Genomic DNA, 115,343 nt, shown 5'->3' on the forward strand with positions numbered 1-115,343 from the left:
AGGGCGGCAACTATAGTCAGCACTGCCATCGTCGAGACTGAATCGTAATACGCGCTGTCGTTGCTCATCGCCCATGACCCGGACATGCTCATCATCGCTATTGATAACCGCAACGGCGGCCTTGTCGAGCAATCTTTGCTTGGTCCGCGCGTAATGGGAGAGGTCGTCATATCTGTCCATGTGATCGGGACTGATGTTAAGGACAGCGGCTGCGTCAACTGGCAGTCCGGCGCTTGTCTCGAGCTGGAAGCTGGAGACCTCAAGGATGAAGGTATCCGGCAAGCCTGCGGCTAATAGATCCAGTGCTGGCGTGCCCAGGTTGCCGCCCAGAGCAACCTTTAACCCGGCACTGCGTGCCATCTCAGCAAGCAAGCTGACGACAGTGCTTTTGCCATTCGAGCCGGTCACAGCAACGACTTGAGGTCCGCGCCGCTCGCCCATGCCACCCCGCTCAGACGCTGATAAAGCCTCGGCGAACAGGGTCAATTCACCGCATAACTCGCGCCCCAAGCCACGCAGCTCAGCCCAAACACCGTAACGCAAATCCAAACCGGGGCTAACAACGATGCGCTTGGCATTAAACAAGAGCTGTCGCTCCAGGCTGCCACAATACAGCTCGACCTCCGGGTGTTCGGCCTGGAGCTCGGCTTTAGCGGGAGGCGTAGGGCGACTATCTAGCACCACTACCCTGTCGCCAAGCCTGCGCAGATGGCGCACGCAGGCCAGGCCGGTCACCCCCAGCCCAACTACCGCGGTGTAGTTGTTGCTATGCCCCTCGCCCGCCATTAGCGCACCTTCAGCATCGCTAGACCAATTAGCACCAGCACCACTGTTATGATCCAAAAGCGGACGATGACCCGTGGTTCGGGCCACCCTTCAAGCTCATAGTGGTGGTGCAAAGGCGCCATTCGAAACACCCTGCGACCGGTCAATCTATAAGAAATCACCTGTACCATTACCGACAGGGTTTCGAGGACAAATATCCCGCCCATAATGAAAAGCACCAATTCCTGGCGCACAGAAACCGCTATTACCCCCAGACCAGCGCCGAGCGACAAGGCCCCGATATCGCCCATAAACACCTGGGCTGGATAGGTGTTGTACCAAAGAAAGCCCAATCCCGCGCCGACTATGGCACCGCAGAAGATGACAAGCTCACCTACGCCATAGATCGAGGGAATACCCAGATAGTCAGCGAACATCTGGTGTCCTGAGGCGTAAGCGAAGACTGCCAGGCCACTTGCCACTAACACGGTAGGCATTATGGCCAACCCGTCGAGCCCATCAGTCAGATTGACTGCGTTAGAGCTGCCAACGATAACTAGGGTTGATAACAGGATAAAGCCAACCCCCAAGGGGAAGACCAAGTCCTTGAAAAGTGGCAGTACAAGACTTGTCTCGATACTGCCCTGGGCCGTTAAATACAGAAATGTGCTTGCACCAAGGGCAGCTAGCACTTGCAGTAGAAACTTATCTCGGGCGCGCAGTCCCTGGCTGTCGCTGCGGGCTATCTTAAGAAAATCATCAATGCCGCCAATAACACCAAAGGCCAGGGTCACCAGCAAAGCGACCCAGACAAAGCGGTTGGTTAAGTCCGCCCAGAGCAGGGTAGAGACCGCGATGGCCACTAAAATCAGCGCCCCTCCCATGGTGGGAGTACCCGCCTTACCCAAATGGGACTCCGGGCCATCATCACGTACCTGCTGGCCAACCTGGTGGAGTAGCAAGCGCTGGATCAATGCCGGGCCAATAAGCAGTGCCATACCCAAGGCAGTCAGCACCCCAAGAATGGTCCTAAATGTCAGGTACTGGAAGACGTTCAGGGCTGAAAAGTAGCCCTCCAGTGCCATTGCCAAGTGATAAAGCACGCTACTGCCCCCCCTGCGCCGTGGTGTTGGTATTCTCACTCAGCGCTGCTACTAAGCGTTCCATACCCGCGGTGCGTGACCCTTTGATCAGGACCACGCCCTGCGCCGGCAACTCTTCACGACAGGCAACCAGCAGCGAATCGGGGTCAGCGAAATCGCGGCCACCCGCGCCGAAAGACTCGGCTGCTAGCGCCGCCTTTCTGCCCAGTGTCCATAACCGCGCCACTCCAGCCGCCCGTGCTAACTCTCCTGCTCGCCTATGCCAGGCTGGAGAATCAGCGCCTAGTTCCGCCATCTCACCTAGCAGCAACCATTTCTCGCCGACTATCTGCTCAAGGACCGCCAAAGCAGCCTCGAGACTGGCCGGATTGGCATTGTAGCTATCGTCGATAACCATCCGGCAACGCAACCCTGGTAATGGCTGAAGACGACCCTGCGGGGCTCTAACCTGAGCAAGGGCTGCTCTAATCTGCTCAGCCGGGACACCCATAGTGTGAGCACAGGCTGCCGCAGCGCAGGCGTTGGCCGAGTTGTGCTCGCCTAACAAGGCAGTCGGCGTAGACTGCCAGCAACCGTCTAGATATATCTCCAGTTCCTCACCTTGATTCCGCCAGCGGACATCGGCAGCGGCTGACCTGCCAAAACTGATAGTGCGCCCCGCAGCAGCAGATTTCTCTTGCCATAACCGGGCGTAACGGTCATCGATGTTGATAATGGCGCTACTATCTCCGCCCAGCGAATCAAACAACTCGCCTTTAGCGTGGGCTACGCCATCGAGAGAGCCAAATCCTTCTAGGTGCGCCTCAGCCGCATTGGTGACCAGGCCTATGTGCGGCTCGGCGAGCTCGGCCAGACCGGCAATCTCGCCCGGGTGGTTGGCCCCCATCTCAATCACCGCGAATCTGTGCTCAGGGCGCAGTCTGGTTAGCGTCTGAGGCACCCCCAAGTGATTGTTGCGATTGCCCATTGTCGCCAATGTCGGCGCGGCATTAGCCAGCATGGCAGCCACTAGCTCCTTTACTGTAGTTTTTCCATTGCTGCCGGTAAGGGCTAGCACCAAGGCGTTACTCTGCTGCCGACAAGCCTTGCCTAGTTTGGCCAACGCCGCCACCGGATCAGCCACAACTATGCTGGGCAAGGCCGGATCGGGGCGTTGGCCGAGCATGCCCAAAGCCCCTCTAGCCGCCGCATCTGCCGCGAATTCATGGCCGTCAACGCGCTCCCCAATTAGACCGACAAATAATGACCCCGGCTCAACCTCACGACTGTCCAGGGCAACACTGGTTATTTGCACATCACCCCTACCGTGGATTTGGCCATCGAGCAGGTGGGCAATCTGGGCCAGGCTCATGGGCAGCATCGGCGCACCTCCTCTGGCTCCAGAGCAGCCAAGACAACCTCCCTATCACTGAACGGGATATACTCAGCCCCGATCTGCTGAGTTGACTCATGCCCCTTGCCGGCGACCAGCACCGCATCATCGGCTCCGGCATGCGCAATTGCCTGCTGAATTGCCTGCGCCCTATCCGGCTGTACGGATATGGCTGCGCTATTTGCGCAATCTCTTGCCCCCTGGCTGATGGCGCGGCGGATTTGCTCAGCATCTTCACCGCGGGGGTTATCATCAGTGATCCACACAGCATCGGCGTGATGGGCTGCAACCTGCCCCATTAAAGGCCTTTTACCCGTGTCACGCTCTCCGCCACAGCCGAATACCACTGTTACTTTGCCCTGGCAGTGTTGGCGCAGCGCTTCCAGAGAGTACTGCAACGAGCCCGGAGTATGGGCGTAGTCAACAACTACTAACGGATACCCTGGACGAATAAACCTCTCCATCCGCCCAGCGACAGGCTGGAGGCCTGGCAGCTTGGCGATAACATCTTCTAACGGCCTACCTAGTGCCAAGGCGACGCCAACGGCGGCCAAAGCATTGGCTACATTGAACCTGCCCAATAGAGGAACACTGGTCTTATAGGTGGTCTTACCCACGCGCAATTCGATATCTGACCCATAGGGCTGCTGCTCGACACTGACCGCATAGATATCGGCCTCAGGGTTGTGCAGGCTATAAGTAAAAACTGCACTACCAGCGCGCTCACACAGCCTCTGGCCAAACTCATCATCAAGGTTGATTATCTGAGCGCGTAGACTATTAATCTCAAAAAGTCGCCGTTTGGCATCAGCATAAGCCTCGAGCGAGCCGTGATAATCAAGGTGATCACGGCCAAGGTGAGTCAATACAGCCACATCTACCTTGGCCGCAGCCAGCCGCCCCTGTTCCAGGGCATGAGATGAAGCTTCTAGGGCTACACCGCTACAACCGGCCGTCTGACAATGGAAAAAGGCTTGCTGCAGTTGAGCACTATCCGGCGTAGTCAGTCGCGATAGCTCAAGACGCCCGGGCAACCCATAGCCCAGAGTGCCGATAACTCCCCAAGGCGAGCTCTGCTCACTTAGCAACTGGGCGATAAAATGGGTTACCGATGTCTTACCGTCGGTACCGGTAACCGCCGCCACCTCGAGTTGCTGCGACGGGTCGCCGTAGAGGCGTGCTGCTATGCTCCCGAGGCGGCACCCCAACTGCGGAACTTCAACTAATGGGACACCGCTATCTGCTGTCTTGCGCCGCACAGTATCTAGGCTTACCCCCTGGCCTGGCTCCCAGGCAATAGCGGCTGCGCCCTGTTCAATCGCCTGAGCACTAAACTCAAGGCCGTGCCTGCTATCACCGAGCAGGGCTGCAAAGAGGTCGCCAGGTTTAATGTCACGGCTATCAGCGCATACACCACTAACTTCAGCAACCGGCGCCTTATCCAGCCAAGGCTGGAGCAGCCAGTCTAGCCCCACTTGTGAGGACCCACGACTAGTCATAGCGACCCTCCTCCCAATCCGCCACTATTCGCGGCATTCCAGATGGGGGTGCCTGGGGTGGTACGTTGAGTATGCGCAACGCCCCTGAGGCAACTTCTGAGAAGACAGGCGCAGCCACTTGACCGCCATAATAGGCCTCACCCGCCGGGTCATCGATGACCACGGCGACGGCAATGCGAGGGTTTTCTGCTGGGGCATAGCCGACGAACATGGCTATGTACTCGTCCTCGCTGTAGCCCCCGGCAACCGCCTTACGCACCGTCCCGGTTTTGCCCGCTACGCGATAGCCGGGAACGCTTGCACGAACCCCGGTGCCTCCCGGCTCTATAACAGTTTCGAGCATGCTGCGAATTTGCTGTGCAATATCCTCATCAAGTACCCGGTGCCCCTCTACTTCTTCTTCCTGGCGCAGTATTGTCACTGGCCGAATAACACCACCATTGGCCAAAGCGGCATACGAGCGGGCAAGCTGGACTGGAGTTGTAGACATGCCATAACCATATGACCATGTTGCTTGTCTGACCTCGCCACGCGGCGGAGATGCATCTAGATGCCCAGCACTCTCACTAGCAAAGCTCACCCCGGAAGGGGCGCCGAACTCGAAATCCTGCATAACCTGCCATAACTCGCGCGGCGGGGTTTGCAAGGCAACTTTAGCCGCCCCAACGTTACTCGACTTCTGCATCACTCCGGCTAAGTCCAACTCGCCATAGTCCAGTAGATCGCGTACCGTATGGCGCCCCACACGCATTGTCCCGGGTGCCGTGTCGAAGCTTTCTTGCGGTGAAACTGAGCCACTGCGCAATGCCGCGGCAATAGTGAAGGGCTTAATCACTGACCCCGGCTCATAGGCGTTAGCAAACGCCCGGTTACGACGTGCTTCCGGATCCATTTGGGCACGCTGGTGAGGATTGAAGGATGGTTTGTTGGCTACTGCCAAGAGTTCGCCGGTATGTACGTCTAAGACCACAACCGAACCGGACTCGGCGCGGTGGCGATGGACAGCTCGCTTTAGCTCGCGAAAGGCTAGATACTGGATATCACGATCGATCGATAACTCTACATCCTCGCCAGGACGCGGCTCGCGGATCAGCTCAACGTCATCTATCACCCTGCCAAGGCGATCACGCATTACCCGCTTGGCACCCTGTTCGCCGCTCAATGGCTCGTCTAAAGCGCGCTCAACTCCTTCCAGCCCACGCCCATCTATATCGGTAAAGCCGATTAGCTGTGCTGCCGTTTGACCAGCCGGATAGAAGCGACGCAACTCACGCTGCAAGTTAACTCCGGGGATGTCCAGTGAACGAATCTGCGCGCTAAGATCGGGCGGCATATGGCGACGCAGGTAGACGAACTCCCTTTGTTTGCGCCGTTCAAGGTACTCGCGCAGATCCGCTTCAGAGCGTCCCAGCGCCCTAGCAAGTTCAGCAACCCCTCCTTCCTCTTGCAAAACCTCGGCCGGATTTGCCCAGGAAGAGTACACCGGCGAGCTTACCGCTAAAGGGGCCCCGTTACGGTCAGTGATCATCCCCCTGTAAGCCGATATCGCGACCGTCCGCAAGTGCCGAGCTTCTGCCTCGTCGCGCAGAAAATCGCGATTGAGAACCTGCAAGTCAAGCGCCCTGCCCACAAGTGCCAACACCACGCCGGCGGTTGCCACCATAACGACAGCAAGGCGCCAAAATGGCGGCCCTCCTGCATCTTTGCGCTGGCGCTTGCTTCTTGCCACTTACACTCTCCTATTCCTTAGCGTCGCTTGAGTATCACCACATCATCGCGCCCCGGAGTTACCATTCCCAGTTCGCTACGCGCGATACGCTCCAGCCGGCTATGCCCAGCCAAGGCACTCAATTCAAGTTGCAACATGCTCCACTCTTCCCGCAGCCTATCCGCGCGATCGTGCTCATCTTGCAGTGCAACAAATCCAGCCCGCCGCTCATGTTGGGCCACAACTACCGCCAAGGCACTGCATACAACAGCAACGATCAGAACTGTTGTAGTTATTTGCTGGCGACTCATGGCAACCTCTCAGCGATCCTTAATACTGCACTCCGTGCTCTACGATTGGCGGCCAACTCTGTCTGATCGGCCCGATAAGCCTTACCCACGGGTGACAGACGCGGACGCAGACCCTCTGGCACCACCGGCACTGCAGGCGGCAGATCACCCGACCTAGAAGCGTCGCGGATAAAGCGCTTAACGCGCCGATCCTCCAGCGAGTGAAAGGCAATTATCGCCAGCCTGCCTGCCGGGCTGAGCAGATCAATCGCTCTATCCAGAAATGCTTCGAGTTCATTAAGCTCATCGTTCACGGCTATGCGTAGCGCCTGAAACGTCCGGGTTGCCGGATGCCGACCAGGCTCGCGCTTTTTGATCACCCCTTCGATAAGGCCAGCTAACTCCCTTGTAGTCCGCGGGGCCTGATGGGACTCGCGCGCTCTGACGATTGCCCGCGCAATCCTGCCTGCTTGACGCTCCTCGCCATAATTGCGGATTAGTCTAGTAAGCTCCTGCGCCGTCGATCTCTCGAGCAGTTGCGCTGCACTCTCGCCGCGCTGCGGATCCATGCGCATATCAAGGGGGCCATCGTGCTGGAATGAGAAACCGCGCTGGGGGCTATCAAGCTGCGGTGAAGAGACGCCAAGGTCGGCCAGCAACCCATCTACTATTCCGGCCTCGCCACGCTGTTCAAGCAGCTGCGGCAACTCTGCTAAGGTGACCCGCAGAATCACGCATCGCTCGTCACCACCCAGCACTTTTTGGGCATGAGCCACGGCTTCCGGATCACGGTCGGCAACAATCAGCCTGCCCTGGTCCGATAGTTTTTCTAAGATTGCTCGAGCGTGTCCGCCGCGACCGTAGGTTGCATCGACGTATACCCCCTCAGGACGGATATGCAGCCCCGCCAATACAGGCCCGAGAAGCACCGGCTGATGCCTATCAGGGCAACCGCTGCTTGCATCGCCATCGGTCATATCATTTTGACTCTGCGCTAACCCCATGCCGCCCCCTGCGGCTATAGCGAGAGACCCTCAAGATCTTCCGGGAGCTCGGCGTCGGGCGCTGCGGCCTCTTCAAGCCACTGCGTACGGCGCTGCTCCCAACGGGCCTCATCCCATAACTCAAGCTTATTCCCCTGGCCTATCAGAACCACCTTTTTAGCCAAACCTGCGAAATCACGTAACGGCGGCGGGACCAAGGCGCGCCCATTGTTATCTACTTGTATCTCTTGCGCATGACCAATCAGCAAGCGCTTGAAACGCTTAGTGCTCTCGCGCATATCGGGCAAGGCGATCAGCTTTTGCTCAATGACTTCCCACTCTGGCAACGGATAGATAACCAAACACTTATCACGGTAATCGATAGTCGCAACCACCTCACCGTCGCAGTGATTGATCAACCGATCCCGAAAGCGAGCTGGAAAAACCAAGCGCCCTTTCGAATCGAGGTTTAGCTGACTAACCCCTCGAAACACCTTGCCCCCCGCTGATCCATCATGACCCCTTATTTCCCACTACCATCCACTTCGCTACACTATAGGTAGAGTACCCCCCAGTCAATAGAGAGTCCAGGACTAATAATCCGCTGACTTGTGCAGTTAAAAAGAATTCTTAACAGCTTACATAAACCCCCTCCAGCAATTAACCAATAAAACAACTACATAATAAATATATCTCGCATATTGTATTAGCTTCTGCTTTTATCTTACTGATTTACAATGTTTACTTTTGGGCTAAGCTGGCCTACAATAGGTCAAGGAGTCGGCCAGGCGGTCGCTGCGCCCTCAGCGCGCGGAGGAAAGTCCGGGCTCCACAGGGCAGGGTGCCAGGTAACACCTGGGAGGCGTGAGCCTACGGAAAGTGCCACAGAAAACATACCGCCGATGGCCAGCCCGCTAGGGCTTAGGCACAGGCAAGGGTGAAAAGGTGCGGTAAGAGCGCACCGCGCGACCGGTAACGGCTCGCGGCACGGTAAACCCCACCCGGAGCAAGGCCAAATAGGGGGGCTATGGCGTGGCCCGCGCCGCCCCCGGGTAGGCCGCTAGAGGCATGCGGTGACGTATGCCCCAGAGGAATGACCGCCCTCGACAGAACCCGGCTTACCGGCCGACTCTTTCTCTTTTACCTCTAAGCAGAACTCGACCTACTTATCTCCAAAGCCCTTTTATAGAGCATGTTGCGCTTGGCTCCAGTTATGCGGGCCGCCAAACTAGCGGCTTGCTTGACCGACAGCTCGGCGAGCAGAGGACGGAGGACATCATCAATATCTAACTGCAGTGACTCTCCGGTAGATTGTTGGTCGGACCTGCCCGCAACAATCACCACAAACTCCCCGCGTTGCTGGTTTTTATTCGCCTCAACCATATGGATGACATCTTGTAGCGGCCCACGAAGCAATGTCTCGTGAACTTTTGTTAACTCCCGGGCAACGACTACCCAACGTCCGCCGCCGCAGATTTCGCGCAGATCCTGGAGCGACTCAACAACTCGATGGGGCGCTTCAAAATAAATTGTTGGCTTGCGCCTTATAGCTAATTCTTCCACGGCCTTGCGCCGCGCTGAACTCTTGGCGGGAAGAAAGCCGGCAAATTCAAATCCATCAACATCAAATCCGGCCACAGCCAGAGCCGCGGTAACGCTACTAGCCCCAGGGACGGTAACCACCCTCACCTCATTGGCATGGGCCGCAGCTACCAAGCGCGCGCCGGGGTCACTTATCAAGGGAGTGCCGGCATCACTTACCAAACCGACGCTATAACCGGAGGCGAGAAGTCTTAGCAAGCGCGGTATACGGCTCGCTTCGTTGTGTTCGTGGAGGCTGATTGTGCGTGCATTCAGGTTATAATAGTCGAGTAGGTAGCGGCTGCGCCGAGTGTTCTCGGCGGCAACCCAGTCGACGCAGGCAAGTGTATCCAGAGCTCGCAGGGTAATATCGCGCATATTTCCTATGGGAGTAGCAATGACCGACAGAACGCCGGTTGATGGCGGTGCTGGCGAGTTTGACATCGACACTGTCGCGGCGGGATACTCAGCTCTCTGGGGACTAACCTCCGTTGACGTGGCGGTCTTTTTTACCACATTACCTCCGCACAATTGATCTTCGGTATTCGCCAATAATGACGCATAAAACAAAGTTGTTTATAAAACGAACCGTTAATTCTAGCAGGATTGCCGGAGCAGCAATTCTACTAGCACTGCTAGGCCTCAGTGCGTGCGCCCCCACACCCACAGAACCGGAGCCAGTTGAGCCGGAGCAGCCACAAGAAATTGAGGAAAAGGCCAAAAAGACTGCACAGGAAGAGGACTACAAACGTGCCGCCGAGCTCTTCGATGCCGCCGCGGACTCCTATACAGACCCAGACCACGTTTCTCGAGTACTACTCTTTGCCGCAGAGAACTGGGTAAAAGTTGATGATATCGATGCTGCTACCTCTTCAATAGCTGGAGTAAACCCCAACCGCCTCGAGGATGATATTGCGCCGCGCTTCTGGTTGGTGCGCGCCAATATTCTGTTGAGCCACGACCAAGCACGCTCTGCTGCTCAACAGCTCGATTTCCTCTATGGCCCACCAGAAGGACTGGAAAAAGAGTACTACGTTCTGCGCTCCAGAATTGCCGAGCATAACAACGATTACATTGACAAAGCTGGCTACCTCATCAAGCTCGAGGATTTTTTGCAAGAGGCTGAAGAGCGTAAAGATAACCGTGAATTGATATGGCAATCGCTCAACGAACTCCCCTCGCAGGCCCTACAAGAATTTCATGCGAGGGACGAGATACTCTCTGGCTGGATAGAGCTAGTGCTGATTTCTCGTCAATATCAACTCGAGCCTCCCCAGCTCGAGCAAGCCATTGAGGACTGGCAGGAGGACTATCCCGACCACCCAGGCAACAGGGAGAAGGCTCAATCAATCCTATCGCAGCTAGAAGATCGCTATGAGGTACCCGGGCAGCTTGCCCTCCTGCTGCCCTTGAGCGGAGAGTTCGCCGCCGCTGGGGAGGCGATACGTGAGGGTGTTTTAGCTGCCTACTACTCTAGCGACTTTGATCATCCTGCGGTTACGGTCTACGACACAGCCGGCGACCCCGAAAGAGCCGTTAAAGCATACCGGACAGCGGTTGGTGATGGAGCTCAGCATATTATCGGTCCGCTGACCAAAGAGGAGCTGGAAAGGCTAATTGCTGATATAGATCAGTTCGATGTACCGATCCTTGCCCTTAATTCAAGTGACGAACCGTCTGCTATTCCGGACAACATGATTCAATTCAGCCTCTCCCCCGAGCGTGAGGCCAAACAGGCCGCCCTGCAAGCACGCCAACGCGGTTGGGAGGCAGTGGTATCCCTGACATCAGATAACAGCTGGGGGGAGCGCGTTAGCAGCGCCTTTGCTGAGGCTTTTGAAGAAGCCGGGGGAATAATTGCCCAAAGTGCCAATTACGACCCAGCAGAGACTGACTTCAGCAACCCGATTCGAGAAATCCTTAACCTAAACGTTAGCCAACAAAGGTTCCGTCAAATAAATAACCTCCTTGGCACTGCACCTCAATACCAGCCGCGGCGCAGGGCCGACATTGATGGCATATTTATCGCTGCATTCCCCGAACAAGCCAGGCTTATCCGCCCACAGCTAGAGTATCACCATGCCCAAAACCTGCCGGTTATGGCGACATCGCACGTCTATGGCGGGGCACCCGATCCCGAACGGGACCGTGATCTAGATGGCATAATATTCGTTGATGCCCCCTGGCTTGTAGGTGCAACAGGTGCAATCCCCCAAGGCCTTACCCACAGCGAGATAAAAAACCACTGGCAGCAGCTTATGGAACGCCACTCACGTCTCATAGCTCTGGGGATCGACGCCTACCGAATCGTGCCTTATCTCGATGTCATGCGCGAGAATCCGGACGAACGACTTGATGGCCTGACCGGTCAGCTGTATCTAAGTGATGCAAACATAATCAACCGCGGGCTAGTAAGCGCTCGTTTTGTGAGGGGCAATCCAGTTTTCGAAATGCCAACCAGGGAAGGTTCAACTTATGAAGAGATCACCGCTACCGAGTCTGACGAGAAGCGCGAACGGGGAGAGGGTTCCTGACGGCGGCAAGCTAAGCGCGCGGCTTTCTACCGGTGAATATGCCGAAAAGCTAGCCAGAGATTTCCTGAAAAAACAAGGATTAACCACTCTTGCCACCAGGTTCAGAGTCAACCGGGGTGAAATCGACCTAGTAATGGCCGATGGTAAAACAACCGTCTTTGTTGAGGTTCGCTATAGATCTTCTCCAGCATTCGGCGGCGCGGCCTCATCGATTAGCCGAAAGAAACGTCAGAGTCTCACTCGAGCGGCTTCTTACTGGCTGGCACTCAATCCCGGATCGGCGCGCTTTGACGTGATAGCAATTGACGGTGAAGAACTCGAATGGATTCAGAATGCCTTCTCGGCCACACCCTGACTCGGAGGATTAATGGACCCACACGAACGTATCGCACAACTTTTCCATGACAGTATACGCGCCAAGCAGAACGCCTTAGATCAGGTATCTCCCGCAGTAGTCAAGGCGGGTAGGCGTATGGCCCAGGCCCTTAACCAGGACCAGAAGATACTTGTCTGCGGCAACGGTGGCTCAGCAGCAGACGCTCAACACTTCTCTTCAGAGTTGCTGAATCGTTTTGAACTTGACAGACCCGGATTGCCCGCGATTGCACTGACAACCGATAGTTCAACTCTTACGTCAGTAGCAAACGACTACTCTTTTGATCATGTCTTCAGCCGTCAGGTACAGGCATTAGGGCTAGCAGGGGATATTCTCTTAGCTATAACGACTAGCGGCAACTCACCCAATGTAGTCTCAGCGCACCATGCCGCCAAAAAAAGGGGCATGCTCACAATCGCTCTTACGGGCAGGGACGGTGGCAAATTTGCGGAAATAATGGAATCAGATGATATTGAAATTCGTGTCCCACATCAGCAGACCGCTCGTATTCAAGAGGTACACTTGCTAGTAATTCACTGCATATGTGATCTAATCGATCGCAGTCTCTTTGGTGAAACGCATAACAGGTAGGCTCTGCTGCAGTTAATCGTTATCTCTGTCTTGATTGGTCCTGCGCGTGGGGGTTATTTAACCACGCGCAGGTTTGGGCGTTTGCCTCCACCAGAGTTGGAACTTGATGAGCCAGGGGCGTCGTCGCCACCATCCGGATCTTGTCCGGCATTGACCTCATGTGTAGCCTCCCCGCTCTGATTAGTCTCTTCCTCCATCTCATCCTCGGCCCCGAACATCATGCCTTGGCCGTTTTCGCGCGCGTAGACCGCCATAACAGCACCCACCGGAATGGTCACCCCACGAGCAACGCCACCAAACCTGGCACTAAAGCGTATAACATCATTACCCATATTGAGGCCTTGAACAGCTCGTGGGGAGACATTCAAAACCAACCTGCCATCTTCTGCATACTCGGTCGGCGCATCAATATCTGAGCGGCTAGCATCAACCAACAGGTAAGGGGTCTTATCGTTATCGGCAATCCACTCGTAGATTGCCCTTACCAAATAAGGACGACTTGAGTTCATAGTTCGCGCTCCTATCTCAAACTACCGGGCCATATTTAGCTCATCAGTAGTTAGGCTTGCCTTGAACCAATTTGTCAAAAACTGCTCCTCGGCATATTTTTTTACCGCGCCAGCTTCATCAGGTAACTCAACTCCCGCTATAGGCAGACGCCATAGCAGCGGCAGAATGGTGATATCCATCACAGTCAATTCATGGCTCAGGAAGTACTGCTGATCTTCAAAAAGCTCTGCTGCTGCAGTTAAGCTCTCGCGCAATGACCTGCGGGCACTCTGCGCTTTGGATTTTGACGATGTCAAGATCCGATCATAGTCCGCATACCAATCACGCTGCATACGGTATACAACCAATCGCGACTTTGCCCGAGAAATCGGATCAACCGGCATCAAGGGTGGATGTGGGTAGCGTTCGTCCAAATACTCGATGATTATGTCTGGCTCGTAAAGGGTAACATCCCTATCCACTAGCGTGGGCACATCTCCATAAGGATTTTGCTCCAACAACTCCACGGCAGGGCAGTCCGGATCAACCTTAATGCGCTCTGCATCCACGGCCTTAACTGCCAAAGCGAGTCGCACGCGATGACAATGAATACACAGCTCTCCAGTGTAGAGGCGGATCACTTCCCTTCTCCTAACGCAAAGGCCCGGGATGCTCTTATGCACCCCGGGCTACAAACAGCCGCCATTGGTTAATGGTCAAGGCGTTTACTGCTTTTTCAGTTCACGCCAATACTCTTTGTACAAGAGATAGAAGACGGTTGTCATAACCAGTAGGAAGAGAATAACCCAAATCCCCATCCTCTCCCTATCTGCCCTTATCGGTTCAGCAGCATAGGCAAGAAACGCTGTCAATTCGGCCGTCATCGCCTCATATTCGCGTCTGCTCATCTCGCCGTCGCCAGACACCTCAATGTCGACTAGATTACCATCATCGTCGTGGACAGGTTTGGGCGTCCCCTGAAGGTGAGCCAGCACGTGCGGCATACTGGTCCCCTCTTGGATCCAGTTATCAAAACCGACGGCAGCGTCTTCATCCTTGAAGTAGGCGTGGAGAAAAGTATATACCCAATCCTCGCCATGCACCCGGGTAGTCATGGACAGATCCGGAGGTTCGATGCCAAACCAGTTCTCCCCATCCTCCGGATCCATGGGCGAGATCATTTGCTCATGATGTTCGATATCGTCATCAAAAATGAGCTTATCCTCGATCCACTCCTCACCCATGCCGGTGTCTTCCGCCACCCGATCGTAGCGCAGATACTCCACCGAGTGGCAGCCCATGCAGTACTGGGCAAAGTGCTCAGCGCCCTTGCGGATTGACTCCCGGTCATGGTGACTGACGTTGGGATCCTTCATGTCGATCCCGCCCTGGGCAGCACCAGCGAACGAGACCGCCAAGAGCGCACCAAGAACGTACCCTAGTCTCTTTTTGCTCATTTGTCGGTCACCCTTTCCGGAACGGGTTTCGTTTGCTCAAAGCCGAAGTAGGTATAAACCCACAGGAATACGAAGAACCCGAAATAGACCACCGTAAAGATACGCGAAATAAGCATCGGCAACCCGCTTGGTTCCTGCATTCCGGCCCATGTGAGGATCAAGAAAGAGGCTACAAAGACAGCGAGTGCGATCTTGAAACCACGCCCCCGATAACGGATCGAACGCACTTCACTGCGATCAATCCAGGGCAGGAAGAGCAGTATCATCGAACCAGCGAACATCACTACGACGCCCAATGCCTCATTCGGGACGCACTGCAGCATCGCGTACCACGCAGTGAAGTACCAGATCGGATGGATCGTCTCCGGCGTCTGCAGCGGATTGGCCTCTTCCAGGTTCGGGGCCTCAATGAAATAGCCGAAGAACTCTGGAGCAAAGAAGACAATCGCACAGAATATGATCAGGAATATACCCATCCCGACCATGTCTTTAACCGTCACATAAGGATGGAATGCTATCCCATCGACCGGCTTGCCGTTTTTATCTTTGTTCTCTTTGATCTCGACGCCATCCGGGCTACTCGACCCAACATGGTGCAACGCCACTATATGGAGGAAGACCAGCAAGATCAGCACCAGAGGCAAGCCGATAACGTGCAGCGAGAATAGCCTACCGAGGGTTGCCTCGTTAACCAGGAAACCGCCTTGCAGCCAAACTACCAAGTCGTCACCGATAAACGGCACCACGCCGAACAGCGCCACAATGACCTGGGTTGCCCAGTACGATAACTGACCCCAAGGCAGTGCGTAGCCCATGAAGGCCTCGGTCATCATCACCAGATAGATCAGCACCCCGATAATCCAGAGCAGCTCCCGAGGCTTTTTATAGGAGCCGTACATCAGGCAGCGGAACATGTGGAGATAAACGACCACAAAGAACGCCGAGGCACCTACAGTGTGCAGGTAGCGCATCAGCCACCCCCACTCGACGTCACGCATAATGAATTCGACCGACGCAAAGGCGCGATCGACCGACGGCTGATAGTACATCGTCAGCCAGATGCCGGTGATGATCTGAATGACCAGCACCAGGATAGACAGCGATCCGAACAAGTACCAGAAGTTGATATTCTTCGGTACATAGTACTCGGTCATGTGGTAACGCCAAGTACTGGTAAGCGGAAAGCGCTTATCAACCCAGGCTTGTAGTTCGCTTAGTCGGCTAGCGCTTTGCTCACTCATGTCGCCTCGACCTCCTCTTCAGGATCCTCGGGATCCTCACCAATGACCAGCTTATCGTCATCAGTAAAGCGGTGGGGCGGGATCTCCAAGTTTTTCGGGGCCGGATTGCCTGAATAGACACGCCCGGACATGTCGTACATTGCTCCGTGACAGGCGCAGAAGAATCCACCTCGCCAATCGTCATCGAAAGGCTTAGCTTCAACCTCCGGGTGATAGACGACTATACAGCCGAGGTGCGTGCAAACCGGGCTGACAACCAGCACCTCTGGGGAGACGCTGCGGTATAGATTACGAGCGTATTCCGGCTGCTGCTCCGCTTCAGAGTCAGGATCGCGCAGCCTACCCCGCAGGATGTCTTCGTCCTCAAGGTTATCAAGATGTTCCTGAGTCCTGGAGATAACCCACACCGGGCTCCCCTTCCACTCGAACTCAAGACGTTGTCCGTCAGCAAGCTTGCTGACATCTACCTCTATAGGAGCACCTACTGCTTGTGCTTCTACGTTTGGTTTGAGGAAGCCGAGGAAGGGCACGGTTGCAAATACCGCTCCCACCCCGCCAACCACTGTTGCGGCACCGGTCAAAAAACGGCGCCGGCTAGGATCTGGGGCTTCGTTACTCATGACTGTTCCCTACGTGTCGTACCCAAGGGTGTACAAACAGCGCGTAAGCATCTTACATACTGGCTCGGGCGTCAAGACAGTAGCTGTCCATTCCGCCCTAACTCATCGCTGGTGCGTAGCATAAGATATTGACGAGATAACCGAAAGGGGGTTTTCACTACTAAGCAGGATTAGCTATCTCAATGTATTGATGATCAATATCAAATTTAGCCGCAATATGCTCACCTAAACGTTGAACTCCACCCCTTTCGGTAGCGTGGTGACCGGCCGCAAAGTAGTGAATACCGGCCTCTCGAGCGATATGGGGAATGGGCTCAGATATTTCACCACTAATGAATGCATCAGCACCATAGGCACAGGCCTGCTCAATTAGCCGTTCGGCACCACCACTGCACCATGCGATGCGGCGAATCAGCCCAGGTCCAGAACCGACGTGTAGTGGTGCCTGCCCAAGCACAGATTCAAGGCGCTGACTTAGTTGATTAGCACTAAGTTCTTGCCCCGGCACGCCAAACCACAGCAGGTCAGGGATGCCCTTTATCGAATATCTGGATTCGTTAGTTAGCTCCAGCATGTCCCCGAGGGCAGCATTGTTGCCAACCTCAAGATGAACATCCAGCGGCAGATGATAGGCAAACAGATTCATGCCTGAGCACAACAGCCGGCGAAGTCGTCTTGCCTTATAGCCAACTATTCTGTTTTCTTCGCCTTTCCAAAAGTAACCGTGATGAACCAGGATCGCATCGGCTTTCGCCGCCTCAGCCTTTTCGAGCAAAGAAGCACAAGCGCTTACGCCTGTGACCAGGCGCCCAATCTCCTCACGGCCTTCAACTTGCAGGCCATTTGGCGCATAGTCGGATATACTCTCAACCGATAAGTAGTCATTTAGGTATGCTTCGAGCTGATCTCTATGTAACATTGCTCTGTCCATCCATTATGAGGTATCTGCAAAAATTTTTGGCATCCCCTGTTGCCTTGTTCTTGTTATGGAGGAGACCATGACCCATCCCCTAAAGAAGGCTTGGCGATATTCCAGGCACACAGAACGCCATGGATTAGTTACACGAGGCGCCACAAGGGGGGGATTAGAAGACGCCTCCAGGGCGGAATGCCCGACTCGCACCGCTGCGGTTCTGCAGGGCGCCAAACAGATTTGTGGCGACTCCATAGTGCGGTTATTTGCATGACTCTTCCTGGATCCAAGCAGAAACCTATTCAACCATGGCCGTACACTCACTACGGCGAGTGGATAAGGTTTGTTTTAGGTTATGCGACCCTCGGCATAGCTATAGCCATTGCTCTGGTCTGGCTTAATCCTGGCTGGCTTTACTCAGTAATTCCGCAAGACGATTCCGCCAGGCACGAAGGCTTTAATCGAGACATGCCGGTCGAAACTGACCGAGATATTGCGGCGCGCCCTGCTCAGTTAGGCCAGCCCGTTTCCTATGCCGAATCAGTAGCTAGGGCCGCTCCCGCAGTGGTTAACATCTACTCTGCCCCGAGTGAAACAGAGCAGTTCACGCCACCTGGCTACCGCCACCCGCTGTTGGAGAGATTCTTCGAGCAACCCGGGCATCCCCCAAGGCTTCCTAGGCACCAGGCCAACCTTGGCTCCGGTATTATTATCAGCGAAAACGGCTATATAGTCACCAACCATCATGTGATTAAACAGGCAGAAAGCATCAAAGTTGTTCTTCCTGACAAACGCGAAGCCCGAGCAACAGTCATTGGCGAAGACCCGGAAACTGATCTAGCCCTGCTTAGCATAGACCTCCAAGAACTGCCGGTAATCTCCTTCGGCGATGAGAGTGATGTCCGCGTCGGGGATGTGGTTCTTGCTATCGGCAACCCATTTGGTGTTGGCCAAACAGTAACCAAGGGGATAATCAGCGCGACAGGCCGTGATCAGCTTGGTCTATCTACATTTGAGAGCTTCCTACAGACCGATGCGGCCATAAACGTAGGCAACTCCGGAGGCGCCCTGATAGATGCCCACGGACGCCTGATAGGCATAAATACCGCGTTGTTCGACCGAGGTGGCGGCGGCTCTCACGGCATAGGATTCGCTATCCCTGCAAGCATGGTTCAGTCGGTTATAAGCGACTTCTTCGAACATGGACAGGTCGTGCGCGGCTGGCTGGGAGTCAAGACACAACGCCTAACTCCCCCTCTAGCTCGTTCCTTCGATTTAGATGAGAGCAAAGGCGTCGTAGTAACCGAAATATCGCCTGGCGGACCGGTTGAAGGTGGCACACTCAAAACAGGCGATGTGCTGACAAAGATCGACGGCACCCAGATTGAGAGTGTGCAAGATTTTCTTAGGGCCACCGGGAGAAGCCCGCCAGGAACCAGAGTTGAAGTCAGTGGCTATCGTGACGGTGACCCATTTAATAAAAAAATCATTTTAGGCAAGAATCCTAAATCTGACGCACGATAATAGAACCCCTCTAGAAAAATCCCCTGATCCATTATCTGCCCGATGTGGAGGACGCCGTGAATCCATCTCTGGAGGCTTCATGGCGCCATCCCTGGCGCCATGAAACCTCCAAATCGGGTAGATAAGGCTCAGGGGGAATCTTTTAGAGGCGTAGAGGCGCTCAATAGGAGGATTTCGGCTCTTGCAGATCCCGTCAATAATCCCCTGCAGACAAACCTGAGAGAGCGCCCAAGAAGAGATCATTCTCTTGCGGTGTGCCGACGGTTACCCGGAGGCAATTACTAAGCCGCGGATGGCTTCCATCAAGTGATTTGACCAACACGCCCTCGGCCAACAAATGCTTATAGGCCCTTGACGCTGGAATCGCTTTAAGCCGAAAGGTTATAAAATTGGTCTCGCTCGGCAGCACCCGCTCTACCACGGGCATATGCCGCAGCTCTTCAGCCAACCTAGATCGCTCGCCAAGCACTCGTTTAATCGCCTCATCGAGCTGCTGACGATGCTCCAGGGCAAACTTTGCGCTTACCTGGGCTAGCACTCCAACATTGTAAGGAAGACGGCACTTTTCTAGCTGCTCTACCCACTCGGGGTGGGCGATCAGAACCCCTACCCGCAGCCCAGCCAAGCCGACCTTGGAGAGCGTACGCAGCAGCAGGACGTTGGGGTGGTCAAGCAAGCGCGGCAAGAAACTCGAATCAGCGTAGGCGTAGTAAGCCTCATCAACGACCACCACTCCCTCCGTTGATAAGGCCAAGGAGGATATCTCATCCAGATCCAAACCATTACCAGTAGGGTTATTAGGGTGGGCAACATAGGTAACAGCCGGTTGATGCTTGCCTACAGCGGCCTGCATAGCCGCTAAATCAAGGCCGTAATCATCTGCCAGATCAATCTCCACAAACTCAGATCCACTCAATGTGGCGATTACCCGATACATGGCAAAGCTAGGTGCTGGCGCCATAACTGTTCGGCCATGCCCGGCAATAGCTAGATTGATCAGCTGAATCAGCTCATCAGAACCATTGCCTAGCAGCAGCTCTGCACAGGCAGGAACTTCAAAGACCTCGCGGACTACTTTTTTAAGATCGCCGCAATTAGGGTCCGGATATCTGTTTAGCGCAACTTCGCTAAGTCGATTTAGCCACTCATCGCGCAGATCTCCGGGCCAAGGCCAGGGGCTCTCCATAGCGTCCAGCTTTATCGCATCGCCAGGATCGGCGACCTTATAGCCGACAAGATCCTGTATTTCGGGACGCACCCACCGCCTTACCTGCGCAGATAACTCACTCAATTGCCCTCTCCGTGACCGGCTTTTCTAAACTCTGCTGCCTTAGCATGTGCCCCTAACCCTTCACCATGGGCAATCACCGCGGCACTCTCGGCCAACTTAGCGGCCCCCTCAGGCGAACAAAAAAGTGTCGTTGACCGCTTCTGGAAATCATAGACGCCAAGAGGTGAAGCAAAGCGGGCAGTTCGTGAGGTCGGTAGAGTATGGTTAGGACCAGCGCAATAATCCCCTAGTGACTCTGCAGTGTGATGGCCGAGAAAGATTGCTCCAGCGTGGCGAATGCCACCAACTAGCCGCTGAGGTTCGGCAACCGAAAGTTCCAGATGTTCTGGCGCGACCCGGTTGGCTACATCTTGCGCCTCGGCCAAATCGCGGACACAGATCAGGGCACCGCGTTTAGCAAGTGACTCACGGACAATATCGGAACGTTCTAGCTCCGGCAGCATGCGCTCCATAGCCGCTTGGACCTGGTCCAGGTAGACAAAATCAGGACAGACCAGCAAGGCCTGAGCATGCTCATCATGTTCGGCCTGCGAAAACAGGTCCATAGCGATCCATTCGGGGTCAGCCTGTCCATCGCTAATAATCAGAACCTCGGATGGACCTGCAATCATATCGATCCCGACCACCCCGTAGACTCTCCGTTTTGCTTCTGCTACGTAGGCATTCCCCGGGCCCACGATCTTATCCACTGACGGGACCGTTTGGGTGCCATAAGCCAATGCCGCAACCGCCTGTGCCCCACCTAAGGTAAATATACGATCCACCCCGGCAATCTTAGCCGCTGCCAATACCAGGGATGACAACTCGCCATTCGGGGCCGGCACAGTCATAACGATTTCTTCGACCCCGGCGACACGGGCCGGTACAGCATTCATAAGCACTGAGGATGGGTATGCAGCTTTACCGCCCGGAACATATACTCCCACTCTGTCTATGGCAGTAACCTGCTGACCGAGCAGATTGCCGTCTTCATCCTCATACTCCCAGGAATCAATGCGCTGACGAGTAGCATAGGCGCGAATCCGCGTTGCGGCGTGTTCAAGGGCACTCCGCGACTCAGGGCAAATTTCTTGAGCAGCCGCCTCTATCCGCTCGCGGGAGACTTCCAGCTCAGCAACAGAGCCAGCATCAAGGCCATCAAAGGTACGTGTATACTCGAGTAGCGCCTTGTCGCCTCCTGTGCGCACCCCTTCAACCACCTCTGCCACCCGCTGCTCGAGCTCTGCCCCAGGGTGACTCTCCCAGCCGACCAGTTGCTCCAGGCTCTCCCAGAAATCCGGCTGGGTTGTACTAAGGCGTTTAATATCTACCATTGTTGCGTTGCCCCCTGCAGCCCATCATTTGTTATCAGCTGCTGCATCAGCAGCAGTGGCCAAATCTTCGATCAAGGCCCCGATTCGCTGATGCTCCATCTTCAATGAAGCCTTATTAACCACTAACCGTGAGCTTATCTCAGTGATAGTTTCCAAGGGTTCAAGACCGTTAGCGCGGAGAGTATTACCTGTATCGACCAGATCTACGATGAGATCTGCCATGCCCACTAGCGGCGCCAACTCCATAGAACCGTAAAGCTTAATGATCTCGGCCTGCCTGCCCTGAGCAGCAAAATGCTGCCGCGCCAATTCCACAAATTTTGTCGCAACTCGTGGTCGAGGTATATCCAAGCTTGACCCTGTTGGCCCGGCAACCATCAGACGACAACGTGCTATACCTAGGTCAACTGGGTCGTAAATGCTTTCGCCGCGGCTCTCAAGCAAAACATCTCGGCCAGCCACGCCTAAATCAGCCCCGCCATGCTCAACATAGGTTGGCACGTCAGAGGCGCGCACTATCAGCAGGCGCAGGTCATCTCGGTTGGTCTCGATAATTAGTTTTCGGCTCGAGTCCGGACTTTCCACCGGCTCTATCCCGCAGGTAGCGAGAAGCGGCAGGGTCTCATCCAGTATGCGTCCCTTGGACAGCGCCAAGGTCAGGGTTTGTCTCATGAACTCTCCGTTGTTCTAATCAGGCACTCGTTGAATATCTGCGCCCAGCTGAGCAAGTTTCTCTTCGATGCACTCATAACCACGATCAATATGATATATACGATCAACGGGCGTCTCACCCTCTGCCACCAACCCAGCCAGAACCAGGCTAGCCGATGCCCGCAGATCAGTGGCCATTACCGGGGCTGCCTTAAGCCTTTCAACCCCGGTGATTGTCGCACTAGAACCATCGATTCGTATATTGGCACCCATGCGCTGCATCTCCAGGCAGTGCATGAAGCGATTTTCAAACACTGTCTCTATTACTCGGCCTGAACCGGTGGAAATGGCATTAAGAGCGCACAGCTGCGCCTGCATATCGGTCGGAAAGCCTGGGAAAGGGGCTGTCTCAATGTCCACGGCCGAGGGTCGTTGACTCATAACTAGCTCTATCCAGTCTTCACCAACCTCAATTTCCGCCCCGCTTTGACGCAATTTTGCGATAACCGCTTCAAGAAGACTAGGATCGGTATCTTTGAGTTTAACCCGCCCTTGGGTCATCGCTACAGCGGTTAGGTATGTTCCAGTCTCTATTCGGTCAGGTAAAACCCTGTGTGATACTCCGGTTAGTGAGTCGACGCCCTCGATAACTAGCGTGGTGGTGCCCGCACCCCTGATACAGCCGCCCATGGCATTGATGCAATTGGCCAGATCTACCACCTCTGGCTCGCGAGCAGCATTCTCCAAGATAGTAGTACCCCGTGCCAGGGCTGCTGCCATCATCAGGTTCTCGGTACCAGTCACGGTACAGATATCCATATGGATGTGAGCACCACGCAGGCGTTGGGCCGTACCCTTGATGTAGCCTTCTTCAATCTCAAGGTCGGCACCCATCGCCCGTAGTCCGCTGATGTGGACATCCACGGGGCGGGAACCAATTGCACAGCCTCCCGGCAGGGCAACTTCCGCGTGACCGAATCTAGCCAATATCGGGCCTAGCACTAATATCGACGCCCGCATAGTCTTGACCAACTCATACGGGGCCTTGAATTCCTTAATAGAGGAGGTATCCACCTCTACTTCCATACCTTCATGCACGGTCAGCTCGACGCCCATCCTGCCGAGCAGCTCCATGGTCGTAGTGACATCATGAAGATGCGGGATATTGCCCACTTTCATGGGACCTTCAGCAAGCAGAGTAGCAGCCATCACCGGCAGGGCTGCGTTCTTAGCACCAGATATACGTATCTCTCCGTCCAGCTGATGCCCACCTCTTATCAGCAAACGCTCCATGAGCTAGTCCATTCTCTCCTCGAACCCTTCGCCCCCTCGTGCCACCATTCTCAGCACATCCTCTACCCCGCTTGCCCGTATGATGGCACGCATCTGTTGTGGTGCATCCCTAAACGCCAGGCTTACCCCAGCTTCGCGAGCCGCCCGTGACCACTCGACTAGCAGCGCAACCCCAGCGCTATCGGTGCGCTCCACCGCCGAGAGGTCGATCAGTCCAATCTCGCCCGAACGGACGAGTTCCTCACCTTGATGCCAAACATTAGCCACGGAGTCCAAATCAAGCGCCCCGTAAAGCTTAATACAACCGCTCTGGGTATCGCACTCAAGCTGCTCGCAAACCATTAAAAACCAATCTCCTGGTTACGCGCCCTCATGTCCTCTACAACTTCCGGCAAATCCTTATCGCGCAGACGAGAACGAAAATCCTCGCGGTAATTCTGTACTACACTAACCCCTTCAAAGGTCACGTCCTCCAGCTTCCAGGCATCTGAGCTATCAATGAAACGAAACAAAACCCGCGAGCCGCCCTCTACTTCGACCCCAACCTGAATCCCGGCATCGCGCTGTCTACTACCCAGGATACGAAAATCGAGGTCCTTATATTCTTCCATGCTCGAGGCATAGGTGCGCACCAGACTACGCTTAAACTCGTTGATAAATCTCTCCCGGGTCTCTGCGTCGGCATTACGCCAGTGAGGTCCGAGCATACGGGCCCCGATCCGCTCGAAATCAACATGCGGTTCAATGATCGGGGCAAACTTCTCATAGGTTCTTACCGGGTCATCTTTAAGTTCGTCGCCATATTCGTCCAACAGGGCAACAACCTTACTGCTGACCTCATCGACGATCTCGCGTGGGTGCTGCTTAGCATCCGCCGCTGCGCTCCACACAAAGGCCAGCGTAAAAAGAGCGAGGACCACAAGTAGACCAACTCTCGTTCGCAAGGATTTACTTATCATAGGCATACCAATTGCTCTTAGGAGCCACGCCCACCAATTGCGGCAGATTTGCGTGACTCGTAGTGGCAGTAGATGAAACTCCCTTAAGTCTTGAGGTTAGCTTAACTCTGCCCAACGGTAAACTTGCGCCGCTTCAATCCCCCATTGAGCTTATAAACTGACCTATTAACCTCTCCAGGACCACCGCGGATTGAGTCTCGGTGAATTGATCGCCCGGCTGGAGAGTCTCGTCTTCCCAACCCGGATCTATTCCTATGTATTGTTCACCCAACAACCCAGATGTATAGATTGCAGCCCTACTGTCAGCGGGTATGGAGTCGTACCTTTGGTCTATATTGAGCACCACTCGTGCCTGATGGGTCTGCGGATCGAGACGAATGGTTTCAACCCGGCCAATCTTTACCCCGGCCATCTGCACCTGCGCCCTCTCGCGCAATCCCGCCACGTTGTCAAACGTCGCGCTAACCTGGTAACCGGGGGATTTGCGAATCTCCACTAGGCCGCTAACTTGCAGCGAAAGGAACAGCATCGCAGCCAGCGCCACCACCACGAAAAGCCCAACCCATATCTCTACAAGCCGCTGTTGCATAAGTTTTCTCTCTAAAATCAGCCGAACATCAGGGCCGTTAACAGAAAGTCCAGGCCGAGGACTATAAGAGACGCATGAACCACACTCAACGTAGTCGCCCGACTGACTCCTTCGGAAGTCGGCACCGCCATATACCCCTTATGAAGCGCAACCCAGCCCACTACCACAGCAAAAACTACGCTTTTTATAAGCCCATTGAGTATATCATCCCGGACGCTAACAGCATTCTGCATGTTAGACCAAAAGGCACCGCCGTCGATTCCCACCATGCCCACCGATACCAAATAACCGCCAATTATGCCTACCGCGCTAAATATGGTTGCCAATAGCGGGACGGCGATGAGAACCCCAAGGAAACGCGGCACCAGGATACGCCTTTCCGGATCAATCGCCATCATCTCCATGCTCGACAACTGCTCTGTAGCACGCATCAGGCCAACCTCTGCGGTAAGGGCTGAACCAGCCCGACCGGCAAAGAGCAGTGCCGTGACCACCGGCCCTAGCTCCCGGACCAGAGTTAGTGCAACCATCACGCCTACCTGCTCGGCGGCACCGAAATCCGAGAGGGTGTAATAGCCCTGCAAGCCGAGCACCATGCCAATGAAGAGCGCCGATACGACAATTATGACTAGCGATAGAACGCCAAGCTTGTAGACTTGATCAATAACCAGCAGGGGGCGGCGCACCCCAATCGACAAGGAGCGCATTAGCCGCAAAAAGAGGAAGACGCCCTCACCCACCCCCCTCAAACCAGTTATTACCTTGTTGCCAAGTGCCTGTAACAGGCTAATCACGCTTGCAGCTCCTTATGTATCTCTTCGGCAAAACTCGGTCCGGGGTAGTGAAAAGGCACAGGGCCATCGGCACGGGCATCGATGAATTGACGCACCGCTGGATATTCGGAACGCCGCAGCTGTTCAGGCGTGCCCTCCGCGATCAGCCTACCCTCGGCCAGAAGGTAGACGTAATCAGCTATGGCCAGGGTCTCTTCGACATCATGGGAAACCAGAACGGAAGTTAGCCCAAGGATGTCATTGAGCCTCCTTATCAAGTCAACTAGCACACCCATGGTAATGGGATCTTGACCGGCAAAGGGTTCATCGTACATAACCAGGACCGGATCCAAGGCAATCGCCCGTGCCATAGCAACTCGCCTAGCCATACCTCCAGAAAGTTCGCTAGGCATTAGGTTCTGCGCCCCGCGCAGGCCGACTGCCTCCAGCTTTAAAAGCACCAAAGTACGCAGCAAAGGCTCCGGTAGCCGGGTGTGTTCGCGCACGGGAAAGGCGACATTCTCGAACACATTCAGGTGGGTGAACAGGGCCCCGCTCTGGAAGAGAACCCCCATACGTCGACGTAACGCGTATAGCTCGCGGCGCTTTAGCTTAGGCACCTCAACGCCTGCAACCTCCACCAGGCCCTCAGTAGGAGCGAGTTGCCCACCCAAAACCCGCAACATAGTAGTCTTGCCACTACCACTGGGGCCCATTATTGCAGTCACTTTGCCGCTGCGTATATCAACGTCAACGCCGTCAAAAATCCACCGGGAGCCACGTCGCACCTTTAGACCACGCACTTTGGCAAAGATATCATTTGCTTCATCGACGGCCATGGTTATTGTGCCTGTATTATAATCTGAACAATCTATCCGGATAGGGCTAAAAACCTCTTCGAGGACCAAGTATCCACTCAACTGACCATGCGGTCAAACTAGCGCAGGCCGGAGAAATACTGATAGCCTCGCAGGGATGACTCACGGATCCGCCAAAGCCGCAGTTGCGTGGCTTTACAGGTTGCTAGAAGATCTCCAAGAGCAAGCACTAAGGTGTCAAGAGAATTGAACAACACCCTCTACCAAAGCAAGTCAGAGCACAACGACCAGGAACTTGCTGAGCACCAAGAGACAAATAAGCGTCTGCAGAGACTTGGCCAGGAGGTACTTAAGCTGGAAGCAAAGGCTGTCAACTCTTTGGCTGAACGCATCGGTGATAACTTCAGCAGAGCCTGCCGCCATATACTATCCTGCACTGGCAGGGTAATAGTCACCGGCATGGGTAAATCGGGGCATATAGGCTCTAAAATAGCAGCCACCCTAGCCAGCACCGGCACCCCGGCGTTTTTCGTCCACCCCGGCGAAGCTAGCCATGGCGATCTAGGCATGATAACCGGCGCCGATGTGGTGCTGGCTCTTTCCAACTCTGGCGAAACCCATGAACTCAACGCCATATTGCCCCGCTTAAGGCGTCTCGGCGTACCGCTTATCTCCCTTACCGGCAATCCGGATTCCACCCTGGCCCGCGAAGCCACAGTGCACATCGACATACAGGTGGAAAAGGAGGCATGCCCCTTGGGCTTAGCACCAACCTCTAGCACAACCGCGAGTCTAGCTATGGGCGATGCGCTAGCGATAGCCCTGCTTGATGCCCGCGGCTTTACTGCCGAGGACTTTGCCCGCTCCCACCCTGGCGGTCGCCTGGGTCGGCGACTTCTGCTGCACATTGAGGACGTCATGCAGACCGGCGACAAGGTTCCGCAAGTTACTCCCGGAACATTGCTGCGCGAGGCCTTGCTGGAGATAAGCCACAAAGGCTTAGGCATGACGGCTGTAGTGGACTCTACTCAACAAGTGCTCGGCATATTTACAGACGGTGACCTACGCCGCGCTTTAGATCAAGGCATTGATGTGCACACCACCGAGATTGCGACAGTAATGACCCAAGCTCCGCAAACGGCCCCGCCACACCTGCTCGCGGCCGAAGCCGCGGAGCGCATGGAGCGCCATCGTATCAACGCCCTGTTGATAACCGCTGAAGATGGCAGGCTGATAGGCGCATTGAACATGCATGACCTACTCCAGGCCGGTGTTGTATGAGTAGAATAAGCACCACAAAGCTTGCTTATTGCACTCCCCCTAGTGAAGCCATTCTAAGTCTGGCGGCAAACGTCAAAACTGCGATATTTGATGTGGATGGCGTTCTAACTGATGGCACGGTTTATGTCGGCGAGGACGCCAAGCAGATGCTCGCGTTCCATATCCATGATGGCAAGGGACTGCGCATGCTTATAGAGGCAGGGATAAACGTTGCCTGGGCGACTGCGCGCCGCGGCGACGCCGTCCTAGCCCGGGCGCACGAACTCGGGGTTGAACTGGTTATGGATGGCTGCCGGAATAAGGCTCAAGCGGTGCACCAGGTAGCAGCTCAGTTCGGCCATGGGCCGAGTGCATGCTCTTATCTCGGTGACGATATTATCGACATCGCGGCAATAGAGGTTGTCGGTTTAGGGGCTGCGGTAGCTGATGCCCACCCTCAAGTAATCTCCTGTGCTGCTTGGACTACCCAGCACTCGGGAGGACGGGGCGCAGCCCGCGAATTGGCAGAACTGCTACTCCTTGCTCAGAACAAATTAAACTATTAAACGTCCAGATCGCCTGAGGTGGCAGATAAGTGGCGCAGAGAATACTCTTCCCCATTGCGGTAGTTGTTTTGACTATCTTGGTTGGCATCTTCCTAACCCATGATGCCCCCGAAGAAGAGTTGCCCGCTGAACCCGAGGAAGTAGAGCGAGCTGACTACTTTCTGGCCGAATTCGCAATTCATCATCATGATGAACAAGGTAAAATGCGCTCCATATTGAGAGGTAAACAAGGCGAACATTTTCCCGTAAGTCAGACCATTCAGATTGACCAGCCGCATTGGCAGGCGGAGTCAACCGATGGCTCGATTTGGTTCGCAAACTCGCCGTTTGGCTCATTCAAACGCGACACCCAAGTCATAATTCTGCATGAAGACGTAGACATACGCCGCCAGGCAGATGAGCAGCGCCCACCCCTGGATATTGTCACCCGTGAACTGTTTATCAATATCGATAACCATCAAGCAATGACTGAAGAACGGGTAGTCGCCACCGATCCATGGGGCTCGGCAGAAGGCATTGGCATGACTCTGGACTACTATCGCGACAGGCTGCAGTTGCACAACCAGGCGAAAGGACGCTATGAGACTAAACAAGGCGAGTAAATATTTATATACAGCACTGATTCTCTGTCATTGCGCTCTGTCGCTGGCCAGTGATTCGCAGCCCCGCCCACCGATAGAGGTTGAAGCTGACCGAGTCGACATGGATGCCAAGAGCGGAATTAGTATATACCAAGGCAACGCTGTAATGACCCATGGCGAGATGAGGATAAGCGGTGATCGCATAGAGATACACACCACCGAAGAGGGTGAACTAAAGCACCTAATCGTTATCGGCCAACCAGCCCGATACCGCGATCTACCCGAGGGAGAAGAACAGGAAGTGCGCGCTAAAGCGAGTCGTATGGAATATTATGTATCTGGCCCGGAACGGGCGTTATTTTTCGGTGATGCCCTTTTTTGGCAAGGGCAAGACTCGCTAAGCGGCGACAGCGTATTCGTTAATCTCGAAACCCAGGCTGTTAAAGCCCAAGGCAATGATGACCAACGAGCCCGAGCAATCATCTACCCTGGCCAACGTGAGGAGCGCTGAGCTGTGGCGACCTTGAAGGCGGAGGGACTATACAAGAGCTATCGGGGCCGGGCTATCGTTAGTGATGCCAACCTAGAGGTCGCTAAGGGTGAGATAGTCGGCCTACTCGGCCCTAACGGGGCCGGCAAAACAACTTGCTTTTACATGGTGGTTGGCCTGGTTAAGGCTGACGCTGGTAGCATAACCCTTAACCAGGCAGATTTAACCGAGCTACCCATTCATGCTAGGGCCAAAGCTGGTATCGGCTATCTCCCGCAGGAGCCATCAGTATTTCGTAAACTAAGCGTCGCAGACAACCTCAACGCCATTTTGCAGCTGCGCTCAGATCTCAGCCGAGCCGAGCGCAAAAGTGCAGCAGAAGAGCTGCTAGAAGACTTTGGCGTAAATCACGTTCGCGATTCTATGGGAATTTCTCTGTCTGGAGGGGAAAGGCGTCGGGTTGAGATTGCCAGAGCCCTTGCCGCTAATCCGCAATTTATTTTATTGGATGAACCCTTCGCCGGAGTCGACCCAATATCGGTTGGCGACATTCAACGGATAGTTCGCCGGTTAGCCGATCGCGGCATCGGTGTTCTCATTACCGACCACAACGTACGCGAAACCCTGGGCATTGTTCAGAGGGCATATATCCTTAGCGACGGCCGGGTCTTAGCTGCAGGAAACGCCCAAGAAATCCTCGCTGACCCTAAAGTAAGGGAGGTCTATCTGGGTGAGGATTTTAGCTTATGATAAGCTTTAGTGTAGTACTGTTTGAAAATTTAACCACCACTGTAAAGAATTTGATATGAAGCAAACGCTTCAGCTAAGAGTGGGCCAACAGCTGGCCATGACGCCTCAGTTACAGCAGGCCATTCGGCTGCTGCAGCTGTCTAGTCTCGAATTGCATAACGAAATCCAGCAGGCGCTGGAATCCAATCTAATGCTGGAGACTGATGAGGGCGAAGAGACAAGCGTTGCAGACAAGTCAAATCAGGATCAAAACGCGGAAGAGCAACCTAGCGGTGAGGCAATACCCGACGAACTACCCTTGGATACCAGCTGGGAAGATATTTATGACGCCAGCTACGCCTGCGCATCCCCAGGAGCTGATTCAGCCACAGACATCTTAGAGAATCGCAGCTCCAACCCCCAGGGACTGATAGAGCATTTGCTCTGGCAAGTGGAGATGGAGGACCTTACCGAGAGTGAACGTTTAGTTGCCGAGATCATTGTTGATTCTATTGATGAGGACGGCTACCTCCAGTCAAGTGTTGAAGAGATACACGGCCAGCTTCCGACAAGCATCCATTTCAGCCCTAGCGATGTGGAGTCTATCCTTGCCCGTATCCAGCGCTTGGATCCGCATGGCATAGCCGCTCGATCACCTGCAGAGGCACTTTTTATTCAGCTTGAGCAACTCCCCGAAACCACACCTTGGCGAGGGGAAGCGATGGAAATAGTCCTCAACCACTTGGAACGAGTCGCCGAGCAGCGCTATGACGAGATACAAGCCGAGCTAGGCTTGAGTGGCTCGGCTGTTGACGAAACACTCGAACTGATCAGGAGCCTCGATCCTCGGCCGGGTCAACAACTGAGCAACTCTGCACCAGAGTACATCATTCCTGACGTTACCGTATTCCGCCAGGACGGCGCTTGGCATGTTGAACTCAATCGCGAGATGACGCCTACTCTACGGATCAACCCCTACTACGCCAGTCTCGTTAAACGCGGCGATACTAGTGCCGATAATCACTGTTTACGGACCCACCTCCAGGAGGCTCGCTGGTTGTTAAAGAGCTTGCAAAGCCGCAATGAGACGCTGCTTAAGGTGGCCAGCGCCATCGTCGATCGGCAAAGAGAGTTCATGGACCACGGCGAGGAGGCCATGCAGCCTCTGGTATTGCGCGAGATAGCCGAGACAATTGACATGCATGAGTCTACAATATCGCGGATAACAACCAACAAATACATGTACACACCACGTGGGACGTATGAGTTCAAGTACTTTTTTTCCAGTCACGTAAGCACCACAGATGGAGGTGAGGCATCTGCTACTGCCATCCGGGCACGAATAAAACGCTTGATAAGCGCTGAAGAGACCAGCAAACCGCTTAGTGACAGCGCCATCGCTGAATCTCTCAGGGATGAGGGCATCAAGGTAGCACGTAGGACCGTAGCCAAGTATCGTGAATCTTTGGGCATTGCCTCGTCTTCGCAACGCAAAGTCAAACAAAGAGGCTACGGCAATAAGACGCAAGCTGCAGAACTTCGCAAATGAAGGATCCAAGCCATGCAAATCAAACTCAGCGGTCACCATATAGAGATTACCGACTCCTTACGCGACTATGTAAATGACAAGATGAGCAGGCTACAGCGTCACTTTGACAATTTGATTGACACTGAAGTCATACTATCTGTTGAAAAATTGCAACAGAAAGCGGAGGCTAATATACAGCTCGGCAGTGGTGGAGGCAGGGTATTTGCAAATGCAGTCTCTAATGATATGTACGCAGCAATCGATGCGCTGATCGACAAACTGGATCGGCAGATAAAGAAACAGAAGGATAAAGCGGTAGACAAGAAACGTCAGGGCACGTCCTTAAAGTCGAGCCAGCACGAAGACTCGCTCGGGACGTAGTTAAGCTAACTAGCTTACGGACGACATATGGACATCGAGCAACTGATTTCCCCAGAACGGGTCCGCTGCGTTAGTGAGGCCAAGGACAAAGAGCAGGTCCTGTCTTATGTTGGCCAGCTTATAGGCGAAGCCGAAGATCGTCTAACTGGTGATGAGATCTGTAAACGCCTAATGGCCCGTGAACGCCTTGGCAGTACCGGGCTGGGGCATGGCGTCGCCCTGCCTCACGCCCGCCTTGAGGGTATTGATAAGGCCATTGGCGCCTTCATACGGCTCGACCAAGGGATAGACTTCCACGCCTTTGATAGAGCCCCGGTGGACATCCTCTTTGCTCTAGTAGTTCCGGAGCATTTCACTGACGAACACCTGCAGATACTGGCCGCCTTGGCGGAAATGTTTAGTGATCCAGAGCTATGCGAAAAGCTGCGCAGCCCCAGTAGCGATGATAGCTTGCATGAAATACTCCGGGGATGGCGTCCGTCGTCAGATTCAACATGAGTCTTTCAAAATCAAACGATGGCACTATAATCCCCGGTGTGCTGATGCATATCAATGGCCGGGGAGTTCTGCTCCGGGGGCCTAGTGGGGTTGGCAAGAGCGACTGCGCCCTGGCAATGATTCAACGCGGCCATCTTCTTGTAGCAGATGATGCCGTGCTGATTAAACAACAGGACAGTCAGCTGATAGGATCATGCCCGCAGATCGGGTTTGGGCTAATACACCTGCGCGACTTAGGGATAGTAGACATAAGAGAAATCTACGGCGCACAGTCTCTATCCCGCAGCAGCAGGATAGATCTGCAAGTCACACTAACTAGGAATGCAGGCAGTAATTGCCCAATTTCACTAATCAAGGGGCGCCGTCATAGCGCTAATTACTGCGGCACTATTATCCCCGCACTGAAGCTGACCGCTGTAGAGCAACGGCCATTAGCGGAACTCATTGAAATCGCAGTAGCACAGCTAAACTCAACCAGCGAAAAACTATCACACCAAGACATTCCAAACCGTATTACTTACCAAGAGAGTCTTGTTAATACGGACTCTCCCCCATTTGACGGTGCTGGTGAAGATCAAAATACGGCTTATACCCCGATAAACAACCGTACTTCTCGGCTATCACGCGCAGCAGAGGAGGTGGCGTGGCCGAAATCAGGTTAATCGTCGTCAGCGGCCTGTCTGGATCCGGCAAGAGCGTTGCCCTAAACACCCTTGAGGATGCTGGATTTTACTGCATCGATAATTTGCCAGTAAATTTAATCGCTGACTTCGCCCTCTTTGCCAAAAAAAACCATCAAAGGATTGGTAGCAAATTTGCGGTGGGCATAGATGCCCGCAACCCTAAAGAAGATCTTGTCAACCTGCCGCAAACTATAGAATACCTGCAGCAAACTGGCATAACCACGGAAGCCATCTTTCTTTATGCCGATGATTATATTTTGATGCGTCGCTACAGTGAAACACGCCGGCGTCACCCGTTGGCTCAAGATGGCAGACCGCTCAGTGACTCGTTAAAAGACGAAAAGGCGGTATTAGAACCATTGCGCGAACGCGCTGATTGGACTATAGACACCTCAAGGACTAGTGTTCACGATCTAAGATCACTGGTTTATGAAAGGCTCGGAGGCGACCGCCCTACACTCGCGATATTGGTTCAGTCTTTCGGTTTTAAACATGGAATCCCGACCGATGCCGACTATGTCTTTGACGCGCGCTGCCTACCTAATCCGCACTGGGTACCGGAGCTAAGGGCTAGTACCGGGCAGCACGTCGGGGTTTGTGACTTTTTAGAAAACCACCCGGAGACCGAGACTCTATACAATCAGATATTGGGTATAATAGCTTACTGGTTACCAACTTATAAGGAATCAGGAAGGAGCTACTTGACCGTGGCAATAGGTTGTACTGGCGGTCAACACAGATCCGTATATTTAGCAGAAAGGCTTGCCAACGACTTGGCTGAACAGTGCAGTCGGCTAACCTTACGCCACAGGGAACTTCCATGAGCGTAGGATTGCTCCTGATAACTCACCAAAGGATAGGCCAGGAGCTATTACAGATTGCTTCCCAAACTCTAGGTGTGTGCCCGCTACAAACCAAAGCTCTGGGCGTTTATTTTGAAGATGAGCCACATAAGATGGCCCACAAAGCCGAAGAAATGATAAAAGATCTCGACAGCGGCTCGGGGGTGCTTATTTTATCCGATGCCTACGGCTCAACCCCGGCCAACATAGCCGTATCAGCCGCTAAGAACAAGACCACAAGGTTGGTTACAGGAGTAAACCTGCCGATGCTCTTGCGCATCTTCAACTACCACGAAAGCTCTCTTGATGAACTTACCGAAGCTGCTTTTAAAGGTGGGCGCGACGGCATCGTATCACCAACCACCTAGGAGCAGCATGGATGACTTGTAAGGAAGCTGTTATACAAAACCGTCTGGGACTTCACGCCCGTGCTGCGGCACGTTTCGTCAGTGTTGCTTCCGGCTTTAAGTGCGACATCCATGTCTGCTCTGGAGATAAAAAGGTAAACGGCAAGAGCATAATGGGGCTGATGATGCTAGCAGCTGGGCTCGGCACGCAAATCACCATCGAAGCCAACGGCCAAGATGAGGAACTAGCTGCCAGGGATCTAGCCGAACTAGTGGAGAACGGATTCGGCGAAGATCCCAACCAGGAGGATTAAGTTATTCCCCTGCGACCATCATACCATCCACTAGGATTGAACCGGTTCGAATGTTTCCGCGGCAATCCATATCGTTACCTACCGCCCTTATACCGGCGAAGATATCACGCAGATTAGCTGCTATAGTGACCTCCTGAACAGGCCGGCGTATAGCCCCATTTTCTACCCAAAATCCAGCAGCGCCTCGCGAATAATCCCCGGTAACTAGGTTTACGCCCTGGCCCATTAGCTCTGTCACGATCAAACCACGCTCAAGGTTCCTAACCAAAGCGCCAAAGTCATCACGTCCAGAGACGACCTCGAGGTTGTGCACCCCGCCAGCATTTGCTGTCGTCTCTAAACCCAAGCGCCGAGCAGAGTATGTATCAAGTACATAGCGCTGGAGGGTGCCATCACTGATAAGGGGTGAATCGGTCGTCGCAACACCTTCATCATCAAAGGCAGCGCTACCCAGAGCTCGCGGTATATGAGGACGCTCGACCATCTGCATCCATTCGGGGAAAATCTGCTCGCCCTGGCAATCGACAAGGAAAGAAGCTCGCCGATAAAGGGCAGATCCTCGCAAAGCGCCAACCAAATGGCCTACCAGTCCGCGCGCTACCGGGGCTTCAAATAGAACCGGAACCCGCTCGGTAGAGACCGGCTCTGCCCCCAGGCGCTTTACCGCGTGCTCCGCAGCCTTTAGACCAACCTGTTCCGCAGCTTCGAGGTCAGCGGGGTTGCGCGCTACCGTATACCAATAGTCTCGCTGCATGCCACTGCCTTCACCTGCCACGGCAACACAGTTGATGCCGTGGCGCGACTCAGGCACAGATGCCATAAACCCATTACTATTGGCGTAGGTATGCACCCCCTGGTGGGCGCTGACCCCAGCGCCCTCGGTGTTGCTGATCCGCGGATCAGAATTGAGGGCAGCTGCCTCGCAACTACGTGCCAGTTCAATGGCATCATCGGCGCTAATCGACCAGGGGTGATAGAGATCTAAATCGGGTATATCACGAGCCATGAGTTCGCTTGGAGCTAAACCATTAGCTGGATCTTCTGAGGTAAAACGAGCTATATCACAGGCCGCTGCAACTGACTCGGTGACGGCCCGATCGCTTAGTTCGCCCGCGGAGGCACTACCCTTACGACCCCCGAAATAGACCGAAATGCCCAGACTACGGTCTCGATGGTGCTCGAGGGTATCTATTTCACCCTTACGCACGTTAACCGAAAGCCCCAAACCGGCCCCGAGGCTCACCTCTGCTGCATCTGCACCGGACTCATTGGCACGCTCCAAAGCCATATGTGCCAATCTCTCAATATCCGCGACCGCAGGCAAGCCACCATTATTGCGTCCTTTATCCGTCAAGCCTGTGTGCCCCCTACAGTAATACCGTCGACTTTGAGTGTAGGCTGTCCCACGCCAACCGGGACGCTTTGCCCTTCTTTACCACACACTCCTATGCCTCCGTCCAACTCAAGATCATTGCCTACCATGCTCACACGGTTGAGGACTTCCGGCCCACTACCGATTAGTGTGGCACCTTTGACCGGATGGCTTATCTTGCCATTCTCAATCATGTAGGCCTCACTAGCCGAGAAGACGAATTTTCCGCTAGTTATATCCACCTGACCACCACCGAAATGTACCGCATATATACCCCTATCCACCGAGGAGATAATCTCCTCAGGCGATTCTTGTCCAGGTAGCATGTAGGTGTTGGTCATCCGCGGCATAGGCAGATGTGCATAAGACTCGCGCCGGGCATTGCCGGTTCGTTGAGAGTTCATAAGCCCAGCATTCAGCCGATCCTGCATATAGCCAACCAATACCCCATTCTCAATCAGTGTATTGTACTGCGTTGGATGGCCTTCGTCGTCAATAGTTAACGAACCGCGCCGGCCAGGCAAGGTTCCATCATCGACTACTGTACATAGAGAAGAGGCTACACTCTCACCAATACGCCCACTAAAGGCAGATGTCCCCTTGCGGTTGAAGTCACCTTCCAGGCCATGGCCTACCGCCTCATGGAGCAGAACCCCTGGCCACCCAGGCCCAAGCACCACCGGCAGCGTCCCGGCTGGTGCATCCGCAGCTTCTAGATTGATCAGTGCCTGGCGGGCTGCCTCGCGGGCATACGACTCGACTTTATCAGGGGTAACGAACATGTCATAAGTCTGACGTCCGCCGCCACCACTGACGCCGCTCTCGCGGCGTTCACCGGACGCTGCCAGGACAGATACATTGATCCTCACCATGGGCCTCACATCGGCAGCCCAACCACCTGCAGAATCAACCACCAGGATTGTCTCATGGCTACCAGCAAGACTGGCCACCACATGAACTATTCGCGGATCAACAGAGCGCGCTGCATTCTCTGCCCGATGCAGCAAAGCCACCTTATCATCGGCACTGAGGCTGGCCAGCGGGTCATCGCAGTTATAGAGAGGGTTCACTTGACGTGGGCTGAAAGCCATCGGCGTCGAGTTATTGCCACTATGAGCTACAGCACCAGCTGCCTCCGAAGATTCCAGGAGGGCATTTAAGTCAATCTCATCGCAATAAGAGAAGCCTGTCTTCTCCCCGCTTATAGCTCTCACCCCGACCCCACGATCCAGGCTACGAGTACCCTCTCGGACTATCCCATCCTCGAGCACCCAGGCTTCACGCCGGGCTAGCTGAAAGTAGAGATCCCCGAAATCAACCCCCGGGCGCATCAAACGCGCTACGACTCGTTCCAAGTGTGACTGGTCTAGCTCAGCCGGATCGAGGAGTTGGCGCTGAGCTTGCTGCAAAAGATCGGTACCCATATGTGAGTCATAGACCTCGGTAATTGGACAAAAATAAGGCTACAGCTTGCGATGGCCTAGTGCTGGGAAACGACTGCGAATCTCATGCAAGCGCTGCAGATCAACCTCTCCAAGAGCAATGCCAGAGCCGCTAGGCAGGCTGTCTATAACTCCGCCCCACGGATCTACCACCATACTCTCGCCGTGAGTTTCCCGGCCATTGACATGGTAACCACCCTGATCAGGGGCAACCACGTAGCAGAGGTTCTCCACAGCTCTTGTCCTGACTAAAATGTTCCAATGGGCTTCACCGGTAACCGCAGTGAACGCAGAGGGCAGCACCAAAAGTTCCATGCCCTGCTTGGCAAGCTCGCGAAAGAGTTCAGGGAAACGCAGATCATAACACACTCCCAGGCCTATCTTGCCTAACGGAGTGTCGAGCAACAGCGGCTCATGTCCACCCTGCTGTACTTCTGATTCCCGGTAAGCCTCTCCCGGAGCCACTTCAACGTCAAAGAGGTGAATCTTATCGTAACATCCCCACCGCTTGCCATCAGGACCGTATACCGGAACCGCTGGCCTGATCTTGGTGCCGCTGGCCGTGCTCAAGGGCACCGTACCACCCACTAGGAAGATGCCGTGGCTACTGGCCTGCGCTGACAAGAAATCCTGGATAACACCAACTCCGTCGGGCTCGGCAACCTTCAATTTATCGCTCTCTGTATAGCCCATGAAAGCAAAATTTTCCGGCAGAGCAACCAGGCTTGCTCCTGCTCTGCAGGCCTTGCTGATCAGACGCCCTGCCTCCTGCAGATTGGCATCTACATGAGGGCCAGAGGCCATCTGGACGGCGGCAACAGAAAACCTTTGTCTAGATGTCATCACATTCCTTTTACAGTTGTTATCCTGATGAGACTTCCCTCAGGGTTCTGGCAAGGAACCTCTTAAAACTCCCCACCGAGGCTACCTGCCTCGGTGGGGAGGTCTTGGCGCCAGGGATGGCCCCATGAGACCTCCAGGGATGGATTCACGGCGTCCTCCACACCGAAGGCAGCTAGCCTCGGTGGGGAGTTTTGAGAGGCCTCCGGCAGCCCCCCTGAACCCCTCAGCATCAAGGCCGGACTCGCTCTACTTGTGGCTCATTCCAAGGACCGGTTACACGATAGACGAAAGAGGCTGCCCGATCCATCGGACCACCGATGATCCAGTCGGCCATGACTCCTAAAGCACCTCCTGCCCCGCCACCAAATACCAAACCAAATATGGGTAACGTAGCAGCAATTCGCGGCATCACGGCAACCTGCGCATCATAATAGCGGGCAACGTAATCGACAGCGCCTGACATGTCGACTCTAGCAGCTGATGAGTCTATATGCATTTTATCAATTCTCGCCATACCATCACCCAAGAGACTGAACTCCCCCTCCACGCTTTCGAAGGCAAGGCCATCTCCGAACAAGTCGCCGAAGTCCAGCAGAACTCTGCGCGGTAACATCCGCAGCCCAAATAGCCCCACTAATCGCCCTGCCCCGGGGTTGATCTCGGTTATCCGTCCATCGCTCATCTGCAAGCTTAAGTCGCCACTAAGTGAGGCCAAATCGAAATCGAGCGGCGAACCTGGCCACTGCCCTTTGGCGTCCAACTCCACCCCAGCGCGCACTACAGCCGCCGGGGCCCCGAATAGGCCAAGAAGCCTAGCCACATCGGCAGAGAGCATAACTGCTTCGAAGTCTGTACACTGAGGTAATTGGGCTTCGTTACAGTCCTCTTGCCAGTGCGACTGCAGCTGCAAATCCAGCGCCTTCCCGCGGAGTGTAACTTTGCCTTGAGCAAGATAGTCGGTACCATTCCCTGGCTGCAAACTGAGCTTAGCCAGCCCGGCATGCCGGCCGTCAAGCCGCAAGCTCTCAATCCGGCCCGCGAAGATAGGCAATGCTGCGGCATCTTCCGGCGTAAGGCGGGGAAAATCTCTGACCTGAGGCTCAACTTCTTTAGGCGCTGGATCGGGTACTCTGGTGCGACCCTGCAAGGGTACATCTAAATGATCAAGATTAACTCGGATATGTGCTCCACTGTCACGCCAAAAGGCCTCACCAGTGGCTAGATCACCTTCTAAATCGAACCATCCGCGTCCATCTCTTGCGGCCCTAGCGGCAATTCGCTGAACCCCGTAGTTACGTCCACTAAAGAGCAAATTGCCCAGGGTAAGGTTGAGGTTAACCGGCAATAGGTCATGCCAGTCAACTTCCGCCGTTTGCCCATCAGCATCGCCCCCAACATCCGCTAACCCACCACCGACATTATCTGCGAGCCATATCCTCCAGGTATCTACATCGAGCACCGGCAATCTGCCATCGATCGTTATCCCGGCATTAGGCAACTCGGCAGCACCACCTCCTAATCTAATCCCTAGGGCTTGAGGCACGGTTCCTTCAGGGGCAAAGGCCAAAAGATCCAAAACATCAGCGTAGTGCAGGGCATAAGACTCTAGCCCCACATCTGTAAAAGTCGCATCTAGCTGCAATTCGCGGGCCTCTTGCTTACTCAGCCCGAAAGGCTGGGGCATATCTATGGCTAAGCCCTGCAACGAAGAGTTCAGCGAGAGTTCCAGCTGGGGATCGATAGAGGCTGGCTCGAAAGTAGGGGCGATGAACCGCAAGTTCCAGGCCGACTTACCCTCTAACCAGGGCAAGTGATCAGCGTCAATTAACCCGGTTAACGAGTATGGGCTACCATGGGCGGTTACTTCGCCGACCGTCCTTTTCCGCCCATCGTGAGTCTTTAAACCTGCTGAGGCGCTAAACTCCTCTCCACCCCAGATACCATCCAATTCAAGGTCACGCAGACCCTGATTATCTACTTCCACCCCCCCTTTTACATCGCCTAACTGCAAATACTGCTCGAAGTCAAAATCGACGCCGTGAAAATCTATGCCAGTGCGGTATGTCGTGCCCCCTTCTACCGCATCTGTTAATGGCAGCCACAGATCAAGATCCATTTTGAGGGGGCCCGCAACTGCAAAAGGTATAGGTGGGTCATCGAGAAGCTCCCTACCAATCGGTGACTCGGTCAAAAAACAGATGCCGTCTTGGGCATCTCCGCGCGCTCTGCCATAAAGATCAATAACTGTTTTGCTTAAGTCGTCAATTTTTAGCTCGACATCATAAAGCTCTGCCCCACAAGTCACTCCTCGGTGCCCATCAACCGTTAATGAAAGGTTATCCAGGTTAACGTCTACATCCATTTCACTTATTAAAGGCCAATCTTCTTGATAAAGAAGATCAGCATCACGGAACCTGCTTTTAGCTAGAAAAACGCCGTCATTATCAGTAAACGGGTAATCGGCCGGATTTCCCTGAAAAAGAACCTCAAAACCGTCCAACCTGCCGCCTAAGAAAGCCATTTCTATCCAATTATAGACTGGCTCAGGAATAACCTTTGGGGGGATGTTTTCGACCAGCTCTGTTACTTGCAGAGGCCTTATTAAGGAGGTATACAACAACAACTCAGGCCCTTGCCCTGGAAAATAATCCAAGCGACCACGAACATTTTTACTTATAACTTCGCTATCAAAAACACCCCTCTCCAACGATACCCACCATGCCCCATCAAAAAAAAGCCCGCCTCTAAACCGCGCTCGTGCTTGGTTAACCGGCACGGGATCAGCAAATATCTCAGGGAGATATATGGACTCGTCGAGCAACTGGGCTTGTGCGACAAAGCGTCGACCCTGAAAACTAGCTGCAGCGGATACCGCGCCTACCCCAGGCAACCCATTACGTGGTTCGATTCCGGAGCTCGCTACAGAAAGGTTGCCATAAACCCCCCTAATACGTTGAGATAAGCCGACATCGTCGTCAAACTCAATTACCGGCCATAACCCCCCATTAAGGTTGCCAGAGATACCTCCAACGTCGAATATCGCCAAAAAAGGCTCAACATCTACTGAATCTAGGCCAACAAAAACTTCTGGCGCCGTCGACTTGTCAAGCGAGGCGCGCAGCGCCAAACTTATCCCCTTAGCCAAGTTGGCTTGTTCGCCAGCAACCCGCGCTCCTGCTTTGAGCTGCCTACCTTGTTGGACGAGGCGCACGTCTATGCCAGACACTGCGAGCGGCGACTGCTGAGCGGGGCTTACCTGCACCTCGGCAGCTGATATATATATATTAGCGGGTAAGCGAATGGGTTCTTCACCCTCCGCTAACTCCGGAAGCCCCCTTAATTGCCAACCTTTCTCCTCATCTTCAAAAACAATAACTCTTGCATCGCTAATATATATATCAAGACCATACGGCCCTTGCTCTGCCCAGTACCAGGGGGGTTTAGCCACTTCTATACCGAGACTACCAACTTCGAGCCGATCATCCCCCTCGCCCAAGCGCAGGCCATACAGATCCAGCGCAGGCCATACGCCATCCCAGCTTAAGCGGGCAGAATCAATAGTAACCGGGTGCTCTAAAGCCTTAGTCAACAAGTGCTCTAACGGCTCCTCCAAGGGCAGCTGCAGCCAGGCAACCGAGCGCAAGACAACCCCTACGGCGAGGACAGTTGCAGTAAGCACTAAAAGTAAGGCACTCAACCCCTTACCAACTAGGCTTAGTACGGCAATCACTTTATGCTGAGCAGACTCAGGCATGCTACACCGGTATCACATCAAACTGATCCGGGGCATAAAGTGTTTCCACCTGCAGCTCAATGGGTCGCTCGATGAACTCCTCAAGGTGAGCCAGGCCAGTCGATTCCTCATCAAGCAGTGTTTCTACTACTGAAGGGGCGGCAAGAACCATAATCCGCTGTGACTCAAACTGACGTACTTCTCGAAGAATTTCTCGGAATATCTCGTAGGAGACGGTCTCCGCCGTCTTGACAGTGCCCCTGCCGTCGCAATTCGGACATGCCTGGCAGGTGAGCTGTTCCAGGCTCTCGCGCGTTCGCTTGCGGGTCATCTCCACCAAACCGAGTGCGGAAACCTCACCGATCTGGGTTTTGGCATGATCCCTGTCCAGAGACTTTTCCAGTGCCCGCAACACCTGCCGCTGGTGCTCGGGATCGTTCATGTCGATGAAGTCGACGATAATAATCCCACCGATATTACGTAAACGCAGCTGCCTTGCTATAGCTTGAGCCGCTTCAAGGTTAGTCTTAAAAATCGTCTCATCAACATTGCGATGACCGACAAACCCACCTGTGTTGACATCAACAATGGTCATCGCCTCGGTCTGATCTATTACCAAGTGGCCGCCTGATTTAAGGTCGACGCGTCTCGCTAAAGCCCTCTCTATCTCATCCTCTATCCCATAAAGGTCAAAAATCGGTCGCTCACCAGAGTATAGCTCTATCCGCTCTAGCGTGTGAGGCAATAGATCGGAGCAGAATTCGAGCAGGCGCTGATAGCCTTCGTGAGAATCTACCCGTACCCGTTCCAAATCGCGATTCGCCAAATCGCGCATAGCGCGCTGATAAAGCGGTAGATCCTCGTGCACCAGAGTGCCCGGTTGAGCACTGGCGGCACGCTTGCCTATCGAGTCCCACAAGCGGAGCAGGAATTCCCGATCAGAGCTTATCTCCTCTGCACAGGCGCCCTCTGCCGCTGTGCGAAAAATCAGCCCAACCTGTCCAATACCGCCCTCACTCTGCTCATTGATAGCCTGACCAATCGAACGTAACCGCGCACGTTCACTTTCATCCTCAATGCGCGCGGATATTCCCATACCGCAAGAACTTGGGGTGAGGACCAGATAACGTGAAGGCACGGTTATCTGAGTGGTAACGCGTGCCCCTTTATCCCCGATTGGGTCTTTAATCACCTGGACAAGAAGGCTCTGCTGTTCGCGAATCAGTTGATCTATGGGGGGGGCTGGATCAGAGGCATCACGCTGCAAATCAGAGACGTGAAGAAATGCAGTCCTCTCAAGCCCAGCATCAATGAAGGCAGCCTGCATGCCAGGCAAAACGCGGCGTACACTGCCTAGGTAGATGTTGCCTACCAAGCCGCGCCGTTGGGCCCTCTCCAGGTGGATTTCCTGGAGTACACCATTTTCTACCAGGGCCACCCGCGTTTCACGCGGAGTCAAATTTATCAAAATCTCCTGGCTCAACCGGACCAGCCCTCTCTCCAGGGTAAGGCGAATTCGTCGAACAGGAGTGTTGTCTCATACAACGGCAGCCCCATAACCCCAGTATAACTACCTTCTAAGTGCTCGACGAACACCCCCCCTAGACCCTGTATAGCATACGCTCCCGCCTTATCAGCAGGCTCACCGCTCGCCCAATAGCGTTCGACTTCTTCTTCCGTGATTGTACGTAGAGTCACATGGCTGACCGACAAACGAGTAGCTTCGCGATCGTCTGCTAGAGCTACCCCAGTCACCACTCGATGCGTATGTCCACTCAGGCTTAGCAACATATCGCGAGCATGTGTTTTATCCTTCGGTTTGCCGAGTATCTGGTCGTCCAGAACCACCGCAGTATCAGCCCCTAATGCCGGAGCACCCCCTTCTGCTACCGCATAACCGCGCCGCGCTTTTTCCAACGCCATTCGCAAGACATACATTTCAGCCCCTTCATTTGGATCAGGGGTCTCGTCAACCACCACCATTATGGAGTGGTATTTAATCCCTATCAGCTCCAGCAATTCCTTACGTCGCGGGGAACGTGATGCGAGGGTTATCAACTGGTCCATGGCTGACTTTCCTTTCGGTAGTTAGTGCGTGGGGAATCGCTAATTGTGGATGCTACGTTTGCTGTCTATCCCCGATGATAAGGGTGGCCACTGAGAAGGGTCCAGGCCCGGTATACTTGCTCGGCAACCAGAACCCGCACCAACATATGGGGCAGGGTCAGCGGTGATAACGACCAACGCCTATCAGCCCGCTGCAGGACAGCCGGAGCTAAGCCACCGGCTCCACCGATGAGCAAGGCAGCTCTGCCGCCGTGATGACTCCAGATATCAAAGTGCTCGGCCCACTGTCTGGTGCTGAGCGCCTCACCCCGCTCATCAAATGCAATACATGGGACACCGTCTTTTACTGCGCGCAACAACCCGTCTGCCTCCCGTTCAGCAACCTGGGCAGCGTTATTGCTACGAGCAGCAGCAACCTCGGTTAGACTCAGTCGCCAGCCACGACCGAGACGTTCAGCATACTCGTTGTAGCCTTCGCGCACCCACTTCGGTGGCTTAGTTCCTACTGCTATGAGATCTAGGCGCATAATTCAGATTAGTAGCGTATGCCTATAATAGAGCCCTGCTTGCCCCAGTATGGAGGACGCCGTGAATCCATCACTGAAGGCTCATGGCGCCATCCCTGACGCCAAGATCTCCACACTGGGGGAGCAAGGAGGCTCAGGTGGGAGATTTATAGGCGCCTGCCTAACCGCTCCCAACTTGCATCTCATCATCCATTTCCCACATCCGCTCAAGACGGTAGAAATCCCGGCTCTCAGCAGTCATGACGTGCAATACCACATCTCCTAGGTCGATCAAGACCCACTCGGAGCCAGCCTGATCGCCTTCGATCGCCAAGTTAGATAGTCCCTGTTTTTTGGCCGCATCAACCACGTGCCGAGCAATCGACTGGATATGCCGACCCGAATTCCCGGTAGTAACCACCACTAAATCAGTAATCGGAGTCCTTTCACGGACATCAATTACTACCGTCTGCTCTGCCTTGATATCTTCAAGGGCCTGACGGACTATATTTTCAAGCTCTTGTAAGTGCATAGGGCGCTCTCTAGTTAACCATCACAACTGTCTATACCCATACAGAGACTCCGCAACGATGCGCTCCCTTACCCTTTCGGGCAGCAGATAGCGGACCGACTTGCAATTGGCCAGGGCTCTACGAATGCCAGTAGCAGATATTGGCAGGGGGGTTACCGGCTGCACGTATATGCCACCAAATGCCTGATTATGCAGCAGTGCAGGATCACTGATGTGGCGCTCAGCGAGTACAGCGGCCAGTTCGGCTGGCATCTGGCCTGTTACACCAGGGCGCTCAGCGACGACAATATGGGCCAAATCGAAGAGTTGTCGCCAACGCGACCACCCCGGCAAGCCGAGAAAAGTATCATAGCCGAGAATCAGGCAAATCGATGTCTGGGCACCCTTCTCGCGCTGCTCCGCCCATATCTGCACCAGCGTATCGACCGTATACGATGGGCCTTCTCTGTGCAGCTCACGGGTATCTACTACGGCAGCCGGATTGTCGGCGATTGCCAATTCGACCAACTCGGCTCTTACTTGAGGGCTGAGTCTAGGTCGTGCTCGGTGCGGTGGTATGCGCGCCGGCATAAACCGCAGCTCGCTGAGCTGTAACGCTTCCCGAACCTCCTCCGCCGGGCGCAAGTGGCCATAGTGGATGGGATCAAAAGTACCTCCGAGGATACCTATTGAATGGTGGGCTGCCTGCAAACCGATTGTCACCCCTTGCTAACCACCGCGGATATGGCCATCGCCGATTACGATAAATTTCTCAGTAGTCAGCCCTTCCAGCCCGACTGGTCCACGTGCGTGGAGCTTATCGGTACTTATCCCTATCTCAGCACCGAGGCCATATTCATAGCCATCGGCGAAACGTGTCGAGGCGTTAACCATAACTGAACTGGAATCTACCTCGCGCAAAAACCGCTGTGCCATAGGGTAGCTCTCGGTAACTATAGACTCGGTATGTCCAGAGCCGTAGCGCTGTATATGGTCAAGCGCAGCATCAAAGTCATCGACGATAGTGATGCTGAGGATAGGCCCGAGGTACTCGGTTCCCCAATCTTCTTCACTAGCCGCTATAGCCTCAGGCACCATGGCGCAAACCCGTGGGCATCCGCGCAATTCAATATCCGCTTGGCGCAACTGCGCGGCTATCTGGGGGAGGACGCGCTCGGCAACATCAGCCGCTACTAGCAGTGTCTCCATGGTGTTACAAGTGCCAAGGCGCTGGACTTTGGAATTGACCGCAATGGCAACCGCTTTATCAATGTCAGCAGCGCTGTCAATATAAACATGGCAGACGCCATCGAGATGTTTGATTACCGGGATGCGCGCCTCATTGCTAATCCTCTCGACCAGCGATTTACCCCCTCTAGGCACAATTACATCGACATACTCGGGCATCTGGATCAGTGCGCCAACCGCATCTCTATCCGTAGTGGCAATGACCTGCGCACCGTCTTCAGGCAAGCCAGCCTGTACCAATGCCGAGCGAATACACTGACCAATGGCTTGATTCGACTTGATTGCCTCAGATCCGCCACGCAGAATCGCAGCGTTGCCCGATTTAATGCACAGGCCGGCGGCATCCGCGGTCACATTAGGCCGTGACTCATAGATTATGCCGATCACTCCCAACGGCACCCGCATCCTGCCGACTTGAATACCCGAAGGCCGTGAGGCCACCTCGCGCACCGCCCCTACCGGGTCAGGCAGGGCTGCTATCTCGCGCAACCCATCTGCCATCGTCTGGATGCGTGCAGAGGTTAGTTCCATACGATCAATGAGGGCATCATCCAGCCCTGCCTGGCGGGCTGCGCCGAGGTCTTCTTTATTGGCCTCCGCTATGGCCGCGGCGTTGGCCTCGATTTGCTCGGCCATGCCCCGCAGTGCTGCATTACGGGCAGCAGTGGTAGAACGCGCAACCTCACGCCCCGCAGCACGGGCTCGTTTGCCGATCGCCTCGACTTGTTTAGCTATATTGGCCGTTGAGTCGGTAGTCATTGTTCTCCGCTATATAGATGATCATCACAACAAGTCTCCCAAGTATCCCTGAGGGCACTTATAAAAGGCGCCACCGTTTACCAGCCACTACCAATCACCTAGATTCTAGCGCCGCGAAGCCGCTCTAGCCAAGCGCGATACTAGTGCCCTCAAGGCCTCTTGCGGATTACTTCCGGGAACTCCCTTGATGGCGCAATCGACCTCGTGGCAACGGCGCAATAGCCGATGCCACGTATGAGTGGGCTGGCGCCTAGCTGTGGCCTTCAGCAAGCCGCTGCGTCGTTTAAATATCTTCTCCTGATAGAGGATCTTATCATCCGCACCCGCAGATAAGCGGGCGGCAGCTCGTATGTCACGAGCCAAGGCCCATAGAATCAGCGGTTGGCCAGTCCCTTCCTGCTCCAGGATCTCAAGTATGCGGTGGGCCCTGGGCAGATCTCCATTAAGGGCAGCATCGGCTAAATCATCGACGCTATATCTAGCGCTGTCGGCTAATGAGAGCGCAGCGTTATCGGCGCCGACCGGACCTTTGCCGTTAAGCAGCAGGAGCCTTTCGACCGCTTGATCGACGGCAAGAAGATTGCCCTCTGCCCGCTCCACAATGAGCTCAACCGCCTCGCTATCAGGCTTTAGGCCGGCTCTCTCCAGGCGCTGCCGCACCCACTGCGACATCTTGTCAAGCGGCAATGGCCAACAATAAACAAAAACCCCCGCCTGCTCAATGGCTTTGACCCAAGCAGATTCGCGCGCACCTTTATCAAGTCGGTTGCTGGTGACCAGCAATAGCGCATCATCCGGTGGATCGCTGCAATAAACCTGTATAGCACGAGAGCCGGCATTACCAGGCTTACCGTTAGGCATACGCAGCTCAAGCAGGCGCCGATCACCGAAGATCGACATGCTCGCAGCCGCCTCATTCAGCCGCCCCCAATCGAAGTTTGAGTCGACATCAAAAACCTCGCGCTCGGAAAAGCCAGACTGACGCGCCGCCTCACGCCAAGCATCGCTTGCCTCGCGTTGGAGCAGCGGCTCTTCACCGGCGATTAGACAGACCGGCGGCAGGGCCTGCTGTCGCTCGAGCCGGCGCAGAAATGCCTCGGGGGTTTCAGGCATGGTTAGATAACCTGCAGACGCAGCATTATCATCCGCGCAACCTCGTCACGCAGTTCCTCCTCTATATCATCCTCGCGGCGGCGACGTTGATCGGCCCCACCCTCAACCTCGGCAAAGGTGCGCATTGCATTTGCCGCCTGGCGGTCGATGAGCACATCTCCCGCGCTATCCTCAACGCTATAGCTCACTCTATATTCCAAGCGATACTCCTCGGCATCACCACCGACTCCCACCGCTGCGGTCTCCCGGTCGCTGCTTCGCGTATGCAGAATCACAACTAGGTCGGCCTCGTTACGGCTCTCTACCTGCCTACCCCCGGCGCCTTCAATGCCCCTGCGCACAGCCCTACGCAAATCCGAGCTACCGATATCGTCGATCACATAAAGGCCCTGTCCAGCAAGAGATATACCCCCAGGCGATCCCCGCAACTGCCAACCACAGGCGCTGACGACCAAGCCGAGCAAAACCACGGCTAGTAGCGCCCCCCTGAAATAGACTCTGAAGTGGCCGATCTTCATCTCACTTAGCAACAACCACGTTGAGCAGCTTGCCTGGCACGAAGATGACTTTTTTCACCTCTTTGCCCTCCACAAAGCGTTGTACATTAGGTTCTTGCAAAGCAGCCTGCCGAGCTTCATCTTCGCTGGCATCAGCCGGCAGGGTGACGTGACCACGCAACTTGCCATTAACCTGGACAACCAACTCCAACTCATCGCGCTCCAAGGCGCTAGCATCGGCCTGCGGCCATCTGGCATCAACAACGGGCTGCTCATAACCTAGCTGCCACCACAGGTAGTGAGACAAATGCGGGGTTATCGGGGCAAGGATCAATACCGCAGTCTCCAGGCCCTCCTGCATCACGGCCCGACCGGCATCGCTTTGATCTTCAACTGCCTTGCCCAGGGCATTGGTCAGCTCCATGGTCGCAGCTATTGCGGTGTTGAATGTGAACCGCTTGCCTATGTCATCTGAGGCCTTAACAATTGTCTCATGCACCTTGCGGCGCAGATCTTTCTGCTCCTTTGTCAATGACTCATGCAAGCTTTGCGCATCCAAATCGGGCGGCGCCCCGGCACTAACGTGATCGCGTACCAACCCATAGAGACGGCGTAGGAAGCGATAGGATCCTTCGACTCCGGAGTCCGACCACTCCAATGATTGATCCGGTGGCGCTGCAAACATGGTGAAAAGGCGAACGGTATCAGCCCCAAAACGCTCCACCATCTCCTGCGGATCAACGGTATTGCCCTTTGACTTAGACATCTTGGCGCCGTCTTTTAAGACCATCCCTTGGGTCAACAGACGGGTAAATGGCTCATCGGAACTGACCAGCCCCTCATCGCGAAGCACCTTATGAAAGAAGCGGGCATACAGCAGATGAAGGACCGCGTGCTCGATACCACCAATGTATTGATCTACCGGCAGCCACTGGTCGGCGCGCTCATCGAGCATGCTCTGATCCTGATCGGCACAGGCAAAGCGAGCAAAATACCACGACGACTCCATGAAGGTATCGAAGGTGTCGGTCTCGCGCTCAGCAGACCCACCACACTCAGGGCAGGTGGTAGAGTAGAATGATGGCATTGACTTGAGCGGGGAGCCGGCACCGGTAATCTCTACCTCTTCCGGCAAGGTGACCGGCAGCTGCTCATCGGGGACCGGCACAGCACCACAACTCGGGCAGTGGATTATCGGAATCGGCGCCCCCCAGTAGCGCTGTCGCGAAATCCCCCAGTCCCGCAGCCGATATTGGGTCTGGCGCTGACCAAGGCCCTCAGCTTCGAGGCGCTCGGCTATGGCCACAAAGGCGTTCTGCGAGGTCATCCCCGAAAACGGCCCAGATTCGACGAGCACTCCATAGTCACTGAAAGCACCTTCAGAGATATCGAGATCACTTCCATCACCAGGATGGATGACTGGCTTTATGGGGATGTTGTACTGAGTAGCAAACTCCCAATCGCGCTGGTCGTGAGCAGGCACTGCCATCACTGCCCCTGAGCCGTACTCCATAAGGACAAAATTGGCTACCCAGACCGGTATTCGCTGCCCAGTTAGCGGGTGAATTGCCTCCAGACCGGTATCTACTCCGCGCTTCTCGCGGGTTGCCATGTCGGCCTCGGCCGTACCTCCGCTGCGAGCCTCGTCGACCAGATCGGCGATCTGCTGATTACTTGCTGCCAACTCCAGGGCTAGCGGGTGTTCGGGGGCCAAACCCATATAAGTAACGCCATAAAGGGTATCAGGACGAGTAGTAAAAACCGTCAAAACCTCATCGCGGCCGTCGAGAGCAAAGCTCAGCTCGACACCCTCAGAGCGTCCGATCCAATTGCGCTGCATATTAAGCACCTGGTCTGGCCAACCCTTAAGGTTATCCAAACCATCAAGCAGCTCGCCAACATAATCGGTAATCCGCAGAAACCATTGCGGTATCTCGCGGCGCTCGACGAGGGCTCCAGAACGCCAACCACGACCATCAATGACCTGCTCGTTGGCGAGCACCGTCTGGTCAACCGGATCCCAGTTGACCGCAGCAGTATCACGATACACCAGACCCTTACGGTAGAGGCGAGTAAACAACCACTGCTCCCAGCGATAGTACTGCGGGTCGCAGGTCGCCAGTTCGCGCTGCCAGTCATAGCCAAAGCCGAGGCGTTGGAGCTGCTCGCGCATGGCCTCGATATTTTCCCTTGTCCATGCCGCAGGGGGAACGCCACGCTCCATTGCGGCATTCTCTGCCGGCAGACCGAAGGCGTCCCAGCCCATGGGCTGGAGCACGTTATACCCTTGCATGCGTTTGTAGCGGCTAACCACGTCGCCGATGGTATAGTTGCGGACATGGCCCATGTGCAGCCGGCCGCTTGGGTATGGGAACATGGACAAACAGTAGTACTTGGGGCGTGAATCGCCCTCAGTGGCACGGAAGGATTCTTTCTCCTGCCAATACTGCTGGGCTTGAGTCTCTATTTTCTGGGGTTGGTACTGCTCTTCCATTGCGCTCGCATTATTGATGTGGATTGATAGCATGACTAATTAGCCCGTCAGAGCCCCTCAAAAAGTCGCTGTGAACCACCCAGCCCTCCAGAGAGAGCCCGATAATCCCTTTAAGGATAACTCAGGGTGAGTTGCAACCGAAGAGCTGAACATAGAAACTGTTCATAGAAGGGGCACGATTAGATCAAGGAGAGGCCAATGAGCAACCCTGAAGCGGAGAATCAAGATCGCCTAAGCCAAGGTTATGAGCTACTACTAGATAGGGTCAGAAAGATATTCGCAGAAGCTGAGGAGCACGTCCCCTCCCTCAGCGAGGCGTTAAGCCATGCCAAACAAGAGTGCATTAACAATGGTGAGTTAACTCACGAAGAGGCTAACCAGGTAGAGCACTATCTGCGCCGAGATGCTGAAGAAGCCGGTGCTTGGCTCGCTCAAAGCAGTGATGATGATCCACATCTAGGTGACTGGCTGCGCATGGATCTGCAAATGCTTGAGAGCTGGCTATGGGAGGCCTTCTCATCCATCGCTGATCGCACCAAACTGGAGTTGCAAGGGTTCACTACCACCGGCGAACCAAGTGTATATCACAGTGGTGAGGTTGCTGGGCCAGGCACCTTGCAGTGCTTCTCCTGCGGCCGCGAACTGAGCTTTTCCCGCCCTGAGGCTATCCCGAAGTGCCCTGGCTGCGATAATGAGGAATTTATTCGCACCGGCTACGGCGATTTTGAAGATTAACCCAAAGTACTTACTTGGCCCTGCCATTATTAGAGCATCTGCATTACAGGGAACCTCTAAAACTTCGCCAGCGCCACTCATCCGCCCCGGTGTGGAGGTCTTGGCGCCAGGGATGGCGCCATGAAGCCTCCAAGGATGGATTCACGGCGTCCTCCACACCGGAGCGGATGAGTGGCGCTGGCGAAGTTTTAGAGGCACCCTACAGGGGCATTTGTTAGCTGCTGTATTCGACATCGCCGGTAAGCGAGATATTTTGATCAGCTGCTATGGTTATGCTGTTGCCCCAAATTTGCACAGAACCCTGGGCAGACACAGCTACTCCGGCTGAATTGGCGCCATTGGCAAAGCTCACCATCCCATTCAAGCTCGAGACATCCAAACTCTCTTGGGCCTGGAGCGAAAATCTTCCTTGATCCACCTGAACTTCAATCCCTTTGCCAGCTGAGCCCAACTCCAGATCATACCCTGCAGTTATAGCCATACCGGCCTTAGCATTAAATTCAACATTGCCACCAGCTGAACAATTTAAGCTCTCGCTTGAGCCTACCACTGCGGATCCCCCAGCTCGAACACTGATATTGGCAGCAGAGTCGAAGCTTGCGCACCCATTGGCCACTTCTAGACGATCATTAGCTGCAACCGCCTCAGACCTCTGGCCTGCAGCGATCTCCTGTGCCTGCGCTTGGCAATCCAGCTCTATAGGCCCTTCGGCACAGGCGAGGCGGACCATATCGGCAGAGCGCGACTGGCCCAGCTTGATATCCAAAAGGCTCGCTAGGCCAGGACTGTGCAGAGATATCCGCGAACCATCAGCTGCACAACTGCCGGCTCCCTCGACCAGTAAACCTTGACCGGTGCGAGTCTGCACACCACCGTCATGACATTTGAAAGGTGGGGCCAACGGCTTTTCCCTTGCCTGCGGCAACACTCCGAGTATTACCGGCAAATCAGGATCGTGATCAAAGCAGGAGACCAAAACGCGGTTTCCCCCGCTCAGCGGTGTATACCACCCGGCACCATGTACTGCCGGGGAGGCAAAAGGCTGAAGGCGCTGCACTGGATCCGATATCGGCGCAAAGCCCTCTTCGGCGACCACTGCCTCCACTCTAGCCATTCCGGCTGCCGCAGTCTGAGCACGCCCTGCGCCGTGCCCAGAGTTGGCTACCTGAGCGCTCATCACCAGAGGGCGCACCTGCGTGGCAGGCAGTTCGGGACGATAACGCAGCAACTTGCTGCCGAGCAGTTCCGGCATGCTCTCTATTTCAACCCAGAACTCCTGACCATTAGAGCCCCGGCGCAGTCGATGACGGGCGGAGACTATCAAATGCCGACCTTCATAACGGCTCACAAAGTCATCTCCGCCGGCAGCTAGATCACTAACGTTGACACAAACACCAGCTCGTAAAGCTGAGCAATATCCCCAAGCAAAAAACCGATACTGCTGCCCAGTGCTACGCTCGGAATAGATGCGCTGCAAGCGTTCTATGTCAAAACCGGCATCTGTGTATCTATGTGCTTTGGCAGCCGAGACAAAGGGTTGTTCTACTAACTTTTCCCGGATGCGGTATCCGGATAAGCCATAACCGTGTTGATGACCAAGCGTATTGCCTGGCGCCACCTTTAACTGGTTATCGCAGGAATTTGGGCGCAATTGCAAGCCAGGTAATGCGCTAGAGTCATCGACAAATATAGGCCTCTCTGTAGGGCCATCTATCCAAGTGTAATAGATACCTTCTCGCGCCAGGATGCGTTGCAAGAGCGCATAATCGCTCTCTGCCGCCTGCAGAATAAAGCCCCGCTGACCAGTCGACGACCCTACACGCCAGTCAAAATCATCCTCGTCGTAACCTACCTTGGCTAGCAATTGAGCAACTAGTTCTCGCTTTTCTATCCGGGAATAGAGTCTTGTCGAGTGGTTCCAGTTGAGTTGATTAATACATGGCTCGATCCGACCTGTAAATCGCCTCTCGCCACTCACCGGACAGTCCCCTGACGACCAGCTGGTAACTACACCAGACACTTCGCGAGGAGCCCAACCGCCATTAGCCCAGCTTAATTTCGCAACATTCCCAACTATGAGATTGGATTGCCATAGGCGTGAGCACTCTCCATCAAGGGGGCCGGAAAAATCAAAACGAAACGGAGCAGAAAGCTTCTCTTCACCATCTATGGCAGTAATTTGCAACACGATACCTGCAACCTCGACCCGTGCCCATATTTTGCTCTGTTCTAAATTATCGCTCATCAGCTTATCCTTAGGAAAAATCAAGGGAATATCCAACGCAGTCGCTTTTGCGACGTGGAGCCTCTAAATACTCCCCAGTAACCATTTTGCTGCCCGGTGTGGACGCCGCGGATCCATCCCTGGAGGCTTCATGGCGCCATCTCTGACACCATGATCACCACATCTGGTGGCCTCCAAGACCCACCCTGGAGGCACCCAACTGCAACTCGATATTCCCGCTTAATTTTCGGTTATCTCGCTAGCCCGCAAGGAGATTTTTTTGGCTTCCAGGGAGATGTTTTCCCCCTCAATCACCACATCACCATCGCCATCAATTCTTATGCCAAAATCGCTGCCTATTGCTATTTTGCCACCCCCATTACTGATGATTTCGATATCCCCATGCGAGCCAACGGCTAAGCATCCCGCCTCAGCAACCACCGTAGCATCACCATGACGAGTTTTAAGCAGCATCCCTTGACCGCTGCTCAAGTTCAGCGACTCTCCTGCATCAATCTGCGCGTTTGCGTTCTCAGCGCTACACCATAAATCGCCCTGTTCGGCACTTAAGCTTAGATTAGCCCCAGCGCTCCATCTTATCTCCCCTTCGTCAACCGCTATAGTCCAATCACCACCCACCTGGGTGGAACAATCGGCTGCAACCTCAACTAGCCGATTGCCGCCACAGGCGATGTTAAAGTTACCGCCACTGTTTATTTCTAGAGCCCCTTGCGCCGAACTTAAGCTTACTCGAGCATCACAATCTTGCCGACCAGCCTCCATGCGCAGCTCACCGGACTTTTGAGCAGCAGTTAAGGAGAGCGACTCAGCACCATCACGATCATCGAATACCAACTCATGACCTGCCGGTGTGCGCAGCACATGTTGGTCTGGATTGGCGGAATTGACCGGCAAAGGTTGATGTTGATTGCCCAGTGCACCGAGCATTATCGGCCTCTCAAGATCGCCATCAAGCCCCGCCACCGCGACCTTTGTATGGGGCAACATTGGCCAATGCCAACCGTAGCTTCTACCACCATAAGGCTGGAGCAAGCGCAGTGGTGGCGTTGCCTGGCCAGGCGGAGAGTCCCCCTGGTCCATAGCCAGACGTGCCCGGTAAGATCCTTCCTCATCAATATAAGCTTGACTAGGGTTAGAGCCTTCAAGCTCGGCTACCATTAGGCCGCTGGCAGCTAATCTGTTCTTGGGCAGATCGGCGTACTCAAGGGCGACAGATAACAGCCTCGCCCGGCAAATATAGCTGGCTCTTTCTTTTCCCGGACCCCCTCGAATAGCTGCCGCCTGATCCCCTTGGTGGTTGGCGCTGATAACAAAATAGGCACTATTTAAAGCGTGGTTAGGATGGTTGTTAATACGAACGATTTGGCCAGGCGTTAACCTGTTCTCGGTATCTATTTCTATGCCGCCGCGTTGGGCATCAAAGGCACGCTGATAGACCTGCGCAAGTTTCTCGTGGGACTCTCTGCCACCGCCACACTCACCAAAGCGCTCCACCTCACCCCATCTACTAGCCGGCTGCGACTGCACAAGGGGGTCAGTTAATGCGCTACTAGCCACGGCCGCCTGCGATTGGGCTGGAAATTGCGGGTCAAAGCCAGCTATTGCAACTTGCCTAGGCTTCAGTTCGGTCCAGCTGCGGAGGCCGAAAATAGTTCCAGGAGACCGCACCTGCCCGCTTTGCGGAACGTAATCGAGCTCCAAACTTGAACTGCTACTTCCCTGTAGAGAGTCACTGATCACCACTTCGGTAAGGCTTTGCCGATGTCTGAGCAACATAAATAGCCCAGCGCGCGAGAGTATCCGCTGGATAAACTCCAAGTCACTCTCCTGGCCCTGGAGCAGAATCGCCTGTTTCTCGTGCGAGCCCTGAACCTCGAGCGACACCGAGGTGTTTGCTGGCAGCAATTCAGTGAGAACCCCGTATGCTGCGTCCGCAGCGCTGATATTGCGCCATACCCGTTGATGGCGAGATAGCTCCAAAAGTGCCAACGGGGAGCGGATTTTTATGACAAGAGAGGTTAAAGCTGTTGGATGGGCAACATCTTCGACTGCGAATATAATACCATGAATGACATGCGGGTTAGGCTCTAGCGACAAAGCCAAGCTGACTGTAGCAGCCATCCAGTTTGAACGATCGAGCAAGTGATCGCTTGAAATGCGCACAGTGTAGCTATAGTCATCTCCTACCTGCTCCACACCCTCAACCGTCTCTACCTCAATGATTTCACTGTCAATTCCAGGCAAACCAATTCTGAACAAGCGATTTGGGTGGCGTTTGGTTAGCAAAGCAAATAATGACGGCTGCAGACTGGCAACCTGCTGTTGAGCCGAAGGGTTAGCTGAAGTAATCCGCTCCATGGATTCCATTGTCCAATTCCTATTCAGTGGTTATTGAAAAGAGCAAAGAGCTTTCTCGCTCCGCGTTGCCCGCAAGCCAGGTTGAGCATCCTAGACGCCACTTATCTGCGCCCATTACCCATGTGTCGCGTTCACCAGGGGCGATTAAAAGCTCGATTTGGGCCTGATTACGCTGTCCTAGATAAAGTCCAACTAATCTTTTTAATGCTTCACCTCTTGCACTGCCCGGGCTTAACTCAACAGCATCAAGGTGTTGTAACGGCCCTATGACTATCTTCGTCATCCCTCCCGCGACAACCGTCTGCCCGCCTAGGCAAAAATCCTCGCCCACTTTAAGGCCAGTGCTACCTCCCAAGCACCCCTGCTCTGTGGGTTCGGCGCTGTCTACTCCGACCCATGTATGAACTCTATCTGATACTGCCACTGCCATTGTTCCACTGACCCTTTGCACGAGGCTCTGCAGGGCATATTTGCCAGACCGGAGTCGGCAATAAAGATCGGGAACAAGCCCCAGTCCATCATGCGACCGTGAAGTAACCGTTAAACTGCGCCAGGAATCTACCCAACCATGAGGATGCGCTATCTGCTCAACATGCCGCCAACAATCGACTAGAACTGAATATACAGAACCGTTGATTAAGTTAAGCAGCGCCCGCAAACTCTCGCCACTGCGATCTTCAGCTGCAGCCCTTTCAATCCAGTAGTGCGGTAAAGGCGAACCACCGCCGGCTAGCGCTAAGACATTGGCCTCAATTATCCAAAGCCCGTCCTCATCTATCCAACAGCGCCTAATCTCACCTGCGGGAAAACTCAGTTCACTGCTAGGCCGGATAACATAGCGCAGCGAATCTTCATCGTTGAAGCTCTCCAGCAGCATAACTGCTTGCCGTAACGAGAAATCATAACCTCTAGAAACGAGTCGCTGCAGGGCTAAAGGCAATTTGTCCATTGCTCTTCCTCACCGCTAGGCTCAAATACCAAAACCAGCTCAACAAATCGATCTAGCGGTGCCCATTCAAGCAAGACGCCGTGAATAAGCTCAGCCAACAGGCAGGCCTCCCCTCTATCTGGAATATGTCTAGTATCGATAGGCATCCTTACCTTGATGCCCTGCTCAATGACACCCTTGCGCCAGCGAGTAGTGCTTTGCCAATCGATATCACCTATTGCCCGCACCGCAACCGGTACTTGGCTGTGAGCAGCGTTGGCAACAGCAAACAGCAAGGTGCGCATAAACTGTTTATCGGCAAGCCTCTCTATGTCGCAGCGCAACAGGCAATTTAAGAGCTGAGTCTGCGCCGTCTCTACCGGGGCTGGCCTGAACGCACGCGGCCTATGCAAATTATTTACCGTAACGCCTTCTGGTACCTCACCTGAGCAGACATCAATGTTGCCTTTCGACAGATGTAAGCGCGGCAGGTCGCCGTTTGAGTAGAGTACATCGATAGATAGAGTCTGCTCTTGTTTGGCGCTGGCCGGATCGAGACGTATTTCTGGATCGCCCCGGCCGGCGCTCCCCTTATCCGGCCTTACAACTCGGTATAACCCTCCTGTGATGCCATCAACTCCCCATGTTGAAAGGGCCGAGTAGGATTGGCTTTCTCCACTATGGGTACTCCTCCCCTCTACCTGCAAAACCCGATGTACAACCCGACTGTCTGGCCCGTCTGTTTGACTTCTAACAAGACACTCATCTGCACCGGCCTGCAAACGCACAGGATCGGCCCAGCCCCTATTTAGATTAATCGCAGGCACACAGCCGTAGCGCAACACGCTCCGGGATGATTGTTCAACTCCGGGGGCAGGAAACGCCAGGTGGAATATAATATCTAGGGAGTTTAGTTGATCCGGCAGGTCTAATTGATCCAACCCACACAAATTAACAAAAAGCAGTTGCTCGCGGGCCAAAAAATATGCCTGTAACCTTTCAAGGGCTTGACTGCCGGGCAAAGAGACCCCGAACAAATCGCTGCATGACAATGGGAAAGCCGACTCAAAATAAATACTATCTTTTAATCGCAACACGCTGGCGGATAACTCTGCACCTGATAAGCGCACTTCAACATCGTCCACTCTCCTGAGCAAGGCTTCACGCATGGCATAGCCCTGCCCTGACTCATCATCAATCCACAGCAACAACGGTGAAAGGGCATGCTTGTCCCTGAAAGCAGCGGCGCTACCGGTTAGTTTGAACCGCAGCTGACTGCCACCGCCGTAGTGAGAGACCCATTGGAAATCCTCAAGCTTGAATGCCCGCAAAGCAATAGAACGCTGCGCGGCAAATGGCAGGCTTAGCGACTCATTGCCAACTGGCTGGGAATAAAAATGGGTCCCCGCAGCTATATCAGCTCCCTCAATTCTATTTTCATCCAGACCCAATTCAAGTGTTACCGTACTAGGATAGGGGTCTATAAGCTGCGGACAGACAGACTCCAGGAGTTGCTCATGTAGTCCTGCAATAGAGTGCTTAAGCTCTTGGCGCACCCCAGCAGTAAGATAAGCAACCCCCTCAAGCAGTCTTTCTACATAAGGGTCGCGATCGTTTACTTGGGATAAACTGAGCATTTTACCCTGCTCAGGGAAGCAACGCGCAAACTCCTCACCTCCTTCATTTAAGCGCCTCATCTCACCTTGAAAAGCGCGGAGCATGGCCATGCTGTTCTACCTCCATAAAGAAATAGTCCCATCACCTTGAACTGCAAAGCACATTTCTAAATCAAGGGCAGCCTCGCCTAAACCTTTCAACTTAGCATTTACTATTAATGCCAATACGTGGCTACCCTGCTGACTGGGAGGCTGCACTTTAATATTTGCTGAAATTACTCTGGGCTCAAAATCCAAAATATATTTTTTTATATCGGCAGCTAAGCGAGCTGATTGATACTCAACATCAGAGCCAAATGCAGATAAGTCCTTAACGCCGTAGCCTGGAATGTGAGACAGGCACCCTTTGCGCGCAGAAAGAAGCAATCTAATATGTTCTGCAACGCTCAAACGAAGCGATTCACACGATTTAAAATTATGCCAATTAATTTGCTGTCCAGAACATCCCTGTAAAGAGACTCTTCCTTGAACGATATCGAGCAATCCTGCCCCAGGCATTATTCTGTCCTCTTTTAGATGCTTAACTAGGGGCAAAAGCAATCTCTGCCCCTAGTCCAGCAATTACAACAGGTTAATATTTAATTAGCGCCCCTCAGTCCACGAGTCAGAGAACTCTATGTTTCCTTCGATATACGCCCAGGTTATTCTGGCATAACGCATCGACACTTGCTCCATATGTGGAAAACGTTCTTTATCTAACTCTTTTACATTGTGCATAACTGGCTTAACCGAGGTTATCTTCACGTCATGCAGAGTGTGTCTAAAATACTCCTTCTCGTTACCTGTTTCGTCAATTTGATACCAACTTAGGACAAGCTCTTCTAAAGTTTGGCCTTTACTGCATGCCTTATATAGGTAGGGCGAAGAGGCGTCGTATGACTTTGTCAGCACAAAAGGCTCATGCTTGCGCGTACCAGTCAATGCACCCGTGTCATTGTCTGTAGGGATACGCAATTCGTGCTCAAAACCAAGCACCTCTATGCTTCCTTCTCGCTCGGCAACGCTAACAGAACCCTCAATCTCATTCCCTTGGTCATCTTTTAACCACATATATGCAGGAATAGCCATCCATGTCTCCTTTTTTTAACTAATTAGTTGTTATTGGACAATATTTGCACATCACATAGGTTACGCAACTTGCACTTAACCCCCTTTTATCAATACCAACATTTACGCCGGCATTTGAGAAACCAACGAAAGCTTCAGGTCGATACCCTCAATCTGAAAATGGGGCATTACTGACATACTGACGCGAAAATATCCTGGGTTGTCGGGCACCTCCTCTACATTAACTACACCCTCACGCAGGGGCCTGGTAGCCACTAGCGTGGGATCTGGGTTTTGCATCTTGGTCACAAGCGTTTGCAGCCAATCATTCAACTCTTGCTCAAGATCCTGTCTGCTCTTTGATGTCCCAATATTCTCACGCTGCAGCACCTTTAAATAATGAGCCAGGCGAGACACCAAAAATATATAGGGTAACCGTGAGTTTATCCGAGCGTTAGCTGTAGCCAAGCCATCTGAGTACTGCACTGGCTTCTGCGTTGAGTTGGCCGAGAAAAAGCAGGCATGATCACTGTTTTTATAAAAACTCAGCGGAATAAACCCTTCATTGGCCAGATCCAGCTCCTTGTTTTCCGAGATAAGTGTTTCGGTAGGAGTTTTTACCTGCGTACCACGACCGAGATCGAAGCAGTGCAAAGGCATTCTGTCCAACCTTCCCCCAGCCTCTGGCCCACGAATATTCACAGTCCAGCCGTGATCTTTAAATGAACGAGCCATGTTTGAAGCAAAAGCGAAACTAGCATTACCCCAAAGATACTTTTCGTGGTCTATTCCAGTAACCGTCTCAGTATAATCAAACGACCTAACCGGGTTATCTTCTCCATATGGCAAACGTAATAAAAACCTTGGTAGGGTCAACCCAACGTAACGTGCATCTTCGGTTTCTCGAAACCCACGCCACCTTCCATACTCTGCCTTATCAAGATAACTCCCAACGTCTGGTATCTTAATAACCTCATCTATTGAATCTTTACCAAAAAATGAAGTTCCCGCCGCCGCAATGAATGGGCAGTGGGCTGCTGCGGCTATTCTGGATATTTCACTTATGAGTGTTATATCGGCCGCAGAACAATCTATTTCATAATTTGAGATCATTGCCGCCACCGGCTCTCCACCAGGAGTATCATATTCCTGGACATAAACGTGCTGGTACAAACCTGACTGAGTTATATCCGTGACATCTTCCAACTCTTCAGCAAGATCTTCTTTGGATAAATCTAGCAGTTCCAGCTTAACATTAGCTTTTGGATCACTTCGCTCAACAAGGAACCGCAAGCTACGCCATGCAGACTCTATCTTCTGAAACAGTGAACTATGGAACACCTCGTCTAGCTGTTCGCTAACAGCCAAATCAATACGTGCTATATACTCATCAAGTAATGCTTTATCAATGCGTTCTACTGGAGATTCACTTTTTCCTGCCAGATCAAGAAAAACCTGCAACGCTGCAGCCAATCGATTTTCGAAGGGTATATCTGCCATTAGCGTTGCGTCTTTGAAGGTATCAATATCCAGAGCCGTACTTATTGGCTCTACTGCTGCCAGTTCGCACAATCTCGTGTAACTGGCCTGTTGCTCTGCCACTGCCGCTCCCGCTTCCATGCTCATGCTGTTACTCCTGATATGTTTTCATTCCAAGTTACCAGCTGGGAGCCTCTAACCTCCCCCCGGGAGCCATTTAGCTGCTCCGGTTTTCAGAAGACAGTGAATCCATCCCTGGAGGCTCCATGCGTTAGCCCCAGCCACCAAAACCTCTACACCGGCGCTACTAAAGGCTCCGTGGAATTTTATAGGCTCCGAGCTGTATTAGTTATTTCCTGAAACTGAAGGGCCTATTCACTTACTTGGGTGGTATCTGGTTCCACCTCAGCATTGAGCGGCGCTAACTCTTGTAGCTCACCACGCACCCTGGTCAACTCTTCATGGTTGCCAACTATTCTCTCTAGCTCGCGCCGAAACTTAGCGTTATCCAGCACATTCGAACGCAAATCCTTGAGTAGATTGCGCATAGCCAAAAGGTTATCCACTTGAGGGATTTGTCTAGCTACCTCTTCAGGACTGAATGATTTGTAGCTATCAAAAGTGATATCTACAGGTATCTGACTACCATCTTTCGTGAACGTATTATCAACCAGTACTTGTAAGCGGGGGCTCAGCCCGGCCAAAACAGCATCTAGGTTATGTCTATCAACACTTATCCGCTCTCGCTCAGCAATCCTGCCCTGGCCTTTACCATTGCTATAGTCACCGATAAGAAGCATCTTAAGGGGGAGCTCAAGAGTTTTTTTGGCCCCTCCAGTTTGGACATCAACTGTGATATTAACTCGTGATTTTGGAACTTCTTGCTGGTAGCTTCCCATGCCTTATCTCCTCTGCGCTCATCCTTAGCGGAACATAGATTTTATACCACAACCTAACAACCATTTACAACTCATTTTTACTACAAATCTATAATAAACTCCACACTAACTTTGGCTTGATCTTTGCTAAAACAATATGTCGACCCATGACCACCATGCGCCCTCCCTTCCAAACCCCTGTTATAAGAATTCGAGGTAATTTCACCCTCTAAATCTCTTAATGACAGCGCATTTTTCGCCTCACTTATATATTCTTTAAAGCTTTTTCTCGGCACCGCTACGTTTGGGTTACATATTTTATTACCATCTTCGTCATCGCCATTTACCAGAGCGTTAATCCAGTCGCGATTCTCTGCTGACAGCAGCGGGCTGCCATCGACAAAACTTAAACCCGGCAACTCAGGTATTCTTTCTATCAATTCCTTTGTCTCGCTACGGATTCGCTTAGCTAGATAGTCCATACCAAGCTCCATTGCCGCCCTTTCCTCCCAAACCTGAATATCTAAACACAGGTGCCCACCGGGCTCTAAGAAAGCGCTTTCACAGGCTGCTATCACCTCATGCCAATTGTTGCCTTGCTGGAGTTTATTCTTTATTGATCGAATTGCTTGGCCACGTGGCGGTTCAACACCGATCCTGCCATATTTAACTGTTACAAAAAGCAATCCAGCCCATTTCCAGCAACGTGATAAGGCAACCATGCGCATCAGATCATTTTCAGAACGCAGATAGTCAAGCACGCTGCGCAAATGTTTAGACAGGTCACGTTCACTTGTGACCTTACTCTCTGCGGCCACACCGGCTAAGCCATTCTTGTCTCTATCGGGGCTCGAGCCCTTGTTAGGAGCACCAGATCTCGCACTGTCTGAGGAAACCAGGTAGTCAGCTGATCCTTCCGCTACACTTTGCTGATGCTGATTTGTTGCTTGGCGCTCCCGCAAATTAACCTGCATAAATTCACGCAAATTACGCAAAGCGGGAGGTTCAGCAAACAAGAGCCCCAGTGCAACATCCAGCCTATCGAGCTGATTAAGAGCCCGCTCAAGATCGGTTATGGCACAATCAGCTGAGTAGCGTTTTACAAATGCAACGATACGTTGATTGTTCAGCCATTCGATGGCACTACGCCTGCCCTGCTCACGGCGCGGAAACAGAGCTTCGGAATGCTCCTCTATAATTCCAGCAACAGCCTCAAGGGCAACAGCAAAACCGCTTATACCCCGCTCATGCAGTTCGCTTAGGCACAAAAAGCCAAGCACACGCAGATCCTTGCCTTCGACCTCTAGCAACTCGACCGAAAGGCGGCTAATTAGATCAAAATCGGTGCTACCCAACTTCTGAACTTCGTCACTCAGACGTGCAAACCTAATCCCGTATTTCGGATCAGAGCTTTGCTGATCAGCCTCGCCAGTTCTAATATCGCTGGGTAAGTCCAGCAGCACACTTCTTGGCAGCCCCAGCGGGTGATCAATTGATCCAAAGTCTTCACTAGACTGATCCGGGGTTGCCATATTTTCAAATTGATTTAAAGCTTCCATGCCACGCATTCTCCTCAGTTTGGGACCCCCCATATAGGGTGTCTCTAAAAACTCCCTCAGGTTGTTATCGCCCCGGTGTGGAGGCCTTAGTGCTAGGGGTCGCGCCATGCAGCCTTCAGGGATGAATTCACGGCTCCCTCCACACCGGGGCGATAACAAGTTTTATGGGTTCCCCGTTAGAGCTTCTCAAAACCTCATCTGAAACGTCTACCTAAAATGTCACCCGATTAGGGAGGTTGAAATCCGACCAATCCTGCCAAGCAAGAATCGGGGAGCTGCGTTCTGCACGAATATGCAGGGCAAGCGGCTGGTGCTGCTTATCGGCACCCTTGTGCAAATCCCATTCGGCAATAAACTCTGCCGAATTTTCCTGATGCATCTGGTCGGCACCCTGCAGCAATCGCAACAGAGCCCAATCACCAGATGCACGCAGCTGAGTTGATCCTCCAGTTACACCTGATGTCGCTGCCACACGGGCACCGGAGCTACTACTCCCCGACCATGTAAATGAGTGCCAACGTTCAGACTCATTGCGATAACGCAGCCCGTAGCCATTAACATTCATGCGCATGTCAACCAAGTCGGGATTTGGTTGTGCAGCCACATGAAAGCTGAGGTTTATATGATTTGCATCGCCGAAAAGGGACTGAGTGATCTGCTCGCTTTTGTTAATCACAGCCAGGAAGGCTGGCTGCACACCTAGCCCACTACCTTGCCAAACTTTCTCTTGCCAACGACCACCACGACGTACTAAAAAGGGAGTCAACCGCTCCTCAACGAATAGCCAAAAAATCCCGTCACTCCCGCGAAAAAAGTTTTCAAAGTCTCCAACAGCAGCATCTCTACCTGCGCCGCTTAAGGGGAAACGTCCAGCAAGTGAAGCACGATAAAAATTGAGGACATCTTCTTGCCAGAGCGAATTAATATAGCCACGAGAAGCAAGGAGTATCTGTTCCCAGCTACTTTGTAAGGGCGCCTTCAAGAGTGGCTGTAACGCAACCCGCAACTCATGCGACAAATCCATCAACGCCCTGTCAACAGCGAGAAAAGCAGCTTGCAAGGCAATAGATTTGTCTGTACCTCCTAGGACGTCGGCAGCATATTCCTTGCTCGCGCGCCCTTGATTGGAAGAAAAAGCCAGATTTTCCGTCTCTGCCTGTAAAGCCACCAAGGTTTTTGAATATCCCAACAGCAACCTCGGTAAACCGACTTTAGCATCATCAACCCGCAGCAACTCTAGCAACTCCGCGCCACGTCTATCCCTTTGTAGCCGACCAACACTACTAAGACCAACCGTTTCCGTGGCCATCTGGATCATGTCATTACCATCATGGTGCGACATATGATCGTATATAGCGGCAAATAATGCCGCCAGCACACCATCAGAACCTGCAAGGCGATCCAACCGGCGAGTGGAATCATGCAGTGAGTCAAAGCCGGCGGGCCTCAGTGAAGAGATAAAATTCAACCAGCTAGAAACAAAATCCTCTATATATTGCCTCTCAATCTCATCAATAAGATCTTGCTTAATAAGACCAGCACTAGAAGCATTAGCATCCAGGCTTGCCACAACCCAATCGGACTGATTCTCCACGCTTAGCAGGCGCTCTACGTGCTCGAGAACAAATCCTTCCCATGCATCTCCGCTGAATGCCCCGCTAACTACCCCTCCGTCTATAGGTGCTCGCAAGAGATCTCTATCACGGCCACTTAGCAGATCATTTAATGATAGATCCTGAAGGTTGCTCTTCGCCTTAGCTAACACGCGCTCATAAATAACACGTGCATCCGCTTTGAAGGCTAAATCCTGGCGAAACTTCTCAACCAAATCGTGATCAAGATTGGAATATGGCCCAGACATATCAAGAATCAGTTCCAAGCTATGAGTGACTGCTTTTGCTTGCGAGCCACTTATATCTCGGTGCTGATTGCGCAACCAAATCTTAGCCAAAACCCGCCCTGCCTTTTCAGGATCAAGGCGATCTGGGTCGGTGGTTAGCATCCGATAAACTGCTAATGCTTCGTAATAATCTGGACGCAGTATTTCCCTATCGATACTGTTCAAATCACTCCAACTGCGATGGTAACTCAAAAGCTCTAGAGTTAGGCCAGCTCGCGCCTCTTCAAGCACTGCCTCACGGACCAACTTGCTCATCAGAGGCTCAAGCTTCTTGAGTTGCAGACGGGAGGTATTGATGCTCATGGCCCTACTCAAGGCGGACACATTTGAACGCTCGCGCAGCACCAACCAATTATCATGCAAACCCTCAAGCGCTTGGAATCGCTCCTGGTTCGAACTAGAGGGATGATTTAGAGCCGCATGGGCTGTAGCTATTTGAGCGCCGGTCCGCTCAGCTAGATCGACTTCAAACTTAGCAGATTCGGCGAATCCAGCTATGGAGATGATTAACAAAACCAACGCCCCGACAGTGAAAATGCATTTTGATCCATACTGAAGAATTTGCCTGTGCGCTTCAGGAACAACTCGCTCCGCAAGAGGCAATACTCTCTCATTGAGAAACCCTTTGATAAAGTATGATTGTGAGCAACCGTTACTAAAGCGACTTAAAGCCTGGGAGGTTACCTTTGAGCTAGTAAGGTACATGCCTTCAAGACACGGAGGCTTGCGATAGTAGCCATTCCCTGTCAAAAGCCCCACGAATTTACCCAACTTATGCCCAAATCTGCTCAATTGCTCTGGAAACTCAAAGGCAAGCACCCTGCCACTCAAATCCTGGTGTTTGGCGACTTTTTTTATTCGCAGCGAAGCAATTCGATCTAAAAGTTCCTGTAACTGCTTATTAAAATTCTCTGTGCCCCCCGCAATCTCAATTCCCCAAAACTGATTACGTTGCTCGGCATTCAAATCCGCAAAAAAATCATCAAACCCAAGTATCTGATCAGCCTGAGTAAAAACCAAAAATACCGGCACACGTAACCGGATCTCGCGGCGTAAATCATCGAGCCGCTCCCTGATCAGCATTGCTTTGCGGTTTAGCGCTTCTTCATTTGAACGCAACAAATCACCCACAGAGACAACTACTAGTACGCCATTAAGGGGTTTACGTGGGCGCCACTGCTTTAGCTGCTGCAGTAAAGTAGCCCACTCCCCGCGACTATCCTCGCCATCAATCAAGCGACCGCTTGTATCTATGAAAGCCGCACTTTCAGATAACCACCAGTCACACCAAGAAGCCGATTCAGTGTCACGCTCAATAGTCGTCCGCGGCTCACCATGCGGAAAGTTAAGCCCAGAGTTGCGCAGAAATTGACTCTTACCCGAAGAGGTTTCACCAATAACCAGATACCAAGGTAGTTTATCTAGGCCCTTCTTACTCTTTTCACTATTGCCCCGTGCTCGTTGAATAGCTCGGACACCACTATTGATAGAATCCTTCATGAGTGTTAAACGGTGCTCATCGGCACCACTAGCCAGGGGGCTTAGCCGCTTGATACGCGAACGCCGACGAAAGTACATCAAAAAGACTAGAACCGTTCCGCTAAGTGGCCATAACAAGCTCACGCACCAACTGACCAAAACACTTAAACCCAACAGGTGACTACTGATAAGCCACATTAATACAGCCAACACAAGAGACGCCCAAACAACAAGCATGGCAGGTGAATATAATATCTTTAATAGGAACAACAGGGGCACTTTAGGATTCCTTTCCATTTATTTTTAAAGAAAATGCCGGCACTACTAATTATACTTCAGGCAACATCCAGATAGATCCTCGATATAGCCTTGCTCCGATTAATGTCTATATCAGCAACCTGGGTCACATTTTTCTCGGCATACCCCTGGAAGAAGAAATAAGACAAGGTTAAAGAGGTTACGGTGAATGCGACTATTACCCAATAAGGCAAACTAATAATGGCATAGCTAGAAGCTGCGGTCTGCGACGAGGTAACTGACAAATTCTCTTTAGGAGCACCTCTAATTAACTCTATTTCATTGAGCAGCTCCTTTTCCAAGATCTTGAGCTGATCATCAGCGCGCAGACTATAGGCTCCCTTAAACCCCAACCTCAGACATACATAGAATAGTTCTAGCAAATCAATATTACGCTGAGGGTCGCGCCTTAACTCATCCAGACATGCGAAGAATTTCTCTCCCGCGGTCTGCTCTGCGAAAAGCTCCAGTTGTAAAGGCCACGCCATCCAATCTTTTTTATCCTGTCTATTTGAGGCAAGAACTGCCTCATCTATATAAGCAACAAGTGCATAACGGGCTGTATCAATAACAGCTTTCGGCCAGCCTTGCGCGATACCCCGCTGACTGAAATCATCTAGACTAGAGAGTAGCTTATCGCGCATATCGCTAAGTGGTTGGTTGCCGTAAAAGCCTACCCTAAGCATCGCTAAGCCGGAGAGAATATCGCTAGATAACCCTACAAGAGTGCTGCCTTTCGGCTCATTTTCCGCACTCTTAGCAACATCGCCGGGAGACTCATTGTGTGTGCCATTTAATAATTGCCAAAGCTGTACCGCCCATGGCAACAAACGAATAATCCATTTCGCTGTCTTCATTTGCTTTCCCTGCTCTTGACCCTAAAGTAGCCTCTACAAGCTACCTATCACCCACTGCAACAATATCCAATCGTGCTGCCTGCAGTGCCAAAGGTAAATATATCGCCAACGACCCATGCTCCCTAGCTCGTTGCCAATACTCGCCTGAGGGCTCGATAAGAAAGTACTCGTAGCCACTCTTCACCGGTAGCCTATTAGGTGGGCGCGGGGCATGGCGAACCTTAATGCCAGGCAGTGCTGAAGCGACTATTTGTTCAATCTCAAACCGAGAACCAAGCTTGATTTGGCGAGGCAGCTCGTCAATCCATGACACAGACTGTGCATCTTCCAACCGAACCGCTAGATAGATTGACTTATTGTCGAGAATCTCAATATTTAACCCCTCCACCACCAAAATTGCAGGCGATTCGGCAATCAGATCAAGGCGGCCGACTCCTCGCGGCAAGGCCCTTTCTAGCATCTGCTGGACTAGCAAATCAGCTTCTGCCATTACTTCAGTCAGCTGATTATGCTTATAAACGGGCAACTTCCGTTCCTCGCAGTCTTGATCGCTCTCCGGATCAAAGACCATCAATGCCGCGGCTAGCCTAATCAACACTAGAAAAAGGTGCCATGGGTGGGCTTGCGGGTTAACTTGCAGGTTGCGTAGCTCTGCCATCACAGGCTGGAGGGTTTGTAATAACAATAGTCTGCCTATCTGGCTGGGCTCGAAATCGTCCACCCTCCCGGCAGCAGCCTGACTGCGGCGCAGGATATCAACTCGCGCTTGGAGACGATCGATAGTATTAGTCAACATCTTGACTAATACCGATGAAGCCGCTATCCGGCAACAGGCGGGAATAAAGTGAGCGGAGTGTATATAGCTGCTATCATCGTTCCTTACTAATTCAGCGATAGGCAAGCTCAGCCAGGTAGCCGCGGGTGGTTGACCGACAAACAATCGCAGGTTGGGACTAGCGAACATCACCTCCCTCCGCCGCTGTGGATCGTGTTCATCCCCTATCGTGGCGAACCGCGACCGCCACCCAGCTGTCATAGCCGCTTCCGAGTGCTCCGGATACCCCGGCACTTCATGTGCTCGTTCGTTATCGGGCACGCCCAGGTAGATCAGCCCACCCTTTTCGGGTAAATCTACAAGCTTTACCTCTAGCGGCCCATCAATCTGCTCATCGAACGCGATGACCCGGCCGTCGCTCATCACAACACGACACTCTCTAAGACGCAGTACGCCATTACCAAGAGCCTCATCATCAAGTTTCAAGTGGAGTAACCCGCGCGCATGCAGTGCTCCAGCACTGACTCGCAAATCCTGAGCACGCTGCTGGTAACGATCCCACAGCTGAAAGTGCTGTGGAGCTACTAATACCCCTTCTGCCCATAATGGCCGTTCAATCTGAAGCCAGCTTTCCATGCTTGTGTTCCTTGTCGTCATACTCGCGATCATAAAAAAATAAAGAATTATCCCTAACCATCATCTTGATACGCTTGCTGCGACGCTTACCGAATAAGCGCTGAGGGAGTTTTTCGATCTGCTGCCAATACTCAGTAACAGGATCACGAAAAAAAGCAACTAATCCCAGATAATTTGCCTGATCTGCCATCGGCAGCCGAACCTCTTTGTTTTCTTCAGGACGTAGTATTACCTCATAGCGGTCCACCAGGTTACTTGCAAGCACCGAACTATCATCATCTAGCAGATCTACATAAGAGGCCTTGCTTAATTGCTCCTTGCCCTCAAGTTGGTATATGCGCAGCAGCAGGGACAAAGGCTCGCCTTGAGGACCGGGATTAATATCGGCTGCTGCGTCCAACTTTATATTTATATGCGGCGCACAACCACCAAGCATAAAAGTTGAAGAAATGATCGACAGGAGCAGCACAGCCCCAACTATTTTAGCCGCAACCCTAGCTCCTGATGACTCTGACAATAATCCTCTGGAGCATTCATGACAGCCTTCCCGACTCCATGCACGCCATAATACAGCGAGTGCATAGCTCACAATGGCATCTTTTAGAAGCCCCCTACAGCCCAAAAACCAGATCACCGTCAAGCACCTCCTCTATGCTTGCTGTAAAAACCCGATAAGATCTGATATGCCTCCACTCTATTGCCCTAACAGCGACAACCAAGTAACGCGGCGTTCCATCAGAGTGGGAAACCGGGAAACTACCGACCAAGCCATTTACGCTGATAAGCACCATCAAGCTCATGGCATGGGTCGGCAATTCAAGATCGCAGAAACCCATAGATAGCTGCAAACCATCTCCGGAATCATTCACCGCTCGCTGATTTATTATCTCACAGCGAGTAAGCTGCGGGGTTACATCGAATATCTCTGTAACTTTACCTTTGTTATTACGTAACAAATAACGTAACTCAACACTATCACCAGCGCGCCAATCAAATCCTGGCAGCACAATATCAACACTAATATCGCTTATTCTATTAGGACCTACCCAGGAGAATCGGCGATAATCGACTTCAACTCTTATCGGCGGAGCAAAAATGGCCTCACTAATATCTTTGTTTATTCTCCACCAACTCGACCACCGCTCCTGCCGCGACCTGCCAAATACCATCGGCCCACGCTCAGCGTATTGTCTAACCCACAAATAGGCAGGCGCATCTGATCCCTGATCGGCATTAAGTTCGTTAAACGCCCGAGCGGTAAATGGCCCATTACGATATAACTCTCCTAGTGGTCCATCCCGCAGTGTTTCGTAAACAATATAAACCAGACTTGCAGCTATCATCAGCAAAGCTGCGTATATCCCGCCCATCCTAAAATAAACAAGCAACGTGCCCAGAACTGTTAATGATATCGCTATCCCAATAGTGGCAGCTGCCAGAAAATCTCGATCTACCAGGGCCCTACCACCATCGAAAATGCTCAATGCTATACCCACTGCATTCGCCCCTGGGGCCATACGGCGGGCTAACCGCCGCAACATGCGCACCTGCGGATGGCTAGTTGTCCAGCGGCGGCGCTGGTACGCCTCAGCCATCTCAATAATCAGGTTCAAACTGTTGCTAGTTGCAATATAAGCGTTCAGTAGCTGACGAATACCCGCTGGGCCGTTTACCTCTGCTAATGCACTACGCAGGTTGATTATCTCTAAGACACCAAGAAACCCCCTGACAGCCTGGCCTGCCGGACCCTGAGTGAATCTTTCTGCCACATCGGCTAATCTTGTGGGCGCCTCACGACGCACCACCAACTCTGTTATGAGCTGGCCCGGAGCTATCCGTTGCCCTGGGGCAAAATCCGGATTACCTAGCACCCACAGCCTGGAATGGCCACGGTCTCTTGATACCATGCCGCTATATGCCTCATCGTGACTAGCTAACACCTCTAAGCGCTGATCAGCAAAGGCCAACTCTGAAGCACCGCTACCCCTCTTGCGAACCTGAGCCAGCCAACTCTGGACCATATCAATGCGCTGTTCGCCGAGCATCGCCGGCTCCAGCAGGCGCTTTTGCTGCTCAAGCGGGCCAATCAACTCGCTGCCAGGCAGGTCGAGGCGCTCGTAAAGACTAGCCATGGGGGTAAGCATTTCATGCTCATAACTAACTGGTGCCGCGAAGGTCTTGGCTAAATTCCAGAGCAGCTTTAGCCCGTCTACAGGACCTATAGCTCGGCGCTGTTCGGCCAGGCTTACTAGCCCTTCAATCTCGCGCAGGCTTGGAGGTGCCTGATTTAACTGTTGCTCCAAAGAGGTACGACTATAAGGCACCCCCTTACCGCGGCACGTCTTGCTAAGGCCAACAGGCCCGCTTAGAAGTCTGCCGCCCACCCGGATAAAATTATCTAATTCCCTTTCGCTGCAGAGCTGCTCTTGTTGCGGGTGAACCAGCAAGGCGTGCAATAAAGTTCTAGCGAGACGCAGATCTTCGCTATCGGCCTGGATCTGCTCATCACTAAGAAGATGGGAATCAGCTGCCGCTGCCGGCTCGGCCAAATCGTTGCAGTGCTCAGTTAAGGTTGCTATTCCAGCAAATGTGCGGCGGGGAGTATTATTGAGATAGTCCGCTAGAGCACTGACATAACGCTCTTCTGCAAGCAACTCTAGGCGTCGGCGCCGGCAAATTGCGATACGCTGGCGCAACTCGGCCCGCTCTTCTACAGCCAGAAGTTTTTCGAGAAGTTGACGGTCGGGTGGAACCTCACCGAAACCAACTTCTTTCTCAATAAAACCCAGCCTATATATTGTAGCCGCTGCCTGATGCAGTTCTGCGGCCCGAGAGCTCCCAGATTCTTCATCTGCATCCTCTTGATCGACCTCATAGTCTTCATCCGGCACATCTGCATAAGCCGCCATAATCAGTTCCTGAGGCGCGCGACCTGTCTGCAGGGAAGCAACTAAGGCAGCCAAATCGCAGCAAAGGAGCTCTTGCTCACGAGCCAAACAGCGCGCTTGACCGAGTGGATCATCAAGATATATCACTGGCAGCAAAGATTCTGCGTAAGGCAGCAGATCCTCTCGCACCGGACCAAACTCGCCCGGGAGCGGCTCGGCATTAACAAACTCATCACAGCCACCAATATTTCTGCTGCCAGACAAGTCATTAGCGGTAAAAGCTGGATAGCTTGACAGATCAATATCTAGCAGACGCTGCTCATCGACTGCCTGGCTCGCCTCAGCATCACTAGCCGAAGCTTGGCTATGTACCGTCAAACGCGGATCATCGTGGTGTAACCCACCATGTGCCTGCACCCGCGCCCAAGGCCATTGCACGGGAGAATAAACCGCGCTTAACTTGACCGGACTGCCGGCAACATAATACGGAATAACAACAACCGCTCGACCCTGACCTGTAGCGCGGCGCTCATCGCCATGCTCATAAGCCAAGTTAACCTCGCGGCTCATCCCATGCTCATCAAGCCAAAATTCACGCCATAAATACCTTTGCCCATCGTGCTCCCAAAACAGATAGATCCACCCCCCGAATCCACAACCGGCCATCTGCCGCTCATCAGGTGAGCGCGAGTAGAGCCGCAAAAGCACCGGCACCAATGCACTAGGTTGTAGTTCTTGCTCAGAAACGCCGTTCTGCGCCTGCGGATTGCTACTATCAGTTTCCTCTTCGAACCATACTGGCTGTTTTGCTCCGATGGTCAAAGGCACCTTCACGAAGCCATGGCGATCATCGACATCTAGCAGACTCAAATGGACAAATTCTGTTCCCTGAGGTAGTTCATGAGCCTTTACTAACCACCGCGAGCCGGTATTTTCCGCCCAACGAAAGGCCTTAACCCTATGCCAACTACCATCCTCGGCGTCGATGACAAGCTCTCCCGGCAAGGGCGCTTGACTCCCACCGGCAATCTCTATAGCGGTCAGCGGCAACATTTGCTCACCAGCAACCGGGTCAAACGCATCAGCCATGGCCGGTTTGCCTAAATCTTGAAGCAGCGGGGCAGAGGAGGTATTTTCAGTGTTAGAGACCATCTGCTCGAAGGCCCTAACCACCGGCACCCCTTCAACAAACACATCGGGTGAGCCTGCTAGGAAAGTCGCTTCGCCCTCGCGCATACCCGATACGATGCCACCCTGATCGCCACTTTCGTCGCCGCGCGAAACCTCTATCCGGGATGTCTCAACACATACCGGACAGCCCTCTACATAAACTGTGCTAGCAGTAGCCGTAACATCCGCAGTCTCAGCAACATTGACATAGGGGATAGGGATGACCGAGTTGCCAACCGTTGTATTACAGATATCTGTAGTTACCAGTTGCCCTTTTGACTCGGCATGCACCAAGGTAAGGCCGTTAGCACTCACAGTAGGTGGCATCAGCAGCTCTCCTGACCAGCTGCAAGTGACTCGAGCACAATACCGCCGGCACTGTCTGAACCCGCACCACCATAAGTGGCGAGCACGCGTTCTACCGGTTTTGTACTATCGAGCAGTCGACCAATGGCGAGGCCTAACAGAAGGGGTAACCGTGCAGCTCCGGCATAACCCAAGCCACGCCAGGCAGAGATCCGCTCAAGCTCAGGAGGGCAGCGCAACTCGTCAAGACTGCGACGCAGATTAGCGCTAAGGGCCTGATCAGCGGCAAATGCACCGAGCAAACTGACCTCTGCCTGCCAACGCTCAGGTAACGAATGGAGTAAGGAATCCAGGCATTCTACCCACGAAGCCGCTTGTGACATGTCATCAACTGGCGCAGCGCAGCGGACTCTAACCGCTATCTCGTCGGCTGCAATCCCCCCGGCAGCTGAATCAAAAGTCAAATTGGCTAACTGTGCCGCATCTGGAGCATTACCCTGTGCTGCTTTACTGGCCGTAACAGACCTTGTATGCGACTCTCTCCGCGATCGCCTAAGTAGTACGAATCCTGCGCCATCTGCGGGTGCCATACCGTATGGCTGCAAGGTGTTACGGCGAATTCTTGCCAGATCAGGATCGGCAACTACACAATCGCTAGCACAGGCATCTACACCAGCAATCAAGATCGAGCCAACCTCCCCTGAACTGATTGCCCGTACTGCGATATTTAAAACCGCGAAGGTTGATAACCCAGGCGGGACCGTCCACCACCGCGATTTCGACAATTCCGGCAAAGTACTGATCAGTTGCCTTTGAGCCGGCGAGCCTAAACCTTGTTCAGCAATGGCATGCCAAGCTCTACCAACGCGATGCCCGAAAGCTGGTAGCATGACCATCTCATCGGGGTACTGGCGACCAATCCGGTCGCTGAGCTGGCTGGCTGTGGCTTCGACCAATTTCTCGAGCCGTTGCGCATAACCTAAACCACTCAATTGGCTGCAACTGAGCACCGGTACGGGGGCATGAGCAAAATCGGCTGTACCAGCGGCAACCGCACCTGTCTCTGGCGCAACAGTATCTGCAGCCACCGCTGCATACACAGTGCTTGGATCTCTGCCGGCGGCACAGATCATCGCCGGAACCTCAACCATGACCTCGCCATCGACATCGAACCAACCGCTGTCAATATCTTCCCGACTAGACAGGCTATCCATAACGGCAAGATTACTTCTCTGACCACCTTGTCGAGCAGACTCTTCAATTGCCATCTGCAGAGCCCCAGGAGGAAGAAGATGTGCTCGCATTTAGCGCTCCTGAGCGTGGCTCTAAGCCGCTTGCCAAGCACCCTGGGGGATGGTCAATAAAAACCCGCATCCCGTTAGCCATAGTAGCCTGGGACTCACTAAGCCAACCCCTCCAACTAAGCGTTGCTTCACGCCGATCCGTATCAATGGTCAGGGTGTCAAGAGAGAGGCTTACGGTTTCCCACTGCCAACGCCGTACCAACTCAAGATGCGGCACCAAACCGGGCAGATGCCAAGATATAGCATCGCCGCAAGGTGTCTGCGGGATAAGCCCGCCCAAGGTTATTGATTCATTGCCCTGCAAAGGCTCAGCTAAGCGCTGATCATCTGGGGCGTAGTTATAAGCCGCTGGGTGAGGTGGCTGGAGGTAGCGAATCTCGCCAAGTCGATAGGCCTTTTCATCGATCTTGCCAAAACGTCCGGCACGCGGTGCCCAACCAGCTGGAATTGGGCCAAAACCTGGAGGTGTTCCTCGGCCCGGTGGTTTAAGTCGGGGCCGCACGATCCGCGGGATTTCTTCAGCGACGATCTCAGCACCCCAGCGCCGATAACCGCATCCTACCGGATTGAATGGATAGGCATGAGTTAAAGGCGCCTCCCGAGGTCCACCGTAGGCATATTCATAACGGATGGGAACTGGAGTAGTTATCGGCTCAGGCGCTCCAATCCTGCCACGGCTATCCGACTCTCGCTCACCTAGGGCCCACACCCATTTATCCACTAACACTCCACTATCTCGCCTATAGAGGCTGAAACCGGCAGCAACGGCGGCTTTTTCCCCGCATGGCTGAGCCGCGCCGTGAATGATGATTTCACTGCCTTGTTTACAAGGCACCATATCGCCTGCAGCAGCGAGTGAGCTAAGGCGCGCATCGGCATAAAAACGTTCGGTTGGCTCAATCTCAGAGGCATAATCTTGCAACTGCAGTAGGCCATTACAGTTCGGGCTAAGAGTGGCCTTGATTACCAAAGCTACCCCAGCCTGGCCATTTCTCCCGAGCGCTGGCCAAGCAGCACTAGCGAGTTCTTGTGGAGCATCGATACTGATATCCGCGGGCAAACCACTAAAGCCGATTTGCGGCGCGGATTTATCTGCTTGGTTACCTAGTTCAGACATGTTGCGCTCATCTCCCTGAGCTTAGCGCGACGCCGATAACACGGCTGCTCGGCTGATAACCCTGCGGTTTTCCACCCCAGGCGCAGCAAAGCAACTTCCAGTAGGTGATTTATTAGCCAACCACCATATCCGAACAATGTCCGCAACATTGTTCTGTCATTCAAAGGCTCACCTAGGAGCACGCCTGTAGGGTGCTCATCAAATAAACAGCTGTATTCCCGCCACCATCGCTTTGCCTGCTGGAAATCTGCAATATATCCAACCTGCGCCGGCTTATCGGGTCGACGGCCACTACCGGCTAAGCGCATCTGCGGCTGCAATACGAGTCTTCTCCCGCTGACTAGTTGCCAGCCGCTTTCGGCGAATCTGCTGAATCGGGGGTTGGCTAAAGCTTCCAATAGCAACTCTGCCCCAGCACGACTGCCGGTAAGAGCGGCGAGCGGCAAGATCCGCGCAGCATCATGCTCAATACGGTAAGCCAGCAGGTTAGGTAGACTCTCGTCGCCCAGCGCAGCTCTCATCGCCAGGGTGGAATAGCTCTGATCATCTCTCAAAAACTTGAGTAGTTGGCGAGAGCTCAGCGTGCCCGCAATCCACTGCTGGCGGAGAACCGCGAGGCGCAGTCTGGTATCTTCTTGATCAGGCTTGGATGTACGAATGGCCAGTCTATTTCGGGAAGCATAATCATAAACAGAGGCACGCAGCTCAGAGCAAGGTTCAGCTAAGGCCTGGTTAATTTGACTCAGCCGTAAAGCAACTCCGCTATCGGAATAGCTTTGCCAAAAAGCCGGTAACGAGGTATCTGGATCAATTTTATGAATGGCTGCCTCGCCACACCAAAGCAGGGCACGTAAGCCACCAATAGCTATCTCAGTAGGGACCTCGCGCAAAGAGTCGAAAAGTTTATGAATGGAGTCTGCTAGCTTGACGTTGCTGTGAGCTGAGTTAGCCGTTCTCATGCTCTCCAACAACACAGCACAGCAGTAGAGAAAGGCCTCATCATCATCCTGCCAAGAGGCAAACGGCTCTCGGCCCGCCCCACTGAGAGTATGGAGTAGTGCCTGTTCACGCCGATCAAGACTATCAGCGGCACTCAGGCCATAGGCATAGAGGTTTTTTAATCTGCCCAGGTTCTCACGTGCAGCCGTGGTATATGGGACGGCCACATTAGCGAAGAGACTATCCATGTCTCTAGGTATCCTTTTGCTAATTAAGCGCTATTCGCCTGCCGGTTATACGATTCTCACCGTTGGCATGGGTATGCACAGTGTCACCATCGACCTGTATGCGGCCATCGGCCCGCAATTCGAGCATTGACCCGTTGGCCTCGATACGCACATCTCCCTGCTCAGCACAGAAAAGGAATGAACCATCAGCACGGCATTCAAGCCCGAGTCGTGGCACTTCGGCTTTATCAGCAAGGGCGTGAATGACCCAGCCGCCAGTACTCTGTTCTAGCTTTTTATCATCCAGGAGAACCACTACCGAGTCACCCGGCGATAGCGGTGAGAGATCACGGGCATGCGCTATGACCGGTAGCTCAACTATCCCGGAAGGGATCAGCAAGTAGATCGTCACAGCCCGGCCTTCAGCAGCTTGAGCCACCTGAGCTATAGCCGTGGTCAGCCGCGACTGCGCAGTGAGTAGAGAGTTTTGGTGGTGGTGTTGCTTTTCGCCTTGATCCATGGCGGCACGACTCTCCTTGTCGTTGGTGTTTCCACAATCATGCAGCGCTTCCTGTGCGCCAAATACTGGAGCGGGTGATGGGATTCGAACCCACGACCCCAACCTTGGCAAGGTTGTGCTCTACCACTGAGCTACACCCGCTGCGTCGCTACAGATGTGCATTCTACAACGCTTTGCGCCGACGTCAACCCCCCATCCCGGGCGCAAGCAAAATAGTTTCCAACAATTAGTAACCTCTTAACATCCGGCGACACCTTATATGATCTCAAAAACTCCCTATGTGCAAGCGCACCATATCTAAACGCTTCGACCCTAACCAATTGCCCTCACACTCTAGGGGATTACCATCCATATCTTCTAGATACACAGCCTTCATATAGAGCCATTTAGTGCCTTCATCTTCCATCGCTGATGGTCTACTCGAGACAACCGCTACCCACTCTTCACCTACACACTGAACAAAGCCCATATTTTGTCCAATACCTAGAATCCGTGCTTGTTCAGAACCTTCGTCAGGCTGTTTGCGTAGGCTAACCCCGTGCTGAATTACCTCAAGCTGCTTAAGCTCGACAGTCTGAGGCTCTTGGTTGGCTGCTTCGCGAAGGTATTCAATCCATGTGTCAACACCAAGCTTCTCTGTCAACGACCCAAAAATCCCTTCTACTCCTGACACGCGCTCCGCACTGGCAACACTACCACTCAGGATCAGGAGCGCGACAAAAACCCAACATCCCATCATGCCCCATCTACGCATCACATTATGTCTCCATTTATGTCTATAATTAACCAAAAGAGGCGTAACACTTTCTAACTAAACCAAATCAGAATAGCTCCCCAACTGCACTATCCTTGTCGTTTTTAGTTTCGTTATTGAGGCGTTTTGATACCTGCCGAAAATTGTCAGTCGCCACATTTTGAATATGCTGGAGCAAAACCTGCACGGGGTCACCGCTTCGGGTAAGCTCCTGCAGCAGATCACTATGACTAATTTCCAAAGTATCATCGTTTTTTATTTCATTTACAAAACCTTTCATAAACTCTGCAGCCTCTGGACAAACAAACGTCCTATTCTGACTTGGGTTAGACATATTAGGAGACTCGGTCAGAAGGGCAGACTCCATGGCCGGAAAAATGCACAAGGCTGAATTTGTTATGGCTATGGTAAATGCTTGCTTAACAGCATCCTCCCCATCCCGTGCCGAGATACCTAAAGGCACAAGCATAAACACGGAACTCTTCTCACTGCCAGGCTCGAGTGGGGCCTCGAGCATTAAATAAGGCACCACTGTAGCTGAACCTTTCTTTACGGGCTGATCCTTTCGCTGACTCCAATACATATAATTGACAAACGAAGGCACCGGAACAAGCCATCTGGCATTTACTATACTTGGACCACCCTCAACCTCCCCGACTTGCGTAAAAAGACCACCCCCCTCAGCAGCAAAGAGACAGTTTATAACCTCCCTTAGTTGTTCTTTGGAGCCCTTGGCCATACGACTGTTCATGCGTTTATAAAACCCGCCGTCACGAAACAGTGTTCGAGCCCAAATACGGGCTACACGACCTTTAACTGCTGCCTCAAGCATTTTTGTATTGACTTTTTGTGCAGAATCACCAATCTCAAGGAGGCAGGCTTTGAGCCTATGCGCTGCTTTGTTTCTCAGCTCTTCTTCTTTATGCTTAAACTCACCAACAGTAACCTGAGGGTTTTCAAGCTCTTTCACATCTTTTTTATCAAGAAGGTCATGCCAGTCATATCCCTCCCCAAGTGCTTCTTGAATTCTTCTCAAATCGGACTTATCGCTTTCATCCCATAACTCTTCAAAAGTTACATCAGTTCTGAGCGATTTTGCTGGATCGCTTCCCTCAGGAGAAAAGATATCAGAAGAAACCTGGTAATACAGCTTATCATCAAAGTAAACAGGCAGCCGCAGCACGCGATCCTCACGATCGCGCATAGAAATCAATGACTGCTCAAATGCCTGAGCCAACTTGTGACAGACAAAAGCAGTATGTGCTTTTTCTGCCGGATCATCGGCACGAAGATGTTTTTGCAATTTTGCATCAGCAAGCTTAGCCAGAAATCTGGAATAAAACCTATACTCAGTTATATATTTATTGAGAACTGCCCGCCGCCCCTGACGTGCCTTTTCAATATGATCGCTTGACTTGATCCATTGCTTATTACCTTCATCAATAACCTTGTCGTAAGCACTGACAGAGAACTCGTCACGGGCCCGCGCCATGGCTTCTTGAATCCGAGATCGACGACCGAAAGGCAGGATAATAAAATTGACGAGGGAACGCAGCGGCAGCAACAATAACCAGCCCACGACGGCAAACACGCGCAGACCAGACAGCAACTGCATTAGTACGAAAAGGGCAAATGCCACCAGTGGAACCCCCACCCAGTAGTAGTTAGCCAACACTGGACCGGGGACATAAAAGGGCATTTTTTGCATGCCAGTCTCTTCTAGCGGGATCCTTTCGCCTGCTTCATTAATTGCTATCGGCCTGCTCAGGCTCTCAATAGGCAAGGGAGCAAAGACATCCCAGCCTGGCTTCCTATACTCCATTGCGCCATTAGTGCGGTCATAGCTACCTCCAATATCGTGAACCACCACATCCGGCGGACCGTAAATGGATCCCCCGAATATCCACGCACCAACTAAGGCTACTGTTACAAAACGTCGCGGCCAGCTCTTCAGCATCGCCGGAAATAGCCTCTTTAGCCCCCAAATGAACAGCACCACTGCGGCACCCACCAAGGCCGCTTCCGTACCGGAAAAGACATATAGGCCACCGATCAAGAGTGACAATAGCAATGCAAGTAGCGATATTTTTTTCATGAGTTTTCTTGTCAATTATTAGTTGGATTAATTTACGGTGCCGCCCCCCCGTGTTCGTTAACATAATGTCACACAAATGCTATGGATTGAACCCATTGCGACATACTTCGTTATACGCTGGCGCACACAAGAAAACCCTGTGCCCGACGCAGACACAGGGTTAGTTACAAAAGACCACCTTCAAAAAGAGGCCTGCATAGCGCAAAGAACTTATACCAGCTCCCTAAGGCCAGCCACCCTGGCTAGCAAACCCTATCTAGATCGAAGCGATCAGCCTCCATGACCTTAGTCCAGGCTGCGACAAAGTCATTAACGAACTTGTCCTGGTTATCGTCCTGCGCGTAAACCTCAACGTAGGAGCGGAGAATGGAGTTGGAACCAAACACCAGATCAACCCGGGTAGCAGTCCACTTCAACTGATCACTCTTGCGCTCGCGGATCTCGTAATGATTCTTGCTCACCGGCACCCAGGTGTAGGACATATCAGTAAGATTGACGAAAAAATCATTGCTCAGCTGGCCTTCACGATCGGTGAGCACGCCGTGCTTGCTACCAGCGTAGTTGGCCCCAAGCACGCGCATCCCCCCGAGCAATACCGTCATCTCGGGCGCTGTCAGCCCCAGTAACTGCGTCCTATCCAGCAACATCTCCTCGGGAGAGACGGCATAGTCCTTCTTTAGCCAGTTACGATAACCATCTGCAAGCGGCTCCAAATACTTAAAGGATTCTACGTCAGTCATCTCCTCAGTAGCGTCGCCACGGCCTGGAGTAAATGGCACATTTACCGCATAACCGGCCGCCTTTGCCGCCTGCTCAATGCCGACGTTACCAGCCAGCACAATAGTATCCGCTACACTAGCGCCACTCTCAGCGGCAAGAGGCTCGAGCACCTTCAGCACCCTGGTCAGACGCTCCGGCTCGTTACCTTCCCAGCTATTCTGCGGTGCCAGACGAATACGGGCACCATTGGCCCCGCCCCGCTTATCCGAACCGCGGAAGGTGCGAGCACTATCCCAGGCCGTAGCCACCAAATCGGCGATACTAAACCCACTAGCTGCTATCCGCTCTTTGAGAGCCTCAACATTGTAGTCGGTTCGTCCAGCTGGTACAGGATCTTGCCAAATGTGGTCTTCCTGGGGAGCCTCCGGCCCAATATAGCGACTCCTCGGCCCCAGATCGCGGTGAGTTAACTTAAACCAAGCGCGGGCAAAGACCTCATCAAAGTATTGCGGATCGTTGTAGAAGCGCTCGGAAATCTTGCGATACTCCGGGTCCATCTTCATCGCCATATCGGCGTCGGTCATAATCGGCTTCAGCCGTATAGATGGATCCTCGACATCGACCGGCTTATCCTCTTCTTTGATCTCTACCGGCTCCCACTGCCAGGCACCCGCCGGACTCTTAGTAAGCTCCCACTCGTAGTTGAGGAGCAAATGGAAGTAACCGTTATCCCAGCGCGTCGGATAAGTAGTCCACGCCCCTTCGATACCGCTGGTAACCGTATCGCGACCAACACCACGGGTTACCTGGTTATTCCAGCCCAGACCCTGCTCTTCGACCGGGCCTGCTTCGGGATCGGGACCCAGATTAGCCGGATCACCATTACCGTGACACTTACCCACGGTATGACCACCAGCGGTCAGGGCTACGGTCTCTTCGTCGTTCATCGCCATGCGAGCGAAGGTCAAGCGGACATCGCGCGCTGTCTTTAGCGGATCGGGGTTGCCATCCACCCCTTCGGGGTTGACATAGATAAGCCCCATCATCACCGCCGCTAGCGGATCCTCAAGTGACTCACGATCGTCGGCATAGCGACTATTCTCGCTATCGCTAGTAGCAAGCCACTCTTTCTCTGAACCCCAATAGGTCTCTTTCTCCGGGTGCCAAATATCCTCGCGCCCGAAGGAAAAACCATAGGTCTTGAAGCCCATTGATTCATAGGCGACGTTGCCGGCGAGGATGATTAGATCTGCCCAGCTAAGCTTGTTGCCGTATTTCTTCTTGATCGGCCAAAGCAGGCGTCGCGCCTTATCCAGATTGGCGTTGTCAGGCCAACTGTTGATCGGGGCAAAGCGCTGGTTGCCGGTCCCACCACCACCGCGACCATCGGCTATGCGGTATGAGCCAGCGGCATGCCAAGCCATGCGGATCATAAGGCCGCCGTAATGGCCCCAATCGGCCGGCCACCAGTCCTGACTATCGGTCATCAGCTCGGCAAGATCGCGCTTGACCGCTTCAAAATCAAGCTTCTTGACCTCTTCGCGGTAATCAAACCCCTCACCCATGGGGTTAGTCTTGCTGTCGTGCTGGTGCAAGATATCCAGATTAAGTGAGTTCGGCCACCAGTCCATATTCGACTGCCCGACTTGCGTCATTGCCCCATGCATGACCGGGCATCCGCCTTTTTGCTGTGGATCTGCCATCGTTGACTAAGCCTCCAATCTCAAGCTAATTAGAACAATTCCATTCTGCGCACAATGACCAAGAAAAAGCAACAGCAAACCTCAGCCAAATGACTCAGCGAAAGAACGAAATTTAATCCTGCGGCTCCAACCGATAGAGACCACTATCACCTTCATCGGTTATAACGTAAAGATAGCCGTCGGGGCCTTGAGCAACATCGCGGATGCGCCCGACCTCCCCTGACAAGACTATCTCATCGTGAATGACTTCTTCCGTCTGCTTATCTACACGCAGTCGCCACAGCTCACTGCGGACCAAGGAGCCGGCAAAAAGATCACCCTCCCATTGATCTACATGACCTTGGTGGTAGAAGGTCAGCCCCGAAGGGGCAAAAGAGTCCTCCCAATACATTATGGGTTCATTAACCCCAGGTGCAGACTTACCGATGCCAATCTTCTCACCGGTTGAGTACTCTGTGCCAAAGCTGACCTGCGGCCAACCGTAGTTAGCCCCAGCCTCGAGCACGTGCAATAAATCACCTCCGGATGGACCGTGCTCGGTAGTCCAGACTCGCCCAGATTGCGGATGCTTGGCCATACCCTGATTGTTACGGTGACCAAAGCTGTATATCTCCGGCAAGGCCTGACCGAGCTCGCGCTCGAGGAAGGGGTTATCCTCCGGGACATCGCCATCATCAGTGAGTCTGATCATCGATCCACCCGGATCACTGAGGTCCTGAGAGGGGTGGCGAAGCCCTCGATCACCGATAGAGAATAGCAAAGTCCCATCGCCGAGGAAGACAATCCGCGAACCGTAATGGCGGCCCGACTCGTAACGAGGCACTTGGGCGTAAAGTGTTTCGCGATCAGTCAAACGCTCTTCATCAGTGCAGATGCGCGCCCGCGCCAAAGCGGTTCCCGTACCATAGGGATCGTCGGTAAACACCGTATCGGTATCACCGGGACTGGAGTAGGTAAAATATATCCAACCGTTATCTTCATAATCCGGATGCACGGCTACATCGAGCAACCCACCCTGGGCTCCCCCTTCAGGGGCGGTACGCTGAGATGCGTCGGTCTCTATCTCTGGCAGATTGCTCAGCTCATAAACCGTTTTACCATCTATCAGATAAAGATTCCCCGGGCGCTCACTTATCAGTTTGCTGCCATCGGGCAACCAATCTACCGCCCAACCGTGTTCAAGCCCCTCAACCACCTGCACTATATTCAAGTCCGCTTCCTGCGTGGATAGACCTGTCTCGACAGGCTGCTCTACCACCTGAACTTGGGCGTGGGCCGTCGCCACTCCCAGGAAACTACCACCAAAGGCGACTAGGCCAGCAAGCGCAAAGCCGCTGAGAGCGCCGCCGCTATTTCTAGGGTCATCGCCGAGGCTTACCATAATAACCTCCTTCACACATTTATATCCTGTTGGCTACGCCAAAAAATTTCTGTCAAGGTTAGCAAAGCTTGACCTGTTCTGGGAAAATAAAGGGCATGCAAACAACCGACTTTTTAGTAATCGGCGCCGGGGTAGTTGGCCTTACTATAGCCCGCCAAATCCTGATCAGCGAGCCACGGGCTACGGTAACGGTGATAGACAAAGAGCCGGGGCCGGGTCATCACGCTAGCGGACGCAATAGCGGCGTGCTTCACAGCGGTATCTACTATACTGCCGACAGCCTCAAGGCCAGGTTTTCCCGCGATGGCAACACAGAATGGCAAAGCTACTGCGCTGAACGCAATTTGCCGGTTGACCGTTGCGGCAAATTAATAGTTCCGCGCACCGCACAAGAGCACCAACAACTCAGCCTCCTTGAGCAACGTGGCGCTGATAACGGCGTTGAGGTACAGCGCCTTGATGAAAAACAAGTTCGTGATATAGAGCCACGCATCAACACCTGTAGCAATGCGCTCTTTATTCCCTCAACTGCTACTATCGACCCCCAGCAACTAGTCCAATCGCTGCAAAAAGATATTGAAGCTGCTGGGGGCAAAATCCTCTTCAATTGCCCCTATAAGGCACCTCTAAAAACCTCCCCGGCGTCATCATCTACCCCGGCGTGGAGGTCTTGGCGCCAGGGATGGCGCCACGAAGTCTCCAAGGACGGATTCACGGCGTCCTCCACCCCGGAGCAGATGATGGCACCGGGGAAGTTTTCAGAGGTGCCCACTAGTAGCACTGGCTTTACCGCTATTCAGGCCGGCAATGAGCACATCAGCGCCGGACGGATAATAAACTGCGCCGGGCTATATGCCGATCGCATAGCGCATGATTTCGGCTTTGGCAAAAGCTACGCCATGCTACCCTTCAAAGGCCTATATCTATATGCAGCTCCGAGTACCACGCCCCCTCGCACCCATGTCTACCCCGTACCCGATCTGAAGACACCCTTCCTAGGTGTCCACTTAACGCGTACGATTAATGGCGGGGTTAAACTTGGACCTACAGCAACCCCCGCTATGTGGCGAGAACACTACTCCGGCTTGCACAGATTCAGGCTCGGCGAATTGCTGGAGATAGCTGGCCATGAAGCCTATATGCTCGCAACCAACCGCAATCGCTCGCGCATTATCGGCCGTCAGGAACTAAAAAAAAGAGATCCACAGCACCTAATAAACCAGGCAGAAGGATTGCTAGAAGGGCTGGACCAGATGGGGTTCCGGCAATGGGGGAAGCCAGGTATACGCGCCCAATTAGTTGAGCGCCAAAGCCGGGAACTGGTAATGGATTTTACGGTAGAAGGTGACGGGCACAGCCTACATATCCTCAACGCAGTATCGCCCGCGCTTACCTGTGCCCTACCGTTTGCGCGTTATATAGTCGAAGACATGCTCCAATTGAGCAGCTAGAGGGAGAGGGGGAGTTGATTCAAATCGCCGGTCAGGTCCTTCTGACATTTGTCATGACTGCAACCCTATTGATGGTCCTGCGGCGTCCGGCCGTGCAAGCCGGGCTTGTAGATAAACCTACATCACGCAAGCGCCATGGCCGCCCAGTGCCTCTGATCGGGGGCATCTGTATAATCCTGGGCTTTTTCACTGGGATATTGCCCGCTGAACTAGGTTTGCGCGATTATCAAGCCTTATTCACAGGTATGACTCTCCTGTTGATAGTAGGAGTAGTGGACGATCTAATCGACGTAAGGCCAGGATATAAGTTTGGTTTTCAAACTATAGCTGCTTTCTTGCTTAGCGTTTGGGGCGGCTTATTGGTGACCGACCTCGGATATCTGTTTGGCTATCAATGGTATATTGAGCTTGGACTACTAGCCCTGCCATTTACTTTGCTATGCGTTGTCGGACTAACCAACGCTATCAATATGTTTGACGGCCTCGATGGCCTCGCCTCAGGAACCACAGCGGTCGCCCTAGGCTGGCTGACCCTTGCAGGCTTTTTAGGCGAGGCTGATAAATGGCCGCTATTATCCGGGCTACTGCTTACCGCCGTACTCGCCTTCTTGGTCTTTAATGCCCGCAACCCATGGCGCCGACGAGCCGCCTCTTTCCTTGGTGATTCGGGCAGCATGGTGTTAGGTTTTGCCTTAGCTTGGTTCTGCATTGAGGCAGCTACCGGTAGCGAGGCAGTCCTCCCACCCATAGCCATCGGCTGGATTCTAGCCTTACCGGTAATGGATGCACTTATCCTTATGGGCAGGCGGATATTGCGCGGCCAGACCCCCTTCAGGGCCGACAGGGAGCATCTCCATCACACCCTATCTAGAGCAGGTTTTACGCATGGGCAAAGTGTATTCATACTCGTACTCTCTTCCTTTATCCTGGGCGGCACTGGGAGTTTAGCTGCATTAGCCGGAGCCCCAGAGTGGCTTCTCACCGTTGGTCTAATTCCGATAGCACTATGCCACATTGCATTTCACGCCCGGGCCTGGCGGGTGGCGGCATTTATCCGGCGCAAACGCTACTCCAAAACGTAGTTAACCAACCAAAGATGGGGATATTGACTTGCAACATGAAACCCGAATAAGCGCCGACTACAATCCTGCAACGAGCGTTCTGCGGGAGCGGGTGATTCTTGTCACCGGCGCTACAGGGGGGATAGGCAGCGTTGTCTGTCGCCAGTTAGCGGCATCAGGGGCCAGCGTGGTTCTCCTCGATAAAGAGCTTAAAGCCCTCGAGCATCTGTACGACAAGATTGTCGAGGATGGCAATCCCGAACCAGCTATCTATCCCATGAATCTTGAAGGCGCCACCTTTGACCATTTCCCGGAAGTTGCCCAGCGCATCCAGGAGGGCATGGGACGCCTCGATGGCCTCCTCCACGCTGCCGCAACACTTGGCAAACCGGCGCCGCTGGAACTATACGACATGGAGTCCTGGTACCGGACACTGCAGATAAACCTCAACGCGCCATTCATGCTTTCCCGCGCCTGCATCCCCTTGCTGCGCCAATCAGACCAAGCTTCAGTGCTCTTCACCTCAGACCACAGCGGCCGCAATGGGGCGCCTTATGGTGGGGCATACGCAGTATCCAATGCCGGTATTGAGGGGCTAATGCGAGTCCTAGCGGCTGAGATGGCCGATACCACCAATGTGTGTGTCAACAGCATCGATCCGGGTGTAGTGGCCACCTCACTTCGCGCTCAAGCCTATCCTTTTGAGAACCCCTTCGAATTAACCAGACCGGAACAAGTTGCAGGGGCATTTGTGCGCCTTATGGGGCCTGATGGTAGAGACTTTCACGGCCAATCTTTGACAGTCGAGCCCTGTGAAACCGCCACTAGCTAAAGCTAACTTAAGATGGCTGAGCAGGTAGAGATCCATGCTGAAGATTTGCACTGGCTGCTAGAAACGCTGGTAGATAATCATGGCCAGCAGGACTGGTGGCCAGCAGAGTCTTTCTTCGAGATACTGGTCGGGGCGGTTCTGACCCAGAATACAGCCTGGAGCAACGTAGAGAAGGCCATAGCCAACCTTCGTCAGGCCCAGCTACTTGACCCTGAGAAGATCATTGCGGTTTCAGATGACCTTCTTACTGCGGCGATCAAACCATCTGGCTACTTCAACATCAAGGCGCAAAGGCTGCGCAATCTATGTCAAGCCTACCTGCAAGCTGGCGGGTACAGCGGCATGGCAAAACAGACGACGGATGATTTGCGCAGCCAGCTCCTACAAATAAATGGGGTTGGGCGTGAAACAGCAGATGACATCTTGCTCTACGCCTTTGCGCGACCGGTTTTCGTCGTTGACGCCTATACCCGAAGGATCCTCAGCCGACTTGACTGGATAAGCGGAGAGGAGCATTACGAAAGCTTACGCAGAGCCGTTGAGTTCGCCATTGGCCCCGACCGCGGTTTTTTTAACGAGCTGCACGCCCAGATCGTCATGCTTGGCAAAGATACTTGCCGACCAAAGCCACGCTGTACTCAATGCCCGCTTATTTCCTCCTGCGCCTACCCCCGCCAGAACGACCCCTAGGTCGATGCGGCGCACGCTTGCGAACCGGCGGCGGCTCAAGCCCCACATGGTTATAAAGATCGGCCTTCTGCCCATCATCCAGTTCATATAGCTTGCCTTGGCGCAGGTCTCGCGGCATTACTATGGGACCGTAGCGCACCCGGATCAGACGGCTTACCGTAACGCCTTGAGACTCCCACAAGCGCCTCACTTCGCGCTTGCGGCCCTCACTAACGATCACATGGAACCAAGCATTGGCAGACTGGGTAGGCTCATCCAATGGCATCGCCGACTCAACAACATCAAAGTGCGCGGGACCGTCTTCCAGCTCCACCCCTTCGACCATTCTGGCAACCATATCATCGGTTACCTCGCCGCGGATCCGGCAAGCATATTCACGCTCCACCCCCTTGGATGGATGCATAAGGGCGTTGGCCAGCTCACCGTCATTAGTAAATAGCAACAAGCCCTGACTATTTAAATCCAATCTGCCCACGGCAATCCAGCGACCTGGTGTGCGCGGCAACCGGCGAAACACCGTAGGCCGCCCCTCCGGGTCAGATCGAGTAGTAACTTCACCTTCCGGCTTATTGTAAACGAGCACCCTGATAGGCGGCTGCCGATGCACCCGCTGGATCAGCCGGCCATCAAACTCAACCAGATCACGCGGCCCGACTCGATCCCCCAGCCTAGCAGTACGACCGCCGACAGTTACCCTACCCTGTGCAATCGCAGTCTCCATCTCGCGGCGTGACCCAATTCCGGCACGTGCCAGCACCTTTTGGAGTTTTTCTCCCTGAGGAGAATCATTCTCTTGAGCCAAATTGTTACCTTCTTGGTCAGCCACTCTATTCCCCTCTCACTGTGGAGGACTCCGCACATTCTGACGCGGGGTTTTCCGCTGCCTGCCGATCAGCCTGCTGCTTATCACTAGACTCATGTACTGCAGCCAAATCTGGCAGTTGAGCCAGGCTATCAAGATTAAAATGGGCTAGAAAGGCATCGGTGGTTGCATACAGCGCAGGACGGCCTGGGACATCGCGCTTGCCGATCACCTGCACCCAGTCCAACTCTTCCAGTGTGCGGATAATAGATGTACTGACACTAACTCCGCGGACATGCTCAATTTCGCCGCGCGTTATTGGTTGGCGATATGCAATCAAAGCCAAAGTCTCAAGCAGGGCGCGCGAGTATCTTGCCGGCCTTTCTTGCCATAACCTTGAGACCCACGGCGCTAATTCGGAACGCACCTGGATTCGGTAGCCCCCCGCCACCCTACGTAGCTCAATCCCACGCTGTTCATATTCAGACGCAAGGTTGTCAAGCTCCTCACGGACCCGTTCCGCAGAAGGCGGCTCGATGCCGTCATCACTGACAAAGAGATCTTGTAACTGACTAATCCGCAATGGCTCACCCGACGCCAGCAGGGCTGCTTCGATGATATTCTTGACGGTGGGCATGGAAATTTAAGATCAACGTGCTCGAACGTAAATGGGCGCAAAAGCTTCGGCCTGAGCTAGTTCTATCAGTGACTCGCGCACCAACTCCAGCAAAGCAAGGAAGGTCACCACCACGCCTGACCTACCCTCAGAGGCAGTAAACAGCTCGCCAAGCGGAGTATAACTATCATGGGGCAGCTTTTTAAGTGTTTCGCTCATTCTCTCGCGGACGCTGATCGCCTGCCTCTCAACACTATGGGTTTGATACCGCTCGGCGCGCTGTAATAACCCGGTAAGTGCTGTGAGCAGATCTTTGAGCCCGACATCTGGTGGCGGAGTCTGCGGACGGCATTCAGGCGCACAAACAGCTGCCGTAAAAACATCACGTCCCAACCGCGGTTGTTGATCTAGCTCCTCTGCAGCTTGCTTAAACTGCTCGTACTCTTGCAACCTACGAATCAATTCGGCCCTGGGATCTTCAGTCTCTTCATCTTCTGCACTTGAACTCGGCCGGGGCAAAAGCACACGTGATTTTATCTCTGCCAGCATCGCCGCCATCACCAAGTACTCTGCGGCAAGCTCAAGGCGCAATTCGCGCATTAGCTCGACGTAGTTCATGTACTGGCGTGTTATCTCGGCAATAGGGATATTGAGGATATCAAGGTTCTGACGGCGGATAAGGTAGAGCAGCAGATCGAGAGGCCCCTCAAAGGCCTCTAGAAAGACCTCTAGGGCGTCAGGCGGAATGTACAAATCATCGGGGAGACGGCTGAGCACCTCCTCGCCTATTCTGGCAACATGCTCACCGTTCTCATGCTGCTGCCCAGCGCCCTCTTCGTAGCCATCTACCTGCTCTGGAGGACAATCAGTACGCTGTTGCGAATCCAGCACCTCTTCGCTCACCGATACTCCAATCCCATCGCTCCACGCACCTCTGACAATGTCTCACGCGCCTCTTCCCGAGCCCTCTCACAGCCATCAAAGATAATCGAGCGGACATGTTCAGGGTCATTCTCATACTCTTTAGCCCGCTCACGGATAGGCGCTAATTCAGCCTCCACAGACTCAACAACACAGCGTTTGCACTCAATACAGCCGATGCCCGCCTTCGGGCACTCTTCGGCAACCCAGCTGCGGGTGTCATCCCCAGAGTAAACCTTATGAAACTCCCACACCGGGCATTTTTCCGGATTGCCAGGATCATTTCTCCGCACCCGGGCCGGATCAGTTGGCATAGTGCGAATCTTACGCTCAACCTCATCAGTAGGCTCGCGCAAACCGATAGTATTGGCATAAGACTTTGACATCTTGCGCCCATCCAGGCCGGGCATTTTAGCCGTTGGGGTCAGCAACACATCCGGCTCAGGCAACAATTCGCGACTGCTGCCATCGAGGTAGCCAAATAGCCGCTCGCGGTCAGCTACAGTAATGTTCGGCTGGCCATCTAGCAGCGCATGAGCAACCTCTAGTGCCTCGCGATCGCCACTTTGCTGATAGCGCTGACGTAAATCGTTATACAAGCGGGCGTTTTTTTTGCCCATTTTGCGCGCCGCTTGTTTGGCTTTTTCCTCAAAGTCGGGCTCCACACCGTATAGGTGATTAAAACGGCGGGCCACTTCGCGCGTCAGCTCAAGGTGAGCAACCTGATCCTCCCCCACTGGGACCTCAGTAGCCTTGTAGATGAGCACATCAGCTGACTGCAACAACGGATAACCAAGGAAACCGTACGTGGCCAAATCTCTATCACGCAGCTGCTCCTGCTGATCCTTGAAGCTCGGCACCCTTTCCAGCCACCCCAGCGGGGTTATCATCGACAGCAAAACATGCAACTCAGCATGCTCAGGGACCCTAGACTGAATAAACATGCAAGCCAACTTAGGGTTTATACCGCACGCCAGCCAGTCGATAACCATCTCCCAGACGTTATCACCAACCACCCCTGGCGTCTCATAGTGAGTGGTCAGGGCATGCCAATCGGCAACAAAGAAGAAGCACTCATACTCGTTTTGCAGGTTGACCCAGTTCTTTAGAACACCGTGATAATGCCCCAGATGCAGGCGCCCAGTCGGACGCATACCAGACAGAACACGACCAGGATGGGTGTTGACGTTGACCAAGCGGCTCTCCTTAAGCTTCAGCTGAACAATTTATGGGCGGCGGTGGGCACCACGCCACCCCCGCTGTGGAGGACACCGTAAACCCTTCTTAAACGGCACCATATCGCCATTTAACTGGCTTTGATATCCGCGCGCAGCGGGCAGTGTGCGTGGCCTCACTCAGACGCAGTCTTTAGGGCAACCTCTAAAACTTCGCCGGCGCCACCATTCGCCCCGGTGTGGAGGACGCCGTGAATCCATCCCTGGAGGCTTCATGGCGCCATCCCTGGCGCCAAGACCCCCACACCGGGGCGAATGGTGGCGCCGGCGAAGTTTTTAGAGTCACCCTTAGGCAACTCCCTCAAGCACCCTGAAAAACTCTGGTATCTCCTACTCCCTGACGGACGACTTCGGCTGAGTCACCGGTAAGGTCAATGACGCTGCTTGGCCCACCACCGACGGGTCCTCCGGCCACAACCGCATCAATTCGTTTCTCAAGCTTGTCACGAATATCCTCAGGATCATTCAATGGCTCACTATCCCCAGGCATCTGCAAGGTAACACTCATAAGCGGCTCCTCAAGGGTTTCCGTCAGTGCCCTCGCCACCGGGTGATCGGGAACGCGGATACCAATAGTCTTGCGCTTTGGATGTTGCAGCCGGCGCGGCACCTCGCTCGTCGCCCGAAGAATGAATGTGTAGGGCCCAGGGGTGTGGGATTTCAACAGCCGATAAGCAAAATTTTCCATCTTGGCGTAAGTGCCAATATCTTTCAGATCTTTGCAGGCGACAGTGAAGTTGTGGTTGCCATCTAGCTGACGAATAGCACGTATCCTTTCCAGTGCCTGCTTTTCACCCATGCGGCAACCAAGTGCATAGCTGGAATCGGTTGGGTAAGCTATCACCCCACCATCGGCGAGAATCTCTACGGCCTGTTTGATCAGGCGTGGCTGCGGCGTCTCCGGATGAACCTCGAAGTACTGAGCCATACTAATCCCCTTCTTTCCATTGTAGGCGCCCCCAGTATTCTGGGGTCAGATACATTGTAAACAAGTAGAAAGGGGATAGCAGCAACCCTGAGTAATGGGAGAGGATCTAGATAAGAGCGGGCTGCTTATACCACGCAGCCCGCTCAAGCCCCGAACGCTTAACGCCAGCGCTTGAACACAGGATATGCACCTGCGAGCAGAGCCAGGACTGCCAAAGTCACCAGCCATGAGATATCTACTACGTCCATATGCCCCTCCATTACGTGGCGGTTACTTAGTTTATGCTGTCAGCACACTAACATGCCGGCCTAGCCCCTCTTGGGCGTGCGCCCTCAAAAGGCCCCAAAGAGGCACCAGCACACCCGCATGTTGACATGAAAGGGCATCCCACTGGTGTGCGGCATAACCGCCTAGCTACCTTGATTGTTGTCTATCTCTTTGTATCGCAAGACTTTTTAAAAAGTAGGCGGTTATGCCGCACACCAGTGGGATGCCCTTTCATGTCAACATGCGGGTGTGCTGACGGCGCGGCTGGAGACTGGCTGTAGCTGTTGGCATAGCGATAAGCTGAGCGAAGATACTCAACGAACAGACTGAAGGGGGTATATTTATGACAGGCGAAGCTGTTTGGCTAATCTGGTTCATGGCGGCCCTAGCTCTCATCGGTGGAGCACTGCCCATTGTAGTTAAGTGGTGGCGCGAGTAAAGCTGCCGACCTAACTCTCGGTCGAGCTGCCCAGCTCGACCGAGTAATGCAACTCGCTATCCTTCTCCAGAATCCCTCCCCGAAAAACCTAAGAAAACCAGAAGTTTTTACGCCGTGCCGCGGCTACCGCAAGGAACACCGTAACCCCTCCAGCGCGCCCCACCAACATCTAGGAACTGCTGTGTTAATCTGTACAATAGTATTTGGCTAAGGTTGCCCCTCTTAACCAACAAAACCCTACTGCCATTAAACTTCTGTCCATGATCAAGCTAGAGCTTGCAGAACCATAGATCGCAAGGGGTTAGTGATGACCGGATTACAGCAAAGCATTGCCATCGGACCAGCAGCGTTCACGATTGGCACCCTGCTTATAGTATTTGCTTACTTTGTGGCGTTAATCACCGGTTACTTCGCGGGATTACGCCACCAGGTAAGAGTCAGTGACACCCTCTTCATGCTAGTGATAGTCAGCCTGGTGACAGCCAGGGCGGTTTTCGTCGTCCGTTACTGGGGAAGCTATGACGGATTCCTGGCTATGCTCGATATCCGCGACGGTGGCTTCGACCCCGCCGGGGGACTGATTGGTGGACTGACATACACTGTCTGGGCTTACTGGAGCAAGATACAAATCCGCAAACCACTCACGACGGCCCTAGTTGCTGGAGGCCTGGCTTGGGGCATAACAGCCGGCCCCCTGCTAATGATTGAACAACAGTCACGGCCATTGCCACAGGTCACCGTGAGCAATAAAGACGGTGAGCAGACCGGTTTAACCGAATTCGCTGCCCAGCACGAACAACCCATGGTGATCAACCTATGGGCCACTTGGTGCCCGCACTGCATTAGAGAGATGCCCATGTTTGCGGATGCTCAAGAGGAAATGAGTGATATTACCTTCATGTTTGTCAATCAAGGCGAGGACCCGTCGCAAGTCCGCAACTTTATTTCTGAAAGAGACCTGGAGATAGACAACATATTCTTCGACCCCCATAACAACCTGAGCAATGCCACCGGCTCGCACGCCCTACCAACAACTCTGTTCTACGATGAGAATGGCCAGCTAATCGACAGCCGAACCGGCGGAATCTCCCGGGCACGCCTGGAAAGCGGATTAGAACGCCTGCGCTAAGAGGCCGGTGAGCCCAAGCTGTTTGTTCGCGCACTGGAAAACTGCCGGGGAGGGACCTCCAAAAATCCCCTCTCCTTTGCTCAGAGCCTTTTCAGGGTACCTTTGAGATACAGACCGCACGCAATAACCACTAAATAATAATGCGCCAAAATCTTGACGGCATGACCATCTTCTTCTTGATATTGGCGATCTGCACCGGCGTAGGCGTCTACATTATGGAGGGAGCAGGTGTCTGGATTGAGGCTATTAGCAGCGCCGGAGGACTGCTTGTACAGATAGGCCCCATAGTCATTGCAGCGGTTATGATATCGGGCTACGTGCAGACCCTGGTACCGAACGATAAGATCGAGTACTGGCTCGGCAACGACGCTGGCTGGCGAGGCCTTGGCATAGCCATAATTGCTGGGGCGATTACCCCTGGAGGGCCTTTTGCAGCTTTCCCCTTAGTGGTTGCTCTCTACCGAATGGGGGCCGCATTCGAAATACTCGTGGCTTATCTTACCGCCTGGTCAGTGCTCGGGATCAATCGAGCCATGGTCTGGGAGGTACCCTTCTTTGGGATAGAGTTTGTTGGACTCAAGATGCTGGTATCTCTACCGCTGCCAATACTCGCTGCGCTAATGGCCAAGTCCTTGCGCCGATACGTTACCGCAAGCGCCTAATATTGCCATGGTCGTAGCCTTCGTATTTGTCTTAACCGTCCTGACGATCCTTGTTCTTATAGCTCAGGCCCGACCCGAACGCCCCCACCGGGTTGCTATCAAACAAGGCTGGGAGCAACTGCAGCCGCTCCTGGTCCGTTTGCCCCTGGCCTTGATAGCAGCGGCTTTCATCGCCCAACTTTTACCCGAGCAAGCTATCGCTGACGTTTTTGGAGAGGGCTCGGGATGGCACGGGATACTAGCCGCCTCTCTCCTCGGCGGCCTACTGCCGGGCGGGCCGATGGTAGCCTTCCCGCTGATAATTATCTTCCTTGACGCCGGCGCCGGCACCGCGCAGATCATATCCCTACTGACCTCTTGGTCTCTTTTAGGACTAAACCGCATGGCGGTCTACGAGATACCCATGCTCGGAACTAGGTTCACGCTAGCACGGGTCATTACCGCATTGCCGCTACCGGTGGCAGCCGGCTACTGGGCCGGATCCATATCTAACTGGCTACAGTAAGTAAATAACTAAAGTTAAATCCTAGTGCAGCCTGTCCGGATGCAGGTCGGCAGCTTTGTCCATCTCATCCGCAAGTCGACGCAGATATGAGGCAGTATCCCTGTTGCTCATATAGTGGCGGGACATGCATACGGCTGCAAAGAACAGTGACTCCAGGGTCTTCTCTGCGTCATGGCCAGCTTGAATGTAGTTGCCGGCGTTCGTGCAAACTAGTTCTGCTAGGGTTTGATCTACTTCTTCAGCCATGGGACAGATCCTCACTCCTGTTAAGTCATAAAAGTCGGCCTTAGGCAAACTCTATGCACGTTGTCGTCCTCTGGCTGGAAAACTTTAGGCCTAGCCCTCGCCCACCAGCAATCTTTTCTGTTCTCGCACCGAGTCGATCAGTCTCTGGAGAGTTAATTTATCAATCGGCTTGTGCAACAACTGATCGCAGTCAACCTGCTCGCAGATCCGCTCTAGCTCAGAAGGCGGATAGGCAGTTAATATCGCTACAGTAGTGCGCCGCCAGCTATTAGCGGCCTCTATTTGGCGCACCTGATAGGCTACAGTGCGACCATCGGCTCCGGGCATCTGCAGATCCAATAACAGTAGATCGGGCTTCAATCGGCTCCACTGATCCAGCGCATCAAGGCCATTCTCGACATGGACGGGATGACAATTGAAGCCTTTGAGCAACTCACAAAGCATCAGTGCGTTAGTCGGATCATCTTCGGCAACAACCACATCAAGCCGCTCTGCCCCATCTGGGCAAGAGCCATAAGTAGCACTGTTGGCGCTGCTACCGGCACCCTCTCGCCAACCATACTCTAGCGACTGCTCTTCAGTCTTCGGTAGCGTCGCAGTGAAGGTGAAAACCGAACCATGGCCTACGGTACTCTCTAGCACTACATCACCGCCCATCAAGCGGGCAAGCTCCCGACATATGCGCAATCCAAGGCCGCTGCCTTCCTTACGCTTGTCTACTCCCCCCGCCTGCGTAAAGGCCAGAAACACCCTCTTCTGATCTTCAGGGGCTATACCGGGACCAGTGTCGGCGACAGAAACCTTAATCTGCCCCTGCTGAGATGGAGCTACATTGATCCATACCCCACCCTCATCTGTAAACTTAATGGCGTTACTGGTCAGATTGTAAATAACTTGCCCTAAACGCGTCGCATCACCATAGACCCGCTTGGGCAGGTCCTCAGCCATGACCAATTCCAGTTCAAGCCCTTTTCTGTCCGCTAAAGTGCGCAACAGCGCCACCTGTTCGCTCAAGTAGTTGCGCAGATCAAACGGTTCCGGAAAGAGCTCAACCTTCCCCGCCTCTAACCGGGAGAGATCTAGTATGGTATTGATCCGTGCCAAAAGAGTCTCTCCCGCAGTGCGCGAGAGGTTAAGATAATGGCGCTGCTGCTCATCAAGATCGGTCTCACTGAGCAGATCATTCAAGCCAATCAGAGCGCTTAGCGGCGTGCGCAGATCGTGACTAACAGCAGCGAGGAACTCACGACGTTCACGTTCGGCTTGCTCTCGCGCCCATTCGGCCTCTTTCTTTTGAGTGATGTCTTCGTTTATCCCAAAGGCCTTACGCGGCACGCCTGTACAGTCGTACAATTGTCTCCCGACAGCACGGATATAGCGAATCTCGCCATCACGGCGCTGAGCCCTAAATACGAGTTCCCAGCCCTCGCCGTGGCGAGCTGAATCGCGCACGACTCGTTCCATTCTCTGGCGATCTTCAGGCAAAAGCATCTGTTTCCAACTCTCGTAATCGGGCTCAGACTCTTTTACGCCATCGATGCCAAAGATGGAGAACATATATGAGTTCCACTGGAACCTACCGGTTTCCAGATCAAGCTCCCAGACTCCTATCCCCGCAGCCTCGGTGGCTATTTGGAAGCGCTGTTCGCTCTCTTGGAGCGCTTGTTGATGCTGCCCAGCCATTACTCAACCTCAGATCAATGCCGATACTAAGCAAAGACTTTATAACACAAATACTGCACTGCAACACAGCAGTAAGTCACTACTTATCCCGACACCTCTGGCAAACGGGAAGACAGCCAAGCCCCAGCGAAACCCATGGCAGAAAGCACCAGAATTACTCCAGTAACCGGCATTATCACCGTAAGCGCCCCGACACTACCGGCAAGCAGCAGCACCACACCTATAACCGTGTTGCTAACCGCCACATAGTCAGTACGCTTATTACCGCCAGCCATATCAACTACATAAGTTTTCCTGCCTAAGCGAACTCCGGCGTGAGCGATAGCTAGGACAAAAAAGAACAGCGGATATAGCCAAGGGCTAGCTGCCAGTGCAGGGAACAATACAACTATGGCTACCAAAAGGGCACCTACCGCTGCCGCGGTTGCCCCGGCATAGACCATAACTTGACGACTGGAGGTATCCGAGAAGCGTCCCCAAAAAGGGGCAGAGGACAAACTAGCCAAGCCGTCTGCCATTACAAACAGGCCGAGCATGGCCGCAGCGGCGCCAGTATTATCATGAGCCAAAATCACTATAAAAGGTGCCGTCAGAGCCGAGCAGAGCAGCAATGAACGCGCGATCACAAAACGCCTAAATGGTACGTCATCGATAAGTAAACGCAGCCGGGCAAAGGCCTCAGAAATTGCATTCTTACCGCCTGCAGTTGCCCCCGGCTCCTCCTCAATCATCCCATATGCAAACGCCGCCGCAAACCAGAGCAGTGCTGCCACCAAGAGCAACAGCGCAAATAGGGATAGCTCTCCCCCGTCACCACCCAGGCCCAGCCAAAGCACAACACCCACGCCCAGGGTGGCCAATCCGGCCAGTGACGCCGACCAACCATTCAGCCGCCCGCGGCGGGTCTTAGGTATAGTCTTGCCCATGACATCCTTCGATGCCACTGAGCAAAGCCCGCGCGCTAAACTAAACACGACCAAAGCGGCGATTATCGCAGCACCCGCTGCTGCCCCAGATAGCGTTAAGGCCATAGCAGCAATTGCCAGTATTGCTAAGCCTTGCAGAATACAGCCGATAACAAACGCCCATTTGCGCAATTGTTGACTGCGAATATAACTGGCAATGACAAGCTGGGGGATTAACGAACCAGATTCACGCACCGGCACCAAAAAGGCAGTAAATATGCCAGGCACCGAGAGTGCCCCGAACAACCAGGCCAACACAGTTTTGGGGCTAGCTATGGCATCACCCAACTTGGTGAAGAACTGCGCAATAATCTGCAGCAGGAAGTTTCCTGGCACGACCTTGCATGCGTGCTCGCTTATATCAGTACAAACCCGAGCATCTTCTTCATTCACCAACTTTTGATAAATGTGATCCAGAGTATTATTTGAGCTAGGCTGGACTTTCATTATTGAGCGACCTTCCGAATAGTAGCTGCAAGATATATACGCTAAATGGGAACATCTGAGCTTCCCCCGGAGCCACTAAACTCCCTCAGTGTGGATGACGCCGTGAATCCATCCCTGGAGGCTTTATGACGCCTTCCCTAGCGTCAAGAGCTCCACACCGGGGCAGCCGAGTGACTCTGGGGGGAGTTTTAGAGGTTCCTAAATGCACCAATATGGCGGATATTCAATAGCATCCTGCGGGTTACGATATATTTTTTGGCGTATCTCACGCTCGCGGGCAATTATCTCGGCAGAGTTGCGACCGGTTATCCAGAGCTGCATTAACATCACCCCCGCTGCAGTCAAATCTTCTGCGCGGATCTCCTCATCTGGCCGTTTAACATGCCTAAACAACACCCCCTCATCCTGCTCCAGGTGGCGAATATACTCATAATCGAGTATATCTTCTACCCTGCCGCTCTCTCGTGCGGTTATCAGCACTATCAAGGTATAGATATGCTCCTCGCCGTCACGCCACTTCTGCCATGGAGTTGGCTGACTCGGCGCTAACCCCGCGGCCAGCTTCAAGTTGTCGGCATAGAGGGAGTTACCGAATGAATAGGAGTAGTTGTAATGATAGGTATGGGCCGCACGCGGATTTATCTCGGTCAGATGGATATCGCCATCGGGCATCAACCAGAACTCAAGATTGAAGAATTGATTGCGATACCCCAAATCGACAAGGCTAGCCATATAGCCTTCTACCCAGCGCTCAATCCGCTCAGCCATATCACGACTTATAGAAACCGGCGGCGTCAAATAGCCAAGCGCCTGATGGTTTGAGAAATAGACTTCCTCAGTTAAACCATAATGAACAACCTCGCCGTCAGGCGTAACATACCCTTCATAGCAATACTCTATTGCTCGGTTCATATCAACAAGATGCTCGGCAACAAACGGCGGCGCCTGCTCGGGGGCCTGCTGAGTCTCGACACCGTCGAGATAAGCGGCATATTGACGGGTGATCTCATGCTGGAGTTCTTTGTCTTGACGGTATGACGCTAATACCCGGGATAACTCTTCGCTATCCTTTATCTTGAATATGCCCCTTCCGAGAGAAAGCGAAGTGTTTTTCAGCATAAAGGGCCATTCTTGTGCGGGAATCTTTGCAGCTACCTCCTCATCACTCTCGTGCAGTGGGTCAACAGCAGCAAAAAAGAAGGGATCCTGCTCTAAGGTACGCATAAGGTACTTGTTCATGCAGTAAAAGAACCCTATCCGCCCAGGCACCGGATTGCCGAGTTGCTCATTGATGAGGATATGGTGAAAGGCATCCTTTTGGGCAAAGCCGGCCACTGCGCTTAGGCGATTATCACGGCAGTAGTCAGCAATGGCGCCAATCTCCTCTCGGCCCCATCCTTGCGGAGTCAGCCGCCGCACCTCGCAAGACTCGCTTAACTGCTTCAGGGCTGGCTCCATATAGGGCTGCGGATTGATCACTCCAAAACGCATCCTGTTCTCCTGCATCTGTCCCTCCCCAAAAGCTCAATTAATGTAAAGTACGGCAATCTTGCAAGTTACATTTATCCTATCAACGGGGAACCTCTAAAAACTTCGCCGGCGCCACCATCCGCCCCGGTGTGGAGGTCTTGGCGCCAGGGATGGCGCCATGAAGCCTCCAGGGATGGATTCACGGCGTCCTCCACACCGGGGCGGATGGTGGCGCCGGCGAAGCTTTCAGAGGCATCCAACGGTAACACTTTGCGAATTGGTATAATACATCGAGGTGCACCTAAACTCCCCTGGAGCCACTCATCTGCCCCGTTGTGGAGGTCTTGCCCCCAGGGATGGCACCATGAAGCCCCCAGGGATTGATACACGGCGCCCTCCACATCGGGGCAGATAATGACTCCTCCGGGGAAGTCTTTAGAGGCGTCCAGTAGGGTGTTATAAAGGTTACTATTAGGCTAATGCATGACTCCGGGGGAGCGGGTAGCAACATGCAAAGAGCACAGCCACCTCAAGCCGCAGAATTTCAACAGCAACTGCTCAACAACCTCGTCGAGGGGATCTTCGGCCTTGACACAGCCGGACAATTCACCTTCCTTAACCCTGCTGCTTGCAACCTACTCGGCTATCCCAACGAAGCTGAGCTGCTAGGCAAGAAGGCCCACGAAGTATGTCATCACACTACATTGAACAAAGCCACCTACAACAGCGCCGACTGCCCCATAAATCAGGCGCTACAGACTGGCAAAGCCGTTAAAGAAAGTGAAGACCTATTTTGGCGCCGCGATGGAACCATATTACACGTACTCCTGCAAGCTGCCCCTATCCATAACAGCAATGGCGCAATCTGCGGCGTAGTAGTCTCTTTCCAAGATATTACCGAAAGAAAACGACTTGAACATAAGCTACAACACTCACATTATCTCTTGAACTATATCATCGAACACAACCGTGCGGCTGTTGCTGTTCATGATACCAATATGAAGTATATTTACGTCAGCCAAAGATACCTAGAAGATTTTAACCTAGAACAACAAGACATCATAGGCAGACATCATTATGAGGTATTCCCAGACCTACCCGAAAAATGGCGCCAAACACACCAAAAAGTGCTAAAAGGCGAGGTCATAAGCGCCGATGACGACCTATATGTCACAAACGAGGGCAAAAAATATTGGACGCGCTGGGAGTGTCGACCATGGTACAAAGACGATAACTCGATAGGCGGACTAATAATTTACACTGAAGTAACAAACCAGCGCAAAGAAACAGAAGAAAAGCTTCAGTTTGACCTGAAACTACAAAAGGTAATTGCTGAAATATCAGCAAACTTTGCTAAAACCCATGAAAAGGAACTAGACAACGCCATAAATAATTCACTAGCCAGGATAGGTGAGCTATTTGGCATTGACCGCTGTTATATTTGTTTATTTTCAATAGGTGATAACTCTATAACAAAAACTCATGAATGGCGCACATCTAACCATACAGCATCGCTAAAAACACCCAACAAACTGCTTTTAACCGACATCCCATGGCTCACCAATAAGATTTGTAGTGGTGAGCGAGCATACATCCCGACATTGGACGATTTACCTGAAGAGGCACAGCTAGAAAAGGACCTACTTAAATTCCATAACATTCATTCAGTTGCATGCCTTCCCATTCTGGACGACAACCTCAAACCCATCGGCTTCATGGGTTTAGACATGTTGTCCGACAACTTTACCTGGCCTGAGCAACAGATCTGCATGCTCCAGGTAATAGCAGAAATAATCGGCAACACTATTTCCCGCATAGAGGCACGCAGAGAGCTTAAACAACGCGAGGAGCAGTACCGACAACTGGCTGAAAGATTCAGAGAGGCCAATAGCAAACTGGAAAGTGCCTACCGTACCAAGACCGATTGTTAGCGGCTTTGGAAAACCGTACAAAATTGGCGGAGGATTCAGACATACTAATACGTTACTGAGATCCACCGCCATGTCCTTTTCCTTACAGGTGGTAAATTAACTCTCTGCTTTGGCTTTTTTGCTCGGAGACTTGCGCTTAGCTTCTCGGGTGTTTCTGCGTTCTTGAGCTTCCTTGTAGCGATATGACTCGCCGTCTATGGCGAGCACTTCGGCGTTATGCAGCAGTCTATCGATCAGGGATACGACACATGCAGCACTCGGGAAGACCTCGCCCCACTCGCTAAAGGGGCGATTGGTGGTGATGATAATAGAGTTCTTCTCGTACCGGCGGCTGACCAATTCGAAGAGCAGATCGGCATAACGCGTCGAGTAGGAGAGATACCCTAGCTCGTCGATGACCAGTAAGCGTGGCCTAGTGAAGCGGTTAAAGCGCTGCTGGAGTAGCCTCTCACTGTCTTGTGAGGCCAGCTCGGCGAGAATGGTGCTGGCGTTGACAAAGAGCGCGGTATAGCCGGCGATCACCGCCTGGTAGGCGATATTGCGGGCTATCATGGTTTTGCCGACGCCATTACTGCCGAGCAGGACGACATTACCGGCCTCGGGGATGAATTCCAGGCTCATCAGGGCATTGATAGCGCCGCGGTCACAGCTAGTAGGCCACGACCAATCGAATTCGCTCATCGGCTTGAAACGCCCTATATGTGCTTCGCTCAGGCGGCGCTCGAGAGAGCGGCGGGTGCGCTCTTGCTCTTCCCAGCACAGCATCTGCTCGATCCACTGCTTATCCTCGATCTCTTCCCAGTGGGCGAGGATGCCATGCAAGCGCAGGGCCTTGGCCCGCTCAATCATTTGCTGCTCAGGTGTTTTCGGGGTCATTGTCGTCTTTCTCATAGTTAGGGGTTAGGGCGTCGTAGCCATCGAGCCCGCGCAACCGGATGCTTGGCTCACGTTGACGTAGCTGCTCGGGTAAGCGCAGAGGCAGCGATGGCGGGCCAGGGGTTTGATCGCGGCGTTGTTCGAGGATCTGGCTGAGGGCATGTGGGTGGGGTACACCACGCTCGAGAGCGTGCTCAATGGCGGCATCGAGCTCGCTGGCGCCGTAGTGATCGAGCAGACGAAGTAGCGCAGCTGTGACGCTGCCGAGGCTATTGGTGCGCGTTGCCGCTTGCGAGAGAAACTCCTTGGCGCGCGGTACAGAGCTGCTAAGCCGGTCGGTGCCACGATGTAGTCGAGCAGCTTGCTTCTCTTGGGCTAGCTTATCGATATGGCGCGGGTCCTCTATTTGAGCGTGGCGATCATAGCTGCGTGGATGCGAGGCTATAACGTTCTCGCCATCAAGCACCTGGATCCTCTCCAGAGTTGCGCTGACGCTGAGTGTTTTGCGGACATATTTGTGCGGCACCGAGTAGTCGTTAAGGTCAAAGCGCACATAAGGGGTTTTGCCTACCTTTACAGGCACGTTCTCATAGCAAGGAAATGGCTCGCTGGGTAAGGCACGTAGGTAAGGCTGCTCCTCGGCAAATGCCTGGCGAACACTGCTATTTTGCTCCTGATCGCAGCGCCGCTCGGCGGCAATGCTTACGCACCAGTGCTGCGCCTGCTCGTTCAGATCATCAAGGCAGTTAAACTGCCTACCGGGCCAGAAGCTGGAACGCACGTAGCGGATTGCCCGCTCGACACGGCCCTTTTCGTTGCCTCGGGCTACGGCTACTGGCCGTGGCTCAAAGCCGTAGTGGGCGCTAAGATCGAGTAGCTGCGGATTAAAGCGGATCTGTTCGGCGTAGCGCTCCAGCACCGCGCTTTTGAGGTTATCGTAGAGCAGGCACCTGCACACCCCCTGCCAGGCCTCGAAGGCGGCGACGTGGCCACGCAAAAAGTTGGCCGTCGATGAGCCGAGGTAGAAGCGCAGAAAGATCCAGCGCGAATAGCTCAGGACCATGACAAATGCCATCAGTGGGCGCTTAGCCCGACCTATGGGCAGTTTGCCGAAATGGCCCCAATCGACCTGTGCCTGCTCCCCGGGCAGGGTACGCAGGCGCATATACGCCTCAGCGACCGGTTTCGGCCGGTACTGGCTTATCAGGTGGCGAAAGTGATCAGGGCCGCCCGAATAACCACGCTCGCGGGCCATGTCATAGAGCCGGCTAGCTGGTATTTTGGGGTAATCTGCCAGGGTCTGCTCGATCCAGGGTACATAGGGATCAATGATCGATCCTCGCCTAGTGCGTTGTGCACTAGGGATACCGGCCTTTGCCAGCACCCTATGGACGACATCGGTGTGGACATTGAGTTGTCGGGAAATGGTGCCGACGCGCCAGTGCTCGGCGTAGTGATAGCGCATGATCTGCGCCTCAAGCTCTTTGGATATAGCCATATCCTTACACTCCATATGCTCGGCGAGATGAGCGCAGAAACATGCGCCTCGGGCTTAGCGCAAGGCAATTCTCGCCGGATCTCAGGGACCCGAGGGGCGCAACGGCTCGCGGCGAGAATAGCGGCGCAGGGTATTTGTGCGGACAAATACCGAGCACGGGCGAGCGCAGAAGTCACAGCGCGGGGCGCTCTCTGTTAGTCGGCGCGCTTGCTGATAATCGGGCCGCTCAACAGGCCGTGCTCGAGCTTGGTTATCTGGCTGCGAGAGCTTAAGTGAAGCATCACTATCAACAGGTGTGGAACCCTGATGCGTCACTTTTTTGTCTCGGCTTAGGGATAGGGATAGGGGTCGAGTCCGGGCCCTGGCTCGATAACGACTCTGGCGCTCTGCATGCTTGGCTTTGCCTCGCCTAGAGTCTTGATAACGCCTACCCGCCTCGCGCAGGGACTGGCGGCGGGCAGCAGTTGCGCATTGCTGGCTACAGTAGCGATTGCCGCGATCGCATTGACTGCAGATCATGACCTGTCGATTGCAGCAATCGCAAAAGAAAAGTCGGCGGGTCAATGCTTTAGGCTGGTTCATCGGGGCGCTTATCCAGGTAAATTGCAAACACTGGACAACGGCGCTAAACCCGAGGATACTGATATGTGCCGTGTCGCAGGACGCGGTGGGCGCGGCATCAGGAGGGTTGTCAGCCTCTGGTTACCTGATGTCGCGTCGCCCTTACTACTTGCCTACCGATTCTCACCCTCTTATAAGCAAATCTCCAGTACTTTTAGCTGCTTAAGCAATAGCTCTGTGGACTTGTGGACGAGCGCTTCGCGCCGCCCTGAGCCCTACGGGCCGTGTGGACAGCCCGTGGACAACCCTGCGGGTTGCCCACCGCCTGCCCACACTCTCAGGGCTCTCGCCCACAGGGCCCACAGAGCCAGCTACTGGTTTATACGGAAAAGAAGGGACAAGCGAAAGCAGAAATCGACACAGAGCGTGGTAGTTAGTCTTAGCTTTTAGCTACCCAGTAGTTATGCGTGTTCTTGAATCCTCCGCCAAATATGTACGGATTTTGGCAGCCAACAACAACCGATTTCCTTAACGCTGTCAGCCACGATCTACGAACTCCATTAAACGCCATACTCGGCTTTAACGAGTTGCTTCTAGACTCCACAACAGACCCAGCTCAGCGTCACTACCTCGAGCTGTGCCGATCGGCGAGCAACCACCTGCTTGGACTTATCGACACCCTGCTCGACCTCTCGCGACTGGAAAGCGGGAAAGTCAAACTTAACGAAGAACGCTTCCACTTGCGGCAGCTCCTTAGTGAGCAGATGCAATTGCTTGAGATCCACGCCTCCGGCAAGGGATTAAGGCTTACGTGGGAGATCGATGAACAGATTCCCGAGCAAGTCATCGGCGATAGCATCCGCTTCTGCCAAGTACTGTTCAATCTAGTCATAAATGCAATCAAATTCACCGATAAAGGCAACGTAACGGTCAATGTCGCTGCCCACGACGAGCGCAAAGTGATTGTGTCGGTGGCGGATACCGGGGCTGGCGTACCAATTGCACTCCAAGAAAACATCTTTGAGCCTTTTCAAAGAGGCAATATCAATCAACAACAGCAACAAGGTACCGGTCTGGGCCTAGCCATCAGTCGCGAACTCACCAACTTAATGGGCGGTGAGATTTGGCTGGAGAGCAGTTCGGCAGCTGGCACTAAATTCTGCTTTACCGCCTTCTTGCCACCTGCTCCACCAAAGGAAAACTTGGACAATCTAGGCGAAAAACCAGCGAATGGCACAGAGCTAAGCCCACAAGAAGGTGATACTAGAGCCGCTAAGAGCGCAGATGCGACATCGCCGCCTGTTAACCTACAGGTCTTGGTTGCCGAAGATGAACCTACCAACGCCCTACTGATACGCGCCTTACTGGAAAAAAGCGGTGCTGAAGTGACCATAACGGAGAATGGCCGAGAAGCCCTCAACGCATGGCACGAGAACAAACCTGACCTGATACTACTCGATTATCAAATGCCGGAAATGAATGGCCCTGAAACAGCAAGCGCTATCCGCGCTAACGAATCGCGGCATACCCAAAAAAGAGCAAAAATAGCCATGCTATCCGCCCATGCCACCGATCAAGCCCGCCGTGAATGCGAGATGGCCGGTGCTGATACCTATTTAACCAAACCAATTCAACGCGCTGAATTATGCAAACTCCTTAAATGGGCTCATAAGGAGACTCTAAAAAGTTCCTCCTGAGCCTTGCTGCCTCGGCGTGAAGGTCTTGGCGCCAGGGATGGCACCATGAAGCCTCCAGGGATGGATTAACGGCGTCCTTCACACCGAGGGTGGTCTCTAAAACTTCGCCGTCGCCACCATCCGCCCCGGTGTGGAGGTCTTGGCGCCAGGGATGGCGCCATGAAGCCTCCAGGGATGGATTCACGGCGTCCTCCACACCGGGGCGGATGGTGGCGACGGCGAAGTTCTTAGAGGCGCCCCATAGGAACTTCTAACTGCAGCTCTGATCAAATCAGCTTTCAAAGCCCGCGCAGCAACGTATTAGGCAATATGGCATCATCCCAATCGGTTTCAGGATGACCAATACGGACTATAGCCAGCTCTGCACTAGGTATGACATAGAGCCTTTGCCCACCGGCGCCATCAAAAAAGAGCACATCATCGGCCTTATATGGGGCTGAATGGCGCACGGCGAAATCGCTCGCTGAATTATATTCACGCTGCCCATCTTCTGGTGCCCCCAGCCAAACGTGCAGGCCGTAGTTAGGATTAACCTCTGACGGGGAGGCCATTTGTCTTATCCACTCGGCAGGCAGGACTTGCTCGCCGGCAACGCGCCCCTCATTGAGAAAGAGCTTGCCCACCTTTACCCACGCCCGCGCAGAAGTAAGCAAACAGCAAAAAGTGCGCGGATCACCGCCCTCTCGATCCAGCCATACAGCAGCATCCGGTGCCCCCAAAGGCTGCCAAATGCGCTCGGCAAGGTACTCGGCATAGGGGCGCTCTACCGCACGGACAAGTGCTATACCGAGGATCTGCGAGTTAAAGTTCATATACTCAAAGGCCTGACCCGGTTCTTGCTCGCGCGGCAAAGAGAGCGCCAGCTCATTTATATCGGCACCGAGCATCAAGCGCATACCCTTATTGAAGGGGGTCGGGCGCATAGCTTCGACCTTCAGTCCGCTACTCATCGTCAGCAGCTCGCGTAAGGCTATATCACCGCGCTCATCCTCCGACCACTCCTCAATATACTTGCCGACCGGGTCATTCAGGCTCTCAATATAGCCATCATCAATCGCCGCGCCAATCAATAGTCCGAGAACACTCTTATGCATAGAGCCGCTATCGAACCTGCTGTCTGAAGCATGATCCTCCCAGTACCTCTCCACCACCAAGGCACCGCGATGATATACCAGTAAGGCCATACTATCGGTATGCTCGGCATAGGTTATAGCTTCAGATACAGCTTCGGCATCAAGCTTATGCTCGTCAGCCACCTCCAACTCAGCATCGCCACCCGGAACCCGTTCATTAGGTTGCCGCCACTCGACAGCAGAGACATCCATCCCCTGCATTGCAGTAGCAAGGCGCTTATAGAAGATAGGATCAGATAAATAGAGAAAAGTGCCAACACATACCAGGAGCAGCAGAAACGCGGCCAGGCCTTTGAGCAGTATAGAAAGGAGTCTTCTCATCAAAAAATCAAAACCTACATCGGCAAGCTCGCTAACTATACTTTAGCCGCGCACATATGGAAAAGGGCTAGAAAGGTGGCAATCTAACCCAAAAGGGATCTCAAAAACTCCCCCGGAGCAGCTAAACCGCCCCGGTGTGGAGGTCTTGGCGCCAGGGATGGCGCCATGAAGCCTCCAGGGATGGATTCACGGCGTCCTCCACACCGGGGCGGTTTAGCTGCTCCGGGGGAGTTTTTGAGATCCCTCTCAGGCTTTCAAGACTGCCACTCTAAGAAGCAGCCAACATTTCCAGCCGCCCTTGCACCCAACCAAAGCCGATCCGCTCCTGCTCCAGGCGCACCCGCTCGCCTAGGCTATCCGCGCATAAGTCGGCAAACAGCGCCGCCTCAGCCGGACTCAAACGCTCAAGCTCGCCGCCAAAGCGGTGCTCAGCTGGCTCACTGGTCCACAACGAACGGTGCGCCTCCAATGTCGCGCGATCCATGAGAAGCGACTCGGCATGTGGTAACGACCGCCGCAACCGATCCAGGATTGCAAAACCGTGGGTATCGATATCACCCCAATATAAGACGCGCGTTCGCATCAACCACGGCACCTCGGCAAGCCGCTCCAAGCCATAGCCGAGCCCGAAGATCACCAGCGCCCGTGGATGCGCCGGGAAGGCAAGGCCGTTGACCTTGTTCTCAGTTATGAAAACGGTATCGACATCCGGATCGAGCCGACGAAACTCCTCTGCAATCAGGGTCAAATCGCTCAGTCCGGCAATCGCACAAGTGTCATCGAGCAGACGCAGGCGCACCTGCGCCGGCTCCTGAGCCAGCCCATAACGCTCGGCGAAACGTCGCACCCCTGCAGCCTGGTGATTGATAGCCGACTCCGGCAACACGCAATCGAGCAGCTCGATAAGCAGTTTGCGCCGCGCCTCGATAAATTTGGTATCAACCCCGGGGATATCCAGCTGACGCAGATAGAGTCCGGGACGTGGGTTAGCCCGAAAGTAATCAAGCACCGCCAGAAGCTGTTCCCACTCGGCGGCATAATCAAGCGCGGTCAAAGGCCGGCGGGCCAACCAATCACGCAGCTCAGGGAAACGCTGCAGGGCATAGCGACTGATCCTGTCAAAGCGTGCCGCCGCCTCTTTCTTACCGATCAGCCGCAGGGCATCGGCCTCGCTCGGCACCACAGCCGCCACTGGCAGGTCATTACGGCCGTGGACCCGATGGTTGTGACACTGCCACTGCAGCTCGTAACCGTAACCGAGTTGACTGCGCTCACCGGCACAAAGCTCACGCACCCAATCGCGCACGGCGCCAAAGTCCTCACCCATCTGCTTAGAATCGGGCCGCTTAAGGCGCAGCTGCAGGGGGAATAGCTCCTCGCCAAGGACTCTCGCCCTGAGGATCTCTCCCCGGTGCCAGCGCTTAAGCAGCTGCTCGCGCAGCCCTGCCGCACGCGTCCAGGTCATTCTACAGCCACTACACGCCGCGCCGCCTTTTGTGCGTGATACTCCTCAATGGTGAGGTTGCTGAGCAAGGAGTAGCAATCGCCCTCAGCGTGGACATAACCGACGCTCGAGACAAAGGGTTCAATGACATGGATCTTTTGCAGCGGCGTTACGATTAGCAGCTGTAGCCCTAAGCGACCGAACAGCTCTAGCCCAAAGCGGGCCGACTCGTCGGAGCCGCGGCCAAAGGCCTCGTCAATAACGACAAAGCGAAATGAGCGTGAGCGGCTGCCTCCCCTACCCTCAAGCCCGAACTGATAAGCCAAGCTCGCAGCCAGCACCGTATAGGCCAGTTTCTCCTTCTGCCCACCCGACTTACCGCCGGAGTCGGAGTAGTGCTCATACTCGGTGCCATCCTCGCGCCAGCGCTCGGCGGCGGAAAAAGTGAACCAGTTACGCACGTCAGTGACCTTGCGCGTCCAGCGCTGATCGAGCTCGGCAGTACCCTCCCGGCCCTGAAAACGCTCGATAATCGCCTTTACCTGAAGGAATTTGCGCTCGTTATACTGCGCATCCTCGGAGCCGGTTACCGCCCCCTCGGTGCAGGCCCGCAGTTGCTCGCGAAAGTCACGGATATCGGCATCGGTAGAGTTATCCGCGACCAACTCGATATAGCGCCCGGGGTTATAGTCGATATCGTAGAGGGAGCTATTGATGATATCGATGCGCTCGCGGATCTCGGCACGCTCCTTGTTGAGCTGGGCCTGGAAATTGGCGATCTCGCGGATAGTATTCTCGTTAAGCAACTCCTTAAAGCGCTCCTCAAAGCGCGGTAAGTCGTCGTCACGCAGTGCTGCCAACATCTGCCGATAGTCATCCGCCGATTCAAGACTGGCGTCGACCTCTTTGGTCTGCAGCGGATAACGCGCCTGATAGTCACTCATGCGCTTGATAATGGTCTGAACAAGGCGCGAGGCCTGGCCATCGCGGGAACTAATCGTATCGGTTAGCCACTTGCGGTAATCCTGCTCCCGGTTATCGCACGAATCGACGGTAAGATGGGGCTCCCCGAGTGCCTGAGCAAACCACTCATCGAGTCGCGGGAAGAGCTGATGTGCCTCGGCATCACTCAACTCTTGGCGTTTAGCTTGGGCCTGTTCCCGAGCTTGCGCCGCCTGCTCGCGTTTTTCTACCGCACGGGCGTAATCGGAGCGCGCACTCGAGCGCTGCTCATCGGTCTGGCGTATAGCCTCATCGAGATCAGCAAGCTGCGCCTCAAGGACGCGTAGCGTATCCGACTCCTCCTCCAGGCGCCGGCGCTTCTCGTCGAGATCGGCTAACTCAACGGCTAGCGCTTGCCAATCAAGTTCAGCAAAATCGGTGTAGTGCTCAAGACGGGTGATGTTATCGCGATGGCGCTGCCAGCGCTTTTGCTCGCCATCAATACGGCTCAGCTGCTCGGCGACAACCTGGATGCGCCGCTCTAAATCGGCGCACTGCCCCTCAAGGGCGGCGATCTTAGCCTCATTGGACCAGCCCAGCACGAACCGCGAACGATCATCAATGCGGTGGCGGTCGTCCTTTTCGTGGCGATCGTGGCCGGCCTTGATTTGGCCCGCCGGGGTTATTGCCCGCTCTTCGCGGCGGAATGAGTCGAGATCAGGCGTACAAGCGTAGTCAAAGCGCCGCCCTAGCTCCTGCTCTAGCCATGGATAAAACTGCGATTCGGGTTTAATAGCTACCTTGTGCACCAACGATGCGGGATGCAGGCGCGGCGGTTCTTGAGCAGCGCGCTGCTCGCGGACCCGATAGTAGACCAGGCGACCCTTAAGATGGCTGCGCTCGACCCAACCGGCGATGGTTTTGTAGTGAGCATCCGGCACCAACAGCGACAGGCCGAAATTATGCAGTAACCGCTCTATGGCGCCCTCCCAATCCGCCTCGTCAGCCCTAATCTGCACCAACTCACCGACAAAAGGTACTTCGCCCTCGTCGATCTGCAGCTCATCGCACAGGCGCTGGCGCATCTCCAACATCCGCGCCGGGATATTGGAGCGGCGCTGACGCAGCGATTCCAACTCGGCTGCGAGCACACTATGCTCGTTGCGCAGATCGCGCATGCTGACCTCGGCCTCGGTACGCTCATTCTGCAGTCTAGCCAAGGACTCATCAGCCGTTTCCCGCTGCTCGGCAAGGGCTTGCTGATTGGCTCGGAAGATCTCTGCCGAATCAACAGTCGGCAGCCCCAGCGACTGCGCCAACTCATTGTACTTGGCCGCACTCGAGCTGCGCCGCTGCTTCTCCTCAGACTTGCGGGCGATATCGCTCTTCAGGCGCTCCAGCCGATCGCCGCCATTATCGGCAATCGCCTGCTTGAGTTCATCGCGCTGACCCTGCTGCTCGCGGTAAGAGCGATCAAGGCTGTTGATGCGATCATCGAGGCGAGTCAACTCGGCATCGAGATTACTCAGCCGCTTATCCAGCAACTCGGCCTTGATCCCGCCGAAATACGCCCCTAAGGCATCGCGCGCCGCACGCAGTTGACTAATCTGTGCGCTGAGCTCGGCGTATTTATCACAGTCTGCAACCAACGGTTCCAGCGCCTCAATCTGCTCACGCGCAGTGCGCACAGCATCGTGAGCTCGGCCCAGATCGTCGAAATGGCGGATCAGGGCTTGGATACGCTCCTCCACCGGGAAGGCCTCAAGCATATGGGAGCGAACAAACTCGGTAAGATTGCCCACCGACTTCATCGATACGGTCTGGCTGAACAACTCCAGGGCCTGCTCGCTATCAATCCCGAACCGCCGCCTGAAAGCCCCCTCATAGCGGGTAAAGGCGTCAAATACCTCGACCTGCTCCATCCCCCGCAAGCGCTTTTTCAGCTCATTAATATCACTACCAAAACCGGCAAAATCGCGGGCAATCGCCAAATCCCTATCAGCCACTAGGTAAAACCTCTCGGGACTACCTTGCGGATCACGCAACCACAATACCTGGGCCAAAGTCACGCCATGGGCCATGCCGGGATTATGAAAGTGGGCCAACACCACGCTATAGCTGCCGGCCCCGCGCAGCGCCACCGAGCGGCTAGCCAGGCCCTCTTCGCCACGCTCGCTCTTATAGTGGCCGAGCACATACGAGCGCAAGCTACGCTCCTTCGCCTCAGCGCCGGCGGCCTTGTTATAGGCAACGCGCTTCGGCGGTACCAGCAGCGTAGTTATGGCATCAACCAGGGTTGATTTACCCGAACCGATATCACCGGTGAGCAAGGCGTTCTCACCTTCCGGACGCAGCACATAAACCTTTTCGTGGAAGGTTCCCCAGTTAAGCACCTCTAAACGGCTGAGACGAAAGCCTCCTCCGCCCTCAGTAGGGGAAAAATCAAACAGGTCAGTTTGCATATATATTACTATCTCTTAGCCGTCATTCTCTTGCTCACTAAGATGCTGGCGGTAAGTCGCCAGGCGTTCTTCGAATTCGCCTAACCACTGCGCATCGACAAACGCCTTGAGGATACGCCGCACCTCAAAGCTATTCTCTTCATTTTTGAGACGACGCACGAACCCCAGCTCCTCAACCCTCTTGATATGGCTATCAAGACGCTCCATCAGCCGTGCCTCGTTAGCCGTATCCGGCATAAAGACGCGCAGCAAGTCGACTATCTGCTCCCGCGTCAGCACTAACCGCGTATCTCCGGCACTAGCATCGTGCTCAGCAAGTCGTTTGCGAAGCAAGGCCAACAGTAGCGAAACAGGAAATGAGAGTTGGCGGCGCCGGATAAGGCGCGGCAATTCCGCCTCGCCCTCTGCAGGCTCATGCTGCTGCAGATAGGCGTAGCCCTCGGCCTCGTCCAGCACCAACTCCAAGCCGAGCACGGCAACATAGTCGCGCACTCGGGCTTGTAGCTTGAGCAGAGACTGCCAGAGCTCGGGCTTGGCATCCTGATGGACTACACCTTGGAACAGCGCAATCAATACCCGCGATAACTCGGGGGCAGCGGTTTCGGCCTCGTTTGGTTGC

At 53.6% G+C, this 115,343-nt stretch carries 101 protein-coding genes, 1 tRNA gene and 1 other RNA gene (2 of these 103 cut by a window edge); 28 read left to right on the forward strand and 75 right to left on the reverse strand.

Annotated elements, in window-relative coordinates; all coding sequences use genetic code 11:
- The 8 genes from murD to mraZ all read right to left on the reverse strand — a co-directional run.
- Window positions 1-843 carry the 5' portion of a UDP-N-acetylmuramoyl-L-alanine--D-glutamate ligase gene (murD, locus tag HH1059_RS09130; protein ID WP_231901923.1) on the reverse strand. It extends 603 nt beyond the left edge of the window, so only the first 843 of its 1,446 coding nucleotides appear in the window; it begins with the start codon at window positions 841-843; its stop codon lies off the left edge, out of view.
- On the reverse strand, window positions 786-1,850 hold the full coding sequence (gene mraY, locus HH1059_RS09135) for a phospho-N-acetylmuramoyl-pentapeptide-transferase (protein ID WP_096410397.1): 1,065 nt from the start codon (window positions 1,848-1,850) through the stop codon (window positions 786-788). The genes murD and mraY overlap by 58 nt, the downstream gene beginning before the upstream one ends.
- 19 nt (window positions 1,851-1,869) lie before the next feature.
- Complete coding sequence (locus tag HH1059_RS09140; protein ID WP_096409868.1) at window positions 1,870-3,228, reverse strand: UDP-N-acetylmuramoyl-tripeptide--D-alanyl-D-alanine ligase; 1,359 nt, start codon at window positions 3,226-3,228, stop codon at window positions 1,870-1,872.
- Window positions 3,216-4,739: a UDP-N-acetylmuramoyl-L-alanyl-D-glutamate--2,6-diaminopimelate ligase gene (locus HH1059_RS09145; protein ID WP_096409869.1), complete on the reverse strand. Its 1,524-nt coding sequence runs from the start codon at window positions 4,737-4,739 to the stop codon at window positions 3,216-3,218. Before HH1059_RS09145 ends, HH1059_RS09140 begins: the two co-directional genes overlap by 13 nt.
- Window positions 4,732-6,402, reverse strand: coding sequence for a peptidoglycan D,D-transpeptidase FtsI family protein (locus tag HH1059_RS09150; protein ID WP_096410398.1), 1,671 nt, complete (start codon window positions 6,400-6,402; stop codon window positions 4,732-4,734). The genes HH1059_RS09145 and HH1059_RS09150 overlap by 8 nt, the downstream gene beginning before the upstream one ends.
- A gap of 83 nt (window positions 6,403-6,485) precedes the next feature.
- Window positions 6,486-6,758, reverse strand: coding sequence for a cell division protein FtsL (gene ftsL, locus HH1059_RS09155; RefSeq protein ID WP_096409870.1), 273 nt, complete (start codon window positions 6,756-6,758; stop codon window positions 6,486-6,488).
- Entirely contained in the window at window positions 6,755-7,741 is a 987-nt protein-coding gene (gene rsmH / locus HH1059_RS09160) for a 16S rRNA (cytosine(1402)-N(4))-methyltransferase RsmH (RefSeq protein ID WP_231901925.1), read from the reverse strand. Before rsmH ends, ftsL begins: the two co-directional genes overlap by 4 nt.
- Before the next feature lie 14 nt (window positions 7,742-7,755).
- Window positions 7,756-8,214, reverse strand: a complete 459-nt coding sequence (gene mraZ / locus HH1059_RS09165) for a division/cell wall cluster transcriptional repressor MraZ (protein WP_096409871.1) — start codon at window positions 8,212-8,214, stop codon at window positions 7,756-7,758.
- Window positions 8,215-8,496: 282 nt separating this feature from the next.
- On the opposite strand from mraZ, the gene rnpB reads away from it, so the two are divergent.
- An RNA gene (gene rnpB, locus HH1059_RS09170) (RNase P RNA component class A) lies at window positions 8,497-8,857 on the forward strand.
- Window positions 8,858-8,866: 9 nt separating this feature from the next.
- On the opposite strand, the gene rsmI is transcribed toward rnpB, so the two are convergent.
- On the reverse strand, window positions 8,867-9,679 hold the full coding sequence (gene rsmI, locus HH1059_RS09175; RefSeq protein WP_231901926.1) for a 16S rRNA (cytidine(1402)-2'-O)-methyltransferase: 813 nt from the start codon (window positions 9,677-9,679) through the stop codon (window positions 8,867-8,869).
- 19 nt (window positions 9,680-9,698) lie between these two features.
- Here rsmI and HH1059_RS13830 point away from each other — a divergent pair, with 19 nt between their 5' ends.
- The 4 genes from HH1059_RS13830 to HH1059_RS09190 are packed head-to-tail and all read left to right on the forward strand — an operon-like array spanning window position 9,699 to window position 12,802.
- Entirely contained in the window at window positions 9,699-9,836 is a 138-nt protein-coding gene (locus HH1059_RS13830) for a hypothetical protein (RefSeq protein WP_207148211.1), read from the forward strand.
- Window positions 9,837-9,855: 19 nt separating this feature from the next.
- On the forward strand, window positions 9,856-11,835 hold the full coding sequence (locus HH1059_RS09180) for a penicillin-binding protein activator (protein ID WP_096409873.1): 1,980 nt from the start codon (window positions 9,856-9,858) through the stop codon (window positions 11,833-11,835).
- Window positions 11,777-12,190, forward strand: coding sequence for a YraN family protein (locus HH1059_RS09185; protein WP_096409874.1), 414 nt, complete (start codon window positions 11,777-11,779; stop codon window positions 12,188-12,190). Before HH1059_RS09180 ends, HH1059_RS09185 begins: the two co-directional genes overlap by 59 nt.
- 12 nt (window positions 12,191-12,202) lie before the next feature.
- The gene (locus HH1059_RS09190; RefSeq protein WP_096409875.1) at window positions 12,203-12,802 is read left to right on the forward strand and encodes a phosphoheptose isomerase; all 600 of its coding nucleotides are present in this window, start codon (window positions 12,203-12,205) and stop codon (window positions 12,800-12,802) included.
- A gap of 53 nt (window positions 12,803-12,855) precedes the next feature.
- Here the strand turns inward: HH1059_RS09190 and HH1059_RS09195 are convergent, their stop codons facing one another.
- The 6 genes from HH1059_RS09195 to HH1059_RS09220 form a co-directional block, all read right to left on the reverse strand.
- Window positions 12,856-13,311, reverse strand: a complete 456-nt coding sequence (locus HH1059_RS09195) for a ClpXP protease specificity-enhancing factor (protein WP_096409876.1) — start codon at window positions 13,309-13,311, stop codon at window positions 12,856-12,858.
- A gap of 21 nt (window positions 13,312-13,332) precedes the next feature.
- A complete protein-coding gene (locus HH1059_RS09200) occupies window positions 13,333-13,932 on the reverse strand; it encodes a glutathione S-transferase N-terminal domain-containing protein (protein ID WP_096409877.1) in 600 nt (199 codons plus the stop codon).
- A gap of 84 nt (window positions 13,933-14,016) precedes the next feature.
- Window positions 14,017-14,748 carry a cytochrome c1 gene (locus tag HH1059_RS09205; protein ID WP_096409878.1) on the reverse strand — a complete coding sequence of 244 codons (732 nt, stop codon included), beginning with the start codon at window positions 14,746-14,748 and terminating at the stop codon, window positions 14,017-14,019.
- A complete protein-coding gene (locus HH1059_RS09210) occupies window positions 14,745-15,989 on the reverse strand; it encodes a cytochrome b (RefSeq protein ID WP_096409879.1) in 1,245 nt (414 codons plus the stop codon). Before HH1059_RS09210 ends, HH1059_RS09205 begins: the two co-directional genes overlap by 4 nt.
- Window positions 15,986-16,609 carry a ubiquinol-cytochrome c reductase iron-sulfur subunit gene (gene petA, locus HH1059_RS09215; RefSeq protein WP_096409880.1) on the reverse strand — a complete coding sequence of 208 codons (624 nt, stop codon included), beginning with the start codon at window positions 16,607-16,609 and terminating at the stop codon, window positions 15,986-15,988. The genes HH1059_RS09210 and petA overlap by 4 nt, the downstream gene beginning before the upstream one ends.
- A 160-nt stretch (window positions 16,610-16,769) precedes the next feature.
- Window positions 16,770-17,528 carry a Nif3-like dinuclear metal center hexameric protein gene (locus tag HH1059_RS09220; protein WP_096409881.1) on the reverse strand — a complete coding sequence of 253 codons (759 nt, stop codon included), beginning with the start codon at window positions 17,526-17,528 and terminating at the stop codon, window positions 16,770-16,772.
- Window positions 17,529-17,792: 264 nt separating this feature from the next.
- On the opposite strand from HH1059_RS09220, the gene HH1059_RS09225 reads away from it, so the two are divergent.
- A complete protein-coding gene (locus tag HH1059_RS09225) occupies window positions 17,793-19,046 on the forward strand; it encodes a trypsin-like peptidase domain-containing protein (RefSeq protein WP_096410400.1) in 1,254 nt (417 codons plus the stop codon).
- A gap of 193 nt (window positions 19,047-19,239) precedes the next feature.
- Here HH1059_RS09225 and hisC read toward each other — a convergent pair whose 3' ends face one another.
- The 9 genes from hisC to HH1059_RS09270 form a co-directional block, all read right to left on the reverse strand.
- Complete coding sequence (hisC, locus tag HH1059_RS09230) at window positions 19,240-20,337, reverse strand: histidinol-phosphate transaminase (protein ID WP_096409882.1); 1,098 nt, start codon at window positions 20,335-20,337, stop codon at window positions 19,240-19,242.
- Window positions 20,334-21,650, reverse strand: a complete 1,317-nt coding sequence (hisD, locus tag HH1059_RS09235; protein ID WP_096409883.1) for a histidinol dehydrogenase — start codon at window positions 21,648-21,650, stop codon at window positions 20,334-20,336. Before hisD ends, hisC begins: the two co-directional genes overlap by 4 nt.
- A 24-nt stretch (window positions 21,651-21,674) precedes the next feature.
- Window positions 21,675-22,322 (reverse strand): ATP phosphoribosyltransferase, encoded by a 648-nt coding sequence (hisG, locus tag HH1059_RS09240; protein ID WP_096409884.1) that lies wholly within the window; start codon window positions 22,320-22,322, stop codon window positions 21,675-21,677.
- Between the two features lie 15 nt (window positions 22,323-22,337).
- Entirely contained in the window at window positions 22,338-23,594 is a 1,257-nt protein-coding gene (murA, locus tag HH1059_RS09245) for a UDP-N-acetylglucosamine 1-carboxyvinyltransferase (protein ID WP_096409885.1), read from the reverse strand.
- 3 nt (window positions 23,595-23,597) lie between these two features.
- Entirely contained in the window at window positions 23,598-23,936 is a 339-nt protein-coding gene (locus HH1059_RS09250) for an STAS domain-containing protein (RefSeq protein WP_096409886.1), read from the reverse strand.
- Entirely contained in the window at window positions 23,936-24,559 is a 624-nt protein-coding gene (locus HH1059_RS09255) for an MlaC/ttg2D family ABC transporter substrate-binding protein (protein ID WP_096409887.1), read from the reverse strand. The genes HH1059_RS09250 and HH1059_RS09255 overlap by 1 nt, the downstream gene beginning before the upstream one ends.
- 127 nt (window positions 24,560-24,686) lie before the next feature.
- Window positions 24,687-25,142, reverse strand: coding sequence for an outer membrane lipid asymmetry maintenance protein MlaD (mlaD, locus tag HH1059_RS09260; RefSeq protein WP_096409888.1), 456 nt, complete (start codon window positions 25,140-25,142; stop codon window positions 24,687-24,689).
- Between the two features lie 17 nt (window positions 25,143-25,159).
- On the reverse strand, window positions 25,160-25,936 hold the full coding sequence (mlaE, locus tag HH1059_RS09265) for a lipid asymmetry maintenance ABC transporter permease subunit MlaE (RefSeq protein WP_096409889.1): 777 nt from the start codon (window positions 25,934-25,936) through the stop codon (window positions 25,160-25,162).
- Window positions 25,933-26,754 carry an ABC transporter ATP-binding protein gene (locus HH1059_RS09270; protein ID WP_096410401.1) on the reverse strand — a complete coding sequence of 274 codons (822 nt, stop codon included), beginning with the start codon at window positions 26,752-26,754 and terminating at the stop codon, window positions 25,933-25,935. The genes mlaE and HH1059_RS09270 overlap by 4 nt, the downstream gene beginning before the upstream one ends.
- A 303-nt stretch (window positions 26,755-27,057) precedes the next feature.
- On the opposite strand from HH1059_RS09270, the gene HH1059_RS09275 reads away from it, so the two are divergent.
- From HH1059_RS09275 to HH1059_RS09330, 12 genes are read left to right on the forward strand one after another with little or no spacing between them, the layout of a single operon-like run.
- A complete protein-coding gene (locus HH1059_RS09275) occupies window positions 27,058-28,014 on the forward strand; it encodes a KpsF/GutQ family sugar-phosphate isomerase (RefSeq protein WP_197710760.1) in 957 nt (318 codons plus the stop codon).
- Window positions 28,011-28,559 (forward strand): KdsC family phosphatase, encoded by a 549-nt coding sequence (locus tag HH1059_RS09280; RefSeq protein ID WP_207148201.1) that lies wholly within the window; start codon window positions 28,011-28,013, stop codon window positions 28,557-28,559. Before HH1059_RS09275 ends, HH1059_RS09280 begins: the two co-directional genes overlap by 4 nt.
- 29 nt (window positions 28,560-28,588) lie before the next feature.
- A complete protein-coding gene (lptC, locus tag HH1059_RS09285; RefSeq protein WP_096409891.1) occupies window positions 28,589-29,161 on the forward strand; it encodes an LPS export ABC transporter periplasmic protein LptC in 573 nt (190 codons plus the stop codon).
- Window positions 29,139-29,651, forward strand: coding sequence for a lipopolysaccharide transport periplasmic protein LptA (gene lptA / locus HH1059_RS09290; protein ID WP_096409892.1), 513 nt, complete (start codon window positions 29,139-29,141; stop codon window positions 29,649-29,651). Before lptC ends, lptA begins: the two co-directional genes overlap by 23 nt.
- 3 nt (window positions 29,652-29,654) lie before the next feature.
- On the forward strand, window positions 29,655-30,380 hold the full coding sequence (gene lptB / locus HH1059_RS09295) for an LPS export ABC transporter ATP-binding protein (protein WP_096409893.1): 726 nt from the start codon (window positions 29,655-29,657) through the stop codon (window positions 30,378-30,380).
- A gap of 55 nt (window positions 30,381-30,435) precedes the next feature.
- Window positions 30,436-31,908, forward strand: coding sequence for an RNA polymerase factor sigma-54 (locus HH1059_RS09300; RefSeq protein WP_096409894.1), 1,473 nt, complete (start codon window positions 30,436-30,438; stop codon window positions 31,906-31,908).
- 12 nt (window positions 31,909-31,920) lie between these two features.
- Entirely contained in the window at window positions 31,921-32,268 is a 348-nt protein-coding gene (gene hpf / locus HH1059_RS09305; protein WP_096409895.1) for a ribosome hibernation-promoting factor, HPF/YfiA family, read from the forward strand.
- 27 nt (window positions 32,269-32,295) lie between these two features.
- Window positions 32,296-32,766 (forward strand): PTS sugar transporter subunit IIA, encoded by a 471-nt coding sequence (locus HH1059_RS09310; RefSeq protein ID WP_096409896.1) that lies wholly within the window; start codon window positions 32,296-32,298, stop codon window positions 32,764-32,766.
- The gene (locus HH1059_RS09315; RefSeq protein WP_162549471.1) at window positions 32,763-33,428 is read left to right on the forward strand and encodes an HPr kinase/phosphorylase; all 666 of its coding nucleotides are present in this window, start codon (window positions 32,763-32,765) and stop codon (window positions 33,426-33,428) included. The genes HH1059_RS09310 and HH1059_RS09315 overlap by 4 nt, the downstream gene beginning before the upstream one ends.
- Window positions 33,410-34,273 carry an RNase adapter RapZ gene (rapZ, locus tag HH1059_RS09320; protein ID WP_197710723.1) on the forward strand — a complete coding sequence of 288 codons (864 nt, stop codon included), beginning with the start codon at window positions 33,410-33,412 and terminating at the stop codon, window positions 34,271-34,273. The genes HH1059_RS09315 and rapZ overlap by 19 nt, the downstream gene beginning before the upstream one ends.
- On the forward strand, window positions 34,270-34,659 hold the full coding sequence (locus HH1059_RS09325) for a PTS sugar transporter subunit IIA (RefSeq protein WP_096409898.1): 390 nt from the start codon (window positions 34,270-34,272) through the stop codon (window positions 34,657-34,659). The genes rapZ and HH1059_RS09325 overlap by 4 nt, the downstream gene beginning before the upstream one ends.
- A gap of 11 nt (window positions 34,660-34,670) precedes the next feature.
- Window positions 34,671-34,952 (forward strand): HPr family phosphocarrier protein, encoded by a 282-nt coding sequence (locus HH1059_RS09330; RefSeq protein ID WP_096409899.1) that lies wholly within the window; start codon window positions 34,671-34,673, stop codon window positions 34,950-34,952.
- 1 nt (window position 34,953) lies between these two features.
- Here HH1059_RS09330 and pmbA read toward each other — a convergent pair whose 3' ends face one another.
- The 13 genes from pmbA to leuS form a co-directional block, all read right to left on the reverse strand.
- Window positions 34,954-36,306, reverse strand: a complete 1,353-nt coding sequence (gene pmbA, locus HH1059_RS09335) for a metalloprotease PmbA (protein WP_275951819.1) — start codon at window positions 36,304-36,306, stop codon at window positions 34,954-34,956.
- Complete coding sequence (tldD, locus tag HH1059_RS09340; RefSeq protein WP_096409900.1) at window positions 36,303-37,748, reverse strand: metalloprotease TldD; 1,446 nt, start codon at window positions 37,746-37,748, stop codon at window positions 36,303-36,305. Before tldD ends, pmbA begins: the two co-directional genes overlap by 4 nt.
- Window positions 37,749-37,787: 39 nt before the next feature.
- The gene (locus HH1059_RS09345) at window positions 37,788-38,609 is read right to left on the reverse strand and encodes a carbon-nitrogen hydrolase family protein (RefSeq protein ID WP_231901927.1); all 822 of its coding nucleotides are present in this window, start codon (window positions 38,607-38,609) and stop codon (window positions 37,788-37,790) included.
- Window positions 38,610-38,838: 229 nt separating this feature from the next.
- Window positions 38,839-42,363, reverse strand: coding sequence for a YhdP family phospholipid transporter (locus HH1059_RS09350; protein ID WP_096409901.1), 3,525 nt, complete (start codon window positions 42,361-42,363; stop codon window positions 38,839-38,841).
- Window position 42,364: 1 nt separating this feature from the next.
- A complete protein-coding gene (rng, locus tag HH1059_RS09355; protein ID WP_096409902.1) occupies window positions 42,365-43,825 on the reverse strand; it encodes a ribonuclease G in 1,461 nt (486 codons plus the stop codon).
- The gene (locus HH1059_RS09360) at window positions 43,822-44,409 is read right to left on the reverse strand and encodes a Maf family protein (protein WP_096409903.1); all 588 of its coding nucleotides are present in this window, start codon (window positions 44,407-44,409) and stop codon (window positions 43,822-43,824) included. The genes rng and HH1059_RS09360 overlap by 4 nt, the downstream gene beginning before the upstream one ends.
- A 65-nt stretch (window positions 44,410-44,474) precedes the next feature.
- A complete protein-coding gene (gene rlmH / locus HH1059_RS09365; RefSeq protein ID WP_096409904.1) occupies window positions 44,475-44,936 on the reverse strand; it encodes a 23S rRNA (pseudouridine(1915)-N(3))-methyltransferase RlmH in 462 nt (153 codons plus the stop codon).
- 160 nt (window positions 44,937-45,096) lie between these two features.
- Entirely contained in the window at window positions 45,097-45,447 is a 351-nt protein-coding gene (gene rsfS, locus HH1059_RS09370) for a ribosome silencing factor (protein WP_096409905.1), read from the reverse strand.
- Window positions 45,448-45,468: 21 nt separating this feature from the next.
- On the reverse strand, window positions 45,469-46,149 hold the full coding sequence (nadD, locus tag HH1059_RS09375) for a nicotinate-nucleotide adenylyltransferase (protein WP_231901928.1): 681 nt from the start codon (window positions 46,147-46,149) through the stop codon (window positions 45,469-45,471).
- A 6-nt stretch (window positions 46,150-46,155) separates the two neighbouring features.
- On the reverse strand, window positions 46,156-47,433 hold the full coding sequence (locus HH1059_RS09380) for a glutamate-5-semialdehyde dehydrogenase (RefSeq protein WP_096409907.1): 1,278 nt from the start codon (window positions 47,431-47,433) through the stop codon (window positions 46,156-46,158).
- A gap of 105 nt (window positions 47,434-47,538) precedes the next feature.
- The gene (gene holA, locus HH1059_RS09385) at window positions 47,539-48,546 is read right to left on the reverse strand and encodes a DNA polymerase III subunit delta (protein WP_096409908.1); all 1,008 of its coding nucleotides are present in this window, start codon (window positions 48,544-48,546) and stop codon (window positions 47,539-47,541) included.
- Between the two features lie 2 nt (window positions 48,547-48,548).
- Entirely contained in the window at window positions 48,549-49,079 is a 531-nt protein-coding gene (locus HH1059_RS09390) for an LPS-assembly lipoprotein LptE (RefSeq protein ID WP_162549472.1), read from the reverse strand.
- Entirely contained in the window at window positions 49,066-51,537 is a 2,472-nt protein-coding gene (gene leuS / locus HH1059_RS09395; protein WP_096410406.1) for a leucine--tRNA ligase, read from the reverse strand. The genes HH1059_RS09390 and leuS overlap by 14 nt, the downstream gene beginning before the upstream one ends.
- 198 nt (window positions 51,538-51,735) lie before the next feature.
- Between leuS and HH1059_RS09400 the strand changes: the two genes are divergently transcribed.
- Window positions 51,736-52,272, forward strand: a complete 537-nt coding sequence (locus HH1059_RS09400; RefSeq protein ID WP_096409910.1) for a zinc ribbon-containing protein — start codon at window positions 51,736-51,738, stop codon at window positions 52,270-52,272.
- 214 nt (window positions 52,273-52,486) lie between these two features.
- Here the strand turns inward: HH1059_RS09400 and HH1059_RS09405 are convergent, their stop codons facing one another.
- From HH1059_RS09405 to HH1059_RS09515, 23 genes are all read right to left on the reverse strand, one after another.
- Window positions 52,487-54,517, reverse strand: coding sequence for a contractile injection system protein, VgrG/Pvc8 family (locus HH1059_RS09405; protein WP_096409911.1), 2,031 nt, complete (start codon window positions 54,515-54,517; stop codon window positions 52,487-52,489).
- A gap of 219 nt (window positions 54,518-54,736) precedes the next feature.
- Entirely contained in the window at window positions 54,737-56,884 is a 2,148-nt protein-coding gene (locus HH1059_RS09410) for a type VI secretion system Vgr family protein (protein ID WP_096409912.1), read from the reverse strand.
- 10 nt (window positions 56,885-56,894) lie between these two features.
- Window positions 56,895-57,824 (reverse strand): type VI secretion system baseplate subunit TssG, encoded by a 930-nt coding sequence (locus tag HH1059_RS09415; protein ID WP_096409913.1) that lies wholly within the window; start codon window positions 57,822-57,824, stop codon window positions 56,895-56,897.
- Entirely contained in the window at window positions 57,806-59,530 is a 1,725-nt protein-coding gene (locus tag HH1059_RS09420; RefSeq protein ID WP_096409914.1) for a type VI secretion system baseplate subunit TssF, read from the reverse strand. The genes HH1059_RS09415 and HH1059_RS09420 overlap by 19 nt, the downstream gene beginning before the upstream one ends.
- A gap of 6 nt (window positions 59,531-59,536) precedes the next feature.
- Window positions 59,537-59,977, reverse strand: a complete 441-nt coding sequence (tssE, locus tag HH1059_RS09425) for a type VI secretion system baseplate subunit TssE (RefSeq protein WP_096409915.1) — start codon at window positions 59,975-59,977, stop codon at window positions 59,537-59,539.
- Between the two features lie 84 nt (window positions 59,978-60,061).
- Entirely contained in the window at window positions 60,062-60,547 is a 486-nt protein-coding gene (locus tag HH1059_RS09430; RefSeq protein ID WP_096409916.1) for an Hcp family type VI secretion system effector, read from the reverse strand.
- Between the two features lie 102 nt (window positions 60,548-60,649).
- On the reverse strand, window positions 60,650-62,152 hold the full coding sequence (tssC, locus tag HH1059_RS09435) for a type VI secretion system contractile sheath large subunit (RefSeq protein WP_096409917.1): 1,503 nt from the start codon (window positions 62,150-62,152) through the stop codon (window positions 60,650-60,652).
- A gap of 224 nt (window positions 62,153-62,376) precedes the next feature.
- Window positions 62,377-62,904 carry a type VI secretion system contractile sheath small subunit gene (gene tssB / locus HH1059_RS09440; RefSeq protein ID WP_096409918.1) on the reverse strand — a complete coding sequence of 176 codons (528 nt, stop codon included), beginning with the start codon at window positions 62,902-62,904 and terminating at the stop codon, window positions 62,377-62,379.
- Window positions 62,905-62,984: 80 nt separating this feature from the next.
- Complete coding sequence (locus tag HH1059_RS09445; RefSeq protein WP_162549473.1) at window positions 62,985-64,442, reverse strand: TssA family type VI secretion system protein; 1,458 nt, start codon at window positions 64,440-64,442, stop codon at window positions 62,985-62,987.
- Window positions 64,443-64,653: 211 nt separating this feature from the next.
- Window positions 64,654-67,965, reverse strand: coding sequence for a type VI secretion system membrane subunit TssM (gene tssM / locus HH1059_RS09450; RefSeq protein WP_162549474.1), 3,312 nt, complete (start codon window positions 67,963-67,965; stop codon window positions 64,654-64,656).
- A 191-nt stretch (window positions 67,966-68,156) separates the two neighbouring features.
- Window positions 68,157-68,975: a type IVB secretion system protein IcmH/DotU gene (icmH, locus tag HH1059_RS09455; protein WP_096409921.1), complete on the reverse strand. Its 819-nt coding sequence runs from the start codon at window positions 68,973-68,975 to the stop codon at window positions 68,157-68,159.
- Between the two features lie 40 nt (window positions 68,976-69,015).
- Window positions 69,016-70,386 carry a type VI secretion system baseplate subunit TssK gene (gene tssK / locus HH1059_RS09460; protein ID WP_162549475.1) on the reverse strand — a complete coding sequence of 457 codons (1,371 nt, stop codon included), beginning with the start codon at window positions 70,384-70,386 and terminating at the stop codon, window positions 69,016-69,018.
- The gene (gene tssJ, locus HH1059_RS09465; protein WP_231902084.1) at window positions 70,364-71,020 is read right to left on the reverse strand and encodes a type VI secretion system lipoprotein TssJ; all 657 of its coding nucleotides are present in this window, start codon (window positions 71,018-71,020) and stop codon (window positions 70,364-70,366) included. Before tssJ ends, tssK begins: the two co-directional genes overlap by 23 nt.
- On the reverse strand, window positions 70,998-74,771 hold the full coding sequence (locus HH1059_RS09470) for a PAAR-like domain-containing protein (protein ID WP_096409924.1): 3,774 nt from the start codon (window positions 74,769-74,771) through the stop codon (window positions 70,998-71,000). The genes tssJ and HH1059_RS09470 overlap by 23 nt, the downstream gene beginning before the upstream one ends.
- Window positions 74,771-76,054 carry a hypothetical protein gene (locus HH1059_RS09475; RefSeq protein ID WP_162549477.1) on the reverse strand — a complete coding sequence of 428 codons (1,284 nt, stop codon included), beginning with the start codon at window positions 76,052-76,054 and terminating at the stop codon, window positions 74,771-74,773. Before HH1059_RS09475 ends, HH1059_RS09470 begins: the two co-directional genes overlap by 1 nt.
- On the reverse strand, window positions 76,008-77,171 hold the full coding sequence (locus HH1059_RS09480; RefSeq protein ID WP_096409926.1) for a DUF2169 domain-containing protein: 1,164 nt from the start codon (window positions 77,169-77,171) through the stop codon (window positions 76,008-76,010). The genes HH1059_RS09475 and HH1059_RS09480 overlap by 47 nt, the downstream gene beginning before the upstream one ends.
- A complete protein-coding gene (locus HH1059_RS09485; RefSeq protein ID WP_096409927.1) occupies window positions 77,159-78,358 on the reverse strand; it encodes a hypothetical protein in 1,200 nt (399 codons plus the stop codon). The genes HH1059_RS09480 and HH1059_RS09485 overlap by 13 nt, the downstream gene beginning before the upstream one ends.
- A 19-nt stretch (window positions 78,359-78,377) precedes the next feature.
- Window positions 78,378-78,857, reverse strand: a complete 480-nt coding sequence (locus HH1059_RS09490) for a hypothetical protein (RefSeq protein WP_096409928.1) — start codon at window positions 78,855-78,857, stop codon at window positions 78,378-78,380.
- A 66-nt stretch (window positions 78,858-78,923) separates the two neighbouring features.
- Window positions 78,924-78,998: transfer RNA gene (locus HH1059_RS09495), tRNA-Gly, on the reverse strand.
- A 124-nt stretch (window positions 78,999-79,122) separates the two neighbouring features.
- Window positions 79,123-79,611, reverse strand: a complete 489-nt coding sequence (locus HH1059_RS09500) for a hypothetical protein (protein WP_231901929.1) — start codon at window positions 79,609-79,611, stop codon at window positions 79,123-79,125.
- A 67-nt stretch (window positions 79,612-79,678) separates the two neighbouring features.
- Window positions 79,679-81,706, reverse strand: coding sequence for a hypothetical protein (locus HH1059_RS09505; protein ID WP_096409930.1), 2,028 nt, complete (start codon window positions 81,704-81,706; stop codon window positions 79,679-79,681).
- A gap of 242 nt (window positions 81,707-81,948) precedes the next feature.
- On the reverse strand, window positions 81,949-84,129 hold the full coding sequence (gene katG / locus HH1059_RS09510) for a catalase/peroxidase HPI (protein WP_096409931.1): 2,181 nt from the start codon (window positions 84,127-84,129) through the stop codon (window positions 81,949-81,951).
- A gap of 112 nt (window positions 84,130-84,241) precedes the next feature.
- The gene (locus tag HH1059_RS09515) at window positions 84,242-85,510 is read right to left on the reverse strand and encodes a PQQ-dependent sugar dehydrogenase (protein WP_096409932.1); all 1,269 of its coding nucleotides are present in this window, start codon (window positions 85,508-85,510) and stop codon (window positions 84,242-84,244) included.
- Between the two features lie 95 nt (window positions 85,511-85,605).
- Here HH1059_RS09515 and HH1059_RS09520 point away from each other — a divergent pair, with 95 nt between their 5' ends.
- From HH1059_RS09520 to HH1059_RS09535, 4 genes are read left to right on the forward strand one after another with little or no spacing between them, the layout of a single operon-like run.
- Complete coding sequence (locus HH1059_RS09520) at window positions 85,606-86,961, forward strand: NAD(P)/FAD-dependent oxidoreductase (RefSeq protein WP_096409933.1); 1,356 nt, start codon at window positions 85,606-85,608, stop codon at window positions 86,959-86,961.
- A gap of 14 nt (window positions 86,962-86,975) precedes the next feature.
- The gene (locus tag HH1059_RS09525) at window positions 86,976-88,043 is read left to right on the forward strand and encodes an MraY family glycosyltransferase (protein ID WP_096409934.1); all 1,068 of its coding nucleotides are present in this window, start codon (window positions 86,976-86,978) and stop codon (window positions 88,041-88,043) included.
- A gap of 28 nt (window positions 88,044-88,071) precedes the next feature.
- Window positions 88,072-88,854, forward strand: a complete 783-nt coding sequence (locus HH1059_RS09530; RefSeq protein WP_096409935.1) for an SDR family NAD(P)-dependent oxidoreductase — start codon at window positions 88,072-88,074, stop codon at window positions 88,852-88,854.
- Window positions 88,855-88,866: 12 nt separating this feature from the next.
- Window positions 88,867-89,544, forward strand: a complete 678-nt coding sequence (locus HH1059_RS09535) for an endonuclease III domain-containing protein (protein WP_096409936.1) — start codon at window positions 88,867-88,869, stop codon at window positions 89,542-89,544.
- Here HH1059_RS09535 and rluB read toward each other — a convergent pair.
- From rluB to HH1059_RS09560, 5 genes are all read right to left on the reverse strand, one after another.
- Window positions 89,504-90,370: a 23S rRNA pseudouridine(2605) synthase RluB gene (gene rluB, locus HH1059_RS09540; protein ID WP_231901930.1), complete on the reverse strand. Its 867-nt coding sequence runs from the start codon at window positions 90,368-90,370 to the stop codon at window positions 89,504-89,506. The two genes, HH1059_RS09535 and rluB, sit on opposite strands and share 41 nt — an antisense overlap.
- 1 nt (window position 90,371) lies before the next feature.
- Window positions 90,372-90,983, reverse strand: coding sequence for an SMC-Scp complex subunit ScpB (gene scpB / locus HH1059_RS09545; RefSeq protein WP_096409937.1), 612 nt, complete (start codon window positions 90,981-90,983; stop codon window positions 90,372-90,374).
- 12 nt (window positions 90,984-90,995) lie between these two features.
- Window positions 90,996-91,751: a segregation and condensation protein A gene (locus HH1059_RS09550; protein ID WP_096410408.1), complete on the reverse strand. Its 756-nt coding sequence runs from the start codon at window positions 91,749-91,751 to the stop codon at window positions 90,996-90,998.
- Between the two features lie 110 nt (window positions 91,752-91,861).
- Window positions 91,862-93,079 (reverse strand): tryptophan--tRNA ligase, encoded by a 1,218-nt coding sequence (locus tag HH1059_RS09555; RefSeq protein ID WP_096409938.1) that lies wholly within the window; start codon window positions 93,077-93,079, stop codon window positions 91,862-91,864.
- Window positions 93,080-93,419: 340 nt separating this feature from the next.
- Window positions 93,420-94,046, reverse strand: coding sequence for an L-threonylcarbamoyladenylate synthase (locus HH1059_RS09560; RefSeq protein WP_096409939.1), 627 nt, complete (start codon window positions 94,044-94,046; stop codon window positions 93,420-93,422).
- A gap of 1,013 nt (window positions 94,047-95,059) precedes the next feature.
- Between HH1059_RS09560 and HH1059_RS09565 the strand changes: the two genes are divergently transcribed.
- The 3 genes from HH1059_RS09565 to HH1059_RS09575 all read left to right on the forward strand — a co-directional run bounded on the left by HH1059_RS09565 (window position 95,060) and on the right by HH1059_RS09575 (window position 97,048).
- On the forward strand, window positions 95,060-95,881 hold the full coding sequence (locus tag HH1059_RS09565) for a TlpA disulfide reductase family protein (RefSeq protein ID WP_096409940.1): 822 nt from the start codon (window positions 95,060-95,062) through the stop codon (window positions 95,879-95,881).
- A gap of 140 nt (window positions 95,882-96,021) precedes the next feature.
- The gene (locus HH1059_RS09570; RefSeq protein ID WP_231901931.1) at window positions 96,022-96,543 is read left to right on the forward strand and encodes a permease; all 522 of its coding nucleotides are present in this window, start codon (window positions 96,022-96,024) and stop codon (window positions 96,541-96,543) included.
- 7 nt (window positions 96,544-96,550) lie between these two features.
- A complete protein-coding gene (locus tag HH1059_RS09575) occupies window positions 96,551-97,048 on the forward strand; it encodes a hypothetical protein (RefSeq protein ID WP_096409942.1) in 498 nt (165 codons plus the stop codon).
- Between the two features lie 21 nt (window positions 97,049-97,069).
- Here HH1059_RS09575 and HH1059_RS09580 read toward each other — a convergent pair whose 3' ends face one another.
- The 4 genes from HH1059_RS09580 to HH1059_RS09595 form a co-directional block, all read right to left on the reverse strand.
- Window positions 97,070-97,294 (reverse strand): hypothetical protein, encoded by a 225-nt coding sequence (locus HH1059_RS09580; RefSeq protein ID WP_096409943.1) that lies wholly within the window; start codon window positions 97,292-97,294, stop codon window positions 97,070-97,072.
- 90 nt (window positions 97,295-97,384) lie between these two features.
- Window positions 97,385-98,977, reverse strand: a complete 1,593-nt coding sequence (locus HH1059_RS09585) for a hybrid sensor histidine kinase/response regulator (protein ID WP_096409944.1) — start codon at window positions 98,975-98,977, stop codon at window positions 97,385-97,387.
- An 83-nt stretch (window positions 98,978-99,060) separates the two neighbouring features.
- Window positions 99,061-100,335, reverse strand: a complete 1,275-nt coding sequence (locus HH1059_RS09590; protein WP_231901932.1) for an MFS transporter — start codon at window positions 100,333-100,335, stop codon at window positions 99,061-99,063.
- Between the two features lie 252 nt (window positions 100,336-100,587).
- Entirely contained in the window at window positions 100,588-101,895 is a 1,308-nt protein-coding gene (locus HH1059_RS09595; protein WP_162549479.1) for an ATP-grasp domain-containing protein, read from the reverse strand.
- A 473-nt stretch (window positions 101,896-102,368) separates the two neighbouring features.
- Here HH1059_RS09595 and HH1059_RS09600 point away from each other — a divergent pair, with 473 nt between their 5' ends.
- Complete coding sequence (locus HH1059_RS09600; protein WP_162549481.1) at window positions 102,369-103,790, forward strand: PAS domain S-box protein; 1,422 nt, start codon at window positions 102,369-102,371, stop codon at window positions 103,788-103,790.
- A 96-nt stretch (window positions 103,791-103,886) separates the two neighbouring features.
- Here the strand turns inward: HH1059_RS09600 and istB are convergent, their stop codons facing one another.
- On the reverse strand, window positions 103,887-104,666 hold the full coding sequence (gene istB / locus HH1059_RS09605) for an IS21-like element helper ATPase IstB (protein WP_096409948.1): 780 nt from the start codon (window positions 104,664-104,666) through the stop codon (window positions 103,887-103,889).
- Complete coding sequence (gene istA / locus HH1059_RS09610; protein ID WP_096409949.1) at window positions 104,647-106,164, reverse strand: IS21 family transposase; 1,518 nt, start codon at window positions 106,162-106,164, stop codon at window positions 104,647-104,649. Before istA ends, istB begins: the two co-directional genes overlap by 20 nt.
- A gap of 1,052 nt (window positions 106,165-107,216) precedes the next feature.
- Here istA and HH1059_RS09615 point away from each other — a divergent pair.
- Window positions 107,217-108,422 carry a hybrid sensor histidine kinase/response regulator gene (locus HH1059_RS09615; RefSeq protein ID WP_096409950.1) on the forward strand — a complete coding sequence of 402 codons (1,206 nt, stop codon included), beginning with the start codon at window positions 107,217-107,219 and terminating at the stop codon, window positions 108,420-108,422.
- Between the two features lie 278 nt (window positions 108,423-108,700).
- Here HH1059_RS09615 and HH1059_RS09620 read toward each other — a convergent pair whose 3' ends face one another.
- The 4 genes from HH1059_RS09620 to HH1059_RS09635 form a co-directional block, all read right to left on the reverse strand.
- Entirely contained in the window at window positions 108,701-109,876 is a 1,176-nt protein-coding gene (locus HH1059_RS09620) for a serine hydrolase domain-containing protein (RefSeq protein WP_096409951.1), read from the reverse strand.
- Between the two features lie 268 nt (window positions 109,877-110,144).
- Window positions 110,145-111,341: a DUF3322 domain-containing protein gene (locus tag HH1059_RS09625; protein WP_096409952.1), complete on the reverse strand. Its 1,197-nt coding sequence runs from the start codon at window positions 111,339-111,341 to the stop codon at window positions 110,145-110,147.
- On the reverse strand, window positions 111,338-114,724 hold the full coding sequence (locus HH1059_RS09630) for an ATP-binding protein (protein ID WP_096409953.1): 3,387 nt from the start codon (window positions 114,722-114,724) through the stop codon (window positions 111,338-111,340). The genes HH1059_RS09625 and HH1059_RS09630 overlap by 4 nt, the downstream gene beginning before the upstream one ends.
- Window positions 114,725-114,739: 15 nt before the next feature.
- Window positions 114,740-115,343 carry the 3' portion of a DUF4194 domain-containing protein gene (locus HH1059_RS09635; RefSeq protein ID WP_096409954.1) on the reverse strand. Its footprint extends 5 nt past the window's final position, so 604 of the gene's 609 nt are visible here — the last part of the coding sequence; its start codon lies beyond the right edge, outside the window — the gene reads right to left on this strand; the stop codon is at window positions 114,740-114,742.

The sequence above is a fragment of the Halorhodospira halochloris genome, assembly GCF_002356555.2.
Classification (GTDB): domain Bacteria; phylum Pseudomonadota; class Gammaproteobacteria; order Nitrococcales; family Halorhodospiraceae; genus Halorhodospira; species Halorhodospira halochloris.

Coding starts and splice junctions, on each gene's coding strand:
- mraY (WP_096410397.1), bottom strand. CDS start 1,850: ATGGCACTGGAGGGCTACTTTTCAGCCCTGAACGTCTTCCAGTACCTG.
- HH1059_RS09140 (WP_096409868.1), bottom strand. CDS start 3,228: ATGCTGCCCATGAGCCTGGCCCAGATTGCCCACCTGCTCGATGGCCAA.
- HH1059_RS09145 (WP_096409869.1), bottom strand. CDS start 4,739: ATGACTAGTCGTGGGTCCTCACAAGTGGGGCTAGACTGGCTGCTCCAG.
- HH1059_RS09150 (WP_096410398.1), bottom strand. CDS start 6,402: ATGGTGGCAACCGCCGGCGTGGTGTTGGCACTTGTGGGCAGGGCGCTT.
- ftsL (WP_096409870.1), bottom strand. CDS start 6,758: ATGAGTCGCCAGCAAATAACTACAACAGTTCTGATCGTTGCTGTTGTA.
- rsmH (WP_231901925.1), bottom strand. CDS start 7,741: ATGGGGTTAGCGCAGAGTCAAAATGATATGACCGATGGCGATGCAAGC.
- rsmI (WP_231901926.1), bottom strand. CDS start 9,679: ATGCGCGATATTACCCTGCGAGCTCTGGATACACTTGCCTGCGTCGAC.
- HH1059_RS13830 (WP_207148211.1), top strand. CDS start 9,699: ATGACCGACAGAACGCCGGTTGATGGCGGTGCTGGCGAGTTTGACATC.
- HH1059_RS09180 (WP_096409873.1), top strand. CDS start 9,856: ATGACGCATAAAACAAAGTTGTTTATAAAACGAACCGTTAATTCTAGC.
- HH1059_RS09185 (WP_096409874.1), top strand. CDS start 11,777: ATGAAGAGATCACCGCTACCGAGTCTGACGAGAAGCGCGAACGGGGAG.
- HH1059_RS09190 (WP_096409875.1), top strand. CDS start 12,203: ATGGACCCACACGAACGTATCGCACAACTTTTCCATGACAGTATACGC.
- HH1059_RS09195 (WP_096409876.1), bottom strand. CDS start 13,311: ATGAACTCAAGTCGTCCTTATTTGGTAAGGGCAATCTACGAGTGGATT.
- HH1059_RS09205 (WP_096409878.1), bottom strand. CDS start 14,748: ATGAGCAAAAAGAGACTAGGGTACGTTCTTGGTGCGCTCTTGGCGGTC.
- HH1059_RS09210 (WP_096409879.1), bottom strand. CDS start 15,989: ATGAGTGAGCAAAGCGCTAGCCGACTAAGCGAACTACAAGCCTGGGTT.
- petA (WP_096409880.1), bottom strand. CDS start 16,609: ATGAGTAACGAAGCCCCAGATCCTAGCCGGCGCCGTTTTTTGACCGGT.
- HH1059_RS09220 (WP_096409881.1), bottom strand. CDS start 17,528: ATGTTACATAGAGATCAGCTCGAAGCATACCTAAATGACTACTTATCG.
- HH1059_RS09225 (WP_096410400.1), top strand. CDS start 17,793: ATGACTCTTCCTGGATCCAAGCAGAAACCTATTCAACCATGGCCGTAC.
- hisD (WP_096409883.1), bottom strand. CDS start 21,650: ATGGTAGATATTAAACGCCTTAGTACAACCCAGCCGGATTTCTGGGAG.
- hisG (WP_096409884.1), bottom strand. CDS start 22,322: ATGAGACAAACCCTGACCTTGGCGCTGTCCAAGGGACGCATACTGGAT.
- murA (WP_096409885.1), bottom strand. CDS start 23,594: ATGGAGCGTTTGCTGATAAGAGGTGGGCATCAGCTGGACGGAGAGATA.
- HH1059_RS09250 (WP_096409886.1), bottom strand. CDS start 23,936: ATGGTTTGCGAGCAGCTTGAGTGCGATACCCAGAGCGGTTGTATTAAG.
- HH1059_RS09255 (WP_096409887.1), bottom strand. CDS start 24,559: ATGCCTATGATAAGTAAATCCTTGCGAACGAGAGTTGGTCTACTTGTG.
- mlaD (WP_096409888.1), bottom strand. CDS start 25,142: ATGCAACAGCGGCTTGTAGAGATATGGGTTGGGCTTTTCGTGGTGGTG.
- HH1059_RS09270 (WP_096410401.1), bottom strand. CDS start 26,754: ATGGCCGTCGATGAAGCAAATGATATCTTTGCCAAAGTGCGTGGTCTA.
- HH1059_RS09280 (WP_207148201.1), top strand. CDS start 28,011: ATGAGTAGAATAAGCACCACAAAGCTTGCTTATTGCACTCCCCCTAGT.
- lptA (WP_096409892.1), top strand. CDS start 29,139: ATGAGACTAAACAAGGCGAGTAAATATTTATATACAGCACTGATTCTC.
- HH1059_RS09300 (WP_096409894.1), top strand. CDS start 30,436: ATGAAGCAAACGCTTCAGCTAAGAGTGGGCCAACAGCTGGCCATGACG.
- hpf (WP_096409895.1), top strand. CDS start 31,921: ATGCAAATCAAACTCAGCGGTCACCATATAGAGATTACCGACTCCTTA.
- HH1059_RS09310 (WP_096409896.1), top strand. CDS start 32,296: ATGGACATCGAGCAACTGATTTCCCCAGAACGGGTCCGCTGCGTTAGT.
- HH1059_RS09315 (WP_162549471.1), top strand. CDS start 32,763: ATGAGTCTTTCAAAATCAAACGATGGCACTATAATCCCCGGTGTGCTG.
- HH1059_RS09325 (WP_096409898.1), top strand. CDS start 34,270: ATGAGCGTAGGATTGCTCCTGATAACTCACCAAAGGATAGGCCAGGAG.
- HH1059_RS09330 (WP_096409899.1), top strand. CDS start 34,671: ATGACTTGTAAGGAAGCTGTTATACAAAACCGTCTGGGACTTCACGCC.
- tldD (WP_096409900.1), bottom strand. CDS start 37,748: ATGGGTACCGATCTTTTGCAGCAAGCTCAGCGCCAACTCCTCGATCCG.
- HH1059_RS09345 (WP_231901927.1), bottom strand. CDS start 38,609: ATGACATCTAGACAAAGGTTTTCTGTTGCCGCCGTCCAGATGGCCTCT.
- HH1059_RS09350 (WP_096409901.1), bottom strand. CDS start 42,363: ATGCCTGAGTCTGCTCAGCATAAAGTGATTGCCGTACTAAGCCTAGTT.
- HH1059_RS09360 (WP_096409903.1), bottom strand. CDS start 44,409: ATGGACCAGTTGATAACCCTCGCATCACGTTCCCCGCGACGTAAGGAA.
- rlmH (WP_096409904.1), bottom strand. CDS start 44,936: ATGCGCCTAGATCTCATAGCAGTAGGAACTAAGCCACCGAAGTGGGTG.
- rsfS (WP_096409905.1), bottom strand. CDS start 45,447: ATGCACTTACAAGAGCTTGAAAATATAGTCCGTCAGGCCCTTGAAGAT.
- HH1059_RS09380 (WP_096409907.1), bottom strand. CDS start 47,433: ATGACTACCGACTCAACGGCCAATATAGCTAAACAAGTCGAGGCGATC.
- holA (WP_096409908.1), bottom strand. CDS start 48,546: ATGCCTGAAACCCCCGAGGCATTTCTGCGCCGGCTCGAGCGACAGCAG.
- leuS (WP_096410406.1), bottom strand. CDS start 51,537: ATGGAAGAGCAGTACCAACCCCAGAAAATAGAGACTCAAGCCCAGCAG.
- HH1059_RS09400 (WP_096409910.1), top strand. CDS start 51,736: ATGAGCAACCCTGAAGCGGAGAATCAAGATCGCCTAAGCCAAGGTTAT.
- HH1059_RS09405 (WP_096409911.1), bottom strand. CDS start 54,517: ATGAGCGATAATTTAGAACAGAGCAAAATATGGGCACGGGTCGAGGTT.
- HH1059_RS09410 (WP_096409912.1), bottom strand. CDS start 56,884: ATGGAATCCATGGAGCGGATTACTTCAGCTAACCCTTCGGCTCAACAG.
- HH1059_RS09415 (WP_096409913.1), bottom strand. CDS start 57,824: ATGGACAAATTGCCTTTAGCCCTGCAGCGACTCGTTTCTAGAGGTTAT.
- HH1059_RS09420 (WP_096409914.1), bottom strand. CDS start 59,530: ATGGCCATGCTCCGCGCTTTTCAAGGTGAGATGAGGCGCTTAAATGAA.
- tssE (WP_096409915.1), bottom strand. CDS start 59,977: ATGCCTGGGGCAGGATTGCTCGATATCGTTCAAGGAAGAGTCTCTTTA.
- HH1059_RS09430 (WP_096409916.1), bottom strand. CDS start 60,547: ATGGCTATTCCTGCATATATGTGGTTAAAAGATGACCAAGGGAATGAG.
- tssC (WP_096409917.1), bottom strand. CDS start 62,152: ATGAGCATGGAAGCGGGAGCGGCAGTGGCAGAGCAACAGGCCAGTTAC.
- tssB (WP_096409918.1), bottom strand. CDS start 62,904: ATGGGAAGCTACCAGCAAGAAGTTCCAAAATCACGAGTTAATATCACA.
- HH1059_RS09445 (WP_162549473.1), bottom strand. CDS start 64,442: ATGGAAGCTTTAAATCAATTTGAAAATATGGCAACCCCGGATCAGTCT.
- icmH (WP_096409921.1), bottom strand. CDS start 68,975: ATGAAGACAGCGAAATGGATTATTCGTTTGTTGCCATGGGCGGTACAG.
- tssK (WP_162549475.1), bottom strand. CDS start 70,386: ATGGAAAGCTGGCTTCAGATTGAACGGCCATTATGGGCAGAAGGGGTA.
- HH1059_RS09470 (WP_096409924.1), bottom strand. CDS start 74,771: ATGCCACCTACTGTGAGTGCTAACGGCCTTACCTTGGTGCATGCCGAG.
- HH1059_RS09475 (WP_162549477.1), bottom strand. CDS start 76,054: ATGCGAGCACATCTTCTTCCTCCTGGGGCTCTGCAGATGGCAATTGAA.
- HH1059_RS09480 (WP_096409926.1), bottom strand. CDS start 77,171: ATGTCTGAACTAGGTAACCAAGCAGATAAATCCGCGCCGCAAATCGGC.
- HH1059_RS09485 (WP_096409927.1), bottom strand. CDS start 78,358: ATGGATAGTCTCTTCGCTAATGTGGCCGTCCCATATACCACGGCTGCA.
- HH1059_RS09490 (WP_096409928.1), bottom strand. CDS start 78,857: ATGGATCAAGGCGAAAAGCAACACCACCACCAAAACTCTCTACTCACT.
- HH1059_RS09500 (WP_231901929.1), bottom strand. CDS start 79,611: ATGCGTAGATGGGGCATGATGGGATGTTGGGTTTTTGTCGCGCTCCTG.
- HH1059_RS09505 (WP_096409930.1), bottom strand. CDS start 81,706: ATGAAAAAAATATCGCTACTTGCATTGCTATTGTCACTCTTGATCGGT.
- katG (WP_096409931.1), bottom strand. CDS start 84,129: ATGGCAGATCCACAGCAAAAAGGCGGATGCCCGGTCATGCATGGGGCA.
- HH1059_RS09515 (WP_096409932.1), bottom strand. CDS start 85,510: ATGGTAAGCCTCGGCGATGACCCTAGAAATAGCGGCGGCGCTCTCAGC.
- HH1059_RS09520 (WP_096409933.1), top strand. CDS start 85,606: ATGCAAACAACCGACTTTTTAGTAATCGGCGCCGGGGTAGTTGGCCTT.
- HH1059_RS09535 (WP_096409936.1), top strand. CDS start 88,867: ATGGCTGAGCAGGTAGAGATCCATGCTGAAGATTTGCACTGGCTGCTA.
- scpB (WP_096409937.1), bottom strand. CDS start 90,983: ATGCCCACCGTCAAGAATATCATCGAAGCAGCCCTGCTGGCGTCGGGT.
- HH1059_RS09560 (WP_096409939.1), bottom strand. CDS start 94,046: ATGGCTCAGTACTTCGAGGTTCATCCGGAGACGCCGCAGCCACGCCTG.
- HH1059_RS09565 (WP_096409940.1), top strand. CDS start 95,060: ATGACCGGATTACAGCAAAGCATTGCCATCGGACCAGCAGCGTTCACG.
- HH1059_RS09570 (WP_231901931.1), top strand. CDS start 96,022: ATGCGCCAAAATCTTGACGGCATGACCATCTTCTTCTTGATATTGGCG.
- HH1059_RS09575 (WP_096409942.1), top strand. CDS start 96,551: ATGGTCGTAGCCTTCGTATTTGTCTTAACCGTCCTGACGATCCTTGTT.
- HH1059_RS09580 (WP_096409943.1), bottom strand. CDS start 97,294: ATGGCTGAAGAAGTAGATCAAACCCTAGCAGAACTAGTTTGCACGAAC.
- HH1059_RS09585 (WP_096409944.1), bottom strand. CDS start 98,977: ATGGCTGGGCAGCATCAACAAGCGCTCCAAGAGAGCGAACAGCGCTTC.
- HH1059_RS09595 (WP_162549479.1), bottom strand. CDS start 101,895: ATGCAGGAGAACAGGATGCGTTTTGGAGTGATCAATCCGCAGCCCTAT.
- HH1059_RS09600 (WP_162549481.1), top strand. CDS start 102,369: ATGCAAAGAGCACAGCCACCTCAAGCCGCAGAATTTCAACAGCAACTG.
- istB (WP_096409948.1), bottom strand. CDS start 104,666: ATGACCCCGAAAACACCTGAGCAGCAAATGATTGAGCGGGCCAAGGCC.
- istA (WP_096409949.1), bottom strand. CDS start 106,164: ATGGCTATATCCAAAGAGCTTGAGGCGCAGATCATGCGCTATCACTAC.
- HH1059_RS09615 (WP_096409950.1), top strand. CDS start 107,217: ATGTACGGATTTTGGCAGCCAACAACAACCGATTTCCTTAACGCTGTC.
- HH1059_RS09620 (WP_096409951.1), bottom strand. CDS start 109,876: ATGAGAAGACTCCTTTCTATACTGCTCAAAGGCCTGGCCGCGTTTCTG.
- HH1059_RS09625 (WP_096409952.1), bottom strand. CDS start 111,341: ATGACCTGGACGCGTGCGGCAGGGCTGCGCGAGCAGCTGCTTAAGCGC.
- HH1059_RS09630 (WP_096409953.1), bottom strand. CDS start 114,724: ATGCAAACTGACCTGTTTGATTTTTCCCCTACTGAGGGCGGAGGAGGC.